Source organism: Rheinheimera sp. ATLC3, assembly GCF_059429535.1.
On the sequence record NZ_CM182103.1, the window covers coordinates 2650526 to 2765868 of the forward strand.

At 51.9% G+C, this 115343-nt stretch carries 103 protein-coding genes, 1 pseudogene and 1 riboswitch (2 of these 105 running past the window's edge); of the genes and pseudogenes, 68 read left to right on the forward strand and 36 right to left on the reverse strand.

The window, feature by feature from the left end:
• From AC5SV9_RS12305 to AC5SV9_RS12440, 28 genes are all read left to right on the forward strand, one after another.
• Positions 1–141, forward strand: the end of a protein-coding gene (locus tag AC5SV9_RS12305; RefSeq protein WP_475149978.1) for a hypothetical protein. The gene continues 885 nt to the left of window position 1, outside the view; the window shows 141 of its 1026 coding nt (coding positions 886–1026); its start codon lies off the left edge, out of view; it ends in the stop codon at positions 139–141.
• 6 nt (positions 142–147) lie between these two features.
• Complete coding sequence (locus tag AC5SV9_RS12310; RefSeq protein WP_475149977.1) at positions 148–1482, forward strand: motility associated factor glycosyltransferase family protein; 1335 nt, start codon at positions 148–150, stop codon at positions 1480–1482.
• Positions 1479–1760, forward strand: a complete 282-nt coding sequence (locus AC5SV9_RS12315) for a hypothetical protein (RefSeq protein WP_475149974.1) — start codon at positions 1479–1481, stop codon at positions 1758–1760. Before AC5SV9_RS12310 ends, AC5SV9_RS12315 begins: the two co-directional genes overlap by 4 nt.
• A 96-nt stretch (positions 1761–1856) precedes the next feature.
• Positions 1857–2696 carry a flagellin N-terminal helical domain-containing protein gene (locus AC5SV9_RS12320; RefSeq protein WP_475149972.1) on the forward strand — a complete coding sequence of 280 codons (840 nt, stop codon included), beginning with the start codon at positions 1857–1859 and terminating at the stop codon, positions 2694–2696.
• 91 nt (positions 2697–2787) lie between these two features.
• Positions 2788–4083, forward strand: a complete 1296-nt coding sequence (gene fliD, locus AC5SV9_RS12325; protein WP_475149970.1) for a flagellar filament capping protein FliD — start codon at positions 2788–2790, stop codon at positions 4081–4083.
• A gap of 16 nt (positions 4084–4099) precedes the next feature.
• Positions 4100–4492 carry a flagellar export chaperone FliS gene (fliS, locus tag AC5SV9_RS12330; RefSeq protein ID WP_475149968.1) on the forward strand — a complete coding sequence of 131 codons (393 nt, stop codon included), beginning with the start codon at positions 4100–4102 and terminating at the stop codon, positions 4490–4492.
• Between the two features lie 271 nt (positions 4493–4763).
• The gene (gene fliT, locus AC5SV9_RS12335) at positions 4764–5090 is read left to right on the forward strand and encodes a flagellar protein FliT (RefSeq protein WP_475149965.1); all 327 of its coding nucleotides are present in this window, start codon (positions 4764–4766) and stop codon (positions 5088–5090) included.
• Positions 5087–6295, forward strand: coding sequence for a flagellar hook-length control protein FliK (locus tag AC5SV9_RS12340; protein WP_475149962.1), 1209 nt, complete (start codon positions 5087–5089; stop codon positions 6293–6295). The genes fliT and AC5SV9_RS12340 overlap by 4 nt, the downstream gene beginning before the upstream one ends.
• 14 nt (positions 6296–6309) lie before the next feature.
• Positions 6310–6738: a flagellar basal body-associated FliL family protein gene (locus tag AC5SV9_RS12345; protein WP_475149960.1), complete on the forward strand. Its 429-nt coding sequence runs from the start codon at positions 6310–6312 to the stop codon at positions 6736–6738.
• 9 nt (positions 6739–6747) lie between these two features.
• Positions 6748–7467 carry a FliA/WhiG family RNA polymerase sigma factor gene (locus tag AC5SV9_RS12350; RefSeq protein WP_475149958.1) on the forward strand — a complete coding sequence of 240 codons (720 nt, stop codon included), beginning with the start codon at positions 6748–6750 and terminating at the stop codon, positions 7465–7467.
• A gap of 19 nt (positions 7468–7486) precedes the next feature.
• Complete coding sequence (gene motA, locus AC5SV9_RS12355; protein WP_134058206.1) at positions 7487–8344, forward strand: flagellar motor stator protein MotA; 858 nt, start codon at positions 7487–7489, stop codon at positions 8342–8344.
• The gene (locus AC5SV9_RS12360) at positions 8344–9345 is read left to right on the forward strand and encodes a flagellar motor protein MotB (protein WP_475149955.1); all 1002 of its coding nucleotides are present in this window, start codon (positions 8344–8346) and stop codon (positions 9343–9345) included. Before motA ends, AC5SV9_RS12360 begins: the two co-directional genes overlap by 1 nt.
• A complete protein-coding gene (locus tag AC5SV9_RS12365) occupies positions 9332–9751 on the forward strand; it encodes a PilZ domain-containing protein (protein WP_134058202.1) in 420 nt (139 codons plus the stop codon). Before AC5SV9_RS12360 ends, AC5SV9_RS12365 begins: the two co-directional genes overlap by 14 nt.
• Positions 9744–10628 carry a FliM/FliN family flagellar motor switch protein gene (locus tag AC5SV9_RS12370; RefSeq protein ID WP_475149953.1) on the forward strand — a complete coding sequence of 295 codons (885 nt, stop codon included), beginning with the start codon at positions 9744–9746 and terminating at the stop codon, positions 10626–10628. The genes AC5SV9_RS12365 and AC5SV9_RS12370 overlap by 8 nt, the downstream gene beginning before the upstream one ends.
• Positions 10625–10984, forward strand: coding sequence for a FliM/FliN family flagellar motor switch protein (locus AC5SV9_RS12375; protein ID WP_475149951.1), 360 nt, complete (start codon positions 10625–10627; stop codon positions 10982–10984). Before AC5SV9_RS12370 ends, AC5SV9_RS12375 begins: the two co-directional genes overlap by 4 nt.
• Positions 10977–11741, forward strand: a complete 765-nt coding sequence (fliP, locus tag AC5SV9_RS12380) for a flagellar type III secretion system pore protein FliP (protein ID WP_475149948.1) — start codon at positions 10977–10979, stop codon at positions 11739–11741. Before AC5SV9_RS12375 ends, fliP begins: the two co-directional genes overlap by 8 nt.
• Positions 11738–12007 (forward strand): flagellar biosynthetic protein FliQ, encoded by a 270-nt coding sequence (locus AC5SV9_RS12385; RefSeq protein WP_475149947.1) that lies wholly within the window; start codon positions 11738–11740, stop codon positions 12005–12007. The genes fliP and AC5SV9_RS12385 overlap by 4 nt, the downstream gene beginning before the upstream one ends.
• A complete protein-coding gene (gene fliR / locus AC5SV9_RS12390; RefSeq protein ID WP_475149946.1) occupies positions 12004–12783 on the forward strand; it encodes a flagellar biosynthetic protein FliR in 780 nt (259 codons plus the stop codon). The genes AC5SV9_RS12385 and fliR overlap by 4 nt, the downstream gene beginning before the upstream one ends.
• Positions 12784–12786: 3 nt before the next feature.
• Positions 12787–13938: a flagellar biosynthesis protein FlhB gene (flhB, locus tag AC5SV9_RS12395; RefSeq protein ID WP_475149944.1), complete on the forward strand. Its 1152-nt coding sequence runs from the start codon at positions 12787–12789 to the stop codon at positions 13936–13938.
• A 3-nt stretch (positions 13939–13941) separates the two neighbouring features.
• Entirely contained in the window at positions 13942–16014 is a 2073-nt protein-coding gene (gene flhA, locus AC5SV9_RS12400) for a flagellar biosynthesis protein FlhA (RefSeq protein ID WP_475149943.1), read from the forward strand.
• Positions 16015–16315: 301 nt separating this feature from the next.
• Positions 16316–16405: riboswitch (cyclic di-GMP riboswitch) on the forward strand.
• 146 nt (positions 16406–16551) lie between these two features.
• On the forward strand, positions 16552–17397 hold the full coding sequence (locus AC5SV9_RS12405; RefSeq protein WP_475149942.1) for an OmpA family protein: 846 nt from the start codon (positions 16552–16554) through the stop codon (positions 17395–17397).
• A 17-nt stretch (positions 17398–17414) separates the two neighbouring features.
• Complete coding sequence (locus AC5SV9_RS12410) at positions 17415–18728, forward strand: sigma-54-dependent transcriptional regulator (RefSeq protein WP_475149939.1); 1314 nt, start codon at positions 17415–17417, stop codon at positions 18726–18728.
• Positions 18729–18735: 7 nt separating this feature from the next.
• The gene (gene fliE, locus AC5SV9_RS12415) at positions 18736–19056 is read left to right on the forward strand and encodes a flagellar hook-basal body complex protein FliE (protein WP_475149936.1); all 321 of its coding nucleotides are present in this window, start codon (positions 18736–18738) and stop codon (positions 19054–19056) included.
• Between the two features lie 10 nt (positions 19057–19066).
• Positions 19067–20788 carry a flagellar basal-body MS-ring/collar protein FliF gene (gene fliF / locus AC5SV9_RS12420; protein WP_475149935.1) on the forward strand — a complete coding sequence of 574 codons (1722 nt, stop codon included), beginning with the start codon at positions 19067–19069 and terminating at the stop codon, positions 20786–20788.
• The gene (locus AC5SV9_RS12425) at positions 20769–21788 is read left to right on the forward strand and encodes a FliG C-terminal domain-containing protein (RefSeq protein WP_475149932.1); all 1020 of its coding nucleotides are present in this window, start codon (positions 20769–20771) and stop codon (positions 21786–21788) included. The genes fliF and AC5SV9_RS12425 overlap by 20 nt, the downstream gene beginning before the upstream one ends.
• A gap of 3 nt (positions 21789–21791) precedes the next feature.
• Positions 21792–22433 carry a FliH/SctL family protein gene (locus AC5SV9_RS12430; protein WP_475149930.1) on the forward strand — a complete coding sequence of 214 codons (642 nt, stop codon included), beginning with the start codon at positions 21792–21794 and terminating at the stop codon, positions 22431–22433.
• A complete protein-coding gene (locus AC5SV9_RS12435; RefSeq protein WP_475149927.1) occupies positions 22420–23736 on the forward strand; it encodes a FliI/YscN family ATPase in 1317 nt (438 codons plus the stop codon). The genes AC5SV9_RS12430 and AC5SV9_RS12435 overlap by 14 nt, the downstream gene beginning before the upstream one ends.
• A 1-nt stretch (position 23737) precedes the next feature.
• Complete coding sequence (locus AC5SV9_RS12440) at positions 23738–24157, forward strand: hypothetical protein (protein WP_475149925.1); 420 nt, start codon at positions 23738–23740, stop codon at positions 24155–24157.
• Positions 24158–24161: 4 nt separating this feature from the next.
• Here the strand turns inward: AC5SV9_RS12440 and AC5SV9_RS12445 are convergent, their stop codons facing one another.
• Positions 24162–24842 carry a M15 family metallopeptidase gene (locus tag AC5SV9_RS12445; protein ID WP_475149923.1) on the reverse strand — a complete coding sequence of 227 codons (681 nt, stop codon included), beginning with the start codon at positions 24840–24842 and terminating at the stop codon, positions 24162–24164.
• Positions 24839–26230 carry a Na+/H+ antiporter NhaC family protein gene (locus AC5SV9_RS12450; RefSeq protein WP_475149921.1) on the reverse strand — a complete coding sequence of 464 codons (1392 nt, stop codon included), beginning with the start codon at positions 26228–26230 and terminating at the stop codon, positions 24839–24841. Before AC5SV9_RS12450 ends, AC5SV9_RS12445 begins: the two co-directional genes overlap by 4 nt.
• Positions 26231–26456: 226 nt before the next feature.
• Between AC5SV9_RS12450 and AC5SV9_RS12455 the strand changes: the two genes are divergently transcribed.
• Entirely contained in the window at positions 26457–27881 is a 1425-nt protein-coding gene (locus AC5SV9_RS12455; protein WP_475149919.1) for a M14 family zinc carboxypeptidase, read from the forward strand.
• A gap of 34 nt (positions 27882–27915) precedes the next feature.
• Here the strand turns inward: AC5SV9_RS12455 and AC5SV9_RS12460 are convergent, their stop codons facing one another.
• The gene (locus AC5SV9_RS12460) at positions 27916–28854 is read right to left on the reverse strand and encodes an alpha/beta hydrolase (protein ID WP_475149917.1); all 939 of its coding nucleotides are present in this window, start codon (positions 28852–28854) and stop codon (positions 27916–27918) included.
• Positions 28855–28977: 123 nt separating this feature from the next.
• Here AC5SV9_RS12460 and AC5SV9_RS12465 point away from each other — a divergent pair, with 123 nt between their 5' ends.
• From AC5SV9_RS12465 to AC5SV9_RS12490, 6 genes are all read left to right on the forward strand, one after another.
• Positions 28978–29295, forward strand: a complete 318-nt coding sequence (locus tag AC5SV9_RS12465; protein ID WP_475149916.1) for a hypothetical protein — start codon at positions 28978–28980, stop codon at positions 29293–29295.
• Between the two features lie 113 nt (positions 29296–29408).
• Entirely contained in the window at positions 29409–29897 is a 489-nt protein-coding gene (locus AC5SV9_RS12470; protein ID WP_475149913.1) for an RNA polymerase sigma factor, read from the forward strand.
• A gap of 44 nt (positions 29898–29941) precedes the next feature.
• Positions 29942–30934, forward strand: a complete 993-nt coding sequence (locus AC5SV9_RS12475) for a FecR family protein (protein WP_475149911.1) — start codon at positions 29942–29944, stop codon at positions 30932–30934.
• Between the two features lie 4 nt (positions 30935–30938).
• Positions 30939–33962, forward strand: coding sequence for a TonB-dependent receptor (locus AC5SV9_RS12480; RefSeq protein WP_475149910.1), 3024 nt, complete (start codon positions 30939–30941; stop codon positions 33960–33962).
• Positions 33963–34147: 185 nt separating this feature from the next.
• Complete coding sequence (locus tag AC5SV9_RS12485) at positions 34148–36850, forward strand: TonB-dependent receptor (RefSeq protein WP_475149907.1); 2703 nt, start codon at positions 34148–34150, stop codon at positions 36848–36850.
• A gap of 200 nt (positions 36851–37050) precedes the next feature.
• Positions 37051–38532, forward strand: a complete 1482-nt coding sequence (locus AC5SV9_RS12490) for a phosphoesterase (protein WP_475149905.1) — start codon at positions 37051–37053, stop codon at positions 38530–38532.
• A 54-nt stretch (positions 38533–38586) separates the two neighbouring features.
• Here AC5SV9_RS12490 and AC5SV9_RS12495 read toward each other — a convergent pair whose 3' ends face one another.
• Positions 38587–39132 carry an NADPH-dependent FMN reductase gene (locus AC5SV9_RS12495; RefSeq protein ID WP_475149902.1) on the reverse strand — a complete coding sequence of 182 codons (546 nt, stop codon included), beginning with the start codon at positions 39130–39132 and terminating at the stop codon, positions 38587–38589.
• 168 nt (positions 39133–39300) lie between these two features.
• On the opposite strand from AC5SV9_RS12495, the gene AC5SV9_RS12500 reads away from it, so the two are divergent.
• A complete protein-coding gene (locus tag AC5SV9_RS12500) occupies positions 39301–39990 on the forward strand; it encodes a pirin family protein (protein ID WP_475149901.1) in 690 nt (229 codons plus the stop codon).
• Positions 39991–40087: 97 nt separating this feature from the next.
• Positions 40088–40900: a substrate-binding periplasmic protein gene (locus AC5SV9_RS12505; protein WP_475149900.1), complete on the forward strand. Its 813-nt coding sequence runs from the start codon at positions 40088–40090 to the stop codon at positions 40898–40900.
• Here the strand turns inward: AC5SV9_RS12505 and AC5SV9_RS12510 are convergent, their stop codons facing one another.
• Genes AC5SV9_RS12510 through AC5SV9_RS12525 form a run of 4 tightly spaced genes read right to left on the reverse strand, consistent with a single transcriptional unit; the run spans position 40901 to position 45476 of the window.
• Positions 40901–42085, reverse strand: coding sequence for an exo-beta-N-acetylmuramidase NamZ family protein (locus AC5SV9_RS12510; RefSeq protein WP_475149897.1), 1185 nt, complete (start codon positions 42083–42085; stop codon positions 40901–40903). It lies immediately after the preceding gene.
• A complete protein-coding gene (gene murQ, locus AC5SV9_RS12515; protein WP_475149896.1) occupies positions 42082–43017 on the reverse strand; it encodes an N-acetylmuramic acid 6-phosphate etherase in 936 nt (311 codons plus the stop codon). Before murQ ends, AC5SV9_RS12510 begins: the two co-directional genes overlap by 4 nt.
• Entirely contained in the window at positions 43007–43906 is a 900-nt protein-coding gene (locus AC5SV9_RS12520) for a glucosamine kinase nucleotide-binding domain-containing protein (protein WP_226767890.1), read from the reverse strand. The genes murQ and AC5SV9_RS12520 overlap by 11 nt, the downstream gene beginning before the upstream one ends.
• Before the next feature lie 4 nt (positions 43907–43910).
• A complete protein-coding gene (locus tag AC5SV9_RS12525) occupies positions 43911–45476 on the reverse strand; it encodes a sodium:solute symporter (RefSeq protein ID WP_475149893.1) in 1566 nt (521 codons plus the stop codon).
• 171 nt (positions 45477–45647) lie between these two features.
• Between AC5SV9_RS12525 and AC5SV9_RS12530 the strand changes: the two genes are divergently transcribed.
• From AC5SV9_RS12530 to AC5SV9_RS12585, 12 genes are all read left to right on the forward strand, one after another.
• Entirely contained in the window at positions 45648–47528 is a 1881-nt protein-coding gene (locus AC5SV9_RS12530) for a glycoside hydrolase family 3 N-terminal domain-containing protein (protein ID WP_475149890.1), read from the forward strand.
• Positions 47528–48721: an acyltransferase family protein gene (locus tag AC5SV9_RS12535; RefSeq protein ID WP_475149887.1), complete on the forward strand. Its 1194-nt coding sequence runs from the start codon at positions 47528–47530 to the stop codon at positions 48719–48721. The genes AC5SV9_RS12530 and AC5SV9_RS12535 overlap by 1 nt, the downstream gene beginning before the upstream one ends.
• A gap of 101 nt (positions 48722–48822) precedes the next feature.
• A complete protein-coding gene (locus AC5SV9_RS12540) occupies positions 48823–49836 on the forward strand; it encodes a LacI family DNA-binding transcriptional regulator (protein ID WP_475149885.1) in 1014 nt (337 codons plus the stop codon).
• A gap of 150 nt (positions 49837–49986) precedes the next feature.
• Positions 49987–50742: a 3-keto-disaccharide hydrolase gene (locus tag AC5SV9_RS12545; RefSeq protein ID WP_273021489.1), complete on the forward strand. Its 756-nt coding sequence runs from the start codon at positions 49987–49989 to the stop codon at positions 50740–50742.
• Between the two features lie 12 nt (positions 50743–50754).
• Complete coding sequence (locus AC5SV9_RS12550) at positions 50755–51657, forward strand: sugar phosphate isomerase/epimerase family protein (RefSeq protein WP_273021490.1); 903 nt, start codon at positions 50755–50757, stop codon at positions 51655–51657.
• Positions 51658–51796: 139 nt separating this feature from the next.
• On the forward strand, positions 51797–53593 hold the full coding sequence (locus tag AC5SV9_RS12555; RefSeq protein WP_475149882.1) for a GMC oxidoreductase: 1797 nt from the start codon (positions 51797–51799) through the stop codon (positions 53591–53593).
• Position 53594: 1 nt separating this feature from the next.
• Entirely contained in the window at positions 53595–54254 is a 660-nt protein-coding gene (locus AC5SV9_RS12560) for a gluconate 2-dehydrogenase subunit 3 family protein (protein ID WP_273021492.1), read from the forward strand.
• 137 nt (positions 54255–54391) lie between these two features.
• Positions 54392–57358, forward strand: coding sequence for a TonB-dependent receptor (locus AC5SV9_RS12565; RefSeq protein ID WP_475149880.1), 2967 nt, complete (start codon positions 54392–54394; stop codon positions 57356–57358).
• Between the two features lie 29 nt (positions 57359–57387).
• Positions 57388–60117 (forward strand): discoidin domain-containing protein, encoded by a 2730-nt coding sequence (locus AC5SV9_RS12570; RefSeq protein WP_475149878.1) that lies wholly within the window; start codon positions 57388–57390, stop codon positions 60115–60117.
• Positions 60118–60187: 70 nt separating this feature from the next.
• Positions 60188–61093, forward strand: a complete 906-nt coding sequence (locus tag AC5SV9_RS12575; RefSeq protein WP_475149876.1) for a glucosamine kinase nucleotide-binding domain-containing protein — start codon at positions 60188–60190, stop codon at positions 61091–61093.
• The gene (locus AC5SV9_RS12580) at positions 61080–61832 is read left to right on the forward strand and encodes a copper homeostasis protein CutC (RefSeq protein WP_475149874.1); all 753 of its coding nucleotides are present in this window, start codon (positions 61080–61082) and stop codon (positions 61830–61832) included. The genes AC5SV9_RS12575 and AC5SV9_RS12580 overlap by 14 nt, the downstream gene beginning before the upstream one ends.
• Positions 61825–62811 carry an isoaspartyl peptidase/L-asparaginase family protein gene (locus AC5SV9_RS12585; RefSeq protein ID WP_475149871.1) on the forward strand — a complete coding sequence of 329 codons (987 nt, stop codon included), beginning with the start codon at positions 61825–61827 and terminating at the stop codon, positions 62809–62811. The genes AC5SV9_RS12580 and AC5SV9_RS12585 overlap by 8 nt, the downstream gene beginning before the upstream one ends.
• Positions 62812–62819: 8 nt before the next feature.
• On the opposite strand, the gene pdxR is transcribed toward AC5SV9_RS12585, so the two are convergent.
• Complete coding sequence (pdxR, locus tag AC5SV9_RS12590; protein ID WP_475149869.1) at positions 62820–64256, reverse strand: MocR-like pyridoxine biosynthesis transcription factor PdxR; 1437 nt, start codon at positions 64254–64256, stop codon at positions 62820–62822.
• A gap of 88 nt (positions 64257–64344) precedes the next feature.
• On the opposite strand from pdxR, the gene AC5SV9_RS12595 reads away from it, so the two are divergent.
• The gene (locus tag AC5SV9_RS12595; protein WP_475149866.1) at positions 64345–64743 is read left to right on the forward strand and encodes a GNAT family N-acetyltransferase; all 399 of its coding nucleotides are present in this window, start codon (positions 64345–64347) and stop codon (positions 64741–64743) included.
• Between the two features lie 11 nt (positions 64744–64754).
• Entirely contained in the window at positions 64755–65342 is a 588-nt protein-coding gene (locus AC5SV9_RS12600) for an FMN-binding negative transcriptional regulator (RefSeq protein WP_475149863.1), read from the forward strand.
• Positions 65343–65365: 23 nt separating this feature from the next.
• Here AC5SV9_RS12600 and AC5SV9_RS12605 read toward each other — a convergent pair whose 3' ends face one another.
• The 10 genes from AC5SV9_RS12605 to AC5SV9_RS12650 all read right to left on the reverse strand — a co-directional run bounded on the left by AC5SV9_RS12605 (position 65366) and on the right by AC5SV9_RS12650 (position 73380).
• Positions 65366–65707 (reverse strand): hypothetical protein, encoded by a 342-nt coding sequence (locus AC5SV9_RS12605; RefSeq protein ID WP_475149861.1) that lies wholly within the window; start codon positions 65705–65707, stop codon positions 65366–65368.
• Positions 65708–65858: 151 nt separating this feature from the next.
• Positions 65859–66074 (reverse strand): DUF6795 domain-containing protein, encoded by a 216-nt coding sequence (locus tag AC5SV9_RS12610; protein WP_495473537.1) that lies wholly within the window; start codon positions 66072–66074, stop codon positions 65859–65861.
• A gap of 171 nt (positions 66075–66245) precedes the next feature.
• Positions 66246–67418, reverse strand: a complete 1173-nt coding sequence (locus tag AC5SV9_RS12615) for a lipase family protein (protein WP_475149859.1) — start codon at positions 67416–67418, stop codon at positions 66246–66248.
• 30 nt (positions 67419–67448) lie between these two features.
• The gene (locus AC5SV9_RS12620; RefSeq protein WP_475149857.1) at positions 67449–67988 is read right to left on the reverse strand and encodes a DUF6795 domain-containing protein; all 540 of its coding nucleotides are present in this window, start codon (positions 67986–67988) and stop codon (positions 67449–67451) included.
• Positions 67989–68117: 129 nt separating this feature from the next.
• Complete coding sequence (locus tag AC5SV9_RS12625) at positions 68118–68984, reverse strand: D-amino acid aminotransferase (protein ID WP_475149855.1); 867 nt, start codon at positions 68982–68984, stop codon at positions 68118–68120.
• A gap of 148 nt (positions 68985–69132) precedes the next feature.
• Entirely contained in the window at positions 69133–69981 is an 849-nt protein-coding gene (locus AC5SV9_RS12630) for a DUF4392 domain-containing protein (RefSeq protein WP_475149852.1), read from the reverse strand.
• Positions 69982–70923, reverse strand: coding sequence for a 5-oxoprolinase subunit C family protein (locus tag AC5SV9_RS12635; protein ID WP_475149850.1), 942 nt, complete (start codon positions 70921–70923; stop codon positions 69982–69984).
• A complete protein-coding gene (gene pxpB / locus AC5SV9_RS12640; protein ID WP_475149848.1) occupies positions 70920–71612 on the reverse strand; it encodes a 5-oxoprolinase subunit PxpB in 693 nt (230 codons plus the stop codon). Before pxpB ends, AC5SV9_RS12635 begins: the two co-directional genes overlap by 4 nt.
• Positions 71609–72334, reverse strand: coding sequence for a 5-oxoprolinase subunit PxpA (locus AC5SV9_RS12645; protein ID WP_475149846.1), 726 nt, complete (start codon positions 72332–72334; stop codon positions 71609–71611). Before AC5SV9_RS12645 ends, pxpB begins: the two co-directional genes overlap by 4 nt.
• A 110-nt stretch (positions 72335–72444) precedes the next feature.
• Positions 72445–73380 carry a LysR family transcriptional regulator gene (locus tag AC5SV9_RS12650; protein WP_475149843.1) on the reverse strand — a complete coding sequence of 312 codons (936 nt, stop codon included), beginning with the start codon at positions 73378–73380 and terminating at the stop codon, positions 72445–72447.
• A gap of 88 nt (positions 73381–73468) precedes the next feature.
• Here AC5SV9_RS12650 and AC5SV9_RS12655 point away from each other — a divergent pair, with 88 nt between their 5' ends.
• Together AC5SV9_RS12655 and gabT are read left to right on the forward strand one after the other, a co-directional pair.
• Complete coding sequence (locus tag AC5SV9_RS12655) at positions 73469–74920, forward strand: NAD-dependent succinate-semialdehyde dehydrogenase (RefSeq protein WP_475149842.1); 1452 nt, start codon at positions 73469–73471, stop codon at positions 74918–74920.
• A gap of 9 nt (positions 74921–74929) precedes the next feature.
• Complete coding sequence (gabT, locus tag AC5SV9_RS12660; protein WP_475149841.1) at positions 74930–76228, forward strand: 4-aminobutyrate--2-oxoglutarate transaminase; 1299 nt, start codon at positions 74930–74932, stop codon at positions 76226–76228.
• 15 nt (positions 76229–76243) lie between these two features.
• On the opposite strand, the gene AC5SV9_RS12665 is transcribed toward gabT, so the two are convergent.
• Positions 76244–77668, reverse strand: coding sequence for an amidase (locus AC5SV9_RS12665; RefSeq protein WP_475149838.1), 1425 nt, complete (start codon positions 77666–77668; stop codon positions 76244–76246).
• A gap of 220 nt (positions 77669–77888) precedes the next feature.
• On the opposite strand from AC5SV9_RS12665, the gene AC5SV9_RS12670 reads away from it, so the two are divergent.
• Genes AC5SV9_RS12670 through AC5SV9_RS12690 form a run of 5 tightly spaced genes read left to right on the forward strand, consistent with a single transcriptional unit; the run spans position 77889 to position 83954 of the window.
• A complete protein-coding gene (locus AC5SV9_RS12670; RefSeq protein ID WP_475149836.1) occupies positions 77889–78806 on the forward strand; it encodes a hypothetical protein in 918 nt (305 codons plus the stop codon).
• Positions 78790–80229, forward strand: coding sequence for an aldehyde dehydrogenase family protein (locus AC5SV9_RS12675; protein WP_475149834.1), 1440 nt, complete (start codon positions 78790–78792; stop codon positions 80227–80229). The genes AC5SV9_RS12670 and AC5SV9_RS12675 overlap by 17 nt, the downstream gene beginning before the upstream one ends.
• Positions 80226–81200: an agmatinase gene (gene speB, locus AC5SV9_RS12680; protein ID WP_475149832.1), complete on the forward strand. Its 975-nt coding sequence runs from the start codon at positions 80226–80228 to the stop codon at positions 81198–81200. The genes AC5SV9_RS12675 and speB overlap by 4 nt, the downstream gene beginning before the upstream one ends.
• Entirely contained in the window at positions 81201–82046 is an 846-nt protein-coding gene (locus AC5SV9_RS12685; RefSeq protein ID WP_475149830.1) for a response regulator transcription factor, read from the forward strand.
• A gap of 9 nt (positions 82047–82055) precedes the next feature.
• Positions 82056–83954, forward strand: coding sequence for a M1 family metallopeptidase (locus AC5SV9_RS12690; protein WP_475149828.1), 1899 nt, complete (start codon positions 82056–82058; stop codon positions 83952–83954).
• An 80-nt stretch (positions 83955–84034) separates the two neighbouring features.
• Here the strand turns inward: AC5SV9_RS12690 and AC5SV9_RS12695 are convergent, their stop codons facing one another.
• The 4 genes from AC5SV9_RS12695 to AC5SV9_RS12710 all read right to left on the reverse strand — a co-directional run bounded on the left by AC5SV9_RS12695 (position 84035) and on the right by AC5SV9_RS12710 (position 87819).
• Positions 84035–84715 carry a C39 family peptidase gene (locus AC5SV9_RS12695; RefSeq protein WP_475149827.1) on the reverse strand — a complete coding sequence of 227 codons (681 nt, stop codon included), beginning with the start codon at positions 84713–84715 and terminating at the stop codon, positions 84035–84037.
• A 99-nt stretch (positions 84716–84814) separates the two neighbouring features.
• On the reverse strand, positions 84815–85336 hold the full coding sequence (locus AC5SV9_RS12700; RefSeq protein WP_475149824.1) for an NlpC/P60 family protein: 522 nt from the start codon (positions 85334–85336) through the stop codon (positions 84815–84817).
• Positions 85337–85346: 10 nt separating this feature from the next.
• Complete coding sequence (locus AC5SV9_RS12705; RefSeq protein ID WP_475149822.1) at positions 85347–86777, reverse strand: aminotransferase; 1431 nt, start codon at positions 86775–86777, stop codon at positions 85347–85349.
• A 127-nt stretch (positions 86778–86904) separates the two neighbouring features.
• Positions 86905–87819 (reverse strand): LysR family transcriptional regulator, encoded by a 915-nt coding sequence (locus AC5SV9_RS12710; protein WP_475149821.1) that lies wholly within the window; start codon positions 87817–87819, stop codon positions 86905–86907.
• A 148-nt stretch (positions 87820–87967) separates the two neighbouring features.
• Between AC5SV9_RS12710 and AC5SV9_RS12715 the strand changes: the two genes are divergently transcribed.
• Entirely contained in the window at positions 87968–90388 is a 2421-nt protein-coding gene (locus AC5SV9_RS12715; RefSeq protein WP_475149819.1) for a TonB-dependent receptor, read from the forward strand.
• A gap of 68 nt (positions 90389–90456) precedes the next feature.
• Complete coding sequence (locus AC5SV9_RS12720; RefSeq protein ID WP_475149818.1) at positions 90457–91617, forward strand: MFS transporter; 1161 nt, start codon at positions 90457–90459, stop codon at positions 91615–91617.
• Here the strand turns inward: AC5SV9_RS12720 and AC5SV9_RS12725 are convergent, their stop codons facing one another.
• Entirely contained in the window at positions 91618–93477 is a 1860-nt protein-coding gene (locus tag AC5SV9_RS12725; protein ID WP_475149815.1) for a C39 family peptidase, read from the reverse strand.
• 362 nt (positions 93478–93839) lie between these two features.
• Here AC5SV9_RS12725 and AC5SV9_RS12730 point away from each other — a divergent pair, with 362 nt between their 5' ends.
• A complete protein-coding gene (locus AC5SV9_RS12730; protein ID WP_475149814.1) occupies positions 93840–95699 on the forward strand; it encodes a beta-propeller domain-containing protein in 1860 nt (619 codons plus the stop codon).
• Between the two features lie 117 nt (positions 95700–95816).
• Positions 95817–96236, forward strand: a complete 420-nt coding sequence (locus AC5SV9_RS12735; protein WP_475149813.1) for a GFA family protein — start codon at positions 95817–95819, stop codon at positions 96234–96236.
• A gap of 3 nt (positions 96237–96239) precedes the next feature.
• On the opposite strand, the gene AC5SV9_RS12740 is transcribed toward AC5SV9_RS12735, so the two are convergent.
• Positions 96240–97142, reverse strand: coding sequence for a LysR family transcriptional regulator (locus tag AC5SV9_RS12740; protein WP_475149811.1), 903 nt, complete (start codon positions 97140–97142; stop codon positions 96240–96242).
• Between the two features lie 237 nt (positions 97143–97379).
• Here AC5SV9_RS12740 and bla point away from each other — a divergent pair, with 237 nt between their 5' ends.
• The gene (gene bla, locus AC5SV9_RS12745; protein WP_475149809.1) at positions 97380–98219 is read left to right on the forward strand and encodes a subclass B3 metallo-beta-lactamase; all 840 of its coding nucleotides are present in this window, start codon (positions 97380–97382) and stop codon (positions 98217–98219) included.
• A 52-nt stretch (positions 98220–98271) separates the two neighbouring features.
• Positions 98272–98631: a hypothetical protein gene (locus tag AC5SV9_RS12750; protein WP_134058087.1), complete on the forward strand. Its 360-nt coding sequence runs from the start codon at positions 98272–98274 to the stop codon at positions 98629–98631.
• A 45-nt stretch (positions 98632–98676) separates the two neighbouring features.
• Here the strand turns inward: AC5SV9_RS12750 and AC5SV9_RS12755 are convergent, their stop codons facing one another.
• From AC5SV9_RS12755 to AC5SV9_RS12775, 5 genes are all read right to left on the reverse strand, one after another.
• A complete protein-coding gene (locus tag AC5SV9_RS12755) occupies positions 98677–99462 on the reverse strand; it encodes a putative hydro-lyase (protein ID WP_475149808.1) in 786 nt (261 codons plus the stop codon).
• 125 nt (positions 99463–99587) lie between these two features.
• On the reverse strand, positions 99588–100517 hold the full coding sequence (gene tal / locus AC5SV9_RS12760; RefSeq protein ID WP_475149806.1) for a transaldolase: 930 nt from the start codon (positions 100515–100517) through the stop codon (positions 99588–99590).
• 3 nt (positions 100518–100520) lie between these two features.
• On the reverse strand, positions 100521–103403 hold the full coding sequence (locus tag AC5SV9_RS12765; protein WP_475149803.1) for a glycosyl hydrolase 115 family protein: 2883 nt from the start codon (positions 103401–103403) through the stop codon (positions 100521–100523).
• Positions 103400–105136, reverse strand: a complete 1737-nt coding sequence (locus AC5SV9_RS12770; protein ID WP_475149802.1) for a glycoside hydrolase family 43 protein — start codon at positions 105134–105136, stop codon at positions 103400–103402. The genes AC5SV9_RS12765 and AC5SV9_RS12770 overlap by 4 nt, the downstream gene beginning before the upstream one ends.
• Positions 105137–105299: 163 nt before the next feature.
• Positions 105300–106496 carry a XylR family transcriptional regulator gene (locus AC5SV9_RS12775; protein ID WP_134058075.1) on the reverse strand — a complete coding sequence of 399 codons (1197 nt, stop codon included), beginning with the start codon at positions 106494–106496 and terminating at the stop codon, positions 105300–105302.
• A gap of 229 nt (positions 106497–106725) precedes the next feature.
• Between AC5SV9_RS12775 and xylB the strand changes: the two genes are divergently transcribed.
• From xylB to AC5SV9_RS12790, 3 genes are all read left to right on the forward strand, one after another.
• A complete protein-coding gene (gene xylB, locus AC5SV9_RS12780; protein ID WP_475149799.1) occupies positions 106726–108180 on the forward strand; it encodes a xylulokinase in 1455 nt (484 codons plus the stop codon).
• A 108-nt stretch (positions 108181–108288) separates the two neighbouring features.
• Positions 108289–109608 (forward strand): xylose isomerase, encoded by a 1320-nt coding sequence (gene xylA / locus AC5SV9_RS12785; protein WP_475149798.1) that lies wholly within the window; start codon positions 108289–108291, stop codon positions 109606–109608.
• A gap of 152 nt (positions 109609–109760) precedes the next feature.
• Positions 109761–110369: a M23 family metallopeptidase gene (locus AC5SV9_RS12790; RefSeq protein WP_475149796.1), complete on the forward strand. Its 609-nt coding sequence runs from the start codon at positions 109761–109763 to the stop codon at positions 110367–110369.
• A 126-nt stretch (positions 110370–110495) separates the two neighbouring features.
• Here AC5SV9_RS12790 and AC5SV9_RS12795 read toward each other — a convergent pair whose 3' ends face one another.
• Positions 110496–111278, reverse strand: coding sequence for an SDR family oxidoreductase (locus AC5SV9_RS12795; protein WP_475149795.1), 783 nt, complete (start codon positions 111276–111278; stop codon positions 110496–110498).
• On the reverse strand, positions 111275–111601 hold the full coding sequence (locus AC5SV9_RS12800) for a nuclear transport factor 2 family protein (RefSeq protein ID WP_475149793.1): 327 nt from the start codon (positions 111599–111601) through the stop codon (positions 111275–111277). The genes AC5SV9_RS12795 and AC5SV9_RS12800 overlap by 4 nt, the downstream gene beginning before the upstream one ends.
• A gap of 98 nt (positions 111602–111699) precedes the next feature.
• On the opposite strand from AC5SV9_RS12800, the gene AC5SV9_RS12805 reads away from it, so the two are divergent.
• Positions 111700–112611 (forward strand): LysR family transcriptional regulator, encoded by a 912-nt coding sequence (locus tag AC5SV9_RS12805; RefSeq protein WP_475149792.1) that lies wholly within the window; start codon positions 111700–111702, stop codon positions 112609–112611.
• Between the two features lie 39 nt (positions 112612–112650).
• On the opposite strand, the gene AC5SV9_RS12810 is transcribed toward AC5SV9_RS12805, so the two are convergent.
• The 3 genes and pseudogenes from AC5SV9_RS12810 to AC5SV9_RS12820 all read right to left on the reverse strand — a co-directional run.
• A complete protein-coding gene (locus AC5SV9_RS12810; RefSeq protein WP_475149791.1) occupies positions 112651–113409 on the reverse strand; it encodes a GNAT family N-acetyltransferase in 759 nt (252 codons plus the stop codon).
• Positions 113410–113895: 486 nt separating this feature from the next.
• Positions 113896–114831 (reverse strand): annotated as a pseudogene (locus AC5SV9_RS12815) (aldose epimerase family protein); the annotation flags it as partial.
• A gap of 103 nt (positions 114832–114934) precedes the next feature.
• A protein-coding gene (locus AC5SV9_RS12820; RefSeq protein ID WP_475149788.1) for a sugar porter family MFS transporter crosses the window boundary here: on the reverse strand, positions 114935–115343 show its final stretch. 1028 nt of this gene lie beyond the right edge of the window; only the last 409 of its 1437 coding nucleotides appear in the window; the start codon falls outside the window, past its right edge; it ends in the stop codon at positions 114935–114937.

Consider the following 115343-nt stretch of genomic DNA (forward strand, 5'->3'; position numbering starts at 1 on the left):
CAGCAAAGTGATACGACAGAGTTAAATGCGTTAAGCCAGCAGCTACGGCTTAACATGCAAAGCGGCAGTAAAAGCGCGGTATCGGTAGTGATGTCACAGGCCAATATCACCCGTAGTCTGGTTGAATTTGGTTTGGGATAAGTCTGAGTGTCTGATTCGTGTTTTTCCGATAATCTCGCAGTTATCAGCCAGCGCTGGCCGGCGCTAACATCGGTAATACTGCAGGCGGCTGACGAGCAACACCGGCCGCAGGTGCAACTGGCACAAGGGCGCGACAGCACCTTGCTGATTAACGGTGTTCAACTTACCAGCCGGCACGACCGGCAAAAAGAAGCCGGCGAACTTACCGCCAAACTCCCTGCTGATAGCTGCAAAATTACCCTGTACGGTACAGGCCTTGGCGATGTACAACAATTGCTTTTGGCATCAGCTCAGTTGCAGCAGCTTAACGTCTGCATTATGAACGAATGTGTGTTTGCGCTGGTGCTGCAATTGCTTGACCAACGTCACTGGCTTAGCGATGACAGGGTAGAGCTGCAGTTGGCCAGTGCACAGCAGGATATTGAATTGCCCTTTGTGGTCTCGCCCTCAGAGCTGGTGCTGGTCAGTGATAGCCAACGTGATATAGCCAACCAACTGACCGCTGAGCGTGAAGCCGGGTATGTGGCTGCCCAGGTGATACGTGCTGCCGAGCCTTATATGCACCGGCTGACAGAAAACAAGCGCTACTGGCAAAATGACAGGCCGGTACAGCTGCTGTTTAACTCTGTTAAATCACAGCAACAGGTATTTGTCATAGCGTCTGGTCCGTCACTGGAGCAGCAGTGCCACTATCTTTACCAGCGTCAGCAACAACACGATGCACCGCTGTTAATTGCGGTGGATACGGCAGTAAAAGCGCTGTTGTCGCATCAGGTGGTACCTGACATCGTTGTCACTATGGACCAAAAAATTGACCCCTGGCATTTGTCTTGTGCAAGCCTGCCATCAAAAACAGCACTGGTGTATTTCCCGTTAACACACTTGCAGTTGCTGACAGACTGCTCCGGCCAGCGCTATGTGGCGATGAGCCAGAGCAAATTGTTTGACAGCATCCGCCCTGAAATTAATGCAGCTTCGCTGTTTATCCATGGCAGCGTGCTGCACCCTGCAGTGGACTTAGCCGTGAAAATGGGGGCGAAGCAAGTGGTGCTGTTCGGTGCCGATTTTGCGTTCAGCGCCAACAAAACCCATGCCGGTTGGCAGGATAAAATGCTGGGACCGGGTTATGCCAGCGCCACCGATTGGGTAGAAAACGTGCAGGGTGAAAAAGTACCCACGCTGCGTAATTTACTGACATACCGCCTGGGCCTGGAGCGCTTTATCCGTGCACATGCGTCAGTGCAGTTTTTTAATGCATCTAAGGTCGGTGCGGTGATCGCAGGCACTAAGCCATTTGATGAGGCTGGGCCCGGTAACGTTGTGGAGCAGGCTGAAAAATGAGCACAGAAATAACCTCGCTGGCTGAGTATCAATGTCAGGCCACTGAACTGGCACTGCAGTTTCGCTGTGGCAGCCATACCCAGGCAGCTGTTGAACTGGCGGCTATGGTGGCGCAACTGGTGCAGGCATTTTCATCACAGCCCGTCCAATATGCCACTGAGCTGCAGAATATTTTGCAGGCGGTGCTGAATTGTCAGGCACAACGTGACTGGCTCGGACTGGCGGATTATCTGGAATATGAACTGCAGGACTTGCTGCACCTGTGTAACGAAAGCTGAACTGTTCAGCTCTGGTAAATTTCTAAAAAATTTTTTTAGTTTTGACAGCACAGCGCCGCTTTATATCTGTGAGCATCATTCACAGGAGATTCCAAGATGGCTTTATCAATTCAATCAAATATGGCGTCAAAAGCAATCCAGAACCAGCTGGGTCGTACTAACAACGATTTATCAGTAGCGCTGGAGCGTTTAGGTTCAGGTTTCCGTATTAACTCTGCTAAAGATGACGCAGCTGGTTTGCAAATTGCTAACCGCTTAAATGCCCAGGTACGTGGTCAGGAAGCGGCAATTTATAACGCTAACAACGCCAACTCTATGCTGCAAACTGCAGAAGGTGCGTTTGAAGAGATGACCAACATCGCTTACCGTATGAAAGAGCTGGCAACACAAGGTGCTAACGGTACCAACAACACTTCTGAATACACTGCATTAAGCTCAGAGTTTGATGCCCTGTCTTCTGAACTTGATAATATCATGAGCAACACTTCTTACGGTTCAGGTACCACGTTGTTAGACGCTGCCGGTAAATTCGGTGCCGGTCCTGTAACCTTCCAAATCGGTTCTACAGCAGCTGAAACGCTGGATGTTGATGTATCAACTGAACTGGGTGCTATCACTACTACTTTAGGTGCGATCACTGGTCTGACTGATCAGGCTGATTCAAGCACTACTATGGCTGAGATTGATACGCTGATCGACAATATCGGTGCTGCCCGTGCCAACCTGGGTGCCAGCATGAACCGTCTTGATCACACCATCAACAACTTAACTAATATGACTGAGAATACTCAGGCGTCAGCATCGCAGCTGATGGATGCTGATTTCGCCAAAGAAACCTCAAGCATGACTAAACAGCAGTTGCTGATGAACTCAGGTATTTCTGTACTGAGCGCATCTAACAGCACCACTCAGATGATTGGTTCTTTACTGCGTTAAGTTAAACGGCAGGGCACTGCTCTGTCTGGCACTCTGTCAGTATTACGCTGGCAGAGTGTTTGTTCTCTCCGTTTCTACCAGGGTATAGGTTATGGCATCGTCATTTTTAAGCATAGATCCGCAATATCTGGCCAGTCAGTACACTCAAATTGAACGCGCCGGCAAAGATCAGCTATTGGCAGGTAAATCGAAACAATTTACTGCCCAGTTAGATGCAATAAAAAAACTGCAAACATCACTCAGCAGTTTCCTTACCCAGATTAAAGATTTTCGCAGCGCCGACAAAAGCATACTGGCCAATACCGCAACCAGCAGCAGTGAGTCGACGCTGAGTATAAAAGCCGGCGGCAATGCCGTGGCCGGTAACTACGAGATTTTTGTTGAACAGCTGGCGCAGAATCATCAGGTCGCCCTGTCATTTGACCCGACGGCAACACTGGCGACAGATGGTGAATTGAGTATCGACCTGGCTGGCAGTAGCTTTTCTGTCGATTTAGCCAGCTTACCGGCTAACGCCAAAGTCAGCGACCTTGCCGCAGCAATTAATAACCACGCCGACAATGACGGTGTCAGCGCGACGTTAGTGCGTAGCGGCAGTGAAACTTTTCTGGTTATTTCCAGCGATGAAAGCGGCGCCGCCAATCAGTTGAGCCTGAATTTTACGCCCGGAGCCGACCCTGCCGGTGCCGATATTACGGCTGCACTGGCCGGGCAAAAAGAGTTAAAAGCCGCGCAGGACGCCATAGTGCGGCTGGGTAGCGACACCGCTATCAGTGTGACCGGCAGCAGCAATACGCTGACCGATGTAATTGAAGGCGTCACGCTGGACTTGTTAAAGGCGCAAACTGCAGGCGACAGCCCGGTATCGGTCAAAGTTGGCCAGGATGATGAGGCGATTAAGCAAAACCTGCAAAGTTTTATTGATGGCTATAACAACATTGTTGGCAGTATCAGCAAAGATACTAACCTGAAAAACGACAGCATGGCGCGCAGTGTACAAAACCAGTTCCGCGCTATTTTTCAGGGTACTTTTGAAGGCAGTACCCTATACAGTGTCGGTATTGAGTTCGACCGTAACGGTAAACTGAACATTGATACCGAACGTTTTGAAGCTGCGCTGGAGAAAGACCCGGCCAAGCTTGAGGCCATGTTAAGTGGTGACAATGGCATGCTGGCGAAACTTGAAACCACAATAGAGCCGTACAGTAAAAGCTTTGGTTTGCTCGGCGACAAACAAAAAACTATTCAGGCCAGCCTGGATTTAATCACCGAAAAGCAAAAGCGGCATGATTATTCCATGGAACTAACCTACAAGCGTTACCTGAGTCAGTTTACGCAGATGCAGGTCACCATAGCGCAGCTGGAAAGCTCGATGGGACAATTTTAATTAGCAGGACACACCTATGTTAGATTTTGCCAATGGCTATCAGGCCTACCAGAACACCTCGGTTGAAGGTAAAGCCGCCGGAGCCGATATTCACAAGCTGGTGCTGATGTTATTCGATGGTTTTCTCGATGAGCTGGCCCGGGTAGAGGGCCATATTCAAGCCAAACGCTTTGATAAAAAGGCGGCCGGCACTGAGCGTATGCTGAAGATCCTCGGTGGGCTGGAAGCCTCGCTGGATCAGGAAAACGGCGGCGAAGTGGCTGCCAATATGCAGCGGCTATACCAGCACTGTGGTCAGGCTGTGTTAGCGGCCAGTCTGAAAAACGATTTAAGCCAGCTTGATACAGTGCGCGTTATTATGACCAATCTGCAGGAAGGCTGGCAGGGGCTGGCGCAAAACGCCGCCTGAGTTTAGCAGTACCTTTTCTTCCACTGTTACATTTGTACCTGATGTAACCTTTTACCGCTGCTTTGGCAGCGGTTTTTTTCACTCTGTACCAGCTGTTGTTACTTTACCCCGGGTTGGCGGCAATGCCGTTGTGCCCTTACTTCCGTCAGGCGGAAGTAATACTTCCGCTTTAACGGTTTCTTTGCTTTTATTTCTATGTAAATCAGCAAGATAAAACATGGCCTGACAGTTGCTATCTCAGTTCGGATAAGCCGTTTTCCCGAGGTCGTGTGTGTCGCTAAGCTACTTAAACAGTACTGATATCGCCAGAGCACTTACGCAGTTGCAGCATGAGCTGCTGCTGGCTGCCCGTGCACACGACTGGCAACGTCTGCGGGCGATGGACCGTCAGCTACTGGCGCTGGTACAGCGTATAACCCAGGCCGGTGCTAAAGACCAGTTCAGCGCTCAGCTGAGTGCGTTGCAACAGAATTACCAGCATGTGCTGCAACTGGCAAAGAACGAACTGCAGCGTACCGAGCTGCAAATGGCACAGTTTAATAAAAACCGCCCCGGCGTTGTGGCCTACCAGCAAACAACAGAAGGGAAGACGCAATGATACCTGTAGTGCGTCAACCGACAAATCAGCCCGCCGATACGGCGGACACCACCGTCGGCACTAACCTGACTGATGATGGTGTAACAGCACTACCTTATCAGCAGCTGCTGGCACAGCTGGCACAACAAAGCGCGGAAAATCCGCAGACGGGCGAGGCAGATATATCTGACGATGACACTGTACCGCCAGAGCCGGCAACCGATAGCAGCCCGTTACCCGTGCTGCCGCAACTGCTGATGCCGCTGCCGGCAGACAGCAGCCTGTCGTCACCGCTGACAGAGCCTGCGGTGACGCTGGCATCATGGTCGCTGTTGAGCCAGCAATATAGCACTACTGCCACCGCGGCAGAGCAAATCGACACGACAGCAAGCAATAGCGCGCCGGCTGGCAGCATGCTTCAGCTGACAACAGCTGCCAGTATGGTGCTGCCAACAGGTACAACAGGAGCAACAGCTGATGCAGCGCCAGCGCCTGGAGCAGTGCTATCGGCATTGGTAGCCAGTAGCGCTGCGTCGCGGCTGGAGCCTTTGCCCGCTACTTCGGCCACCGCTCAGGCAGTATTACCGTTAGCAGATGGCGACAGCATTGAACTGCCGCAACAGCCGGTGCAACAGAGCGTAAACGCTGGTGCCACATTGCAGCAGTTTATTCGCCAGGCGCTGTCTGCGCGCCAGGCCAGCGATACCACACCGGTAAGCACTGCCACCGCCTCTGGCGTCACAAACAGCAGTGACACAGTGTTTAGCTGGAAAGCAGAACTAACAGGCCAAGCCAGCACTGCGCATAACAGCCAGTGGAGTCAGAAGCTGGTGCATCTGCTGGCCGACAAAATTAACTTGCAGCTGGGCCAACAAATCCAGCGTGCGCAAATCCGGCTTGACCCGCCCCAGCTTGGCGTCATTGAACTCAGTGTCAGTCTGGATGGTGAGCGTACCAATGTGCAGCTGTATGCCGCCAATACACAGTTACGTGAAGCGATGCAGCAAAATCTGGATCAGCTGCGCCAGCAACTGGCACAGCGGCTGGGTAATGAGCAAACGTTAAATATTGACGTGCGCCAGCAATCACAGCAGCAATCTGGCCAGCACAACAGCGCGCAGCAGCAGACTATTGCTGTACATTTTAATGAGGTACCAGATGACGCGGCAGAGTCTGCAGCAGTGTCTGGCGAAAACGCGACAAACTGGCTGAACCGGCTGGTATAGGAGAGCAGTAACAGATGAAAGCATTAGTGTTAGTGATTGCAGCCGTGTTGCTGCTGGCTGTCGGCGGCGGTGCCGCATACTTCTGGCTGAATGCACAGCAAAGTGAAAGCAGCGTAGTGCAGAATAAACCGCTGTTTTATCCGCTGGAACGCTTTGTGATCAGTGTCGACTCGGCGCAGCATTCACGGTATCTGGTACTGGAGCTGACGCTTATCAGCCATAGCACTGATGTGATGGCAGCACTGCCGGATGCCTCACCGCTGCTGCGTAATGCGCTGGTAGAGCACTTTAGCAATATCAGCCATGCCGATGTAAAAACCAGCTTTAAAGACATTCCGGCAATTCAGACCCAGCTGCTGGACAAATTTAACCAAACCCTGAACCAGAATGCGTTTAGTTACCAGATTGAACAGGTGCTGGTAACCAACGTGTTTATTCAGTAAGGCCAATTTATGCTGGCAACCACTCAATGGCCTGAGCCGGAGCAAACTGGCAACTTCAGTTTCAGCCCGGCACAGGAAAGCGCACTGTTAAACCGTTACAGCTATATCGTCAAACGTGCCGCAGGCCACTTACGCAGCCTGGTTGGCAGCATGGTTGATAAAGACGATTTACAGCAGATAGGCCTGATGGGGCTGCTCAGCGCTTTACGCCGCTATGGCCGCGATGTTGATGAGCAATTTGAATCTTATGCGTTTAAACGGGTACGCGGTGCCATGCTGGATGAGTTTCGTCGCATCGACTGGCGGCCACGGCAACTGCGCCAGCAATCACACCAGCTAAGAGATAAAAGCCGCGAGCTGACGCGGCAGTTGGGCCGCATTCCGACCGATGATGAGTTATGTGAAGCCATGGGCATAGACAGCGCCACCTTGCTGGAGCTGCAGTACGTCGGCCAGGCCGAAGCCATGGAAAGCCTGGATTTATTGCTGGAACAGCAGGCTGATGCCCAGCTTGGCAGCACCAATTTAAACCAGCTGGAGCTGAAGTTATCGCTGAAAAAAGCCATGTCGTCGTTGCCGGAGCGCAATAAGTTATTGCTGCAGCTGTATTACGCCCATGAGCTGAATATGAAGGAAATTGCACTGGTGCTGCAGTTAACGGAATCGCGGGTATGTCAGCTGCACAAACAATCGGTGGAGATGCTCAGCAAAAAGCTGGCGCAGTGGTAAAGGTACAGGAAGCAAAGCAATGCAGAAAATAGTAGGTTTTATCATCGTTCTGGGTACTGTGGTTGGCGGCTTTATGTTTGCCGGCGGCAACGTGGCCACTTTATGGCAGCCGGCTGAATTTCTGATCATCTTCGGCGCCGGCTTTGGCGCGCTGATTGTTGGTAACTCTAATTACGTGCTGAAAGAAATGTGGTTTCAGGTGAAATCACAGTTTGGCAAGCATAAAGACAGCGGTGCTTTGTACCGCGAATTGTTGCTGTTGATGTACACGCTGTTGGACCTGGCAAAAACCAAAGGCCTGCGTGAACTGGATGAGCACGTAGAAAACCCACAGACCAGCTCGGTATTTCTGGCTTACCCGCTGGTGCTGGAGAACGAGGCTCTGGTGGTATTTGTTTGCGATAACCTGCGCCTGATGAGTATGGGCAAACTCAGTGCCCACGATTTCGATACGCTGCTGGAGCAGGAAATTTATACCATAGAGCAGCAAAAGCTGAAGCCATCCTCGGCGATGTACTCTGTGGCAGAGGCCATGCCTGGCTTCGGTATTCTGGCGGCCGTTGGTGGCATCATCATTACCATGCAGCATCTGGATGGCCCGCTGAGCAATATTGGTTACCACGTTGCGGCGGCACTGGTGGGAACTTTTATCGGTATTTTTGGCTGCTATTGTCTGATGGCACCGCTGAGCTCCGCGATGGAGCAATATGTGAAAAAGCAACTGGCGCTGCTCGATTGTGTGCGCGCTATTTTGGTGGCGCATGCCAAAGGCCATGTCGCGATTGTGGCGACCGATTCCGGCCGGCGCATGATCAATGAAGAGCAGAAACCATCGTTTACCACGATGGAGCAATGGATTAACGATAAGGCCGCCTGATGAATAGCTCGCCCGTAATTATCAAGCGTAATCTGCGTAGCAGTGGCAAAGCCAAGGCCGGTGGCGCCTGGAAAGTCGCCTTTGCCGACTTTACGCTGGCGATGATGGCATTTTTTATGGTGCTGTGGATTTTAGAAGTATCTAACGTCAAAGAGCGTGCTGAAATTGCTAACTATATGCGCACACACTCTATTTTTGATGGCAGCCCGGATCCGTTTAAACCCGGTAACAGCCCGTTTCCGGTCGATTTGGGCGGCACACCGTCGATAGTAGATAAAAACTCGGCTAATGCCTTGCCACCGGACAACCCGCTGCCGGGTATGTCGGAATACCTGCAGGTGCCATCCGGTGACGAAAAACCGCTGGCTGGCATGGGCGACAAACTTAATTCGCTGATTGATGGCCAATTCGATACCCCGGCCCAGCTTAGCCTGCTGCTACAGGCGTTTGAACAGCTGGCCGCACAGCAGCTGGCACAGGAACATATTCAGGTCGATATAGTGCCTTCCGGGCTGCGTGTGATTATCCGTGACAGTAAACAGCAACAGATGTTTGTTCGCGGGCAGATCCGTATGACGCCGTTTTTTGAAGACTTGCTGTTAAGCCTGGGGCCGGTATTTAAAAAGGTGCAGAACAAACTGATTATCTCAGGCCACACCGACAACACGGCTTTCAGTGGCAGCCAGTACAGTAACTGGGAGTTATCGGGTGACAGAGCACTGCAGGCGCGTCAGGTGCTGGCAGCCGGTGGCATGCCGGTCGAGCGGGTCGCGCAGGTCGCGGCGTTTTCGGCAAACCGGCCTTTGAACGAGCAGGATAAAGGTAGCAGTGAGAACCGCCGTATTGAGCTTTTGATCCTGACCTCGGCAGCCGAAGCAGAGCTGGACCAGCTATTTTCTCCTGGCAGCAAAGACAATGCCGTGCAACAGGCCGCAGCAGCGGCAAGTTATAACCAGCCTGTTGGCCGCAGCGGAGTGAAGGTTACCGATGCCAGCAACTAAGCCCGATATTGCAAGACGTTATCTGCGCTGGTACTTCAGCACCGCCAATCAGCCGCACGAAACCCAGACCAAAGGTATTGCCGTCAAACTGAAACAGCCGGGCCTGTTTGGCTCGCAGCTGTGCCAGGCGGTGGTGAAAGATATCAGCCTCGGTGGTGCGGGTTTACTTGCGCCGCTTAGCAAAGCTGTGCCGGATATGCTGGTGGTGGAGTATGACAGTGAAACCCGCATTAAAGCTGAAGTGATCTACCGGCGGGCAGTCAGCGACAAGCTCGAATTTTTGGGCATCAGCTGGCTGGATACCAAACGTGAACAGCGGCTGCGTCTGCTGCGGCGTTTAAGCAAAAAAGCGTACCGTGTATCCCGTGATGCCGGTGCAAACCAAGAAGTAACAGCAGATGAATAAGCACAAAAAAACCGGCGTTATTATCGCCGCCGATGCCGCTGGCAGTTATCAGCCGTTCGCGCTGACGCTGGATCAGCGCCGTTTTAGTCAGGCCAGCTTGGCCGCTAAACAGCATTTGCCTGAACTGGCTCAGGCCGTAGAGACCGAACTGAGCCGGCTTTTAACCGATGTGGAATTTAACATTGAGCTGAGCTTATGTCAGGGCACGGGTCTGGACAGCTGGCTGGCAGAGCCAGGCCGGTTACTGTTGCAATGCCCGGTATTGGTGCCAACCGACAGTTATTGCTACCTGGCGCTTGATTATACCGGGGTGCACCATCTGGCTGACTTATCGCTGGGCGGCCAGCTCAGCAAAGTGGTGGCGCTGGAGGAGAAAACTGAGCTTAGCGCCTCTGAGCTGCGCATCTGCAGCCGTATCGCCCAGCGGCAGTTGCAGGCAATACAGCAGTTTTTATTTAAAGAACAATCAGCGCTGCCAGCCACTGCGGTTAAGCAGCAACTGGAACCCGCGCGCTTTCAATACCTGCCGCTGAAGGTCCGGCTACTGCTGGATGCTGAAGCCATCAGTTGGTTTCTGTGGTTGCCGCTGACCTTCTTCAGCAGCCAGCAGCAGGACACTCCTGTCAGCGTCAGCGCTGTTGATATGTCGCCGTGGCCACAGGTGCCGGTGCAGTGCCGGGTAGAAATGGCGCGGAAAAAAGTCAGCTTACAGCAACTGCAGCAGGGCCTGAAAGGCGAGATCTTACCGATAGAACTGCACAGTGACATGAGTTTTATGCTCAATAACCGCAGCTTATTTTCAGGCAAGGTAGCAGAGGATGCGAACGGCCTGGTATTTCAGATCACCGATATAGCAACTAAAGAGACACTAGCATGAGCGAAAACCCGAACAATGGTAATGGCCTGGATGCGGCATTAGCCGGATTAGACATGATGGATATGGATGACATCTTTGAGCAGGGTACTGACAACGCAGTAAAAACGGATGGCTTGTCGATGTTTCGCGATGTGCCGCTGACGGTAACCCTTGAGGTCGCCAGTGCAGAGGTGACGCTGGGCGAGCTGAGCCGCGCCAGTGTTGGCGACGTGTTGCCGCTGGACAAAGCCGTTGGCGAAGCGCTGGACGTTAAAGTAAATGGTGTTTTGTTTGCCAAAGCTGAAGTGGTGATGGTAGATGGCAAGTATGGCTTAAAGTTTGTCAACCGTAATACGGCAGCGGAGCATCATGCGTAACGCTGGGCTGCGTCAGCTGCTGCTGGCTTTGGGGTTACCGTTGCTGCTGTTATTGCTGCCCGTAATGGTACAGGCACAGGACATGACAGTGTTGTCGGTGCGTGACGCTGACGGCGGTCAGGATTACAGCGTTAAGCTGCAAATTCTGCTGCTGATGACGGCGCTTAGCCTGATCCCGGGCATGCTGATGGTGCTGACGTCTTTTACCCGTATTGTCATCGTACTGGCGATACTGCGTCAGGCGCTGGGGTTACAGCAAAGCCCGCCAAACCGCGTACTGATTGGTATAGCGCTGATGCTGACATTGCTGATTATGCGCCCGGTATGGCAGGACATTTATCAGAATGCGTTTAAGCCTTATCAGGCTGAAGAAATGACACTGGAGCAGGCATTAGTGCGGGCCGAGCAGCCGCTGCGGCAGTTTATGCTGGCGCAAACCCGCGAAAATGAGCTGCATCAGGTATTACTGATCGCTAAAGAACCCACGACAATGGCCGCTGCAGATGTGCCGCTGGATGTGCTTATCCCGGCGTTTGTGCTCAGTGAACTGACCACAGCGTTTCAGATTGGGTTTATGTTGTTTTTGCCCTTTCTGATTATCGATATGGTTGTCGCCAGCGTGCTGATGTCGATGGGTATGATGATGTTATCGCCGCTGATCATCAGTTTACCGTTTAAACTGATGATTTTTGTGCTGGCCGATGGCTGGTCTATGGTCGCAGGTACTTTGGCCGCTACGTTTGGAGCCTCGCCATGAGCCCGGATCAAAGCACAGAACTGGTTGCTCAGGCTGTTTATACCATTATCAAAATTCTGCTGGTGATGGTGGTGCCCAGTTTGATCCTGGGGCTGATTATCGCAGTGTTTCAGGCCGCGACGTCTATTCAGGAACAGACGCTGACGTTTTTACCGCGTATGGTCCTGACCTTGCTGATGCTGGTGTTTGCCGGTAACTGGATATTGCAGACGCTGATCGACTGGTTTCGCAACCTGATGCTGATCATTCCCGGAGTATTCGGGTGAACTCGCTGATTTCACTGAGCAGTGCCGAACTGATGAGCTGGATAGGTGCTGTCTGGTGGCCGTTCGTGCGCCTGTCGGCATTGCTGTGGGCGATGCCGGCGTTTGATAACCCTGGCGTACCGCCGCGCGCCAGAATATTGCTGGCAGTATTTATCAGTTTTTTACTCAGCCCGATCCTGCCTGCCATGCCGGCTGTCGATCCGTTTTCGCTGGATGCAGCGGTAATGACGTTTGAGCAGATTGGCTTTGGCATCATGATGGGGCTGGCTGTTCGTATGCTGTTCGAAGTGCTGATGATGGCGGGCATGATGCTATCAATGCAAATGGGCTTGTCGATGGCGACGATGATGGACCCGGCCACCGGTGACTCTGCACCGCTGCTTGGCCATTTATTCTGGATCATGGGCGCTTTGTTGTTTTTTGCGCTGGGCGGCCATTTGCTGGTAATGGCTGCGCTGGTCGACAGCTTTACGCTGTGGCCGGTAGGCAGTGGCCTGTATCAGTTAAACATCACAGTATTGTTGCAAATGTTCGGCTGGATGTTTGGTGCCGCCTTGCTGGTTGCACTGCCTGGTATTATTTCCATGTTACTGGTCAACCTGACATTTGGCATCGCCACCCGCTCTGCCCCCTCGCTGAACATTTTCGTACTGGGCTTTCCGATGAATATGGTGCTCGGCTTTGTTTGTGTGTACCTGACTGTGGTGCAAACCGGCCAGCGTTTCTCCGGCATGATAAACGACATGCTGAATAACCTTTACCTGTTGATGAGATAAGCGATGGCAGAGCAAAGCAGTTCTCAGGAAAAAACCGAACAACCCACGGCGAAACGGTTAGAGAAAGGCCACAAAGAAGGCCAGATTGCCCGCTCAAAAGAGCTGAATACCGCCGTACTGCTGATTTTAGGCATTGCCGGTTTGTTATGGTTTGCCCAGCTGTTTCTGACGTTGTTTATGCAATTGATGCAGCGCAGCCTGCAACTGAATAAAGCCATGCTGGCAGACGAGAAGCTGATGCCGGTTGCTGTAGGGCAGGCGTTCGGCGATATGCTCGGTACGCTGTTGCCTTTTCTGTTTTTACTCTTTATCGCTATGGTGATTACCGGCGTGTTACCGGGCGGTTTTATCTACTCTGCCAAATTATTCAGCCCGCGGTTTCAGCAGCTTAACCCGTTAAAAGGCCTGGCACGGATGTTTAGCCTGAATGCACTGGTAGAGCTGGGTAAATCCATCCTGAAAATTACGTTACTGGCCGGCTGTCTTTACTTGTTCTTAAGCCAGCTGTGGCAGCGCTTGCTGATGTTGCAGCGGCTGGACCTGAATGTTGCGTTGCAGGAAGGCATGGGGCTGCTGGCACTGTGCCTTATGCTCACCGCCTGTGCCTTGTTATTGATTGCGGCCATTGATGTGCCTTATCAGGCGCACAAAATTGCCAAAGAACTGAAAATGACCAAACAGGAAGTGAAAGAAGAACGTAAGTCCGCTGATGGCAGCCCTGAGATAAAAAGCCGTATCCGCCAAATCCAGTTTCAGATGGCAAACCGCCGCATTGAAGAGCGGGTACCAAAAGCTGACGTGATCGTGATGAACCCGACGCATTATGCGGTGGCAATCCGGTACAGCGAAAAAGATGCCCGGGCCCCATACGTGGTGGCCAAAGGTATTGATGAAATAGCGTTGCGTATTAAAGGCGTGGCGCAGCGTCATCAGATAGAAGTGCTGGAAGTGCCCGTGCTGGCCCGGGCCATTTATTACTCGACCCGTGTCGATCAGGAAGTACCAAAAGGCTTATACACCGCCATTGCCTATGTGCTGACCTATGTTATGCAGCTAAAAGCCTACAAGCATGGCCGCGGTCAGCAGCCGGCGCCCTTACCGGCGCTTGAGATCCCGAAATCTTTGTTAGATAAAGCTAAAGTCCGAGGTAGTTAAACAGTGAACTGGCGCATACTGACCCAACCTTACACCGCTATTCCGGTATTGCTGCTGGCCATTCTGGCCATGGTAGTGCTACCGCTGCCAGCCTGGATGCTGGATGCGCTGTTTACTTTTAATATCGTGCTGTCGGTCATCGTGCTGCTGGTCGCGGTATCCAGTAAAAAACCGCTCGATTTCTCGGTATTCCCCACCGTGCTGCTGGTCGCGACACTGATGCGGCTGACACTGAATATTGCCTCAACCCGGGTGGTGTTACTGCACGGCCATGAAGGCTCTGACGTTGCCGGCCGTGTCATTCAGGCGTTCGGTGAGGTGGTTATCGGCGGCAATTACGTCGTGGGTATGGTGGTGTTTGTTATTCTGATGGTGATAAACTTTGTAGTGATTACCAAAGGTGGCGAGCGGATTTCAGAAGTTGCTGCCCGTTTTACCCTGGATGCGTTGCCCGGCAAACAAATGGCAATAGATGCCGACTTAAACGCCGGTTTGATTGGGCCGGAGCAGGCAAAAGATCGCCGGTCAGAAGTAGCAAGAGAGGCCGATTTTTACGGCTCAATGGACGGTGCGTCCAAGTTTGTCCGTGGCGATGCTATTGCCGGTCTGATCATTCTGGTGATCAACCTGCTGGGTGGTATCAGCATCGGCGTGTTCCAGCATGGCCTGAGTATGGGGGAAGCCTTTCAACGCTTCGCTCTGCTGACGATAGGTGATGGCTTAGTCGCGCAAATCCCGTCATTACTGCTGGCGGTTGCGGCGGCCATTATTGTTACCCGGATGAACGATGAAGGCGAAATGTCTGATGAGGTCGGTAGACAGCTGTTGGCCTCACCACGGGTGTTGCTGACTACCGGCGGCATTATGCTGATTCTCGGTGCCGTGCCCGGCATGCCGGCCATGGCTTTTATCGGTTTTGGTCTGCCACTGATTTATGTCGCCTGGCGCTTACAGCAAAGCGTGGATAAAGGCGAACTTATTCAGGCGGAACGACTGACTGAAACCATCGCGCAAGCGCCAAAAACACTGGGCTGGGATGATATTCCCCATGTGGATCGGCTGTCGATTGAATTGGGGTTCCGGCTGGTTTACCTGGCAGACAAAGAAAAAGGCGAAGAACTGGTGCAAACGCTGCGCGGTATTCGTAAAACGCTATCAGAGCAAAGCGGCTTTTTACTGCCAGAGGTAAGGGTGCGCGATAATCTGCAGCTAAACCCGCAGGAATACCGTATCAAACTCGCCGGCGTGCCGGTAGCGTCGGGGCGGCTGAACCCGCAGCAATTACTGGCGCTGAATACCGGTGAAATCTACGGCCAGCTGGACGGTGAAATTACCCGAGACCCGGCCTATGGTCTGGAGGCGGTGTGGATAGATACCAACAGCCGCGCTAAAGCGCTGAACCTGGGCTATTCGGTTGTTGATCTCGCCACAGTGATTGCGACCCATGCCGGTAAGCTGATTAAAGAGCATTTGTCTGAGCTGTTTGTCTATGAAGATGTAAAACAGCTGAATAAACGGCTGGCGAATGTGGCGCCGGTGCTGGCCGAAGCGCTGGATAAAGCGCTGAGTGCCACGGTGCAGCTGAAAGTGTATCGCTTGCTACTGCGTGAGCAGGTTAGCCTTGGCGACATTTTAACCATTGGCAGCACCCTGCTCGATAGCAGCGAAGTGACGAAAGACCCGTTGCTGTTAACCTCAGACGTACGCTGTGCGTTGCAGCGGGCGTTGGTGCGGCAAATCAGTGGCGACAAAGATGAACTGGCCGCCTTTACGCTGGATGAAAAGCTGGAGCAAACGCTGCAAAGCGCGCTGAATCAGGCGATGCAGGCTGGCAAAGTCACACTGGACAGCTTCCCGGTGGCCCCCAACCTGCTGAGCCAATTCCAGCGCAATATGCCGCTGATTTGCAGTCAGATGCAGCAGCAGGGCCATACCCCGGCGCTGGTGGTGATCCCACAGCTGAGGCCATTACTGGCGCGCTATGCCCGTACTTTTACCCAGAACTCGCTGGCGGTGTTGTCGTATAACGAAATTCCGGAGAATCTGCGGGTAAATGTTATCGGCGCGCTGGGCTAGCACGCAGGCTGTCATCATAGCGCCATAATATGCAGAGACAATACAAGCTGGCTTGCTGTGTTCGTTTAAATAGTTTTGCAGTTTTTCTCACTGTTTAGTCAGTTTATAAGCACAACAGGTCAGAGCAGTGTTGGAATTATGTTAGTGGTTGGCGAAAAAATATGCAGTTGCAAATATGTGATTTTAAACGTCATATTAGATATTGTTAAAAAACACTCTTGCTAAGCCAACGTAATTTCGATATCGTTTGTGTTATTCAGTTTCAGTTCATAAATCTGGTCGGATTTGTGAGCTTGTTAAGACAATTAAAAGGCAAACTGCACCGAAAGGGCAGGACGCAAAGCTTCCGGTCTACGGCGTGTTAAAACGCTACGACAGCGGGGCCGCATTAGCTTAGCGCCATTCACTGGTGTTAGCCGTTTCACTATGGCTAAAGCATCAGTGTCCTGTGCTGTTCTATGCCGTTTGCTTTTTATTTTGCTGCGCCAGGCTGATTTGCCCGGCGTGAGGGTAATGACAAAATAAAAGGTGTATAAGGTGTCTGTATTGTCTTTCAGTTTGTGGTTAAGCGCCAGCCTGCCAGGGGCACTGGCGACGGCAGCACTGCTGACGCAACCGGCAGAGCAGGCCAAATGGCAGCTTAACAGCGATCCTTTTTATTGCCAGTTACAACAACAGGTCAGGGGTTTAGGGCAGGTCAGTTTCGCGCTGGAGCCTGGTCAGCCACTGCGGCTTAATCTGGCGCTGGCTCAGCCTCATTCAGAATTGCAGCAGGTCAGCGTGATGGCCCGTCCTGCCGACTGGCAAACCACACAAGCCGTTGCGGCAGAGCAGTACGTTGCCGAGTTATATCAGGACAGCGAAGTCAGTTTTCTGCAAGCGGCTTTGCCGCTGCTGCATCAGCTGCAGCAAGGCGCCTGGTTACAGTTTGATTTGGGTGATGCACAGCAGCAGTTAGTGCTGACCAGTGTGCGTGCCGCTGATGCAGTGGACAAGTTTCAGGGCTGTGTTGCGCAAATGTCACCATTGTCCTGGCAGCAGGCCCGCGACACCGAAATCTATTTTGCCTCCGGTAAACGTCAGGTTGACCGCCAGCAATTACCCAGCTTACAGAAGCTGGCGCGCTATCTACAGCTGGATAACAGCATCAAAAAAATCCTGATCGATGGCCACACTGATGATGTCGGTACCCCTTTAGCGAACCGTGTGTTGTCGCAGGAGCGTGCCGATGAAGTGGCGTCCAGACTGATCGAGCTGGGGGTAAAAGCCAGCATGCTGGAGATCAGAGCCCACGGTAACCGCTATCCGCTGTTGCCGGCGCAGGGCAAAGCCGAACAATCTAACCGCCGGGTGTCTATCCGGTTAATCCGAACCACTTCCTGAGCAGGATCTGACGCCCGATGAAATCACCTTATGTGTTATGGATAGAGCAGCAAGCGCCCTGTAATGAGGTGCATCAGTGCATCTGCGCTGAAGGATACCAGTTGCTACATGCCGCTGATGTGACGCAGGTTGTCAGCCTGTGTCAGGATTACAAACCGGCACTGGTTTTTATCGACAGTGCTATGGCGCAAATGGCGTTACCGGATCTGGTTGCTCTGGTACACCGTAAGCTGCCGGGGGCGCAAATTATCAGCATGGTTGACTCAAACCAAAGTGCGCTGGCGTCTGAAACCTTACAAAGCGGCGCTATTGATTATTTACTTAAACCTTTTTTTGCGTCTCAGGTAAAAACCTCAGTGCGTAACGCCACTGCCATGAGCGCGGGGTTAAAAGATCTGGTGGCAGTGTCGCACGCCAGCCGGCAGATTTTGCAGTTGGCCAACCGCGCCGCGCAAACTGAAGCCAGCGTGCTGATCCTGGGGGAATCCGGTACCGGTAAAGAGCGGCTGGCGCGTTTTATTCATCAGGCATCAGACCGTGCAGACCAGCCTTTTGTCGCGGTAAATTGCGCTGCTATTCCGGAGCATATGCTGGAGGCTATGCTGTTTGGTCACAACAAAGGCGCTTTTACCGGCGCAGTGAATCAGCAAATCGGTAAGTTCGAAGCAGCCAATGGCGGCAGCATCTTACTGGATGAAATTTCTGAGTTGCCGCTGCCCTTGCAAGCGAAGTTACTGCGTGTGTTGCAGGAGCGAGAGGTAGAGCGTCTGGGCAGCAATAGCCGCATTAAGCTGGATATCCGTGTCATTGCCGCCAGCAATAAGAACCTGCGCAGTCAGGTAGAGCAAGGCTTGTTCCGCGAGGATTTATTTTACCGCCTGGACGTTTTGCCACTGAGCTGGCCGGCGCTGCGCGAAAGGCGGGATGATATTTTGCCACTGGCAGACTTTTTTATTACCAAATACGGCAACGGTAAGTACCGCTTAAGCCGGGACGCTGCCGACGTAATGCTGCAGTACAACTGGCCGGGCAATGTGCGCGAGCTGGAAAACGTGATGCAGCGGGCGCTGGTGATGGCCCGGGGTATCGAGCTGCAGGTTGCAGATCTGAATTTACCCCGTTGTCATCCGCAGGCAGCGGCCATTTGTGCCAGCCTGCTCAAGCAAAGCAAACAGAATGCTGAGTTTGATTACATTCTGGATTTGCTGCAGAAATTTAACGGCCACCGTACCCGTACCGCAGAAGCACTGGGTGTCAGTACCCGTGCACTACGTTACAAACTGGCTGCCATGCGTGAGCATGGTGTCGACATTGACGCATTAGCTTCTTAAGGATTTTATGATGATTTCACCAATAGACAGCCAGAGCCAGATGCTGGAAATGATGACCAGGTTACAACAAACTGCCAGCAGTGAGCGCATAGCGCCCGCCAGCAATAGCGTTGGTATCAGCGAAGACTTTTCTGCCGTGATCCGCAACATCAATCAACAGCAGAATATTGCCGCAGACATGATGACGGCGGTTGATACCGGCAGCAGTGACGATGTGATTGGCGCCATGGTAGCCAGCCAGAAGGCGGGTTTAAGCTTTTCGATGCTGCTGCAGGTGCGTAACAAGGTTATCAGCGGTATTGATGATGTAATGCGGATGTCACTGTAAGGACAAGGCAATGAAAGGCGAAGTGGTAAAGAAAATGCCTGCGGCAGCGATTGAAGGTAACTTCCGCGAGAAAGTGATTAATCTGTCCAGCCGGTTCAGCTGGTTACCCGGTGGTGACCGCAGTATGGCGTCAATTGCCTTGCTGGCGACACTGGTGGCTGCAACCATAGTGCTGATTTTATGGACCTCGGCGAAAAACTATGTGCCGCTGTATGGTAACCAGGAACACTATGATAAAGCCGGTATTCTGGAGATCCTTGATAAAGAGCAGGTCGCGTTCCGTATCGATACCGACACCGGCAATATCATGGTACCGCAAGACCGTCTGGCCGACGCCCGTATTACCTTAGCGGCCCGTGGTATAAAGGCAGCAATGCCGGAAGGTTTGTCGACAATAGGTGACAAGGTAACCATGGGTACCAGCCAGTTTATGGAGTCGATGCAGTATCAGCATGCATTGGAAGGGGAACTGGCCCGCACCATTATTACCATGGACGGTGTGCGTAACAGCCGTGTGCATCTGGCCGTGCCAAAGCGCAGCGTATTTATTGGCCGGCAGGAAGAGAAATCAGCAGCGTCGGTGATGGTTGATCTGACCCCGGGTTATGAGCTTAAAGCCACCCAGGTTGAAGCCATTGTCAGCCTGATTGCCGGCAGTGTACCGGGGCTGGACCCGCGTAAAGTATCAGTGGTCGACCAAAGCGGTAAGCTGCTGACCGGCGATTTGTACGATGAAGCGCCAATTGGCAAAGAAACAGATAAAAAACTCGCCTTTATTCAAAAATTTGAGCGCAATATTGAGCAGCGTGCCGCCATTATGCTGCTGCCAATTCTTGGCGAGGGTAACTACCGGATCCAGGTATCGTCTGATGTTGATTTCAGCGTAGTAGAAGAAACCCGTGAAGCGATAGATCCGGCTTCGGTAGTGCGTTCTGAATCCGTCAAAACAGACACTATGCAGGACCAGCTGGCAATGGGTATTCCCGGCTCGCTGGCCAACCAGCCACCGTTACCGGCAGATCAACAAGGGGCGGATGACAACCAGCGTACGTCCGAGCGTAATGAAAGCAGCCGCCAGTTTGATAATGGCCGTGCGGTAACTCACACCAAGTTTGAAGTTGGCCGGTTAAAGTCAATGAGTGTATCGGTGCTGGTTAATGAGGCGGCAGCGGGCGATACCGGCTGGAGCCAGGCACAGTTGCAACAGCTGGGTGAAATGGTCAAAACCGCTACCGGTTTTCAGGCCGAGCGTGGCGACCAGTTTAATATCACCAGCTTTGGTTTTGTTGCCCCGGCAGAAACGGCGGGCGTACAAAGTGGCTTGCCGTGGTGGCAACTGCCGGAAGTAAAAGAATATGCCCGCTATGTGTTTGGCAGCTTAATTGCGCTGGCGCTGATTTTATTTGGTGTAAGGCCGCTGGTTAATCACCTGATTAGCGGCAAAAAGCAGCGTGAACCTGACACCGCTAATGCCTTTGCCGGCAGTGCGGATGACAGCCCGTCTTTACTCAGTGCCAAGGCTGATGCCAGAACAGTGGAAGAGGCTGCGGCTGCGGCCGACGACATGCCGCAACCGGGCTTTAACGCGATTAACCTGCCGCAGGTCGGGTCAGAGTTTGCTGAGCAGATTTCACATATGCAACTCCTGGCCAGCAAAGAATCTGACCGGGTAACCGCGGTGATTAAATATTGGGTAGAGCGAGGAGTCAGCATTGAATCAACTAAAGCCTGAACATAGCCGCACTATTACCGATTTGGATCGGGCGGCCATTTTACTGCTGAGCATGGGTGAAGAAAATGCGGCCGGCATCATCAAAAAGCTGAGCCGGCACGAAGTGAAAGCTTTATCCGAGCGGATGGCAAAAATTACCAACGTTACGCAGGACGATGTTGCGCTGATCCTGACCGATTTTTTTGACTGCTACCGCAGTGAAAGCGGCGTCAGCGGTGCTTCTCGCTTATATCTGGAGCGGGCACTGGATAAAGCGGTCGGCCGTAAACTGGCCCGTGGCATGCTGGACGATATCTACGGTGGCGCACTGGCAGATGACTTACGCCGGCTGGAGTGGGTGCCTGCAGAGTTACTGGCCCGCTTCTTAGAACAGGAGCATATGCAAATGCAGGCCCTGATGCTGGCTTTTTTGCCGCCGGAGCAGGCATCGGCGGTTATCGCCTTGTTCCCGAAACAAAAGCACGACGATATTCTGTTTCGCATTGCCAGCCTGCGCGAGGTCAGCGAACACGTGATGGATGACTTGCGCCATACACTGGAAGCCTGTATCGAGTTTGTCGGTGAACAGGTCGGTGCCCGGGTCAATGGCGTGGAGAAAGTGGCTGAAATCATGAACCGTTACAACGGCAATAAGGCTGAGGTGATGGAACTGCTGAAACAGCATAACGCGCAGACTGCAGAAGCAGTACAGGACAAAATGTATGATTTTGCCTCACTGGCGCGGCAAAGCGAAGATGTACTGGCATATCTGCTGAACGAAATCCCGGACGAGCTGTGGGTTGTAGCATTAAAAGGCTGCGAACCGGCCATGCTGGACAGCATCATGTCGGCGCTGCCAAAACGGCTGGCACAGGTGTACCGTCAGCAGATTGAAAACACCAAAGCACAGGCGGTTAGTAAGGTAGAAGCGGCACGGGCCGAAATTATGCGAATGATCCGCCAGATGATGGCGAAAAACGAAGTCGATTACCGCTTATACGAAGAAGCGACACTGGGGTAAGCTATGGCCGATCTGTATCGCTTTCCCGGCGTGCAGCGCGATTTATCATCGCCACCCGGTATCGAACTGCAGTTACAGCAGGCATTTGAGCGCGGCCTGGCTGAAGGCAAGCGGCTGGGCGCTGAAGCTGCCGAGCAGCAGCTGAAGCAGCAAGCTGAGCAGGTTGCCCGTGCTGAGGCCGAGGCTAAACAGCACAATACGCTGGCAGAGCTGCGCCAGCAATTTGAGCAGCAATTGCTGCAGCTTGAACAGCAGTTGCAGCACCATCAGCAACAGCAGGAACAGCAGCTGGCACAGGCCATATTTGAGTTGGTCAGGACACTGGCGACGCTGACGCTGGACGCTGAACTGGCTACCCAGCCAGCACATTTACAGCAGGCAATCAGCTTACTATTGCCGCTGCTGCAGGTTAATGAACACATCAGCGCGATAAGACTGTCACCGCAGGACCTGGCCTGGTGGCAGCAATTACAACAAACGGCACTGGGCGCAGTGACACTGCAGGCCGACGCTAAGCTGGCCGCAGGCAGCGCGGTGTTTGTTGGCGCGTCGCAGCTGCATCTGGCCGATTTTCGTCAGCGTTTAGACAGCTTGTTACCGCAGGTACAGCAACAATTACTGGGCAACAGCCATGACGGTACTTAACCGGCTACAGCAGGCTGCCGGTCAGCTACAACCCGGGCCTTTATATCAGAGCTTCGGCACTCTGGTACGGGTAAACGGTATGCTGCTGACGGTAGCGGGCGGGCAATACACGCTGGGGCAGCGTTATCAGGTTGAAGGTCAGGCCGGGCACTGGATAGAAGCCGAAGTAGTCGGCTTTGACCGTGAGCAGGCATTTTTGATGCCGCTGACCGATGCCAGCGAACTGACCACCGGTGCCCGGGTGCGGCCACAGGCCAAACAGGCGCTAACGGTTAGCCATGCCCTGCTTGGCCGCGTAGTCGATGGTTTACTACAGCCGCTGGATAATGGCCCGCCGCTGCAACGCGGTGAGCAAATCAGCAGCCAGAATGTAGCCGTTAATCCGATGCAGAAAAAAGGTGTCACGACGCCTTTGGATGTGGGTATTAAAGCTATCAACGGCCTGTTTACCGTGGGGCAGGGCCAGCGTCTGGGGTTATTTGCCGGCTCTGGCGTGGGTAAAAGTAAATTGCTTGGCATGATGACCCGCTTTACCAGTGCTGATGTGGTGATCGTAGGCCTGGTGGGCGAGCGTGGCTGGGAAGTAAAAGATTTTATCGAGCACAGCCTGGGGCCGGATGGCATGAAAAAAGCCATAGTGGTGGCGGCGCCGGCCGATCAATCACCGCTGCTGCGTATGCGCACCGCCGAGCTGGCGCACCGGCTGGCAGCCTGGTTTCGTGATCAGGGCCTGCATGTGTTGCTGCTGGTTGATTCTCTTACCCGTTACGCCCAGGCACAGCGCGAAATAGCGTTGTCGGTGGGGGAACCACCGGCCACGCGTGGTTACCCGCCTTCGGTGTTCAGTAAGCTGACGCAACTGGTAGAGCGTGCCGGAAACAGCAGTGACAGCAGCGGTAGCATGACCGCCATTTATACCGTACTGGCAGAAGGCGATGATCAGCAGGACCCGATAGCCGATGCTGCCCGCGCTATTCTGGATGGGCATATTGTATTAAGCCGGCAACTGGCCGAGCGCGGCCATTATCCGGCTATTGATATAGGTGCGTCGATAAGCCGCGTTATGCCGAATATCGTGTCAGCGACCCAGCTGAAAAGCTGTTACAGCTTAAAGCGGCTATACAGCCGCTATCAGCAAATTCAGGAATTGATCCCACTGGGGGCTTATCAGCCCGGTAAAGACACTGAGCTGGATAATGCCGTGGCAATGTACCCTAAAATAGAAGCATTTTTGTGTCAGGGCCTGAACGAACAGGTCGATTTTGCCGAGACTGAACAACAACTGACGAAGCTGGCGGTGTAGCATGCTAAAGAAATATTTGCAGACGCAACAGGATAACTTCGACATTATGCGCAGCCGCCATGGGCAGCTGCAGCAGAAAGCAGACTTTGAACAGCAGCGTGCACAGTTACTGGCACAGCATATTGATGCAATGGAAAGTAATCAGCAGATGCGCTGCAGTCTGAGCTTACAAAACCTGTCTGGTTTAAAACACATTTTGCAGGATATGGCGCAACAACAACAGCAGCGCAGCGCTCAGGCCGAGCAGGAAGCCAGCCGGCAGCAGCAGGCTTGTAGTAAGCAGGCTGCCTATAATCTGGCACTGCAGCAAATTCTGGATAACCGCTTGCAACAACAGGTAGTGCAGTTGCAGCGGCGTGAGCAAAAGCAGCAGGACGAGCTGGCGATGCAGATGTTTCAGCGCCAGCGTCTGGCGCGGTAAACGGCTACTTTACAATAAAATCAAAATAGCGGTCGGTGTAAGCCGGTGGCTGGTGGGTAAAGTGCCACCATTCCATGTTGTATACCTTAAAGCCGCCGCTCAGCATCAGGCTTTCCAGCTGTTGCCGGTTTGCCTGCTGCTGCTTGGTAATACCCTCTGTACCGACATTCGATACCGGGTCAAACATATCAAACTTTGAGCCCATATCCAGTGGTTGCCAGTTGCCGGCAGCATCTTGTCTGGCCAGCGTTAAATCGACCGTGCTGCCACGGCTATGACCGGATTTTTCCGCGATGTACTCGCCCACCAGCTTGTCTTTAGACAGATTGGGGTAGTACTGTGCTTTGGTGCTGGTATCGCTTAAATCGCTGGCCCAGCGCATAAAATGGTTTACTGCCCGCTGTGGCCGGTAGCAGTCATACACCCAAAGCGTAAGCCCCTGCGCCGTAGCGGCCTGCTGCACCTTGACCAGTGCTTCGGCAGCGTCACGCTGCAGGTAACACTTATTAGCCTGATAGCCATCAACCCGGTTGCCAACAAAGTTATTAGTGCCCAGATACGCCATATGCACCTGAATATCGGCGCTTAACGTGCTGATATCGGTAAAATCTTCGGGTACCTCTGATACAGGTAGTGTTCCGCTACCGTTTCCGAGGAGCATAGCGATCAGTGTCAGAGTTTTCATATCATTAATACCCCGGCAGTTAAAAAGGCCAGCAATGCCAGTGCACCGCAAAACAATGCATAAGGTAGCTGGGTTTTTACGTGTTCGAGTAAATCACAGCCGGATGCGACTGAGCTGACCGCGGTACTGTCGGAAATCGGCGAGCAGTGATCGCCAAACACACCACCACTTAAAATGGCTGCCAGCACCAGTGACGGCGGCAGGCCCAGCAATTCGACCATAGGCATACCAATCGGGATCAGAATGGCAAAGGTGCCCCAACTGGTACCGGTGGTAAACGAGATCAGCGCACCGGCTAAAAACAACAGCGCCGGTATCAGTACCAGCGGCAAGCTGTCATTGACGATAGAGGCAATAAAAGTACCGGTACCCAGCAGTTTAAGGCTGCTGCCAAGCGCCAGTGATAACAGTACTATCGTCACCAGCGGCAGTAACTCGCTCATGCCTTTAAAGCCAATATCAACCAGCTGCTGATGCTTAAAGCGCTTACTGAACAACATCATAGAGTAGGCGACTAAACAGGCCAGCGTCGTGGCATAGAGCACCGATTGTGAACCCGAGCCACCCACCAGCCGGCCATTGCCGGTCATCAGCATAAAGCCGATCATGGATGCGACTAAGGTAAACAGCGGCACCAGCATAAAGCTGGCTTTACTCGGCGGTACGTCAATTTCGGTATGCGCTGCCAGCGTATGTAACTCTTGTTCGGCTTTACGCATTGGGCCATACACTTTGCCGCTGATAATGGTGTACAGCACCACGGTTAGCGTAAACAGCGCGTAAAAGTTAAGCGGAATAGTGCCGATCAGTACCGATACCGGGCTTTCCCCAAGGGAGTAAGTGCTGAGCAGGCCGAGAATATAGGCGCCCCAGCCGTTTAGCAGAATAATGATGCAGATAGGCGCGCTGGTGCTGTCGATAATATATGCCAGCCGCGCCCGGCTCATTTTGAATTTGTCGAACAGGCCGCGTGAGCTGATACCGGCTGTCAGCGAGCTGAGGTTAGACTCGATAAAGGTTACAGAGCTGATAAAAAATGTCAGTAAACCGGCCTGACGGCCTGATTTGGCAATGCCTTTATCGACCAGTAGTTTCACTGTGGCCGATACACCGCCCGAGTCACGCATATAGGCCAGCAGGCCGCCTACCAGTAACGAGAACATCAGAATACGGGCGTTATCGCCATCTTTGGTTACCGCAACAATACGTTCCAGCGTTTGAATACCGCCATCCAGCAGCAGACCTGGCCCGGCGCCCTGGCCGGCCTGCAGAAAAATCAGCAGTTCGGCGCTGCATAACGACAACAGTAACGCCAGGATCACTTCTTTGCGCCACAATACTACAACAATGGCGACCAGCGCCGGAATGAGGGTTAACCAATCAGCCAAAATGGCCTCCTGCTATTATTATTCTGTTTCGCGTAAATGCTGAATAATTTATACCGGTTGTGCTTTACTGTCGCAAGCACTGCGCAGGCTTTTGCGATGAAGCGGGCATTGCAGCCGATTGCGATAGATGGTGCTGTGCAGCAGTTTGCTGGCAGTCGCGTTACTTGCAATTGTTAACAGAATTGCGCGATGCTACCAGGCTAAAGCAGTTAAGCAGAGGTGCATTATGCAGCATGCGTTACGGTGGCTTCTGGCCGGATTATTCAGTTTAACCACGGCGGTACAGGCAATGACAACAGGCAGTTTGTCGGCAGACGATTATCAGCAGATAAAACAAACAGGGTTGGATAAACCTCAACTTACCCACAGCGACATTGCGCCGCTGCTGCAGCTGCATCAGCATAACCCGCTGTTCCGCTTTAAGCAGCTGGGGCAGTCGGCGCTCGGCACCCCAATCTGGCAGATTGATATTGGCACCGGCCCGGTCAAAGTGCTGGCGTGGTCGCAAATGCATGGCGATGAAGCCACAGCAACCGCCGCGCTGATGGATTTGCTGAACTTTATCAGTGCCGACCAGCAACAACAGTGGCGCGATAACTGGCTAAGTAAAGTGACACTGCGGCTTATTCCTATGGTGAACCCGGATGGTGCCGCCGCAAACACCCGTTTTAATAGCATGGGTATTGATATCAACCGCGATGCCAAAGCGCTGCAAAGCCCGGAAGGGCGCTTGCTGATGCAGGCAGCGAAAGATTTTAAACCGGATTTTGGCCTTAACCTGCATGATCAAAACCGCTTTTATGCGGCAGGTGACACCGATAAACAAACCACGATTTCGTTGTTGGCTCCGGCGTTTAACAACGCCAAAGACATCGACGCCGCGCGCAAAAAAGCCATGCAGCTGATTGGCGATATGGCCGACCTGATGGCGAAAGAACTGCCGGGCTATCTCGGTAAATACGATGATACTTTTTCATGGCGTTCTTTCGGTGACACCTTTGCTGGCATGGGTATCAGCACAGTGCTGATTGAATCCGGCGGCTATCCGAAAGATGACAACCGTCAGGTTGCACGGCGGCTGAATACGCAGTTGCTGGTAATGAGCATTGAAAGCATAGGCAGTGGTGCTTATCAGCAGCAGTCGCTCAGTGCTTATCAGGCTATTCCGTTTAACCGCAGCGGTGGTATTAAAGATGTGTTACTGAGCAATCTGAAGATCAGTGTCAACGGGCATAATGCCAGCATTGACCTGGCATTGGATCTGGGGCTGGAAAGCAATAAACAGGCGCGGATCCATGATATCGGCGATTTATCTATTTATGGTGCTTATCACCAGCTGGATGTTACCGGCTTAAGTTATCAGGCGCCTAAGGCGTACAGCCTGACCAAAGCGCTGACACTGGACAAAGCTGCTTATCTGGCACTGCTGCGCGAAGGCTACAGCCATTTCAGTGGCGATGCGGCTTTGCTGACCAATAACAGCGGCCTGCCGGTGGTGATAAACCCGAAAGGGCTCAACGGTAAAACGCCGCAGCGGTACCGGCTGGCAACCTTTTTACTGCGCAACGAACAGGGTGTGCAGCGGGCGCTGCTGAACGGTCAGCTGTTGGATGTCAGCAGCGGTAAGCTGTTAAACCCGTTGGGCACCTAGCATTTTGCAGCCGGAGCTAAATTGCCGGATGCATTTAGTTGCTGCGTTCTGTGGTTGTAGCGCCGAGTAAAAACGTCAGCGGCAGATGCAAACGCTCTGCCCAGGCGTGTTCGCTATGCTCTGCGCCGTCAAAACGCAGTGTTTGCCAGTCTGCTGCGGTGTAACCCTTGCTTTCAATAATGGCATCCGCCTGCGCCTGCAGTGGCGGGTACCAGGCGTCCAGCGTCGCTGTGCCAAAATCAAAATACAGTTTATGCGTGCCGGCAACTGGCAGCGTCTGGCGCATGTAAGCAAAAAATGCGGCCGGCACCGGGTTGTTATCGTTCTGAAATACGCCGGGCCAGTGCGTGGATAAACAGGCCGCGCCGCCGAATACGCCGGGGTATTCACTGATGGCGTACATCGATATCAGGCCGCCCATACTCGACCCCATAACAAAAGTATTGGCCGCATCAGGCAACACACTAAAATGACCGTCGATGTATGGCTTTAGCTCTTGCACCAGAAATTTCAGGTAATTATCGGAGTACACAGCATCAGCAAATAGCGGCTGTTGCTCGCCCTGTGTCAACTGATACAGCGCCTGTTGCTGCTCTTTCGATAAACTCTGAAACGGCTTTTGCGGGAAATACTCGCTGTGGCGGCGGGCGGCTGCATTAAAAATACCGACGACGATAAAAGGCCGGGTTTTACCTTCTGCCATCAGTGCGGCTGCCACTTCATCCACCCGCCATTCCTGCTGGTTCCAGCTGCTGCTGCCGTCAAACAGCATCTGGCCATCATGCATATACACCACGGCATAACGCTGCTGTGCACTGTAACCATCGGGTAACCAGATATCGATATTGCGCGGCGGAATAAACACCGAGCTAAAGCCTTGCAGGCGTTCAATACGGCCGCTTTTAACCTTAGGCAGGCTGGCAAATAACTGGCTGCTAAACAGCAGCAATAACAGCAAGGCAAGTAGCTTCATCTTAGATCCAAAACAGGTAAAAGGCAGCTGCAGTGCAGCATATGGCTAGTATGGCCGTATCTGAATATTAATGCAGGGTGTTTGCTATACTTTGGCGGTTTCAATTTTAAACCGGAGAACATTATGCGTCTAATACTACTGACAGCCTTAGTGCCTTTTATGTTGGCGGCAGCAGAAAATCAGGCCACCCACTGTCAGCTGGGTGATGCGGTGCGGGTTATTGAAGTGGTGTACCCCGAGGGCACAGAGCTACCGTGTGAAGTGCATTACGGTAAAGATGGCCAGAGCAGTGTGCTGTGGCGCGCCAGCAGCGAAGCGGGCTATTGCGAACAAAAAGCCGCAGAGTTTGCTGAAAAACAACGCGGCTGGGGTTGGCAGTGTGTTGCTGTTGCGCCTTCAAACTCTGACACGGCAGATAACAGCGACCAACCTGAGTTGTAACGAACTATGTTGCTGACAAGTTGGCAGCGTGCCTGATTACGCAGACTGCTATGTCAACTAATTGTCATATCAATGCCTTATGCTTCTGTTATGAGCATCAGCGCTGAGTTGGCATGTCAATACGTAAGAAGCCGGTACAACAGGCAACAGTCTTAGAAAATACGGAGCCACTGTTACGTTATCTGCAGAAAAACGCCAATAGTGCCGACGCTGCGGATATTTTCCAGGAAGCGGTGACCCGGGTGCTGGAGCAAACCAGGCAAAAGCCAATCCTTAACCCTCTGGCCTATGCTTTTACTGTCGCCAGGCACTTACTTATGCGAATAAGAAATCAGCCTGCAGAACAACCAGATGAACTCGTCTGTCAGAGTGCCAACCCGGAAGAGATGGCCAGCATGCAGCAAACTGTTGATTTGTTCGGGCAGACGCTGGCTGCTATGCCTGCATTGCGGCGCCAGGTGTTTGTATTGTACCGCGTGGAAGGCAAAAGCCGCAGCCATATTGCAGCCTTACTGCAGATCAGTGAAGAAGCGGTGTCTAAACATGTCAGCCGTGCTCTGGCTGATATTCAACGTCAAATTGACCAGCAGCGCGCTGTATGACATCCGCGATGTTGTAATAAAACCGGTTGAGTGAAAACAGTATATTGAATACAGCAGAACAAACAGAACAGGACCTGTATTTACAGGCCGCAGCCTGGCTGGAAAAGCTCGCTGCCGGTGAGTTGGACAGCCTGAGCAAAAGGCGGTTCAGCCATTGGCTGGATGCAGACCCAAGACATCAGGCAATATTGTTGGCGATGGTACAAACCTGGCAAAGTCCTGAACTGACGAAAGCGTTAACCGCATACAAGCCACATCTGTTAAAACGCTGGCAGCTTTCGCTATCGCGCTGGTGTTTCGCCGGCTCTGTCAGGTCACTAACCGTCCTCGCATGCACTGCTGCGCTGGGAGTGATGTTATATCTGGGACAAAGCCGTTTCTTAGGTACCGAAGCCCCCTACGAGCTAAAAACAGCACGGTCCAATACTATGCACCAGACGCTGGGTGACGGCTCAGTCGTTGATATGGCTGCGGCCAGTCAGCTAACGGTGTTTTTTACCGACGATAAACGTCAGGTTGTGCAGGGGGTGGGCGCAGCCTACTTTGCCGTAGCTAAAGATAAAAACAGGCCATTTGAAGTGCGTCTTGATCAGGCGACTGTAGTTGCCGTGGGGACGGAGTTCAACATCGACCGGGACCCGGACAACATTGATGTCACTGTGTACGAGGGAGCAGTGCAGGTGCAGGCAACGGCAACCAGTCCGCGGCAGCTGCTTAAGGCCGGAGAGCGTGTGCGCATCAGGCAACATAAAATGTCAGCAGTAGAGAAAGTCGACCTGCAGCAATTGGTTGACTGGCGCTCGGGCTGGATTGAAATTGAAAATGAGTCCTTAGCTTATTTATTGCACCGTTTAAATCGCTCTGCACCGGTGCCATTGAGCGCCAGTGCAGAAGTGGCAGATTTAAGAGTGGCAGGCCGTTTTGAACTGGGGAATACGGATCAGACATTGCAGGCACTCACTGAGGCCTATGGCCTGACGTTGCAGCAACACAGTACCGGTATCCGGCTAAGCCGGATATCACCCTCGTCACAGTAATAGTATGGTCTGGGTTCTACCGGTGCAGCCGCGGTTTTATTTTGTGCTGTTACTGTTGTTTAGCCCAGCGCTATGCTTTGCGCAGCATCACCCGGCTGAACGTCAGAAATATGAGCTGCCCGCACAGCCGTTAGCAGGGGCTTTATTGCAATTCGCCCGTCAGGTAAATAAACCCCTGCTGTTTGCCCCGTCAAAGCTGAACGGACTAAATGCCCCCGCGGTGGTGGGTAATTTTACCGCCGATGAAGTACTGCAGAAACTCCTGGCAGAGCAGCCGTTAGAAGCTATACCCCGCTTCTCAGGCTGGCTGATTAAAGCTAAGCCGGTAGCTGAACAGTCTGTAACGGCAGCTGTAACTCCGGTCGCACCGTCTTTGGTCAGTGCGCCAGCAATGGAGGTTATAGCTGTACGGGCAAATGGTGGCTTGTACCGGCATAGCAGCGCCACTGCACAGTTGCCAGGCGCTACCGCTTTGAAGCGCCAGACGCTGTTTGTGCAAGATTCGCTGGTGGCAGAAGATATTACCGACTTTCCGGCGCTGAATGTCGCCAATGCGATATCACGTGTGCCCGGTATCAGTATTACCCGCGAGTGGGGCGAAGGGCGGCAGATCTCGCTGCGGGGGCTAGCTGCTGATTTTACCCGGGTACAGATAAACGGTATGGAAACGCTGGGTACCACATCATCACCGATGGATGCACGCGGCGCGTTATCGCGCAGTCGTGCTTTTGATTTCAATATTTTTGCGGCCGAGCTTTTTAACCAGATTGATGTAAAAAAGTCTTACTCTGCCGAACAGGAAGAGGGGGGCATAGCCGGCACGGTAAATTTACGTACCGCCAAGCCCTTTGATTATCTAGCCGACAAAGCCAGTATCTCCGCTGAACTTAGCAGTAATAGTAACGCTAACCCCTTTAACAGCGCCGATCCACGCTTTTTCGCACTGTTTTCAAAGCGCTGGACCGAGCTTGGTGCACTGATCTCGCTTACCTACAGTAACCGTGCGACTAACGAATATGGCAGTAACACAACACGCTGGCGGCAAGAAAGCGCTAAGCAGGCTGCTGACCCTGCCAATAGCCAGTTGCAAAGCCTGCTGGATTCTGGCGAGTTATGGTTTCCACGTGGTCAGCGCTTGTCGGTTTGGGAGAATCAGCAAAAGCGCTTAGGGGTATCCGCAGCCTTGCAATATCAGCCAGAGCCAAGGTTAAATATGGTGTTGGAACTGTTGCACGGCAAGCTGCAAAATCAGCTGTCTGAACATCATCATGCAGTAAAAGATAATAATCTGGTGCAGGATCTGATGTGGCGTGACAGCAATGGCGATAAAGAAGTGCTTTATGCCAGCTATAAAAATGCCAGCTGGCGCAATGAAAACCGCCAGGACTATAACGAATCGGTATTTAATCAAATCAGCCTCAGTGCAGATTGGACAGTTAGCGACTCTTTGCAGTTACACGCTATGCTGGGCCATAGTTCATCCGACTACCGCCAGCCACTGCTGAGCAAATTGAATATTGAGGCAAAGCAACAAGCCAATATTGTGACCGACTTCACTCAGGATGCCTTTTACGGCCAGAGTTATTCCAGCAATTTTGATGTAACGGCCTTATCTGGCTATACCGTAAGGGATCTGTTTTTTCAGTCTAATTTTGTCAATTCCGACTTTAACAACGCCAGGCTGGATGCCACCTGGCAGCTTAGCGACAGCAGCAGTCTTAGCTTTGGTTTACACGCTAAAACGTTTAATAACTCTGGCTATCAGCAAGAGGCAAGCGGTTTTCCTCATGGTAGTACTACGCCACTAAACCAGGGCGTGGTAAGCCTGAACGCGGAACAGGTTCAGCTGTATAGCGGCCACCCCGAGCAAAATTGGTTGCAGGGCGATATTGCTGCGTTACAGGCATTTTATGGCCTGACCGGTTTTACGTTAGCCGATGCCGATACTATTGCCAGTTCGGTATATCGGTTGACCGAGCAGACACATGCCGGTTATCTGCAGTATGAGCAAAAACTAACGTTAGCCGGTGCACCACTGCGTGCCAGTCTTGGTTTGCGCTATTTTAATACCGGCCTTAGCAGTATTGCGCCGTCACAGAGCGGGGCCGGCATTCTGGCTGGGGGGGTAAATCGCCGTTACGACGGCTACCTGCCCGCGCTGGGTTTATCTTACGACGTTGCCGATGATGTGCTGTGGCGGCTGGGGCTCAGTAAAAATATTACCCGACCTTCGCTAAGTGATATAGCGCTGTTTACCAATGTTACCCAAACCTCGCTTGGGGAAACCGACATCGGTCAAATCAACAGCGGTAACCCACAGTTGAGACCATTTAACGCTAACAATCTGGATATCGCATTGGAATGGTATTTTGCTGATGGAGGGGTGTTTTCTGCAGCGTTGTTTTATAAAGATATTAACCACTTTATTGCTATCACTACCCAGCCAGTTATCTATCGTGATCTGGGGTTACCTGCCAACTTGCTACCAGAGGGTAAAACGCCAGATGATGTATTTAATTTATCTTTGCCGCAAAATGGCGGCCCCTCGTCAATAAAAGGCATTGAACTGGCGCTGCAGCGTAAGCTGGATTTTCTGCCAGCGCCGCTTAATCAGTTTGGTATAAGCGCAAATTACACCTGGGCCGATGGTAAGACGTTGTATCACAACGTGCAAAACTCGGGTGAAGCCCAGATTAAAGCCTTTACCGGCTTATCCAGACACAGCTACAACCTGGCACTTTATTACGACACCCCACGCTGGGGTGCAAGGTTAACCACTGCCTATCGAAGCCGTTATATCAGTGCGGTAGAAAGTGGTTCTATCGATGATGACGAACGCGGTTATCACGGTAGCACTAATATCGATTTCTCGGCTTTTTACCGGATAAACGACTACATAAAGCTCAATATCGAAGCGCTTAATCTGACCAATCTGCGTGAAGAGTTGTACAGCGATTCCAGCGACAGAGCCTATAACAGCACCTATAGCGGCCGCACTTATATCCTTGGTTTTACGGCAGAGTTCTGATAAGGGACTTCATATTCAGTCATGACAATCGCAAACCTTGGCTGTCACAGTACTGTCAATAAACCTTAACAATTTTTTTTGTCCGAAAATCACGGGTTGTTGCTCTTTAGGGGGACTGCTGTGCAATTACGCAAGCAGATTTATTCCACCCATTAGCGTAACTAACCAGGATTAACGGACACATTATGAAGACGACTCTTTGCAAGAGCCAACTGGCACTGGCTGTACTGGCTGCAATTCCGGCTTTATGCAGCGCCCCGTTGCTGGCACAATCTGCCGGGGCAGAGGCTGCAACAGAAACCGAAGTGATTGAAGTAAAAGGCTTTCGCAGCGCCATTATCAAAGCAAAAGACTTAAAACGCGAAGCGATGATAGCGCAGGATTCAATAGTGGCTGAAGACATTGCCGACTTCCCGGATTTAAACCTGGCTGACTCACTGCAGCGCGTGCCTGGCGTAACCATTACCCGAGAAGGCGGCGAAGGCCGGCAGATTTCTTTGCGTGGCCTGGGGCCAGATTTTACCCGGGTGCAGGTAAACGGTATGGAAGCGCTGGGTACGTCTTCATCGCCTATGGATGCTCGCGGCGGGGTGTCACGTAGCCGGGCTTTTGATTTTAATATTTTCGCCTCTGAGCTGTTTAACCAGATTGATGTGAAAAAATCTTACTCGGCCGATCAGGAAGAAGGCGGCATTGCCGGTACCGTGAACTTACGTACCGCCAAACCATTTGACTATGACGGCGCCCAGGCCGCCGTGTCTGCCCAGTTAGGTACCAACAGTAACACCGACAGCACTGATCCGCGGATTGCGGCGTTGTTATCAAACACCTGGTCTGATTTTGGCGCCCTTGTATCAGTCGCTTACAGCGACAGAGAAACCATGGAATATGGTACCAACACTACCCGCTGGCGGCGTGAGGGTGGCAAAACCGCTGCCGATGCCAGCAATACAGAGTTACAAGCAGAGCTGGATTCCGGCGAATTATGGTTCCCGCGCGGCCATCGCTATTCAATGTGGCAAAATCAGCAAAAGCGGCTTGGTGTTACTGCGGCGCTGCAATATAAACCGAGTCAGGATTTTAGCCTGGTGCTGGACCTGATGCATGGCAAGCTGGAAAACACTCTGTCTGAGCATCACCATGCGGTAAAAGATAACTCTGTAGTGAATGAGTTGGTTTGGCGTGAAAATAACGGTGATAAAGAAGTCATATACGCCGATTATAAAAATGCTACCTGGCGCAATGAAAACCGGCAGGATTTTAATGACTCAGTGTTTAACCAGATCACTCTGGCTGCTGACTGGACGCTGAGTGATACGCTGAAAATGCATGCTATGGTCGGACATAGCTCATCAGATTATGAACAGCCACGGGTAAATAAGCTGAATATTGAAGCGAAGAAAAAGGTCAATATTATTACCGATTTCACACAGGATGCGTTTTACGGCCACAGTTACTCACCGGATTTTGATGTCACCGCGGTGGAAGGCTATACAGTGAAAGATCTGTATTTTCAGTCGAATTTTATCTATTCCGACTTTGATAACGCCAGGCTGGATTTCGACTACTACCTGACAGACAGTTCCAGTTTGAAATTTGGTGCCAACTATAAGAAGTTCAGCAACAGCGGTTTTGAACGTGTTGCTAAAGACTTCCCAAGCAATGAAGCCACGCCACAGAATCAGGGCGTTAAAACACTAACAGCAGAACAAGCACAACTGTTTAGCGGCCACCCGGACAGAAGCTGGTTGCAGGGTAATATGGCGGCCCTGCAGGCTTTTTATGGCCTGACGGATTTTGCATTAACTGACGCGTACACGGTAGAAAGCTCGGCGTATGACTTAACCGAAGAAACCAACGCTGCCTATGTCGTGTACGATACTGAGTATGATGTGGCTGGTGCGCCGCTGCGGTTGAATCTGGGTGTGCGTTATTTCAATACTGAAATCACCTCCGCCGGTTTATCTAAAGGTGTGCCAACACAATTGGTACGCGATTACTCTGATTATCTGCCCAGCCTGAACATTGCCTATGAGTTTATCGATGATGTGATCTGGCGCACTGGTATCAGCAAAAATATGACGCGGCCGTCGCTGGGCGCTATGGCATTTTCAGCCAATGTCAGTCAGACGTCACTGGGTGAAAATGATATCGGCCAGATTTCTGTTGGTAACCCGAACCTGCAGCCTTTTGAGTCAACCAATTTTGATACTGCACTGGAGTGGTACTTTGAAGATGTTGGCCTGGCGTCGGTAGCGTTATTTTATAAGGATATCGACAACTTTATCGTTACGGAAACCCAGCAAATCGTATACAGCGAGCTGGGCTTACCAGCTGCGTTGTTGCCTGTGGGTAAAACAGTGGATGACATTTTTAATGTGTCTTCACCGCAAAACTCAGATTCCTCAACCATCAAAGGCTTTGAGCTGGCAGTGCAGCGTGATCTCGACTTTTTGCCGGCACCGTTTGACAACCTGGGCGTGATTGCAAACTACACCTGGGCAGATGCTAAAACCTTATACCGCAATGTAGAAAACTCAGGTGAAAATCAATTTAAAGCCTTTCCTGGGTTATCAAAACAGAGCTACAACCTGACGATATATTACGAAACCGAGCAATGGGGCGCGCGTATCGCCGCTGCTTATCGCAGTGACTATATCACTGGGGTAGAAAGTGGCTCTATTGACGATGATGAGCGCGGCTACCATGCCACGACCAATGTCGATTTCTCTGCCTTTTATCGCTTAACTGACAACATAAAGTTAAATCTGGAAGCAATAAACCTGACTAACGTCCGTGATGAGTTGTACAGCGACTCCAGCAACAGAGCGTACAACACCACTTACAGTGGCCGTACCTATATGGCTGGTGTAACAGTGCAGTTCTGATCATACCCTCGTACTTGAAGCTGCAGCTTTGCTGGCTGCGCACTCTCGCCCCGGTCACATAGGTTAACTATGCTCCCGGGGCCTCAAGCACTTGCCGCCTCGCTGCAGCACCAATTACTTTGGGTATAGGTACACTGTGTTATTAGGAAAAAGCCCTGAATTATTTGAATCAGGGCTGTTTTAGTAGGGCGTATTGAACGATGACTTTTGTAGTGAGTAAAAAGCAGTTGGGTTTAGCTGCTATTGTGACCTTGCTGGTCGCGTCTTGTCAGCAGGTGCCACAGGCAAAAAAACCGGCTCACGCTAAGCGTTGGCTAGCAGGAGACCACCATGTGCACAGCCATTACAGTGTAAAATGGGATACTTCGGTATTTCCCCCTGCGCCGGTGATTGGCGGCGATGCCAAATATTCTATCCCGTTAAATGCTCAAATGGCGGCGCACTATGGCTTGAGCTGGATGGTGATAACAGACCACGGTGGACCAAACCGCGCCAAATTGGCGCTGGAGCAGGCTTACCCGGAGCTGCTGGCATCGCGCAAAGCGCTGCCGGATACTTTGCAATTTTACGGCATGGAGTTTGATGTGCCTGGCAATAGCCCCGGTGGCCGGCATGCCAGTTTTATTATGCCGTACAGTGCCACCGAAGCGCAGCAGCTGTACCAGATAGAAAGCCGTTATAACGGCCGTCAGGGCGTGCCGCCGGGGCCGGAAAAGGCTGAAGATGCGTTTATGCTGCTGGCGCTTAAAGCCATGGATGCGCTACCGGATAAACCCTTACTACTGGCAAATCACCCTTCGCGTTTAGCTACCGGTTTTCGCCAGTATCAAAAAATTACCCCGCAACAATTGCGCGACTGGCAGGATACCGCACCGGAAGTGGTAATTGGCATGACCGGAGCGGAAGGCCACCAGGCCGCCACACTAAACCCGGATGGCAGTATCGACGCCAGTGCTATACGCGCTGAATATCCGCATTACCCGACGCTGGGTGGCTATGATCAGATGACCGCGCGCTTAGGTGGAGTATGGGATAGTTTACTTAGCGAAGGACGGCGCTGGTGGGTTACTGGCGTGTCCGATAGTCATGGGCATTACACCGACGGCTGGGCCGATTTCTGGCCAGGGCAATATGCCAAAACCTACGTGTATGCTGAAAAAGACTACCAGAGTATTTTTGCTGCACTAAAAGCGGGCAATGTATTTGTCACCACCGGCGATTTAATTGATGCCCTCTATATTGACGTCATGGTAAAAAAAACCGGTAGAAAAGCCACCTTAGGGGAGACACTCCTTGTGTCGGCTGACGATGAGTTGGTACTAAGTGTAAGATTCAGGGTTCCTGAGGGCCCGAATGGCGGCGGTTTCAAACCGCAGGTGCGGCGGGTAGATGTCATACAAGGTGTAGTGAGTGGCCCGGTGCAAAATCGTAATAGCGATGAAGCGCCTGATACCAATGTAGCAAAACGGTTTTATGCCGGTGACTGGCAAACTAAACAGGGTTATAGCGAGTTCAGGCTGGCACTGGGTAAAGTCAGCCAAAGTGGTTATTTGCGCCTGCGCGGCACTAATAACAAAGACGAACTTGAACCGGAAGCTGATGCCAAAGGAGAGAACCCATGGCATGACTTATGGTTCTATAGCAATCCGGTTTTTATTAAGCTAACGGACACAAAGCATTAAACCTATAAGCAGCCCTTACACCCGTTTTACGAGGCAGGGCTGCAGTATGCTGACTTAACGGCTGAGTTGCTGCTGCCAGCTTAACAATGCATCAAGCTGCTTGCGCACCAGGCCCTGTATTTTCTCGTCTATCAGGTTGCCGTCAGTATCAAAACTGCCGGCAAAGGCATTAGAGAACACTTCCGGCTGGTTTAGCGGGTGCAGGTTTAAGAATACGCATACCTGACGCAGGTGGTACTGTGACCGGCTGGTACCCATGCCGCCGCCTGCGCCCATAATAGCCACCGGTTTACCGCTTAGCAGGTGGTTATCCGGTTCGCGCGAGGCCCAGTCCAGAGCGTTTTTCAGTGCCGGTGCCAGTGAATAATTGTACTCCGGGCAGGCCAGTATCAGCGCATCAGCTTCGCCCATTTGTTGCAGCAACTGTTTGACGGCGGCAGGCTTTTCAGCCAGATCTGAGTTGTAAAAAGGCACTTCCATTAAATCGGCGATATGAATTTTCATGCCATCAGGCGCATGCGCCTGAGCGTAGCGCACTAAACCGCGGTTGGTGGATTTCGCTCTTAAACTGCCACAAATAGCCAGCACATTAATACTCATTGGTTGCTCCCTGGTTTGCTGTAACGATTGTTCAGTGTAGCTTAGGTTCAGCGCGTTAGCCTGAGTTCAAATTATTTGAACATGGAGCGCAAATTATTCCGCTTTTTCTGCTGTGGCTCCGGGACTACTCTGCTTGGGTAATGTGAACCTATTTGAGGAGATAACAAAATGTTTGAGATGAGATATGCAGCAGATCGCGGCAAAGCGGATTTTGGCTGGTTACAGAGTCAGCATACGTTTTCATTCGCCAGTTACTATGACCCGGCGCAAATGGGTTTTTCTGCGCTCAGAGTGATTAACGACGATAAAGTTGCGCCAGGTGCCGGTTTTGATACCCATGGTCACAAAGACATGGAAATTTTAAGCCTGGTACTGACAGGTAAAATTGCCCACAAAGATTCGGCTGGCAATACCGAAGTGCTGCCAGCGGGTGAGTTTCAGCTGATGAGTGCAGGCCGTGGTATCTACCACAGCGAGTTTAATGCCAGCAGCGCTGAAGAGCTGAAGTTTCTGCAAATCTGGATCCAGCCAAATCAGTTTGGTGGCGAGCCGGGGTATCAGCAAAAAGATTTCGGTCAACGAGAAGGCTTAACGCTGATCCTGTCGCCGGATGGTCGGGAAGGTAGCCTGACGGTGCGGCAAAATGCGTTTTTACACCAGCTGATATTGTCACAAGCAGGCCAGCAGCAGTTACCACTGGCTGCCGGGCGCAAAGTATATATTCACCTGATAACGGGTGAGCTGGATGTGTCTGGTCATAAGTTGCAGCCGGGCGATGGTATTAAAATCAGTGAACAGGCGGCATTGCAATTAACGGCTGCTGCCGACAGCAAAGCGCTGATATTTGACCTGCCGTAATCAGGTTTGTGTTATTCAGGCAAAAAGATGGATGGTCAGACTGGTATTTTGTTAACAGTCTGCCAGACTGAGACCAGATAACAACAGGATGTTGTAGATGAAACCTTATCTGGCCGCTGCACTGTTATTGGCCGCGTCAGCTCTGGCTGGCCCGGCCATGTCTGGCGCCGGCATGGCAGAGACTGAACCCAAGCCTGCTGAGCCAACAGCAGCAACCCCAGCGTCGGTGCTGCGCTTTGTTGTGTATTACCCGCATTTCCCCCCTTATATTTATACTGAACCGCCACAGAACCAGGTTATAGGTATTATTCCTGACTTGCTGGCACCGCTGTTTGAGCAATTGCAGATACAAACGGAATATGTGCTGGATAACCGTTCCGGCGCAGAGCAGCGGCTGTACAAAGGCGATGTGGATGCAATGATGCTAAATCCGGCCTGGGCCAGGCACCCGGACAAGCTACTGTTTTCCGATGGCATTATTCCATACAACGACTATCTGTTTGCCAGTTCAAAGCAGCAGCTGCCACTGCAGAAAGCTCAATTGCAGGGTTCAAAGATATGTACCCGTGAATACTACGTTTACCCACAGCTTGAGCCTTTGTTTAACAGCGATACCCTGCTACGGATAGACTCATCCAGCCAGGAAGCACAGCTGCGTATGGTGTTTAATAACCGCTGCGATCTGGTGTATATGAACGATTTAATCGCGCGCTGGCTGGTGCAGCACAACTTTTCAGATCGCAGCCTGTACCGTTCGGGCTTATATGTGGGTAAGGCTGCATTAACTATAGCGCTGCACCCGCGTTGGCAGGCGCTGTTGCCGAAGTTGAACCGTTTTATTGAGCAGCAACAGCAAAGCGGTGAAACACAGCGCATTATCAGCCGTTATGTTACGGCCGATAACCGATAGTCAGGGGTAAAGCAGATAGGGCTGGCGCTGACGTTTAAATTGTTCCAGCTCGGTTTGCCAGCCGGCACGGATACTCGCCTCACTCAGGCCCTGCTCAATTTGCAAACGCAGTTTATCAGTGCCGGCCAGCTTGTCCATAAAAGCAGGCGAACTGAAAAATTCCGTGTTGTGGGTTTTAAACAAAGCATGCCAACGTAACAGGTAACTCAGGTCTAAACCGGCTGCTTTTGCCCGGCGCAGGTCTTCACCAAGCAAGGCTTTATTCATCAGCGGGGGTGTTAGTGCGGCACCGGGCGTTGATACCGGCATAAACTGAAAATTACCCAGGCCAAACTTATCATAGCCAATTACCTGAAACGGAAAGGGCGTGCCACGGCCAATGCTGAGCGGTGTAGCCTCGAAAAAACCCAGTGAAGGGTAAAGGGCAATCGCCTGCGCATTAGGAAGGTTAGGGCTTGGTTTTACCGGCAAGGTGTAAGGCATGGCATGCTGGTAGGCCTGCATCGGTATCACGGTAAGCTTTAACTGCTCTGCTGCCGCTATCCAGTGTTCACCTTTAATCATCAGCGCCAGTTCGCCCACTGTCATACCATGCAACAGCGGGATCGGGTGCATACCGACGAACGAGCGGAAGTTCAAATCCAGCACCGGGCCATCTGTGTAGGCGCCGTTCGGGTTGGGTCTGTCAAGTATCAGCATCGCCACCTGGTGCTCAGCCGCGGCTTCCATCACATAGTGCATCGAACTGATATAGGTATAGTAACGTACGCCGGCATCCTGAATATCAAAGATGATGATATCCAGTTGCTGCATCTGCTCGGCACTGGGTTTTTTGCTGGCGCCATATAAAGACAACAGTGGCAGGCCGGTTTTACTGTCTGTGCCGCTGCTGACTTTAGCCCCGGCATCATGATCGCCGCGAAAGCCATGTTCTGGCGCAAAGATACTGACGACATTAACGCCATGCCTGAGTAATTCATCTACCAGATGCTGCTGACCAATCAACGAGGTTTGATTAACCAGCACGCCGACTCTTTTGCCCTTTAGCAAGGGTAAGTAAAGCTCTGGTTGCTCAGCGCCGGTTTTAAACGCGGCTGCGGCTGCAGGGGCGTCTGTCTGGCTTTTACTGTCAACCTGACATGCCAGCAGGCAGCAGCTTAACAACAGCAATACCAGCGGTTTCATGCCGGTTTATCCTGCTCTAACACTTTACGGATAAAGCCATGTTGCTGCTTAAGCTGTGTTTTGCAGTGCTCAATGCTCTGTCCGCTTAAAATATGCAGTATCGCCAGTTTGGCACTCATATCGGCCGCTTTTAGTGCATCGCGTGCAATTTGTGGCTCGCAATCGGTGGCCTGAATAACAATACGTACGGCACGGGCGACCAGTTTTTCGTTGCTGGCATGCAAATCTACCATCAGGTTCTGATATACCTTGCCGCTACGGATCATCGCGGTAGTCGTCAGCATGTTCAGAATAAGTTTTTGTGCCGTGCCGGCTTTCATCCGGGTAGAACCGGTAACCACTTCCGGCCCGACAACGGCACAGATGCCGGCGTCAGCGGCAGTCAGCACCGGCGCATTCGCATTGCAGCTGATAGCGGCGGTGAAACAGCCCAGGCTGCGGGCATAGGCCAGGCCACCCAACACATAAGGGGTGCGGCCACTGGCTGCGATACCAATCAGAATGTCATTTTTGCACAGGTCAATTCGCTTTAAATCGTCTACCGCCAGGTCAGGATTGTCCTCTGCACCTTCTACGGCTTTGTACACTGCACCGTTGCCACCGGCAATCAGGGCTACCACCTGGGAAGAGGGAACGCTGTAAGTTGGCGGACATTCTACTGCATCCAGAATACCCAGGCGGCCACTGGTACCGGCACCGAGATACACCAGACGGCCGCCGGCAGCAAAGGCCGTAACGATGCGGTCGGCAACGGCTGCAACATCGCTCAGACAGCTTTGCAGGCTGTGGGCAACGGTTTGATCTTCAGCGTTAATGCGCTGCACGATTTCCAGGCTCGATAACAGGTCAATATCCCAGCTGTCGGGGTTACGCGCTTCAGAGCTCATGGCGTCAAGCTGTTGTAATAAAGCGTCCTGTGGGTTATTCATCATGATGTTGTCCTGAAATGGTGTTGTTCTGTAATGGTGTCGTCAGAGTTGAAGCCAGAATTAATGCGCCATCCAGCGCACTGCCGCGTGCATTTTGCAGCAAAGCGCGGCTCTGGCTGTTTAGCAGTGGTGCAGTAACCTCTGCCAGGCCGCCGAGTAAAACAACCGGCAGCTCAAACTGTTCGCGGGCCCGCCACAGCAGTTGCTGTACCGCTTCTGTATGGCGTTTAAGCAGCATATCGGCTATGTCACAACGCCCGGCATGGCTGAAAACCAAAGGTGCCAGCGCAGCATAATCATTCGGGCTGGCGGTTTTTAGCCAGGGCAGTAACGTGGCGTCATCTTCACCGATTTGCAACGCCACGGCGTTCAGTAGCGGGCTGGTAATGCCTGCTATGCTATCCACCTGCCACAGCAACTCGCGTACGGCTTGTTTACCGAGCCAGGCTCCGCCGCCTTCATCGCCGATATTAAAGCCCCAGCCACCGACCTGGCGCTCGGTGCCGTCGGCCAGTAAACGCATGGCAACTGAACCTGTACCTAGTGCCACAACCAGTACCGGCTGGCCCAGATTAGCGCCGTAAAGTGAGGTTTTGGCGTCGGTGGTTAATAAAAAGCCGGCATAGTGTTTTGCCAGCTGCTGGCTGGCCTGTAAATGCTGTTGTGGATTACCGGCACCGGCCAGGCCCATTACTGCAATGGCCTGTTTGCTGCTGATACCGGCTTGCTGGCACAGGCTGTTACTGAGCAGGTTGATATTACTCAATGCCAGTGAAAAATCATTCGTCAGCGAGGCCGGGCCGGCCTGTTGCTGCCAGCTTTGGCTTGTTGCCTGGTTGGTCAGCCGGGCCAGAGTTTTGCTGCCACCACCATCGACAGTCAGGATCCACATATTGTTATTCCTCTTTCACAGCCGCTGTGCTGCTTGCTTTACCTGCTAAGCACACCAGTGTTGCGATAACAGTGCCAATACACAGCTGCCAGGTAAAACCCAGGTCAAGTGCGGCCAGCGTCGGGCTGAGGTGCTGTAAAATATAAGGTTGTAATACTAAAGTGACTGCAAAGCCACTCAGCAGCGCTGCGGTGACCGAGTAACGGTTACCGCGCTTACTGAACAGGGCGGTGAAAAACACTCCCAGTAAACCGCTATATGAAAACACCATCACACTCAGCGCAAATGCCAGCAATGGCATATCAGAATATTGCTGCCAGTAAAAACACAATACGGCCATCAGTGACAACGTAATAGCTGTACCGAGCATGCCAAACTGGCCGGCACGGACAAAATGTTGCTCGCTGGTACTGGCATCGCGCTTTAATTTCCACGGCTTGTACATATCGGCAACCAGAACCGACGACATAGAATTCAGGCCTGAGGTAATAGTCGATAAGGCTGCAGCTATAACGCCAACCACCACCAGCCCGCGCAGGCCTGACGGCATTTCATTAAGCACGTAATACATAAATACGGTTACTTTTTCACCGGCAAAGCTGTCGGCAAAACGTTGCGCCGGCTGATAAAGATCTGGCCGCTGGTAAAAAATGTACAGTAAAAACCCTATCAGAATAAATACCAGCATAGTGGGTATTACCATCAGCGCTGAACTTAACAGCGCCCGCGCACCGGCTTTGCTGTCTTTACAGGTCAGTACGCGTTGTGTCATGTCCTGATCCAGGCCAAAAGCGGCAATATTCAGTAAGATAAACCCGGTTAGCGCCGACCACATATTAAATACACCGCCGGAGCTGACATCAAAACGCCAGTCGAACAGCAGAAGCTTTGACGTACCACCCTCTACCGGCTGCTGCAACGCCTGTACCAAGGTAGCAAAGTCAACGTTGATACTGTAATACAGGTAGCCTAGTACCAGCAGTGCCGCCAGCACATAGACAGCGCACTGCAGCGCATCGGTATAGATAACAGAACGGATACCACCTGCTACAGTACAAGCCAGACCAATAACGGCCAGCAGAGCAATCGCTGCCAGCACACTGCTGGCCTGAATGTTGTTAAACAGCAACATCGCAACGGCAATGGCAGCCATATACAGCCTTGCACCGCTGGCAAAAATACGGCCGAACAGGTACATCTTGCCGGCATGATCTTTGGCACTGGCACCAAAGCGTTGCTCCAACAGTTCATACACTGTGGTCACTTTTAATTGATAATAACGCGGCAGTAAAAATTTAATGACGATAAACGTTGCAATGAGGGCGCCGATATTGGTAGCCAGGTAGCTGAGGTTACCGCGAAAGCCCATATCCGGTCCGCCCAGAAAGGTGGCGGCAGATTGCGAGGTGGCCAGCACCGACACGGCAACTACCCATACCGGCATACTGTTTGCTGCGAGGAAATAATCATTGCTGCTGCCGGCTTTGCGCCGGTTTACCGACCAGCCCACCAGCGCCAATAGCGCGAAGTAGCCAAAAAATACCGTCCAGTCCAGTACCGTCAGTTGCATGTCATACCCGTTAGCGTGAAAAAGTACTTAACCATACCATAATGTATAGTGCATGAGTAAAGTATTCATTTAGATTTTACTTGAATGAATAAATTATTTTTGTTGTACTGCATCCTGCTTTCGACACAATAACAGGATACCGCCGTGATGGTTCTCACTTTCAGGAATGCTATGTCATGCTTAAACCGCGCTTCACTGCTGTTACTCAGTCTCTGCAGTTTCACCTTACCGGCGTTAGCTATGGCTGCTGATAGCAACGTGCCTAAAGCCAGCGTTAAACAGATGCTGGGGCAGAAATTGATGCTTGACCTGCGCTATTACTGTGAAGAAGCGCCGGTTAATGGCCAGTGCCGCACAGCGATGACTAAACTGCCGGTTGAACTGGCGAACCTTATCCGCGACTACGATATCGGCGGCGTTATTCTGTTTGCGGAGAATTTGCAGGATGTCGCACAAATTGTGCAGTTAAACCGTGACATGCAAACCGCAGCGGCGGCGTCGGCTTTGAAACTACCACTGTTTATCAGCATTGATCAGGAAGGTGGCCGGGTCGCCCGCTTGCCACGCAGTCTGGCAACCTCTTTTGCCGGCAATATGGCGATTGGTGCAACTTATAGTGCTTTCGGCACAGCTTTCGCCACTGAAGTGGGCCGGGTACTGGCCGATGAACTGCTGCCGCTGGGTATAAACCTGAATTTTGCCCCGACCATTGATGTTAACGTTAACCCGCAAAACCCGGTAATTAATGTGCGTGCTTTTGGTGAAGATCCCGCCATGGTGGCTGACCTGGGAGGGGCCATGACTGCGGCGATGCAGCAGCGTGGCATGATAGCCGCACTGAAACACTTTCCGGGCCATGGTGATACCGAGGTAGACAGCCATCTGGGCCTGCCGCGGGTAGAGCATAGCATTGAGCAAATCCGTAAAGTCGATTTACTGCCATTTGCCAACATAATAAAGCAGCATAATCCCGGTATGATCATGACAGCGCATATTCAATACCCGGCACTGGATAACAGCACCTTTGTCTCCAAAGACGGTGAGAGCATGCTAAAACCGGCTACGCTGTCACGCAAAATTCTGCACGGCGTATTGCGCGAAGATATGGGCTATAACGGCGTTATCGTAACAGATGCGTTGGACATGGCGGGGATCAGCAAGTTTTTTAGCCACACTGAAGCCGTAGTACAAACCTTTGCTGCCGGTGCCGACATTGCACTGATGCCAGTTAAGCTGCAGCATCCGGGCGAGTTGCAGGCTCTGTCAGAGCTGCTGACTGCGCTGGAGAGCGCAGTGCAATCCGGTGCGCTTGATCAAACTGAACTGGCACAGTCTTACCAGCGCATTGTTGCGCTAAAACAGCAGTATCCATTGCTGCCAACTGAAAAAACACCTGCACAGCAAATTAAAAAAGCACAGCAGGCGCTTGGCAATGCAAAGCACCGCCAAGCCGAGTTAGCACTGGCCAAAGCGGCTCTGACACAGGTAAAACCCACCGCAGGTTACTTGCCGTTTAAACTTACCGAAACAAAGAAACTGTTACTGGTGATGCCGGATCAGACTAAAGCGAAAGCATTGTCGGCGGCCTTGCAGCACTACAGCAAACAGCATTTTTCGATAGACACGATAAGCCTGCAGCAAACCGATTTAACCGACGCTGGCGCTAAAATTGCTGCAGCGGATGTGGTGATTAGTGGCTTTATCGCACCGATGCAAAGCCTGGCCGATATTGGCGGTATGGATGACTTAACCGGTGTTGCTAACATAGCGGCGGCGTATGAGAGGCAGACGCTGCAATATGAAACCTTACTGCCGCAAATTAAAGCGCGGAAAAAGCCGCATGTCTTTTTAAGCCTGCGTGCGCCTTATGATATCAGCCGCTATGGCAGCTATGCAGATATTGTGCTGGCCAGCTACGCCTATAACACCGCAGAAGATGCCACAGCAATGAATGCCGGCAATGCGACCTATGAAGCGATTGCGCAGGCGCTACTTGGACAATACAGTTTAACCGGTGCTTTGCCGGTAACCGTATCGCAGGCCGCGAACTGATGCTGGCAGCTATCCGGCAGCATTGCCAGGCTATTTTAGCCGCGGTACCGGCTAACCGCATGCTTGCACTTGATGTGCTGCGCGGCCTGACCATTACCGCGATGATCCTGGTTAATAACCCCGGTAGCTGGAGCTACGTTTACAGCCCGCTGTTGCATGCCAAATGGCACGGCTGGACCTTTACCGACCTGATTTTTCCGTTTTTTATTGTCATTGTTGGCATGTCACTGCAACTTAGTCTGCAGCGACAGCAGACAGCCACAAAAGCTGCACTGTTAAAACACGCTTTACTGCGTTCGGTTAAGCTGTACCTGCTGGGGCTGTTTCTGGTGCTGTTTTACTATAATTTCCGCGACCCTTCCTACAATTACATCGAGCAGAAACTGATGGCAGTGCGGGCGCTGGGAGTATTGCAACGCATTGCGCTGGTGTACTTTTTTACTATGTTAATAGCGCTGTACTGCGCTACGCGCGGCCGCATTATTGCTATGTTAATGTTGTGTGCGCTGTATCTGGCCGCAATGTGGTATTTACCGTACCAGGACGCATACGGCCAGCAGTTTGTTGGTTTACTGGAGTTTGGCAACAGCTTTGCTGCCTGGCTTGATCATACTGTACTGGGTGCGCAGCATGTGTATTACCGCACCGCGACGCCCTTTGCGTTTGATCCGGAAGGCCTGTGGTCAACACTGCCGGCCATCGCCAGCTGTGTCAGTGGTTTACTGATAGCGCAGTGGTTGCAGGCGCAGCGCACACTGGTGCAAAAAGCCCGTGGTTTGTTGCTGTGTGGCGTGGTCGCCGTATGGCTGGCAGAACTGTGGCATTTCTCATTGCCGATTAATAAAAGTTTATGGACGCCGAGCTTTGTACTGCTAAGCAGCGGATATTGTGCCATTGCGCTGGCCGCCTGCCTGTGGCTGTGCGATATCAAAAAATACCGCTTATGGAGCGCACCTTTTGTGGTATTCGGTGCCAATGCCATTTTATTTTTTATGTTTGCCGGTATTGCCGCCCGTTTGCTCGGCATGATCCCGGTAGGCGATATCTCGCTGCAAAGCTGGTTGTTCAGTAACCTGTATCAGCCGGCTTTTGGCAACTATAACGGTTCACTGGCCTTTGCCATCAGCTTTTTACTGCTGTCGTATCTGCTGATGCACTGGTGCTACAAGCGTGGCATTTTTTTAAAGGTATGATGCGTTAAAAGCGGCATATTTTTAGTTCGGGCACCTGAGTTCTGGCAATTTTTATGTGTGCAGATTAAGGTACGATGAAGTAAAGCTAAAACGATACCAGCATGAGCACCATCAGGATTGTTTCCAAACTCGCCGGCGTATCTACCGCAACGGTATCGCGCACACTGAAAAACCCGGAGCTGGTATCGCCGGACACCCGGCAACGCGTTATGCAGGCAGTGCAAAGTGCCGGTTACCGGCCAAATCAGCTGGCACGTAATTTCAGCTCAGGTAAGGCTTATGCAGTGGTGGTGCTGGTGCCTAATGTCGCTAACCCATTTTTTTCCCGTGTGATCCGCGGCATTGAGCAGGAAGCCCAGGCCTGTGGCTATGCGGTATTGCTGGGGGATACTCAGGGCAGCGTCAGCCGTGAGCAGGAATATGCCCGCATGGGCCTGACCAGCCAGGCGGATGGCTTAATTCAACTTGATAGCCGTTATCCGTTTTCCGAGGAAGATCGCAAGCTGGCGGCGACAGTGCCTTTTGTTAATGCCTGTGAGCGCATCGATGAACCCGCCGGTTATCCGGTGGTTGAGTTGGATAACCGCGGCGCGGCCCGCGCCCTGACACAGCATTTGCTTGATCTAAACCTGAAAAGACTGGCGGTGATTACCGGGCCGGCGCATAGCCCCATAGTGCGTGACCGTTTAGCAGGCATGAAAGATGCGCTGCTCGGTGCGGGCTTAACATTAGCGGCTAATGCTGTGGTGGAAGGGGATTTCAGCATGCAATCGGGCCATGAAGCCGCACTGCGTTTACTACAGCAGCCAGAGCGGGCGCAGGCTATTTTTTGCATGAATGATGAAATGGCCATTGGCGCTATGCGTTGTCTGCGACAGCATGGGCTGCGTGTGCCGCAGGATATTGCGATAGCAGGTTTTGACAATATTGAGTTTGCTGCCTTCACCGAGCCCAGCCTGACGACTATCGATCAACCCGCAGAGCAGTTAGGCCGGCAGGCGATGCGCGCACTGTATCAACTGATGAGAGGCGAGCCTTTAGCCCAGCAGCATATGATGCTGTCATACAGGCTGGTGGTGCGTGACAGCACGGCAATAATCACGGATAAAAAATAACCAATCCCGCTTGACAAAATTCCGCCAGAGATTTAGGTTAAATGATGTAACCGGTTTCATTGGGCAGCCACAGAGTTGCCTGTATCACAATAAATATAACAAGCCATACCGGCCTGCAGTTATACCGGTGTCAGCAAGGGGAGAGTGAGGGTGAATAAAACCAACTCAGGGGCAGTTGTGCGTGCCGTGGCACAATGTCTGTTATGCATTGTGGTGGCTGGCTGTAAACCTGCCTCAACCAGTACTGAAAGCGCTGCAACCACTGCGCCTGTTACTGACACAAAAACAAGCACTGACGCACAATCTTCCGGCAGCTGGCAATGGCTGTTTAATGGTGAGTCTGTCGAGGCCTGGACAGGTAAAGACGGCAAAGCCATTGCTGAACAATGGCAAATAATTGATGACGCGCTGGTGCTAACTGCAGCTGGCGGTGGTGCCATTGTCAGTAAACAGAGTTTTACCGATTTTGAGCTGGAGTTGGCGTGGCAAATCGCTGCATCGGGCAACAGTGGTATCTTTTACAAAGTCGCCGGGCCAGACAGCGAAATACGTTCGGGTGGTTTAGAGTACCAGTTGCTGGATAATGATAACTATCCAGGTCACGATAATCCTGTTCATTTTACCGCTGCATTATTTGATATTTACCCGCCTGAGCTTGACGCCCATTTACCTGCCGGCAGCTGGAACAATACACGCATTGTCGTGCGCTACCCGCATGTCGAGCACTGGCTGAATGGCAAGCTGGTACTGCAGTTTGAATTAGGCTCTGCTGACTGGCAAAAGCGGGCGGCACAAAGCAAGTTTGCTCCCGAACATGTGTTGGGAGCCGATGAACCCGGACATATCATGCTGCAGGATCATGGCGACAGAATTGCGTTTCGCCAGATCCGTATCCGAGCGCTATAACAGGGACCCGCTATGCATTCTACTGACATTAAACGCCGCCAATTTTTACGCCTTGCCGCAGCAGCCGGTCTGACTTGCCAGTTGCCGCTTAGCTGGCAGCTGCTGGCATCTGAGCCATCTGAGCCGAAGATCTCGCTGGCGCAGTGGTCTTTGCACCGCCAACTGCGCGCCGGTCAGCTTAAGGTACTGGATTTTGCAGTAAAAACCCGGCGCGATTTTCAGCTGGGCGCAGTTGAATATGTTAATCAGTTTTTTGCCGACAAAGCGCAGGACCAGCCGTTTTTGCGCCAGTTAAAGCAGCGCGCCGATGACAGCGGTGTCCGCAGTTTGCTGATTATGGTCGATGCTGAAGGTGATCTGGCTGCTATAGACCAAAAGCAGCGGCAACAGGCGGTAGAAAATCATTATAAATGGGTCGAAGCAGCTGCTTTTCTGGGCTGTCATGCGATACGCGTCAGTATCGCTGATCACGCTACAACGGATGCTGAAAAAATGCAGCAGGCTGCTGTGCAAGGTTTGCAGCAACTGGCCGCTTTTGCCAAGCCTTTTGGCATCAGCATCATTGTTGAGAACCATATGGGGCACTCGATGCATGCCAGCTGGCTGGCGACAGTGCTGCAGCAGGCTGGGAATGCAGGCAGTTTGCCGGATTTTGGTAATTTCAGTGGTGACAAATATCAGGGTATGCAATTGCTGCTGCCCTATGCCAAAGGGGTCAGTGCAAAGAGTTATGCATTTGATGCCTCAGGTGCTGAAACCAGCATTGATTATCAACGCATGTGGCAGCTGATCCAGGCATCAGGCTATCAGGGCTATATCGGTATCGAGTACGAAGGTCAGAATGCTGACGAAGATGCCGGTATCCGGGCTACCAGAGATTTATTGCTGGCTGTCGCCAGCCATGCCGGACGTTAAGGCTGCCCTGAACGTCCGGTATTTTTGGGTTTTGCGTGTAACCGGTTACATGTGTAACCAGAGCAGGCAAAAACCGCACCGGTAAAAATATTATAACAAGGCACATTACTGCAAAGTGTGCAGACGAGGAGAGCGCAAGATGTCAGGACCGTCCGGACAACAGGAATATGATGTAATAGTGGTCGGCTCAGGGGCCGGTGGTGGTATGTCGGCATTGATACTCAGCATTGCCGGTTTAAAGGTGTTGATGCTAGAGGCCGGCCGTCATTACGACCCGGTAACAGAAACACCGATGTTTAATCTGCCAAAAGAAGCGCCGCTGCGTGGCGCCAGCACGCCGGATAAACCCTTCGGTTTTTATGACGCTACCATTGACGGCGGCTGGCAAGTACCGGGTGAGCCTTATACCCAGGCCAGCCGTGATCCACAGCAGCGTTTTGACTGGTGGCGCGCCCGCATGCTCGGCGGGCGCACCAATCACTGGGGCCGTATTTCACTGCGCAACGGCGAGTATGATTTTAAACCCTACAGCCGAGATGGGTTAGGGCTTGACTGGCCGATAAGCTATGCCGACTTAGCGCCTTATTACGATAAAACTGAAATGTTAATTGGTGTATACGGTGAAACCGGTCATGGCCTGGAAAACACACCGGACTCGCCAGAGGGCATTTTACAACCGGCGCCCAAACCGCGTGCTTATGAGCTGCTGGCAAAGAAATCCTGTGACGAGCTGAATATTCCGGTGATCCCGGCACATCTGGCTATTTTAAGTCAGCGCCAGGATCACACCCGCTTGCCTGCAAAATTGTTTCCAAACAGCGCGTTGGGGCAAAAAGTAGTTGCTGATTCTATGCAATCCCGCGCGGCCTGTTTTTGGGCGACGCCTTGTGGCCGTGGCTGTTCGATTAAGGCCAATTTTCAGTCGACCACGGTGTTAATTCCACCGGCACTGGCCACCGGTAACCTGACCATTATCACTGATGCCATGGTTCGCGAAGTGACCCTGAACAAAGCCGGTAAGGCTGACGGCGTCATTTATATTGATAAAAACAGCCGTCAGGAAGTGAAAGTAAAAGGCCGTGCTGTCGTTGTCGCGGCCAGTGCAGCTGAAACGGCGCGGATCTTTCTTAATTCACGTAGCCCGCTATTCCCCGATGGTATCGCCAACAGTTCCGGTCTGGTTGGCAAATACCTGATGGATACGGTTGGCGCGGGTGTCAGTGGGCAGATCCCGGCACTGGAAAACCTGCCTCCGATGAACGAAGACGGTGCGTCTGGTATGCATTTGTATCAGCCGTGGTGGCTATACAAACAACAAAAGGCAGGCAAGCTGAATTTTGCCCGTGGTTATCATATTGAAATGAGCGGTGGCCGGGGCATGCCGGGCGCGGGTGCTTTTGGTGGGCTGCAGAGCTTTACTGAGGGCGCATACGGCGCCGACTTTAAGCAGGCGTGCCGGCGTTATTACGGCACCTTTGTTCACTTTGCCGGACGTGGTGAAATGATACCGAATGAAAACAGCTACGCGGAACTGGATCCGACGGTCGTCGATCAGTGGGGGATACCGGTACTGAAATTTCACTGGCAGTGGTCAGAGCATGAGATCAATCAGGCCGTGCATATGCAAAAAACCTTTGCTGACATTATTACCGGTATGGGTGGCAAGGTAACCAGCAATATCGAAACCGATGGTCGTAAGGCTATTGCCAGCGGCGGCTCCATTATTCATGAAGTCGGCGGCACTATTATGGGCGCTGACCGCAGAAAATCGGTGCTGAACCAGCACTGCCAGGCCTGGGATGTGCCCAATCTTTTTGTTGCTGACGGTGCGCCTTTCGCGTCAAACGCCGATAAAAACCCCACCCTGACTATTCTGGCGCTGGCCTGGCGCACCAGTGATTACATTGTTGAGCAGTTCAAGCAAAGGAATATTTAACATGGCACACGACAAACAAACCCAGATCACTAATGTTAAACGCCGTGATGCATTAAAGCTGCTGGCAACGGCGGCTGTCGCTATGCCGGTAATGAGCATGGCAAGCCATGCAGCTGCGGTAACAGCGAAAACCAAAGGCGCCGAACTGATTTACCGGCCGACCGATCCTGACATGTTAAAGCCGATTGTACCCTGGTCGATGACGCTGACCCAGGCCGAGCTGGATGATTTAGCGGTGCTGGCTGACATTATTATTCCGGCTGATGCGCAGTCGCCTTCAGCTGCCAGTCTTGGTGCCCAGCACTTTATCAATGAATGGGTCAGTGCACCTTACCCGCAGCAGAAAGCAGATTTGGTATTGGTGCGTGGCGGCTTGGTCTGGCTAAACGCCGAAGCGAAAAAGCGGTTTGACAAAGCCTTTGCAAAGCTAAGTCCCGACCAGCAGCGACAAATTTGTGACGATATCTGTTTTGAACCCAAAGCTGCTGCCCACTTAAAACACGGTGCGCGCTTTTTTGCCAAAGTGCGCGACTTAACGGCTACCGCGTTTTACACCACTGAACCCGGTATGGCCGACATCGGCTATATCGGCAATAAACCCATGCCCAGTTTTGACGGCCCATCTGACGAAGTGCTGCGCAAGCTGAAACTAAAAAGTTAAATCTGGCCCTCTGCGTTCAGAGGGCTACTCAATCTGACACAAGTGATAGAAGACAGGGTTCTGATTGCGTTTAGGCAGTAAGAGAAACTCATTGCTCAGAACAATAGTTAAAACTAGAAAAATGAGAGCAACACACTATGTACAGTAAAAACGGGTACAACAAAACGGGGAATACCATGCAGCCGGTCAGGCTGCGCAAACACCGGTTAGCGCAGGCGGTAAGCCTTAGCCTGCTGTTAACTGCCGGCAGCAACCTGGCATTAGCGCAGGAAGCTGAGCCCACGGCAGAAACCAAAGCCGAAGCTGAAATTGAGGTAGTACAGGTTCGGGGGATCCGGGCCAGTATGGCTGAGAATATGGCGATAAAACGGTTATCCAGTGCGGTGGTCGATGCGATTACCGCTGAGGATATCGGTAAGTTTCCGGATAAAAACGTGGCTGATTCATTGCAGCGGGTACCAGGGGTTGTGATCCAGCGCGATGGTGGTGAGGGCTCAACAGTCAGTATCCGCGGCTTATCGTCCGATCTGACCTTTACCCAGTTAAACGGTAACTTTATTGCATCGTCACCCGGCGAGCCGTCACGTTCCTTTGATTACACCTTGCTGCCGTCGGCGATGATCCAGACCGTTGAAGTGTTTAAATCGCCCGAAGCCAGGCTGGACGCTGGTGGGGTCGGCGGTACGGTATTGCTGCATACTCGTAAACCGTTCGATATGGACGCCAATTCCGGTGTACTGAATATTGAATCAACTTATGCTGATGTTACCGACAAACATGAGCCACAGTTTACCGGCGTATATTCCTGGAAAAACGACGCTGAGAGCCTGGGGTTATTGGTGGGGTATACCCGGCAAAACCGCACCAGCCGGGTGTTGGCAGGCGGCACAGATTCAAATGTCTGGCGCTGGAGCGGCGTGGCAGACGCAGCCGTTGATGTGAATGGCAACCCGGTAGACAACAACAATAACTGGGCAGCCCTGACCGATGCTCAGGGTAATGTTTACAATGGTGTTTGGTTTCCACAGGTAGCGCGCGTTGGTGTTACCAAGGAAGAGCGCGAGCGCGAAGGTTTGCAGCTTACCGGGCAGTGGCGCCCCACCGACCGCATAGAGCTGGGGTTTAACTACTTTGGTTTTACCCTGGGCCAGGATAGAACCCGTTCAGTGGTGTCGATGCCTGAGTGGTCATTAAACCCTAATTTTCTTACCGGCGTTACGCTGGATGCTTCAGGTACCATTATCACCGGCATGGATTATACCGTCGGCGCCGGCGGTGCAGAAAATGACCTGCAGTTTCCCTGGATGAACGGCAGTTATGTGCGCGAGGAATCAACCTCTGATACCTTCGATTTTAACTTCAGCTATGAAGGTGACAGCTACCGGCTGAAACTGGTTGCCGGTAACACGGAAGCAAAAGGTGGGCCGACCGAAAGCTGGGATGTCGCGTATAAAAGCTCCAATTGGGGTGAAAACCAGCCCTTCATTGAGAATGCGGCGCAATATGCAGGCTGGTCGCTTGGGGATCGTATGTCAATGTATATGGACCCAAACACCCTGACCAATTTGCTAAACGGTGTTGGCGGTGGGCGTGATCCGGGTTCATCAAACTCCAGCTTTGTGCGCAGCACGCTGGAAGAGCGCTACTATCAGCTGGATGTCGATTTTGATGTCGAATGGGGCATTTTCACGCTGATCCGCAGCGGTTTAAAATTCCGTGATGCCAAGTTACACCGCGAAACCGGTAATAATTTCTTTCTGGCACCGGATTTTGATATCGAAGGTGCGCTGGCCAGCGGCCGTGGTATCGATCAGTTTGACAGTTATCAATGGAACGGCGGTATGCCGCTGGCAAGAGATGTATTAAAACCAGAGGGCGAAGGCAATATTGCCGGAGGCTTTGACATTAACCTGATGCCGGTTGTCGACTGGGATAAGTACCGCGACATTATATTAAGCAACTACAAACCCTATACCCGGATTGAAGACAATTTTGTCTACAATATCCGCGAAAAAGGCCAGGCATTTTACCTGCAGGGCGATTTCAGCTTCGGCGATTTTCGCGGTAATACCGGTGTGCGGATAGTCAAAACCAAAACCACCGGCGAATCGACCGATTTATACACCTATTTCCTTGATCACACCGACGATGTAACCGGTTTACCTGTTACCGGCGATGCCCGTTTTGTTGAAAACTGGCAGCTGATATCGCAAACCAGTGAAGAAACCTATGTGTTACCCAGCCTGAATCTGGTGTGGGACGCCAGCGAAAATCTGGTGGTGCGCGGTGCATTGGCCAAAGTGATGTCGCCGCCGGGTTACAGCGATCTGGGTAGCCAGGAGCGTATTAGTTTTGTTTCAGACGAATGGGCAGATGACCGTGCCGCTTTTAATACCCAACCCGGTTTTAGCGGCAGTGGCGGTAATAAAAACCTGAAACCGTTTGAATCGATGCAGGCTGACTTGTCGATAGAATATTACTACGGCACCGGCTCGGCAGTGGGCATGGCACTGTTTTACAAAGATGTAGATAACTTCGTGGTGCCACTGGTGATTGACTCGGTACGCGATTTTGCCGGTGAGCCAGGCGTAGTGGAGCCAGGACAGATCACTATCAGCCCTTACAGCACTGTTGGTAATGGCTCTAATGCCAAGTCGCAGGGGGTTGAGCTGTTTATCCAGCATGCGTTTGAGAATGGCTTCGGCATAAATGCCAACTACACCTACAACAAAACGAACCAGGCAGATGTGAACGTCGATGGCGAGAAATTCGGCGAGTCGCCGCTGGTAGGCAGTGCTAAGTACCAGTACAACCTGTCTGCATTTTATGAGACAGATGATTACAGCATCCGTGCGTCTTACAACAAACGTGGCGAAACAGTGCTGGGCATTAACAGCGGCTTAAACGTGTATCAGGACCCTTACGACCAGATAGATGTCAATGCTTCCTATGCCCTGACAGAGCGGTGGTTGCTCACGGCATCGGTTATCAACCTGACCAAATCTGAATCAACATCGAGGTTAGGTAACGATACCGATGCACGTTTTTTAAACAACAGCTACTCTGGCCGGCGCTACTACGCAGGTATCACGTTTAACTTCTGAACCAGGCAGATAAAGAGGCGGAATAAATAATGAAAACAATACAAAAACGTCAGCTGCTGTGTGCGATGACTGCGGCTTTAGCACTGTTAACCGGCTGCGATAGTGGCGACACGCCAGATGCAAATGATGCACCGGCACCGGTATCAACCTCTGCAGAGATTGACGCCAGTGCAGTAAAAGGCATTTTAACCGGCGCGGCAGTTAGTGTCAGTGCGTTAAACGGTACTACGGTAAACAGTACTGCAATTCAAACCGACAGCAGTGGCAAAGCGTCGTTAACGCTGACTTCTGCACCGGGTTATGCTTTTAGCGCAGTGCATAAACTCGCTGTTACTTCTAACGCTGACAGCCTTATGCTGTGTGATCTCCGTCTGTGTGGAGACACAGCTTTGGGCGGTGACGTCAGCGCAGACGCGCTTGGCGCTGTAACATTGACTAACCTGTTCTGGTTAAAAGCACCGCTTGGCGCTGCTGCCGATGGCACAGCGGAGGCTTCGGTGCAGGTAAATGCACTGACCACCTTTGCCAGCCAGTTGCTGGAAGCAGCAATTGCCGGTGGGCGCAATGTATCTGCTTTGGCGACGTTGGAACCGGCACAGCTGGAATACTCTGCTCAGCTGCTGCGTATTCTCGGTGTTGACATGCCGGCCATTAATTTGATGCAACAACCGCTGCAAAGTGCTGATAACGCGGAAAACTTTGCTCAAAGCAGCAACCAGCTGATAAGGCTGTCTTTTGTCAATGCGGCCTTCGCTCACATTGATGCTGATGCAACGCTGGCTGACAGTTTTGCGGCGGCGGCTACGCAGGTGGCGCTGGCGGCAGAGGGCGATGAAACAGCCGCCACTGCTTTGCGCCAGCAGTTGCTTGATGCGTTGCAAGGCCACCCGGTACTGGCACAGTTGGGATTAACCCCGGATAGCATTATTGATATTGAACTGCCACTGGTGGTGGCAGATAACAGTAGCGGGCCTATTCGTGAATACACCACGGCGGCTTATCTGGCCGGGGCACAAATAAGTTACCGCGGTGCTATCAGTGACAGTGAAAGCGGCGATCAGGCCTTTGACGGCAACGCCGAGACGAAATGGCTGGATAATACCGCTGTGCCTACTGCAGAAGCTCCCGCCTGGTTAACACTGCAGTTTGCCGAGGCGCAAGCCGTCAGCGTGCTATCGATCACCAGTGCTAATGATGCGCCAGACCGCGATCCGGAAAACTTCAACCTGCAGGCTTCCAATGATGGAGAAAGTTGGTTGACGCTTGGGCAATGGGCCGGTGTTAGCTTTGAAGGTCGCTTTACTGCGCAGGATTTTGCCTTTAATAACAGCCTGCCGTATCGCTATTACCGGCTAAATATCACCAAAAACAAAGGTGATACCAACTTAATGCAACTGGCCGAAATACAGCTGTTTGGCCCGGTTTATCCGGACCAGATCCAGCAAGGCGGTAGCATCAGCGCCCGAGGTGCTATCGGTGATGCAGAGCGTGCCGAAATGGCCTTTGATGGCTTGCTCAGCACTAAGTGGCTGGACAACACCGCAGTGCCAACGGCAGAACAGCCTTCCTGGGTGCAAATTCAGTTTAGCGACGCCACAGCTGTTAGCAGCCTGGCGATCAGTAGCGCCAATGACGCACCAGAGCGCGATCCGGAAAACTTTAACCTGCAGGCATCGAATGACGGTGTGAGCTGGCTGACATTGGGCGAATGGGCTGGCGAGAGCTTTGACAGCCGCGGCCAGCGCAGGTTATTCAGCACCACTAATAGCCTGGCTTATCAGTACTACCGGCTTAATATCAGCAAAAACAAAGGTGATAACAGCTTAATGCAAATTGCTGAAATTGAGCTTATCGGCCCGGCAGTACCGGCGTTGAATCACGCTTTAACAGCAACAGAGGTAACGTCAAGCGGCGCTATCAGTGATGCTGAAGCAGCTGACTATGCGTTTGACGGTGACAGCCAGACAAAGTGGCTGGACAACACGGCAGTACCATCGGCAGAAGCACCAGCCTGGGCTGCCGTTGTACTGGCAGAGCCGCAGGCCGTAAATATGCTGGCGTTGGTTAGCGCCAACGATGCACCGGAGCGTGATCCGGAGAACTTCAGCCTGTTGGCATCGAATGACGGCGAATACTGGGTTAGCCTGGGTCAGTGGGCCGGTATCAGTTTTAGTGAGCGCGCCGAGCGGCAAACGTTTGCGGTGGCTAATGCAATGGGCTATCACCATTACCGGCTGAATATCACTAAAAACAAAGGTGATAACAGCTTAATGCAGGTAGCTGAAATTGAGCTGATAGGCCCGCAGGTTCAAGCGCAGGATCACAGTGATAATGCTGCTGCCGGGGTGACAGAGCGCGCTGCAATAAGTGATGGCGAAGCCGGTACTATGGCATTTGACAACAACCCGGCAACCAAATGGCTGGATAATAGCGGCGTACCCTCGGTTGAAGCGCCCTCCTGGTTGGAAATCAGCTTACCACAGCCGGTGATTGTGAATACCTTTGCCATCACCAGTGCTAACGACGCGCCGGAGCGCGATCCGGAGAACTTCCGGCTGCTTGGTTCAAACGATGGTGAAAGCTGGCAACAGCTGGGAGACTGGGCTGGTGAAAGCTTTGCTGCCCGGGCTGAGCGGCGCAGCTTCAGCTTGCTTAATGGCCGCAGTTTCAGCCATTACCGCATTGAAATCACAAAAAACAAAGGTGATAACAGTTTAATGCAGGTAGCAGAGTTTGAGCTGATTGGGCCCGTGCTTTAAGCTAAAAGCAATGTTGGCACACAAAGGCGCAGCTTATGCTGCGCCTTTTCTGATAAAGGTAGTCTGACGGATGTTAAGTGAAAGCGCTGCGCTGTTCGCCGGTATTGATGCCGGCGGCAGTCATTGCCGGGTAAGGCTGGAAGATGAGAGTGGTAAATTGCTTGGAGAAGGCCACTCCGGCGCGGCAAACCTGGGGCTGGGTTGGCCACGGGTTGAAGCTAATGTTTGGCAGGCGCTGAATGCCGCTTTACAGCAGGCCGGGCTGGACAGCAATGCTTACGGGCGTTTGCATGTCGGCGCAGGTTTCGCCGGGGCGCATCTGGCAGTGTTAAAAACCACTGCACTACAGTGGCAGCACCCCTTTACCAGTTGGCATGTTACCACCGACTTACATGCAGCCTGTTACGGCGCCCATGGTGGTGGGGCAGGCAGTGTCATTATTCTTGGCACCGGTTTTAGTGCTATCGGGCTGACTGGGCAGGATGAAACCCTGCTGGGTGGCTATGGCTTTCCAATCAATGCGGTTTGTAGCGGTGCCGGCTTGGGCTTGCAAGCGGTGCAGGCCGTGTTGCTGGCGCTTGACGGTCTGGCGCCTGCAACCCGGTTAAGCGGCTTACTACAACAACACTTTGACGGTGGTGCGGCGCTGATGGCTGAGCAACTGCTGCAGGCTACCCCTCAGCAGTATGCTGAACTGGCACCTTTGGTGTTTCAGGCTGCTGACAGCGGTGATGCGGTAGCGCTGAATATGTTGCAACAGGCGTTAGATTTTATTGCCACGCTGAAGCGGCAGTTGCCAGCAGGGCGTTGTTGCCTGCTTGGTGGAGTGGGCCAGCGTTTACAGACGTACCTGCCCGCAGCACGGCACGGCAGCTTTGCGTTGCCGCTGGCACCGGCAACGGTAGGAGCGATTTATTATGCCCGTCAACAACTGGCACGGGCAGAGCAGGAGGCAAGGCTGCATGGCGCAAATTGAAATTTGTCTGGATAGTGACAGCCGGTATCTGACTACGAATATCCAGACAGTGTGTGCCGCTGGTATCGACAGCATTGAGTTGTGCAGCCAGATGGCGCAACAGGGGCTGTCGGTTGGCGCCGAGGCGTTAGCACAGGCCCGGCAGGCCTGTAATTCACATACACAATTATGGGTAATGCTCAGACCAAGAGCCGGCAATTTCATCTACTCGGTGACAGAGCAGCAGCAGATACAGGCGCAGCTACAGCAAGCAGCGCAGCTAGGCGCTGACGGCATAGTGGTTGGTGCACTTACAGCTGATGCTCAGCCGGATATGCCGTTTTTAACGCTGCTGCTACAGCAATGCCGGCAACTGGGCCTGGCGTGCACTTTTCACCGGGCTTTTGATGCCTGCAGCAGCCCCGCTAACGCAGTTGAGCAGCTGCTGGCCTTGGGTGTGCAGCGCATTCTCAGCAACGGCACGCCGTGGCAGCAACAACACAGCATAACGTTGGGCACACGGCAGTTGGCAGCTTTGCAGCAGTATATTGACCGCCGGCTGATGCTGGTAGCAGGTGGCGGGGTTACGCTGGCTAATTTGCCACAGCTGCAACAAACCCTTCAGGGCAATGCGCAGCTATGCTGGCATTTGCACTCCGCGGTTCTAACCGAAGGCAAAGTAGATGCGGCGAAGCTTGAACAACTGCAGCAGTGCGTAGCTAAGCCGGTAAACAAACAACATGGAGAAGCCGATGCTTAAACGGCGTTATTTTTTAAAACTCAGCGCGATGTTTGGTGCCGGTGTTTCGGCTTCGGCATTATTACCGGGGTGTGCAGCTGTGGCCGCACCGGCGCGAAAGCCCGTGGTGATAAGTACCTGGGACTTTGGCATGCAGGCGAACGAGGTCGCATTTAGGTTGTTGCAGCAAGGCGCCCGCGCAGTGGATGCAGTGCAGCGTGGCGTAATGCTGACAGAGGCTGACCCGACTGAGCGCAGTGTGGGTTATGGAGGCCGGCCGGATCGCGACGGAAAAGTCACTTTGGATGCCTGCATTATGGATGAATTCGCCAATATAGGTGCTGTCGCTGCCTTGCAGCAGATTAAACATCCGGTAGCCGTAGCGCGGGCCGTAATGGAACATACCCCGCATGTGATGCTGGTCGGCCAGGGCGCGCTTGATTTTGCGCTGACACAGGGCTTTACCGCCGAGAATTTACTGACAGCTGAGTCGGAGCAAGAATGGCGGCAGTGGCTCAAAGATGCCAACTACCGGCCAATTGTTAATATCGAAAACCATGACACCATAGGTATGCTGGCGCTGGACAGCCATGGCAACTTAGGCGGTGCCTGTACCACCAGTGGCATGGCGTTTAAAATGCACGGCCGGGTAGGCGACTCGCCCATTATTGGCGCCGGGCTCTATGTTGATAACGAAATCGGCGCAGCCACCGCCACCGGTCATGGCGAAGAAGTGATCCGGGTAACGGGATCTTTTCTGGTGGTAGAGCTGATGCGTCAGGGGTACAGCCCGCAGCAGGCATGCGAGCAGGCCGTGCAGCGGATCTACCACAAGCTAAAACTGCGTAACGGCAATATTGCTGACACTCAAATTGGCTTTATTGCGCTGAATAAACAGGGTGAATATGGCAGCTACTGCCTGCAGCCGGGGTTTAATTACGCTGTGCAGCAACCGGGCGGCAGTAAACTGTACCCAGCGGCGGCTTTGCTCAGTGGCTAATAAGCTGCTCAAGTCTGTTCCGGCAAAGCCTGCCGGCTTAAAGCGATCAACTGTTGTAGCGCAGCGGCTAATTCCACCTGGTTGCTGTTGGCAATACCGATCACCAAACCATAACGCGGCGTAGCACTGAATATATAGCGGCTCAGTGGCTGGGCTTTTATACCATGCAGGCTAAGCCCGGCCAGTAGTTGGCCTTCGTCAATTGGCTGTGGAAACTCCAATACCAGATGCAAACCTGCTTCCGTCGCGTGTAAGCGGCAATCTGGCAATCCCTGCTGTAATATGCTGATAGCTAACAGTTTATTTTGCTGATAATAGCGGCGCATTTTTCTCAGGTGGCGGCCAAAGTGGCCTTCGCTGATAAAATCAGCCAGTACCGCCTGCGTCAGCAGTGCCACATCACCATGTAATGCCTGCACTATCGCCGCAGCCTGTGCTATAACCGCACGCGGCGCGACCAAATACCCTAGCCTGAGTGCCGGGAATAACGTTTTACTGAATGAGCCGGCAAACAGTACGCCCTCTCCGCCCGCCAGACCTTGCAGGCTGGCGACAGGGCGGTGCCGGTATTGGAATTCACTGTCGTAGTCATCTTCTACCAGCCAGATAGCGTGCTGTTTTGCCCAGTCCAGCAATGCCAGCCGCTGGCTTAGTGGCATAATACCGCCCAGCGGATATTGGTGCCCCGGTGTTAGGAACAATGCTTTAGCCTGGCACGGCGATGGCAGAGCGTTGATGTTCAGCCCTTCAGTTGAAGCCGCATCCAGATGTGTTATGTGTAACTGACACAGTTGCAGCGCCTGTTTTAGCCTGGGATAACCCGGTGTTTCCATCAGCACACTATCACCGGCACGGGCCACCAGTTTAGCGGCGACAAACAGCGCCTGCTGCGCCCCGGCAGTGATCAGAATGTTGTGTTCATCACAGACAACCTGGCGTGACTGACGTAAATACGGCACCAAAGCTTGTCGCAGTGGCAAATAACCTAAAGGGTCGGCAAAGCCGTGCAGAGCGGCGCGGTTGCCATGTCGTTGCTGCAGCCGCTGCCATATAGCGTAGGGGAATAACTGCAGTGCCGGTACGCCTGGTTGCAGTGTACCGTTTACCGGCCCATGTTTTAGTGGCAGGTTGTAATGGTTTAATGACAGGCTGTGATCTGTATAAAGCTGCGTGTCTGCGGGCTGAAAATACTGTTCTGGTAACTCGCACACCCGGTAACCCCGGCCTGGCAGGCCCTCGATATAGCCCTCAGCGACCAGTTGCTGCAATACCTGATTTACCGTATTACGGCTTAAGCACAAATCAGCGGCCAACTGCCGGCTTGATGGCAGCAGCGCGCCGCCCGGCCATTGGCCGAATAACATGGGTTGTTTTAATGAGCGGTATAACTGCTGTTGCAGGCTACCCTCGCCATCCAGCAGCAGGCTGTCTGTCAGTAAACGCAACTGGATCTCCTATTTTGTAAAAACTGGTGCTTTTTAAAGTACCAGTTTACTCAGTAAGCTGTAAAAAACGCAATCAGGAGGCTAAGACGTGACATTACACATACAGCAGGAAACACACTTTAATCTGGATGAGATGCTGGCGCTTTATCAGGCATCGGGCATCAACCGCCCGATAGCTGACCGCGAGCGGATGGCCATTATGTTGGCCAGTAGTAATTTATTAATCACCGCCAGGCTAGACGGAAAACTGCTTGGCCTGGCGCGTTGTTTAACTGACCGGGCTTATGTGGTGTATATCTGCGATTTACTGGTCGATAAAACCTATCAGCAGCAAGGCATCGGTAAGGCATTACTGGCTGCGGTGCAGCAAGCTACGGGGCCGCAGGTACAGCAGCTTTTACGCAGTGCGCCTTCTGCCATGCAGTATTATCCCAAAGTCGGCTTCAGTGCTATTGATAATGCTTTTCATATCCAGCGTCAGTACTAAAGGAGCTGACAGTGTATCCGCCGCCATATTACCAAACAGACGACATTGCACAATTGCAGGCATTTTTGCAGCAGCATTACTTTGGCCTGCTGTTGAGCCACAGTGGCGGTATTGCATATACGCCGCTGCCGTTTTTATTTGACTGGCAGGGTGAAGCAGCTAAAGCTTACTGCCATCTGGCCCGCAATAACCCACAGCTTAACCATCTGGACGGGAAAGAGGTCAGCATAGTTATCCTGGGGCCGCATGCTTTTGTACCAGCCAGTTGCTACCAACAGCAACCTGCAGTCTCTACCTGGAATTATACTCTGGCAGAGCTTACAGGCACCGCACGGCTGCTTGATCATCAGCAGACACTGGCATTGGTACGAAAACAGGAAGCACACAGCGCTCCTGGTATGCTGCAGGCGGCTGATTATCAACAAAAACTGGTGCAGGCGATAGTCGGGGTTGATATCGATATAAGCCAGATGCACGGGCGCTTTAAGTTGTCGCAGAATAAATCGCCAGCAGAAAAACAGGCCGTGATGAGTTATTTACAGCAAACCGAGCAACCCGCTACCGTATGGCAGTTGATGCTGAGGGCCTGCGCGAACTAACTCTCATGTTTGTTTTATCTCTCTTAATAAGTGCGGGGAAGTTTGTCTAAACCCAGAAGTTGTTCAACAAAAAGCAGGTTGAGTAAGGTGCCTGCTGCAATGCCCAGAAGTATGCCGGCTGCTACTACGGTAATCGGCACGGGTATCGGTTGCTTCACTACCCAATGCATATTTAAGACGGCAAAGCTAACTACTATTAATCCAGCCGCTATTGAGTTAAATAGCAGGCTGGTTGGTATGTCAAACACCCACAAACTGGTTGCCGTTTTAAAACGGAAATAGATGTTTATTGTCGGCAGTGCAGCACAAATCAAGACACAGGTAAGCAGTATACCGAGGTATAACCCCGGCCCATGTAATGTCATTATTTTGTAGCCTCTAATCGTACCGTAAACAGCCGCTGCTGCATAAAACAAAAAAGCCGGTAAAAGAATGATGCCCAAAGTTTAATCCTTAAATACTTGCCACAGAACGGCATTGTAATTTGTTCTTAATCAGGCCAACGACAGGTACTTATCACGCCATGAGGAAAGTCAGATCTCTCTTCACCTGGCGGGTTCTCATTTCCCACAGACCTCCAGGTATACGGGAGCGGATATTTTTCTCTGTGAAGCGAAAATTGCCTTCAGCATCTGTCGTAGTTTTATCAACATACTCTTTGTCGTAATGAAGCTCACGAGACACAAGTACCTCCTCTAAAGGCTGCCCGTTTAGTAACACCTTGCCTCGCACTGCAGGTGACAATTACACATCGTATTTTTTTAACCAGCCAAACATATCTACCATTACCTGTCGCGGATAGATCATCGTCAGAGCTGACATCAACAAAATTGATCTGCATGAAACAGTGAGATTCATTAAATGACTCGGACCAGATAGTGCTCACTATCTGGTCCGTAAGTTCTATAAGACGCTATCAATTGCGTTTCGAGCACTGCGGTATAGTGTTCCGACAGTTTTTTCAAATACCCAACGGATAAATTTAAAGGAAAGATCTGTCACAGTGGTAATCGCCTGACGAGCAAAAACTAGCATATGTCCTAATAAACCTCGCACTTGTCCGGCGAATTGTGTAGTCGATTTAGCAACATCTTCCAGTGTGCGAGCCAACATGTCGTAAAAGGTTAAGCCGGTACTGATACCCGCTTGAGCGATAACAGCAGTTAATTTCCCCGCAGCTTTAAGCAAAGTAATCAACGCATCACCGATTTTATTGGCCCAGTAAGTGGTAAATGAAGCTTGGTGGCGTTTATCGTAGTCCAGCTCTACAGGTCTCACTATGTCTGCGGAGCGATCACCTAAGCTACCCCAGTCTTCGCTGTTTGCTGTATTAGCATAACCCGGTGTATCCGTGTAGTGCATTCCATGTGCACCAATGTTAATCCCCTGGCCTGCATCCAGACGATATTCCACGCCTTTATAAGGTGCATGGTGAAATGGCCAGAGCGGAACTAACGGCACCGGATCTGCACCATGTGTACAGCGATAAATACCTCCGTCCAAACTACCGGTGTGCTTTATGGCAAAACTTTCTAAGCCAACCCTCGGTGCACCAAAAGTGTAAAGATTTACTGGACATTTATAGCGTAGTTTGACCCAATCGGCAGTGAGTGAAGCCAGTGCGCCCCCTAAACTGTGGCCAACGCAATGTACAGTTGTGGAGCCTGACAAAACAGGAGTCAGGGTTCTCTCAAAAATTGATTTCATACTCTGAAAAGTTTTGTTAAATCCCGCATGCACCATACTGCCACTGTCTGAACCGGCGTAGCCAATATTTGCATTAGTAAGCCAGTCATTACCGCTGGTGAACTTGGTGCCACGTATCGCAATAGCTACGTGATTTCTGTAACGGTCTTTTCCCTGCCCGACGATGGCAAAGCCAGTCGTTTTATTGAACAACCCAAAAGGACCGCCACCGCTGACACCTTGCACTGGCCCGTTGGACAAGTCGAACGAAAAGTGTTTTGTGCTCTCCGAATCACGGCTAAACCGGTACACTCCTCGAGATGTTGGTGTACGGATGTCATAAACCAGACTAGCTAAGTCGGAGGCAATTTTTGGGGTGATAGTATTCATTTGGGTAAATTCCTTTTGTGAAAACTGACGTTATGAAGAGGTATCCAATTGGCAAATACTTACAACGCCATGAGGAAAGTCGGGGTACTCGATGTTAGGCAAACGGTATTTTTCTTCGGGTGAAGTTAAATCGCAATTTAATGCTTTCAGAAGATTTTTAAAGGTAGCATGTGGCTCAATACTCGGTGTTGAGGTATACCAAAGCACGTAAGTTTTGCTTTGATAGTCTAAAGATATAACTTGCCGAATTGTCGATTGATCTAATTTATTGCCTGGCAATCGGGATTTAATATTCTTCTCTGGAAAATAAAACTGGCCCTGCTCATTGGTGATAGCTTCATCGTTATAAGATTTGTCGTAATCAAGTTCCCTAAACACTTTTATGCCTGACAAAGGTTTACCATTTAACGTAATTTTCCCTTGCACTTCTGGCGACAAATGCACATCGTATTTTTTAAACCAAGCAAACATATCTGCTGTAACCTGTTGTGAAAAAACAATAAATATTAGAAAACTCAGTGCTGCCATTAGCAACGTAAAAGGCTTTTGCCTGAACATACCAGTCGTCATCCGATGGTTGGCTGAAATGGACGTTGCGAAAAGATAACCAAATAATAATTTTTTGTAAATTAATTATTTGTTAAAATGCGGAAAAAGTGGCTGAAATGCGCTGTAACGGACGTTACAGCGCGACATTGCTTAGTAGTTGAATTTGTAAAGGCTGAATAGCTGTTGTACCTGCAGCCAAACATCGCCAACTAAACCATCGCCTACCGGTTTATCGTTAACAAACAACACCGGTGCAATTTCTTTACTGGAACTGGTCAGCCAGATTTCGTCAGCCGCCAGCACTTCAGCTTCACTGATATCGCGCTCTTCTACTTTCAGTGAGCTGTGCGCTGCCAATATTGCCAGCAAAATGTGGCGGGTAATGCCAGGCAGTAATTTATGGCTCAGCGGCGGGGTGGCGATAACGCCGTCTTTGACAACGAACACATTCACTGCCGCGCCTTCGGTTAAGTTACCGTCTTTATCAAACAGCAGAATTTCCTGCGCGCCCTGGCTGTAGCCTTGCTGATAGTGCAGCACGTTGCCCAGCAGCGATGTCGATTTAATGTGGCAACGCTGCCAGCGTAAATCCTGCCCGGTCACAACAGCATAGGTTGTAGCTTTGGCTTTATCGGCTACCGGTTCAGGCGGAATAGCAAAGGCAAAGCCAAATACAGTTGGGCTGATATTAGCCGGGAAAGCATGGCCACGTTTGGTGTCTGTACCGCGGCTTACCTGAAAATACACGCCGATATTGTCTCCAAGCTCTGCGCGGTTGTCGGCCAGCAGTTGGTCGGCGATCTGCTGCCAGTCTGCCTGGCTGAGCTTGGGGTCAATTGACAGTTGTGCCAGGCCGCTGTGCATGCGGTCGATATGCGGGCCAAAACCGACAAAGCGTCCTGCATAGCTTGGGATCACTTCATAGATGCCATCGCCAAATAAGAAGCCGCGGTCCATTGGCGATATCTTGGCTTCACTGGCCGGTACAAAGGCACCGTTTAAATATACTGTTGTCATTGCGGTTCTCTTTAAAATGCTATTCAGATATTCATTCAGCAGAATCGATGTACCCTAAGCCAACCGTTGACGGCATGGATGCCGGAATCGAGCCTACAGGGATGTATTCACGGCGTGTTGGTGTGGGTATATCGGTTCGGCGGTTACATCATATTTTCAACACTTCAGTCAGATCTGTTATCAATTGCAGGCCCTCGGTATGAGGCAGGCCATCTTCGGTCAGTGTATTTAGCCGGGTAACACCATCCACACTGCCTTTGGCCGATAAATACTGCAAAATGGCCAGTGGGTCAGAGCTCGCTAACAGGTCTTCACCACGCAGCGCCGACACCATGGCGGCAAGGCCCCAGGCTGCCCAATTTGATACATCTGCCACTATCAGTTCATCACATTGTGTCACCGAAGGCGTAATGTTTAGCTGGCTGACCTGTTGATACAGGTTGCCCATACCAATTTCATTGCCGCCATCGCCTATACCAATGCTGGGGCAGGCCGCCAATGTCAGAAAATAATCAAAGCTGGCGCAGCGCAGTGATATATCTTCACCGCGCATATTGGCGTAGCGGTGCTGGGCATTAAACCCAGGGCGTTCAATAGAGATCACCAGCTGCGGCTGCAATTCGGCCAGCGCCTCACTGGCGACCACTGGCAGCGCATCATACTGATTAACGCTAATTTGGTAGCACTGATAATCTGCTTTAAGTGCGCTGTACAACGGGTCGCCACAGACAATAATCGGCCTGGCGCCAAGCTGTTTCAGCAACTGGTAAAGGCCAATAGCACCGACAGGGCCATCGGTTTCAAAAGTGTCTAATACCGGGAAGCCGGTGCCGATAAGCACAGTGCCGCGGCACTGATTAAGCAGTCTTGCTGCTCGCAGAATATAACCGGGCCGTAAATGAGGCTTAAGTGTCGCCATGCCGCGCAGGTTTTGCCGCACTAATAACTGTTCTATCTGCTGGCTGATGGCCAGAAAATCGGTATTTAATATCGTCATCTATAGTGTTACCAACTGGCTGGTGATGGCGTCGGTGCGTACTTTGGCCAGACACAGGGCATTATGGGCCTGCTCGGCGCTGATGGGCGTAAAGTATACCTCTACTCCTGCACCGGCTTGTGACAGCAGCGCGCAGTCAAGCGACAGCACAGAACCGATTTTCGGGTAACCGCCCAACGTTTGCCGGTCGTTCAGCAGTACTATTGGCTGGCCATCCGGGGGTATTTGCACAGCGCCATAACAGATACCCTCTGATAACAGCTGGCTTTGCTGGCAACGGATGGCGCCGCCTTTTAGCTTGTAGCCCATGCGGTCAGCCTGCGGCGTAACCTGATAGCTGTTGAGGTAAAAACGCTGGCGTTCGGTGCTGGCGAAACTTGCTGCCTGGTAACCCTCAATCAGTCGCAAGGTCAGAATACGGTTAAACTGGGGCCGGTATTGTGCAGGCAATTGTAACCTCGGCAGGCTTGTCACCTGTGCGGCAGGCAGGCTATCGCCGGCTTGCAGTTTGTTACCATTCAGGCCGCCAACGCCCTCGCGTAGCACTGTCGAGGTGCTGCCAAATTGCGGCTTAACGTCAAAACCGCCTGCCACCGCCAGATAGCAGCGCAGGCCCTGGCTTGCCATGGCTAATTCGATAACGTCGCCATTGCTAACTTTATGCGTCGTCCACGCCTGCGCAGCTTTGCCATTAATTGTTAAAGCGGCATTAGCCCCGGTGACGGCAATGTAGCTACTGCCATTGGCTTTTAACTGTAAACCGCCAACGCTGCACTCAATCAGGGTAGAGCCTTGTGGGTTAGACAGCAGCCGGTTTGCCCAGTACGCGGATTGGGGGTCCATTGGCCCGCCAGTTGTCAGACCCAGCGCAGCCTGGCCAAAACGGCCCAGATCCTGTAGCAGGCTAAGCACGCCGGGAGCCAGTACGGTAAAACTGCTCATACTTCGCCTCCCAAACGTATAAATTCAGCTTTATCAACAGCCACAAAGCGCACCTCGTCACCGACAGCAACCGGCATAACCGGTGTAGCGGCGGGGGTGAACATAGCTGTAGGGCACAAGCCAATCAGGTTCCAGCCACCGGGTGAGGGGGCCGGGTAAACTGCTGTTTGCCGGTCGGCTATTGCAACTGCACCGCGTGGTACTTTTGCCCGTGGTGAACTAAGACGAGGCATTTGAAGTATCGGGTCAACTTCACCCAGGTAAGCAAAACCCGGCGCAAAGCCAATGGCATAAACGCGGTAGCTGACGGCCTGATGACGTCTGATCACCTCTGCAATACTGATGTTTTTTGTACTGGCAATCAGAGCCAAATCCGGGCCGCTTTCTTCGCTGTAGTAGACCGGCAGTTCAATTTGCCTGCCGGTGGAGTCGTTACCACTTCGCAATTGTTGCAGGCAATGTTGCAACTGACGGCGTACCCGGTACAAGTCTGTACTGAAGGGGGCAAATACCACCAGTATTGACGCGTAAGATGGCAGTATATCAAGCAAATGTTCCGATAATTCTGCACGGATAAGTTCACAAGCCTGCTGTACCAGCGCGGATATTGCCGGATCAATGCGCTGCTCGAAATACAGCATCAAAGCGTTTTCCCCGGCATTACTCAGTTGATATTGCACCTGACTCATGCCAGCAGGGCCTTAATTTTTTCTACCTGAGCGATAGCAGCCTGATTATCGCCGTGCACGCACAGTGTATCTGCGCTAAGTTGCAGGGCTTTGCCCGAGGTTGTTGTTACCGTGCCCTGAGTCACCAGTTGCGATACCTGAGCCAGCATCTCGGCTTCATGCAACACAGCACCGGGCTCAGCCCTTGGTGTCAGTTTGCCATCGTCGGTATAACGGCGGTCAGCAAAAGCTTCAAACAGCAGGCTGACGCCTTTGGCATTGGCTAAGTCACGATAATGCTGTTGCTCTGCCGTGGCCAGAATCATTAATTTAAGTGGCCGGTAGTAGCCCGCCACTGCGTCCAGTACTGCGTCGAAAACACTGGCGCTGGCCATCATGTCGTTGTACAACGCGCCATGTGGTTTAACGTAGCTTATAGAGACACCAGCACTTTGTGCCATACCGTCCAGCGCTGCTATCTGATAGCGCATAGTATTAATAATTTCGCTGGCAGACAGCGCCATACTGCGCCGGCCAAAGCCTTGCAGATCCGGGTACGAAGGATGCGCGCCAACAGCAATGCCATGCTGCTTAGCCATTTTGAGGGTTTTGGCCATCACGTCGGCATCGCCGGCATGAAAACCACAGGCAATATTAGCCATATCAATGTACGGCATCACAGCGGCATCCAGTCCCATTTGCCAGCTGCCGAAGCTTTCGCCTAAATCACAATTCAGTTTCATCCTGCCCTCGTCGTCGCAGCTGAAAAATAATTTATTCATGTTGCGTTTAATTTTAGTAATAGTCTAGTCGGATGCGACCAAATTCTACAGTGAGACGATATCGGTTTAACCTATGGTATTGCATCTTTATCGCCATCAATCGTCTCCATCAGCAATTTTAACATCAACCGACTTTTGCTCTGCTGTGACTCATCTGAGCGGCACACCAAGTATTGTTCAAACGGATACTGATACAATGTTGGCTTTAAAAGCCGCAGCTGACCGCTTTTTTGGTAAGTTGCCGCTAGGGTATCAGGTAAGAAGCCCATATAACGCCCGGTTAAAATTAGTGCCAGTCGCAGATCAAAAGTATAAGCCTCAGCAGTGCAGTTTAGCTGTTGTAACAAGCGGCGTCCCTCAGGGTTAATATCCATACCCGGATGTATGGTTTGGTGCTGCCAAAGTTGTTCTGGCGTTAATTCCTGCTCTTTTACACTAAACAATGGATGTCCTGCAGCACAGCATAGATAAACCGGAGTGCGAAACGCCAGCTGATACTCAAGTTGCTCAATACGGCGGTAGCCAGGCATTAATGCTAGATCAGCTTGCTGCTTCAGTAATGCCTGCTCAATTTGGATAAGAGGTAAGAGTTCCAGCCGGATCTGCAGCTGTGGTGCTTTTTTTACCAATTTTTGTAATGCCCGTGTAAGCACCAGCTGCCTCGCACTTTCCAATTGATCTGCGAGGAGCAGCCGCAAAGTACCGCTATAGCTATCTTGTAAAGCATTTACTTGCTGACTAAACAGACGGTGTGCTTGCTGCAGCTGTTGCAGCGCGCTATAAATAGCCGAGCCTTGTTCTGTTAGCATAAATCCATGCCGGCCGCGGTAGCATAACTTAAGTCGCAGCCGCTGCTCCAGGCTGGATATATATAAGCTGATACTACTGAGACCGATGTTCAGTACCGGTTCTGCGGCACTCAAACCATTACAATCCACTACTGTCTGAAATACCTGTAATAACTTCAAATCGTATTGAGTCAGCGGTCTTAACGGTGTTTTTGTCATGTTTGAATTCCTTCAAACTAAGGTTCAGAAGTTTGATATTTAATGTCCTCAGCCTTTGCGGTGCAATTACCTGTATAGGGGGGGACTTATGACAATACCGTTTTTCTCACAGCCACCAGTTGGTAGCTATATTGCCGGTGAATGGTTTGCTGGTAAGAAAAAGTTTTTAGTACGTAATCCTGCTGATGACAGCACACTTGCCCAGTTAGCGGATGCAAATGAACAGCAAGCTTTACATGCGGTTAATGCAGCGACAGAGGCATTATTTGCCTGGTCAGCACTGCCTGCAGCGACCCGGGCCGCCATTCTTGAAGTATGGCACGACCTTATATTATCTAATCAAGACGAGCTGGCATTGCTGCTTACGCTAGAGCAGGGCAAACCACTAAAAGAAGCAAAAACTGAAATTGCCTACGGTGCCAGCTACATAAAATGGTTTGCTGCGGAGGCCATTCGGCTTTACGGCGATACCATACCTGCTGCGGCAAGCAACAAAGCAATTCTGGTGTTGCGCCAACCCGTTGGAGTTGTTGCTGCTATTACACCATGGAATTTTCCCAATGCAATGATTACCAGAAAGGCTGCCGCTGCCCTTGCCGCAGGCTGCACCTTTGTTGTTAAGCCCGCGGCGGAAACGCCATTATCAGCATTGGCCCTGGCAACTTTGGCGCAGCAAGCTGGAATACCTTCTGGGGTGTTTAACGTTGTGGTGGGTACTGATGCAAAAGCAATTGGCGAGGTGTTGACCGCTAATCAACAGATCCAAAAATTTAGTTTTACTGGCTCTACTGCTGTAGGTAAAAAACTGCTGGCTCAATGTGCCGCTTCGGTTAAGCGAGTCACAATGGAACTTGGTGGAAATGCGCCTTTTATTGTGTTTGACGATGCTGATTTAGATGCCGCCGTCAGCGGATTGATTGCGTCAAAGTTTCGTAACGCCGGGCAAACTTGTGTGTCCGCTAACCGTGTGTTTGTTCATAACTCTGTCTCAAAACAATTTAGCACCAAGCTTCTCGAAGCCGTCGTTGACTTGAAGCTTGCGCCAGGTTCAGAGCCTGATAGTCAGATTGGTCCACTTATAAGTGACAGCGCCGTAGTTAGGGTACAGCAGCTGGTAAATGCAGCGATTGAAGATGGCGCCTGTTTGTTATGCGGTGGCAGAGCAGATGTTGCAGGCCGTCGATTTTATCAACCAACCATCTTAGCGGACACTGACATGAGCATGGCTGTGTGTCAGCAAGAAATTTTCGGGCCGGTAGTTCCATTAATCAGCTTTGATAACGAAGAGGAGGTACTGGCTTTGGCAAATTATACCGATGCAGGCCTTGCTGCTTATTTTTACAGCCGCGACATCGGCCGTGTATTCCGGGTAGCGCGCCAGCTTCAATTTGGCATGCTGGGAATTAATGAAGGCATAGTGTCCAACGCTGCAGCACCTTTTGGGGGGATCAAACAGTCAGGGTTTGGTCGGGAAGGCTCAAAATATGGCTTAGACGATTATACAGACTTGAAATATATGGCCCTAGGAGGGCTGGATTAAGGAGGTTTTGTGGAAAATCAACAGTGGCAACACCGTAAAAATCGGGTATTCGCAAGAGGGCAGGGCAATTTATTGCCTGTGTATATTGAGCGCGCTGAAAACGCTCGGCTTTGGGATGCTCAGGGCAAGTCCTACCTAGACTTTGCTAGCGGCATAGCCGTGTGTAACACTGGGCATGGCAATGCGGCAGTATTGTCGGCAGCGATACAGCAATTGCAGAATCTGGCACATAGTTGCCTGATGATCACACCATACTCAGCTGCTGTAGAATTGGCGGAGCAGTTAGTCAGTCTAATGCCGGGTGAAGATGAAAAAAAAGTCATATTAGTCACTACGGGTGCTGAGGCAGTAGAGAATGCGATAAAAATTGCCAGAAGTTATACAGGCCGTCGGGGGGTGGTTGCATTTCAGGGCGGATTTCATGGGCGAACTAACCTTGCGATGGCGTTAACAGGTAAGGTTACGCCTTATAAAACAGGTTTTGGCCCCTTTAACGCTGATATTTATCATATACCTTTTCCGATGGCCTGCCACGATGTCACCACTGAGCATAGTCTGCTGGCGCTAAATAATCTGTTTAAAGCGACAATTGCACCAACTGATGTTGCCGCAATAATAATTGAACCCTTGCAGGGCGAAGGGGGCTTTTATCCTGCGCCAGCCAAGTTGATGCAGGCGTTACGTAAATGCTGTGATGAGCACGGTATAGTTTTAATTGTTGATGAAATCCAAACAGGTTTTGGCCGTACCGGAAAAATGTTTGCTATTGAGCATCATGATATTGAACCAGATTTGGTTACTTTAGCTAAAGGAATTGCGGGTGGCTTACCACTAGCCGCAGTTGTCGGTAAAGCTCAAATAATGGATGCGCCTGCTGCAGGCGGGCTTGGTGGCACCTACGGTGGTTCTCCGGTCGCCTGTGCTGCTTCGCTAGCGGTATTGAGGCAAATGACGCAACAGCAATTGCCGGCCAGAGCAAAAGAGCTTGGCCAGTTGCTGGTTAACGCATTGAATTCATTAGCTGTCACCTATCCTCAGTGTGTAAAAGATGTAAGGGGCCTCGGGGCAATGGTTGCGCTGGAGTTGGTTAATGCCGATGATAGTCCTGCCGTAGATTTGGTTAAACAACTGGTTGCAAAGGCACCAGATTATGGCCTGATCTTGCTGCCCTGTGGCTACTACAACAACGTGATCCGCTTTTTACCGCCACTTACCATGCCCTTTGCTGAAGCTGTGCAAGGCATGCAGCAATTTAGTCAATTGCTTAGCGATTGTCTGCTCGCGGGTAAAGCATTGGCAGCATCATGATGTAAAAGGTATTGCTCAGGTCAGCGGCGGGAAATACTTAGTGTAAAAGTCGCAGGCCTGGGTATCTGCCAAAATTTCTGCCACGGCAAATACATCTCCTTCCTGATATGGCTGACCGACGATCTGCACTGAACTTGGCACGTCGTTATCGCAAAAACCGTTGGGCATGGCCAGCACCGGGCACTGGCTTAAGCTATTAAACGGGTAAGTCATAAACCAGCCTTTATTGGCATCGACTGTCTTACCCTCTATGCTAACCTGATGCTGGCTATAGTCAAAGTCTGGCCTGATATCGCTGGTGGCGACGGTCGGGCACAGCAACAAGTCATAGTGTTTAAATACCCTGGCCAGCGCATCCCACATCTGGCACAGATATAAGTTGGCATCCAGCATTTGCTCCGGCGTTAAACTATCTACCTGCGCCAGATACTGCTGCATATAAGGTGTCATCATAGCGCGCTGCTCCGGCTTACCAAACTGCCGCCTGAGCAATAACCCCATCAGCGCGCGTTGCTGAATTTTGGCAGTGTCTATTACACGCTCATCCCAATTAAGCTCTACCTCGTCCACCTGCAAGCCCTGTGCGCGTAACGCGTCGCTGCTTCGCAGCAATTCGCGCTTAATATCGGACGCCAGCGGGTAAAAACCTAAATGAGCACAGACAGCGATTTTTAGCTGCTTAACCGGTTTGCGCGGCGCCAAGTCTGGGTTGGTATCCGGAATAAACGAATGAGAGTCGCGCCAGTCAGCACCGCGCAGCAAGGGGTAAACATAGCGTAAGTCTTCCAGACTGCGGGTAAGAATGCTGTGATGGCAATACAAATCAATGTTATACGGGCTGATTTCAGCCACCCGTCCATGCGGAGGCTTATAACCATACAGGCCACAAAACGCTGCCGGAATACGCACCGAACCACCAATATCGGTAGCATTGGCAAAGCTGGCCATGCCACTGGCTACGGCAATCGCTGAGCCACCGGACGAGCCTCCACAGGTGAAATCAGTATTCCATGGGTTACGGCTGACACCCCATAAATCTGACCAGGTAACGGCTGAGGTGGAAAATTCCGGAGTAGTAGTGCGGCCAAGCACAATAGCTCCGGCATCCAGCAAGCGCTGCGCTGCCGGATCGGTTTCTTTGGCGACAAAGTCCGCCAGGCAGCGAGAGCCATTGGTGGTGATTTGCCCCTTGATATAGGTTTCGTCTTTAATCGCCAGCGGCAAGCCACAGAGCGGCCCGGCCGAGCCTTGCTGGTAGGCCTTGGCGGCCTGCTCTGCCTGCGCCAGTGCTGTATCGGCAAACACAAAGTTAAACGCATTTAGCGCCGGGTTATGCCGGGCAATACGCTGAAGGCTTTGCTGCATTAGCGTCACGGGCGATAACTGGCCACTGTTAAACTGGCGCAATTGCTCGGTCAGGGGCAGATAAAGTGGGCTCAAGGGCAAACTCCGCTAACAAATAATACGCCATTGTGCGCACAGCCAGAGCGCGCAGAAAATGAATAACCATCGGTTTACACTATGGATGCAGGCGGGCTTAACCGCCAGTAAGCCAGTTTTTGTCCGGACATGACATATCGTGCAAACCGATAGTTACTAACATGCCAGTGCCAACGGCCACTGCTAGCATCGGTTGAAATTAGCGCAAAAAGGACGCCTTATGCGAGTCTATTCTCTATTGCTCGTTAGCTTGTTAACCGCCTGCAGTAGCGGCACTAAGTCTGTAATGCCAGCGCTGCCAGAGCAAACGGCAGCAGCAAACTTTATTCAACTGGATCAGAACACCGATTATCAGTTTGACCGGGGTGAGGGTACGCACCGGGTGCGTTTTAACTACAGCGGTAAAAACTGGACCGTGGCCGATGTGGCCGCCATTCGTATCGATACCAAAGCGCCTATTGCGATAATTCCGCAGCAATATACGACAGAAGGCAAGATGATGCCGGGCGCTGCGGTTAATGGCCGCAATGTGGGCAAGCAGTGGAATGAAATCACCCAGCAGGAGATGGCCTGGCGCTTACGGCAGCAAGGCTTTTTCGTGCTGACGCCCAGCATTCAGTACTACGGCGAAAACCTCGATGGTTATCAGGCGTTTGAGCATTTCATCGCCGCTATTCACAAGGGTAACCCGCATGTGCAAACCGTGCTGCTGACCGCCGATGCGCATAATCCTAATGTGCAAAACCCGCTACCGGGAGCTCAAATGCTGGTCACCGGCACTAACCCGCGTAATCCTCAGTGGGAAGCACTGATACAGCGCCATATCGCCTCGTTTTATCAGCAGGTTGGCCTCGGTAATCAGGGCGCCCGGGTACGCGGAGGCCATTCGGATGTCGAGGGCTCCTCAGCTGCCTGGCATCCGCTGATTGAGCGCGCTGCCGGCTTCGGCGCAACGGTCAGCATTATGGAGGTCAGCCGCGCTATCGATATTGTTGAGCAGGCTGGCAGTATCGACAACGGTCGGCAGTGGGCGGCCCCGCTGTTCGATGCGCTCACTGACGCGATGACCGAATGGGCCTGCCTGCAAGGATACCGCCTGAAACGCTGCGAGGAACTTAGTTATGTTACAACGCATTAATGCTCATTATGTTAACGGTCAGTGGCGCACCATTGCGGCGCCGGACTGGCATACACTGGTTAACCCGGCCAGTGGTGAAGCCTATGCCTGTGTTGCCCGCGCTGATGCCGGCCTGGTAAATGACGCCGTATCCGCTGCCAGCCATGCTTTTCCTGCCTGGGCTGCACTTAGTTTTGTACAGCGTGCTGAGTACCTGGCAGCCTTTATTCAGCAGCTACAACAGCGCCGTGACGAACTGGTCGAAGCCGTGGTGACAGAACTGGGTGCACCACTATGGTTTGCCCGCGAAGTGCATGTGGATGACCCGTTAGATGCCTTTGCCAAACATCTGGAGTATGCCCGGGTGCTTGAGAACGAGCAGTTGCAGCTGGATGCACGCTTAAAGCTACGTAAAGAGCCTGTAGGAGTATGTGCGCTGATTACGCCGTGGAATTATCCGCTGCATCAAATTATTGCCAAGCTGGCGCCAGCTTTATTAGCTGGCTGTACTGTGGTGTTAAAACCAGCTGAGCTAACGCCAAAAACGGCGCTTTGTGTTGCGATGGCTGCCGATGCCGCTGGTTTGCCAGCCGGTGTGTTTAATCTGGTGCTGGGTAGCGGTAGCCAGATTGGCGATATTTTATCAACGCATGCCGATATTGATTGCGTGTCTTTTACCGGCTCAACCGAAATTGGCCGGCATATTCAGCAGCAAGCGGCAGCTTCGGTTAAGCGGGTTTGTTTAGAGCTGGGCGGTAAGTCAGCCTTTATTATCAGCCCGACTGAGCAGCTTAGCGCAGCGGTAAAGCTGGGGGTAGAAGATGTAATGGCCAACTCGGGCCAAACCTGCACGGCGCTTAGCCGAATGCTGGTGCATCACAGCCAGTATGCCGATGCAGTTGCTATTGCCGCCGCCCATGCGAACAGCCTGACACTGGGCGAGCCGCATCAGGATGGGGTGTTTTTAGGCCCGTTGATAAGCGCAGCTCAGTATCAGAGCGTGCAGCGTTATATAGAGCTTGGGCTGGAAGAGGGTGCAGAGCTGGTAGCCGGCGGCGCTGAGCCGTTGCCTGAAATTGGCGCTGGCTATTACCTACGGCCCACAGTGTTTGCCAATGTTAATAATCAGATGCAGATCGCCCGTGAGGAAATTTTCGGCCCGGTGCTGTGCATTTTACCTTATCAGGATGAAGCCGATGCACTGCGTATCGCTAATGACTCGCCGTATGGCTTAAGTGGCCGTGTTTGGGCAGATGATGAAGCTACTGCGCAGCGCCTCGCTGAGGGCATTCGCGCCGGACTTATCTTTATTAATGCCGCACCCTGGCATAACGCTGCGCCTTTTGGCGGCTATAAGCAAAGCGGCAATGGCCGCGAGCTGGGTTTAAAAGGCGTAGAAGAATATCTGGAGCTAAAAGCCATTGTCACTGAGGGCTCAGCATGACTACGCATCGGCTGTTAAACCAACCCCTTGGCGGTAATGAGATGCCGCGCTTCGGTGGGCCGGCAACCTTTATGCGCCTGCCTACGGCGACAGAGCTAAGCGGTATTGATGTCGGTATTATTGGCGTGCCCTTTGATATCGGCACCTCTAACCGGCCCGGTGCCAGGCTTGCACCGCGGCAAATTCGTGACGAGTCACGTATGTTGCGCCCATACAATATGGCTACCCGCGCTGCGCCTTTTGATTCGTTGCAAGTTGCCGATCTGGGTGATGTAGCCATTAACACCTTTAACCTGAGCAAAAGCATCAATATTATCGAGCAGCATTACCGCCAGCTTACCGCAGCCAAAGTATTGCCGCTGACGCTGGGTGGTGATCATACTATAGTGCTACCGATATTACGGGCGCTGGCGGCGCAACATGGCCCGCTGGCGCTGGTACATGTCGATGCCCACGCCGATGTGAACGAGCATATGTTTGGCGAGCCGATAGCTCATGGCACGCCGTTTCGCCGGTCGGTTGAAGAGGGCTTGCTGCAGGGCGATAAGGTGTTTCAGATTGGCCTGCGCGGTACCGGCTATGCAGCTGATGATTTTGACTGGCCACGTCAGCAGGGTTTTACTGTGGTTACTGCAGAAGAATGTTGGGGCAAGTCGCTTGAGCCGTTAATGGCACAGGTGCGCCAAACTATCGGCGATACGCCTTGTTATATTTCGTTTGATATCGACGGTATCGACCCTGCCTATGCGCCCGGTACAGGTACTGTCGAAATTGCCGGTTTGACGGTGCCGCAGGCTCTGCAGATTATCCGTGGCACTAAAGGACTTAATCTGGTGGGCGGCGATCTGGTTGAGGTCTCGCCACCTTATGACACCAGTGGCAATACAGCTCTACTTGCGGCGAATTTAGTGTATGAAATGCTCTGCGTATTGCCAGGTGTACGATATCGTGAAGCGGGCAGGGATGAGTAAATGCAACTGGTTAACTGGAGCGAACAGTTACTGAGAGTACAGCAAGGCAAGGGAACTGAGCGGTTTTACCCGGCGCTGTGTCAGTTACTGGGTCAGTTGCAGCATTCGGATGAGTGCGTGGTACTGTTGTTTCGACCCGCTGAAAAACCACAATTGTTATATCAACGTGCACCTCTGCCGGGCGATAATTTTGCCTGTTATTTAAAATCGGCCTATGTGCTGGATCCGTTTTACCGCCTAGGGCTCAAGGGCAGTCATAAAGGTGTGTGGCGTTTAAGTGATATTGCACCAGACAATTACGCTGAGTTTGAACAATATTACAACAGCTATTTTCGTCATCTTAAAATTCAGGATGAAGTTGGCTTTATTATTCCGCTTGGCCTAAATCAGGGTTTCGTGCATATTGAACTGGCACAAATTGCTGGCAGCGAGTTGTTCAGGCTGGAAGTAATTGCCCAGTGGCAGGCGTTGTTTTGTCTGGTAGAGCAGTTAGTGCTGCAACACCAGCAATTGCAGGGCAAAGATAACCTCCGGCCGCAAGCGACAGGTTATCTGGTCGATGATTTTCAGCGTTGCTTTGGCAGTGAAGTCTGCACTGCACGTGAACGCGATGTACTCAATATGATGCTCGAAGGGCATTGCGTAAAAGCGATTGCCCGCCAGCTAAAACTCGGGCTGGAGACGGTGAAAATGCACCGAAAAAACCTTTATGCCAAGCTTGGTATCAGCTCGCACCCAGAGCTGCTGGCGTTGTTTATTGAGCTACTGGCTAACTCAGAAGCACCGGTATTGCGCGACCCGCTGCTGCCAGTCGCAGCTGCAGTAGAGTTAAAGCGTACGGGGTAAGGAAAGTTAATGAAAAACCGGTTATTACTCAGTGCTTTACTCGCATTTGGCACTGCATTTTCTGCTCTGGCCGATCTGTTTGCACCTTTGCCGCTACCGTTACCGCCAGGCAGTAGCAGTATTGGTGTGCCTGCAGCACAATACTGGCAACAGCAGGTCAATTACCAAATCCAAGCCGAGTTGTTGCCAGACACAGCTACGCTTAATGCCAGCGCCGACATTCAGTATCAGAATAACTCACCGCAGCCTTTAACCGAGCTTTGGTTTGAGCTGCCGCTAAACCGCTTTTTGCCCGACAGTATTAGCACCGCCCTGCATGGCGAAGGTCTGGGCAGCGCTGGTGTAACTCAGATTGCATTCTTTGCCGCGAAAAAACCGCTGCCGCTGTTACGTCAGGATACCTTTTACCGGGTAAGCCTGCCCAAGCCGCTGGCTGCCGGTGCCAGCATCAAATTAAACGTTAGCTGGCAGTTACAGTTGCCTGAGCGCACCGATCCGCGCCGGCCGCGTGCCGGTGTCGAACGATTTAGCGATGGCAGCAAGCTATTTGGCGTAGCGCTATGGTTCCCGCGTGCGGTAGCCTTTACCGACAAGGGCTGGGCGCTTAGCCCCTTTATTAAGGATGCCGAATTTGCCACCGAGCTGGGCGATTATCAGCTGGATATCACCGTGCCAGACGGCTATTTAGTGCTGGCAAGCGGTGAACTGCAAAATGCCAAACAGGTGTTAAGCAAAACGCAGTATCAGGCCTGGCAGCAACGAGACGCTGCACAGCTGGTGTTACCAGAGAGTGCGTTTAAAGCTGGCAATGAAAACCGCAGTTCAGGCAGAAAAAGCTGGCAGTTTAGCGCCAACAAGGTGCGTGACGTGGCTTTTGCCGCCGGCAATAGCCTGATTTGGGAGACTGAACAAATACAACTGAATGGTCACTGGCACAGACTAAATGTGGTTTATCCGGACAATGGTAGATGGTTGTGGCATAAGTTTGCGCTGGCAAGTACAAAACATTCTGTGCAGCAATTAGCGCAGTATTTCGGTGATTTTCCGTTTACTGTGATGAACGTGGTAAATATTGCCGGTATTGGTATGGAATATCCGGGTATCACCTTTGTTGGCTTTCGCGGCCCAAATGCCGCAATTAATGGCCCGGCACCGGCATACAGCCGCACCGAAAAGCATGATGTGCTTGGCGGCGTTATGCACGAAGTGGTACACAGCTATTTTCCGATGCTGGTAAATACAGATGAACGTCAGGAAGGCTTTTTTGATGAAGGTATGGTCAGCTTTTTGTCCTATTTACTGGAGCAGCGCTGGAGTACGGATTTTCAAAGCTTCTACGGCGACCCGGCTGAGGTTGGAGAGGTAATGAAGCAGGTTAGCTATGTCGAGCCTGCACGCCGGGCAGATCATTTCAACAGCAAACTCGACTCTCACTATCATGTGCCTGCAGTGGCTTGGGTGATATTACGCCAGCACCTTATCGGGCCTGAATTGTTTGATGAAACACTACGTGATTTTGTCCGCCACTGGCGCGGTAAAAGAGCGCAGTTTGCCGATATTATCCGCTTTGTTCATGCTAAAACCGGGCTGGATTTACATTGGTTCTGGCGCGGCTGGTTTTACAGCAATAACCATGTTGATTTAGCCATCGCTGGCATAGATGAGCAGCAAGGGAGCATAAGTGTGCGTATTGAAAACCGCGGCGGCATCGTTATGCCGTTTACGCTTAAGCTAAGTTTTGCCGATGGTAGCACAGTAGAGCGGCATATTCCGGTAGATAGCTGGCGGTTAAATAATCAGCAAGCCAGTGTGCAGGTGAAGCGCCCGGTATCAACTCTGCTGCAAGCGGAGTTAACTGCGTTAGCAGATGCCGATTTAAGCAATAACAGCCTGAAACAAACGAAGTAGAATGAAATGGCGAATAGTCCTTTAACTTATCGCCATTGTCACTTTTAGCCAACTTTCGCTGATGCAGTACTCTACTGCATCTAATCGACCGTTTGCGGAGCAAACAGGTGTAACCACAAATCATCGCCGGTGCCGTTATCGTTAATGGCATGCTCAAATTCGGCTTTCGGATAGCGGATATTTTTACCTGACACGCTGGTGTCGTAGCTGCCGAACTTTGTTAAATCCCACTTACCGTAAGGGTCATGTACCGTGTAGTACTTTCCGTCATAACCGGTGACCACCATAATATGGCCAGGTGGAGTAAACCAGCCATGCACTATAGCGGGCAGGCCTTTGCTGACATGCTCTTGTAACTGCGCAAAGGTGCCATTGGTAAGCCCGGTAGCGCGGGCCGTACTGCCGGCTTCAATGGCCAGTTGGTTAAAAGCGCCGGACAATACCGGCACATCCTGCAACAAGCCATAGCGTTGGTAAAGCTGATCAGGCACCCGCACAGTGTCAGACGGCTGCGTTATGCCAAAAAAGTCGGTCACCATCGCCAGTGAGGTGACACTGCAGGTTGATGCAGGCTTATTCTGGTTTTCCAGCTGACTGTAATAAGGTATCGGTATGGCACTGCTGGTATGGGGGTTAGTTGTAACGTTGGCGATAGCTGCCGTTGCCTGACGTGGCGCTGTATCAGCGTCCGGGCTACTACAGCCGGTCAGTGTTAAAAGCAGTAATATGTAGCCAATATTAAACGTGCGGATGATCTGCATACCAGGGCTCCTGAAAGTGTTTCAGTTACCCTAGTTGCAGAGGTTAAATAATTGAAATGATTTACTATCGCCTGTGGCGATAGAACAGCGGACAGGCGGTTACTGGCATAACTCTGGCTTTAAGCGCAGGCCGGCCTGAAAGTCGGCCTGGGGTATCGGCTCTATCCGCACATAGCCCTGATTAGAGGTCATACGGTGGATATAATTGCCATCGCCGGTGGCGATACCCACATGGGTAATTACGCCTTTGTTCCAGTTACCGTAGGTGTTTTGTAAAAACACCAAATCACCTGCTTGCAGCGCATCAATACGCTGAATTTTAGTGCCGAATTCATCGGCGGCGAGTGAATCGGCATGCTCAGGTTTTAACTCATCTCCCGGCCCAAGTTGGTCTAAATCCCATGGCTGTTGGCTTTGCAGGCTGGCAAACTTTACCCCACAGGCCTGCTTTAGTACTTCGCGGGTCCAGTTCATACACTGCTCGGCTTTGCCCTGCTCGAAGGCCTGGTTTTGCCAGGGCAGAGCCGCCTGCATTATCTTATCTGCAGGGGCAGCTACCGCGCAGCCTTGTTGCAATAAACAGCCCAGTAACAGGCCGCAAAATAAATGACTTTGACGCATAGTGCTCTCCTTAAGCGCAGATGCTTTTTGCTGGATGCGTATCATGCTGGCGAACTAAATGCCCTTCAGCATAGAGATCGTCGATGGTCAGTTCAATCGCTTTGCGTAAGGTCGCAACGATATCATCAATTTGTGATCGGCTAATGGTCAGCGGCGGTGACATCACGTTTAAATGCACTATCGGCCGCACAATCAACCCTAGCGTTTCGGCGTGATCGGCAATGCGTTTACCAATGTCCAGCTCTTCCGGGAATAATGCCTTGGTTTTTTTGCAGCTTACATTTTCCACACACACCATCAGTTGCATACCACGCACCTGGCCAACAATAGGTAAATCTTCCAGCGTTTTCATCTGCTGCTGAAAATAAGGCCCCAGCTGCTGCACGCGCTCTAGCAGCTGCTCACGCTGGATAATTTCAATGTTTTTTAGTGCTGCGGCGCAAGCCACCGGGTGGCCGGAATAGGTAAAACCGTGGGCAAAGCAGCGACCATGGCCGGGTTCACTTATCAGCTGGTGGATACGATCAGAGTAAATACAGGCGCCCAGTGGCTGGTAACCTGAGGTTAGGCCCTTGGCTGTAATGATAATATCCGGCTCAATATTAAACACTTCTTTGGAGGCAAACCACTGGCCAAGCCGGCCAAAGGCAGTGACAACCTCATCTGAGACATAGAGCACATCGTACTTACGGCAAATCTCAAAAGTAGCCTGATGATAACCTTGCGGCGGCACTATAACACCACCGGCACCAAATACTGGCTCAGCATAAAACGCCGCGACTTTGTCCGGGCCAATGCGCAAAATAGTTTGCTCCAGCTCATCAAGCAAAAAACTAAGATACTGCGCTTCAGTTAAACCCTGTGGCGCGCGATAGTAATTAGGGCAGCTGATGTGATGAATAGTATCACTGATAAAATCAAACTCGGGTGGATGATCGCCGGCCTTGCCACCAATCGACATCGATAAGTAAGTTGAGCCGTGGTAGGAGTTCTTGCGCGAGATAATATGTTTTTTCTCTGGCTTACCACGGCAATTTTGATAGTACTGAATCAGCCGGTAGGATGAATCGACCGCGGTAGAGCCACCGCAGGTGAATATAACATGGTTTAAATCGCCCGGTGCCAGCCCGGCCAGTTTGGCTGCCAATAAGGTGGCTGGCACATTGGTCATATCGACAAAGGGGTTGGCAAAGGCCAGCTGGCGGCATTGCGCGGCTATAGCGTCAGCCATTTCAGTGCGGCCCAGGCCAATGTTTGTGCACCATAATCCCCCAACAGCATCCAGGTAGCGGCGACCGTTTGTGTCTTCTATATAGCATCCGTCGCCATAACTGATAGGTAAGGCACCTTGCTCACTAAACACATCAAATACTGTCCAGGGGTGGGTAAAGTGTTGTTTGTCCAGCCGATTTAGTTCGGTGGTGTCAAAAGGCATGTTCATAGCGGACTCCTGTTTCGTTGTGACAGGTTGTACCGTAGTTCCGCCAAATACAGCCATTCCCTGTTCGGGCGGATGAGGGCGCCTTTACCCCCGTTTGTGGGTGCTCAGTTACCTGGCGTCAAATAAGCTAGCCCAGCTCGCCGCTTTGCTTGCTAAAGGCTATGCCCTGCTCGGTAAGCGCATTTAACAGCCATTGCATGCCTTGGCCAACCGGCGTTTCACTTTGCCACACCATATCTACACAATGCGGAAACGACACTGCCTGATGGCTGGTGGGTAGTTTAACCAGCTCACCACTTTGTAGTTGGCGCTTAATTAAATGCAGCGGCAGTTCAGCCCAGCCTAAGCCTGCCGTCACTGCGTCGATTAGTAATGTCGAGCTGTTGGTGAACCAGATATTGCTGGATAAATCTGAATCAAAGCGGCGAAAGCCACTATCGGCATCGGTAATACGTAAATGGCGGTGTTGTGATAAATCGTACGGTGTCACCTGACTTAGCTGCGCCAACGGATGCAGGCTGCTGACAACTGTGCCGTAATGCACATGGGAAATACCACGAAACGCCACGTTCTCCGGGTAGTCATCCTGGCTGATGGCGATCGCAATATCCACCTTTCCCTGTTTAAGCAGCTGATACCCCTGCTGATGGCTGGCTTTTAGCAGCATAAGCGAGGTGTTGGCAAAGTGCTGTTTAAATTCCTCAGCCACTTTTAGCATAATTGGCACCGGCAGCGCCAAATCATCAAAGGCCAGGCTGATTTCAGTTTCGACATCTTTATTTAAGTTTTGAATCCTGCTCAACAGGTTGTTGTAACTTTTCAATACAGACTTGATATCGTTTAACAGTGCTAATCCTTCAGCGGTAAGCGGAGGGGTACGTTTGCTGCGGTCAAACACTTCAAATCCGGCGTCTATCTCAAGATTGCTGATCAGACCACTTATCGACGATTGTGCCTTACCCAGTTTACGGGCCGCGGCTGAGAAGCTGCCGGTCTCGACTGTAGTTAAAAACGCCTGTAACTGTTCAAAGGATAATTGCATTTTTATCGCCTTAACCGATGGTTAGCAACTGTACTTAGCATTAAAAAGCTTTTATTGATGCTAGTGTACAAGTTCTGAGCAAATAATTTAGCAGGATTACCAGACTTGTAAATTAAAAATAATAACGGCAACAGGAAGGAAACTTAGCATGGTACCTTTTACTAAACACAGGTTAAGTCTGGTAATTTCAGCAGTGTTACTGAGCGGGGCAGCTTATGCTCAGCAAGCAGAGCAAAGTGGCACTGAGCAAACTAAGCAAGAAAAGCAAATTGAAGTGATCACGGTAACCGCCTCTGGCCGGCCACAATTAGCATCGGAAATTCCGATGAATATCAGTGCTATGACCGAAGCTGAATTGCGGGAAAAACGCATTGCAAACCTAAAAGATTTAATTGCCGACAGCGTCGAGATCAGCGCACCAGGTAACAGTGCCCGTTTTGCCGACTCAGTATCAGTACGTGGTTTAAACGTATCGGGCGTTAACGCCAATAACATTCAGCAGTTTATCCGCACTACTATGGCGTACTATCTGGATGCGACGCCGCTACCAAACATCAGTTACCGTATAAAAGATATAAACCGGGTAGAAACCCTGTTAGGCCCGCAGGGCACCCTTTATGGAGCCGGCAGTTTAGGTGGTACCATCCGTTATATCACCAATCAGCCGGTGCTGGACGATTTCCAGTTCGACTTCAATACCAGCCTGTATCAAACCAAAAACGGCGGCGTTAGTAACGATACCGATATCGTCGTAAACGTGCCTCTGGGCGAGCAGGTGGCGCTGCGTGCCTCCCTGGCTAACCTAAATGAAAAAGGCTACACCGACCGTCAGGTCAACCCAAGCTGGTTGGCTGACAGTGAAGGCTTTCCAGGCGACCCCAGTCCGAACCAGACTTTGTATAAAGATGATGATTACCAGTATGTTACCGGCGGCAAGGTGGCATTGTTGTGGCAGCTAAGTGATGATGTAAAACTGACCTTTAGCCATATTCAGCAGGATCAGCTGGCGCATGGTACTAACGGTGCAGCGCGCCTTCCGGTTGACCGTGCCTGTAAAGGCATTGCTGATTGTGAGCTAAGTTCCTTTGAAACGCCTTTTCAATACAACGACCACACTATCGTAGCCCGTTTTGAAGAATATGCCGACCGCGAACTGACCATGGATACACTGGATTTAGACTGGCAGTTATCGGGCATGAAACTACACAGCACCACCTCGTTTTACAAAGACAGCAGTATTGGCCAGGCCGATTACGCCTCACAGGGCGATGCCTATTACGGCTGGATCCCGGGTCTGGCACTGGATGATGGCAACGACTCGGCTTATATGACCTTTGATAACACTTACAAAGGCCTGACGCATGAAACCCGCCTAACCTCAGATAATGACAGCCGCTTTAGCTGGATTGCCGGGCTGTATTACACCGATCAAAAGCGCAATTTCCGATTTTCTGAGTGGTTTGAAAAGTTAGATGAAATTGCTGCTCAAACGGCATGGGCGGCGATTGATCGCGGTGCGGTCGGCGGAGTGCCCGGGCAGGGCTATGAGGAAGATTTAGGCAGTAAATACAAAGAGCTCGCTTTGTTTGGTGAGTTGGGTTATGACATCACCGACAAGCTAAATGTCACCGTTGGCGCCCGGGTGTTTAACTATGAAGATACCGGCCTGGCGCTGATTAAAGACTACTTAGGTACGACTGACTCAGACCGTGAATTTAGTAATAAAGAAAATGGCGAGAGCTTTTATAAATTTAACGCCTCGTACAAGTTCAGTGATGAAGTATTCGCTTATTTCACTTATTCGCAGGGCTTCCGTCGTGGCGGGACTAATGGCTTCCGCGATGAAGGCGGCCAGCTGGTGGCCGATGACGTGCAAAACTACGAGCCGGATTCTACCGACAACCTGGAACTGGGCGTAAAAGGTTATCTGGCCGATGGTTGGTATGTACAAACCAACGTGTATCAGATTAGCTGGAACAACGTACAAACCTATTTCTCGCAAACCATTGACGGAATTTTCCCGGTTAACGGCACTACCAATGGCCCGGATGCGGTTACCCGGGGCTGGGAGTTAAATACCCGTTATTATTTAACCGACAATATTACGCTAAGCTATGCCACTGCCACGACTGAGGGTAAATGGGATGAAACCTTAACCAAATGTGTGTATCAGGACGTGGCAGAAGATGATAATGAGTGCCGTACCTGGAACAAGGGCGGTTTGCTGGGCGGCTCGCCAAAATGGCGGCACAACTTTGGTGTGCGTTATGACACCGATTTTGATAACGGCATGACAGCTTATGCGTCGTTAAATGGCCGATATGTCAGCAAAGTGCAGAACGACCGCCAGGACGACCCGACATCACCGGTATTTGAATACCCGTCGTACACTACTTTTAGTGCCAACATTGGCTTTGGTAAAGATAACTGGGATGTGGCGATTTGGGCGCAAAATCTGACCGATGAAGATGCCATCGTATCAAACTTAAATGGCGGTGTACTGGGCCGGCGCACCATAGCGCTGACGCCACGCACTATTGGTGTTAATTTCTCCTACAAATACTACTAACAGTGATGTAGGCTAAATAAAAGTGAGCCGGTTCGCCGCGCTCACTTTTTTGCTTTAAGGAGCCGTAGATGCAGGAATTATCAATGGATACTGAAGTTAAACCATCCGGTTACTGGGCTGAATATGCCGGCCTGATGCTGATTGCCATGATGGGCGCGGCGGTGACCAATCTAATGCCACTAATTGTCGGTGCGTTTTCTGATAGTGGTTTATTCAGCACCCAACAGGTAGGTTATCTGGCCGCTGCCGATGTGGCTGGTATTCTACTCTCTACCACTTCCGCTTTTTGGTGGGTGCGCCGGGTGCCATGGCGACCAGCTGTGCAGCTGGGTTTACTGCTGTTTATTGGCGCAAATCTGCTTACCAGCCAGGCAGAGGGGTACAGTGCTTTGTTGCTATTACGCGTTGTTGCCGGTGTCGCCTGTGGTATTAGTTATGCCATAGCGTTGGCGGCATTGGGTGATTCTACCCGGGTAGATAAAGCCTTTGGCGTGATGGTGACAATACAGGTGGTGTTCGGCACAGTCGGTTTTATGGTGCTGCCAGAACTTATAACGCGTTTTGGTTACGGCGCGATTTACCAGAGTTTTAACCTGTTTTTGCTGGCAGCCTTGCTGCTTAGCTTTATCCGTTTTGCGCAAAACCAAAAGCCACAGCACAGTGTGCGCTTTGAACTTAAAGGCCGTTTAGCGCCTGCACTATGGGTGTTTTTTGGTGTGGTGCTGTATTACTTTGCTCAGGGCGGTGTTTGGGGATACCTCGAACGTTTAGGTGTATCTGCAGGGTTAACCATGGCTGAAGTCGGCTATGTATTGGGTTTAGGCTTTGCCATTAGTGCGGTAGGTTCAATGTTATCCGGTGTTTTTGTCAGCAAATATGGCCGCACCGCAGCGCTGTGGCTAACTGTAGCAATTCAGTTACCCTGTTTGCTGGCGCTGGGTTTGCTAAGCACAGGCCCGGCCTGGCTGATTTATGCTGCAGCGACCATTGTGTATCAGATTTTCTGGAGCTTTGTAGTGCCGGTAATGATGGGCATTTTTAATGATGTCGACCCGTCAGGCCGCTTAATTGTGTTTTGCTTAAGCGCCTTTAAAGTGGGCTTAATGCTGGGGCCGCCGATAGCGGCGCTGACTATCAGTACCTTTAGCCTGACGGCAGTGCTACCTTTGGGTGCTGTAGCTATTGTATTAAGTGCGCTGTGCCTGCAACTGGCACAGCGCAGGGTTTAGTTACTCAAACCGGTGCAGCCACAAGTCATTGCCGCTGCCATTATCGTTAATGGCATACTCAAATGCCGCTTTCGGGTAGCGCACGCCCTTGCCGGATTTACTGGTGTCATAGCTGCCCCATTTTTGCAGGTTCCACACACCGTAAGGGTCGTTTACGGTGTAATGAGTGCCATCATAACCGGTTACTACCAGTATATGGCCCGGCGCGGTAAACCAGCCGTGCACTATGGTAGGTTTGCCGGCACTGGCCAGCGCACGCAGTTGGCTGATGGTGCCGTTAGTCACGCCAATATCGCGTAGCGGGCTGCCTTTTTCCTGCGCTATGGTATTAAAGCCCCAGGCCAGTGAGGATACGTCCTGCAGAACACCAAAGCGGTTGTTTAAATAATCCGGTGTACGCTGGCCCAGCACTGCAGGATCGGTTAAGCCAAAGTAGTCGGTAATCATTGCTAGCGACGTAATGCTGCAGGTGCCATAAGGGTTAACGGCGTTAAGTTTCTGGTCCCAGTACGGCACAGCTTGCGGAGCCGGGGGCGGCGGCGTTGGGTTGCCGGTCAGATAGTTTTTAAAGGTGTTATTCCCGGCTGAGCAGTCGACATCAGCATCAAAGCTGCTGCGCTGCCAGTTAACATTACTCCAATCCTGCCACACCGCTTGCGGCACGGCGCCGCCAGGCACACGCCAGATACTGGCATTAGGGCCGGCTACATTTAAAAAGCTGTTTAATTGTGCCGGGCTGATAATATCGTACTCGGTAGAAACGATATGCCAGATCGGTTTATTGGCACCCAAAGCACGGTACTCGCAGTTGCCAGTTTCAATCCAGCGTTTCGGATCGGCCATATAGCTGCTGCCCCATACTTCAAGATAGGTTTGTGGCATGTGAAAATCGACGTACTGATCGATGATATCTACGCGCATGCCCTGATCAGCCGGATTACTCCAGGTAGTGGCTCCCAGCGGGAAATCACTCGTGGCGTAGCCATCGTTGATGGCGCGGGTACGGGCGGCGCGAAACGCCTGAAACAGGCTGTGCAGTTCAGTGGTTTTATTGTTAAATTCCACCTCAACGTCAGAGACAAAGCCAACATAACCATAGCGGGCGGCCTGATACAACGCATCGGCCTGAGCCGCATTGTTACCCGGATAATTGTACGACCATGCCCATGGCTCTATGCCTTTATTTTTGTATATGTTAGTGGTTGTGGTTGAGCACGCATCGACAAACAGTGAACAGGCGGCAGCATCGTCAGCAATTTTGATAAAGATGCGCTTTACGCCCATGGCGGCAAGCTCATTAGCCAGCTGGGTGTGGGTTTTGTTTACACCCGCTTCGTCGATATACCAGAGCCAGGCACCAAACTTGTTCACCCAGCTGCCAGGCAGGGCAGTGTTTTTTACACTGGTGTAAAACTGCGCCGACCAACGGGTAGTAAAGCAAGCCGTGCCGCCCTGCAAATACTGACATTTGGCTACTTCGTCAGAAGTAAAATTGCCATAGACATTATTTGGCGTGCCGTCGCTGCGCTGCTCATAGCAGTGATTACCATATTGCGCTGAGCGCACCGAACCATCGGGGCAGCTGCCTGTGCCGCGCAGGTTAGTGATAAAGGCACGTGACCAGCGTAGTACACTGATATTAGTTCCATTAACGCTTGCGGTGTGTGGTGTAGTACAGGCACTGCCACCACCAGCACTAACGCAGCGGTCGGTCATGGTTTTGGTAAAGGGGCCATATACATCGCTGCTGTTGGCACAGAAGCTTAAAGTGTTATCAAAGCTGCTGCCATCAGGGCACAGTGCCAGGGTGTCAAATGAAGCCAGTGCTGATAGCAGCAATAGGCCTGTTAGATATTTCATTGTTCTCTCCAACTGTTATTTTTTTGTAATCCGTATTGTTATCTCACTACTCCTTGTAGTGGCGCTGGCACGGTACAGCTGGGCCATCGACAGACTATAAAAACTGCAAAACAGCTTGGGAAAATAGATAGCATCGGCTGATACGATGAATTGTTTCATTTTTGTGAAAATAAAGAGGTGGGGAGACTGCTGTCCTGTGAAAGTTAAATCGGAACAGATAAAAAGAATAACTGTGGTCTGTCCTATTGGGTAGTAGTTACATTTTATGTTTCGCTTACATTTTTACACAACTGCCCACCAGTAAAGTGTCTACATTATTCGCTAATTATTTACATTTTAAGTGGCAACTAATAGGGAGGTGAATGATGCGTACTCTATATTCATTGGCAGTTTTAGTCAGTACGACAATACTGAGCGCCTGTGGTGGTAGTTCAGATAACGATAACACCACGACTGATTTATGGCAGGTTTCAACCGATAAAAGCAGTACTGCATCATTAACGCAGACCAATGCGCCAACACTGACACAGTATATGAAGTTTGGCCTCTATGCCCAAACTACCAGCGTGGGTGAGGAAAATCCTACACCCACTCAACCAGCCGATTCAGGTACCAACCTGATTACACCGGGTGTTGATGAAGCTGACAGGGTGAAGTTCAGTGACCGCATTTTATACGTAAGCGGCAAAGATGCGGACACTGGTAACCCCTACCTTAAACGTTGGTTCCGCGAAGCTGACAGTGGCTTGACTGCTATGGCAGCACTGCCGTTAGCGGATCCGCTAAAGCGGATAAAAGGGCTTTATGTAGATGAGGGGCAGTTAACGGTGCTGGGAGATGACCAGCAAGATTATATCGGCCTGCTGACCACGCCGGCAGAGAGTGTTAATAGCCGCACAGTTGTACAGTTGTTTGAGCAAGGTAATGCGGTATATCAGCTTGAGCTTGATGGTGCATTACTGGATAGCCGTCGGACGGATGATGCATTATGGCTGGTTTCGCGCTACCGGCCGCATGCCGCAGGTTTATTGGGATATGCAGCAACTGAGGCCGATAAGCGCCACAATATGGCAGTGTTACAAGCTGCCAGTCTGGCTGAGCTGCTACCAAAGCGCAGAGTCAATAATGCCGAAGCTGAACCCATGTTCAGTGCTGACCAGTGCTATCTGCCTGCAGATATTCAAAATAATGAAGGCAGCAGCAATATGGTGGTGATTACCCGGCTAAGTACCAGTGCGCCTTATCAAACGCAAAGTGCCTGTGTTGTCGGCGAAATCACAGACTTCTATATGTCAGCCCAGCATTTATACCTGCATGGTTTGGTACTGGAGCAGACCGGCGCGCAAACAGTAGTGCATAAGTTCAGCCTTAAAGATAGTGCTGCGGGCTATCAGGCAACTGGTGCGGTAGACGGACAGATAGCCGCCAGCCAGACCGATTTTATGCTGTATGAAAAAGACCAGACACTGCTGCTGTTTAACTCAGTTAGTGGTGAAGAAGGGCCTATGCACCGGCTTTGGGTGCTGCAGCAAGAGGGCGATACACTCAATACCGTGGCGCAACTGCCAAATCAGCAATACCCGAATGAAGTCATCGGCAAGCCAGGCGAGGCCATTTATGGTGTCAGGTTTACCGGTGACCGGGCCTATGTGGTGACTTTTGAGCGCACCGATCCCTTATATACCTTTGATATCAGTAACAAGTTACAGCCGCGGGTGATTGGCGCTCTGGAGATCCCTGGCTATTCAGCTTATTTGCATAGCGTCACTGATGATCTGCTGTGGGGTTTAGGCCAAAACATTACGTTTGATGAACAGGGCGAACCTGTCTGGAACAGCGCCAGTGCAAAAATTGCGTTATTTGACGTCAGTGCTGATGATGCCGTACTCCAGGATGATTTGCTGTTTAGCGGTCAGTATTCGCCGTTGGAATATCAGCATCATAGCCTGGCTGCGCTGCATCAATCCGGCACGACACGTATGGCCGTGCCACTTAGCCGTTTTGATGATGAGTTAGGGGAAATGGTCAGTTTGTTGCTGCTGGAAGTGGCTGATAACGGTGTTATGCAAAAAGTCGGCGAATTAATACCTGAATACAATCAGCGGGCAAACAGCTGGGAAGCGCGTACTGTGCTGGTCGAAGACGACATTTACTTTGTGCTGGGCGATACGGTGTATCACAGTGTATGGCAACAACCTGATCAGATTGCCGCACAATATTAAATGCTGCGGCAGGCTCGGGTTGCGGTGCGCCCAGATTGCAAGTGGACGCCGCGCCCACCTTGCACTAGGTTTATGCCAACGGGCTTAGCGGTTTAACGTCATTGTAAGGAGGGCAGCATGTCGGTTCAACGTCACGGCCAGTGTTTATGCGGTAAGGTTAAAATCAGTGCCAGCTCGGCAGGCAGCAAGGTGGGGGCCTGCCACTGTGGTATGTGCCGGCGTTGGGGCGGTGGCCCTCTGCTGGCTGTCGACTGTGGCAGCAGTGTCAGTTTCGACGGCGAGCAGTATATCCGGGCTTTTCGCTCGTCAGACTGGGCATCACGTGGTTTTTGCAGCGAATGTGGTACCCATCTGTTTTACCGTTTAAGCCAGAACGGTCAGTACATCATGCCGGCCGGGCTGTTCGAGCAGGCAGATGATCTGGTGTTTGATCATCAGGTGTGCATCGATAGCAAACCCGGCTACTACAGTTTTGCCGAACAAACACATAATATGACCTGCGATGAGTTGTTTGCCGCCTTTGCGCCGCCACAATAACCTTTACTCTGCTGTTGTCTGGCTGGCCTGCTGTTTTGCCAGCCTGATAAAGGTTTGCAATTGGGTATTGTGTTGCTCGTGCTTACGGTAACCAACATAAATATGTTTATTAATACCGCTTTTGCCAAGTCGCAGTACTTTGACCGGCAGCTTTTGGGCGTATTCCAGCGCTAACCATTTCGGCATCGCAGTCACACCACGGTTTGCCGCCACCATCTGCAGAATAATATCGGTAGCCTCCAGGGTTTTGTGTAACCTTGGCATGCATTGGGCAGGTAGCAAAAATTGCTGAAAAATATCCAGCCTGGCGGTTTCAACCGGGTAGGTCAGTAAGGTTTGGTCGCTCAAATCTGCCGGTGTTAACTGCGTTAACGAGCTGAGCTTATTCAGCTGGCCGACAACCAGCACCAGTTCATAAGGGAATACCGGCTCAAACAGAATCTGTTCTTTCAGGATAGGATCCGGCGTTATCAGCAAATCAATATCGTAGTTAAACAGCGCTGCCATACCGCCAAACTGAAAGCGCTGCTTAACATCAATATCTACTCCCGGTGATTGCGCCAGAAAAGGCTGAACCACCTTAAGCAGCCACTGATAGCAGGGATGGCATTCCATGCCTACCCGCAAACTGCCTCTTTCGTTGCCGGCAAACTGGCGCAGCGTTTCATCAATACGTTCAAACTGAGGCAACACACGATTGGCTTGTTCCAGCAGATAATTACCCGCTTCGGTCAGGCGGATCTGCCGGCCGTCTTTTAACCACAATGCGATGCCTGATTGAAGTTCCAGTTTCTTGATACTGTGGCTTAATGCCGACTGTGTCAGATTAAGGCTACTGGCCGCCGCAGTTAAAGAGCCCTGGCGGTTAATCTCGCGCATAATGCTCAAATGTATTTTTTCAATCACGCTGCTACCTATGACTAAATTTCATTGAATTTAGAAAATACAGCAATTTTTATCATGCGTACAGCGGTCAATATGCACTGTAAACCACTTGCAACCGGCATAAGCATGGTTAATGATGCAGTTGACCTTATTAACCAATGTTTATCTTTTAGCTAACGGAGCGCTGTTGTGACTTACCGGACATTCATCCGCTGTTTTTTCTGTCTGTTAATAATGTTGTTGGCTGCCTGCAGCAGTGTGCCAAAGACAGTAGCCAGCCCGCCGGTATCCGACTGGGTAGCGCGTTGCGCTGATTGGGATGACTGGGACAAAGCCGGCCCGCCATATCGCATTTATGGCAACAGTTACTATGTTGGTACCTGTGGGATCAGCGCTATTTTGATCACAGGTGATAAGGGCCATATTTTGATTGATGGCGCGACAGAAGCCGGCGCAGATGTTATTGCGAACAATATCCGCTCGCTCGGTTTTTCGCTGAGTGATATTAAATTGTTGCTGCAAAGCCACGAGCATTTTGATCATGTTGCCGGCTTAGCCAGATTACAGCAATTAAGCGGAGCAAAATTGCTGGCGTCGGCCGCCGCCGCGCCGGTGCTCGCAAGTGGAGTGGTTAGTAGCGCCGACCCCCAGGCAGGTATGCACAAGCCGTTTCCACCGGCAAGAGTGGATGGCCAGGTGACGGCGGGAACGGCGGTTAATCTGGGCGACTTGAGCCTGATGCCAATCGCTACTCCCGGCCATACGCCGGGTGCCCTCAGCTGGCAGTGGCGCAGCTGCGAAGCCGGGCAATGCCAGGTGCTGGTGTATGCTGACAGTTTATCGCCGGTCAGCAGTGACAGTTACCGTTTTAGTGAACACCTGAGTTACCTCAAGGCCTATAGAGCCGGTTTGAATACGCTTGCCAAACTGGACTGTCAGGTTCTGCTGACGCCTCATCCGTCAGCCAGCAACATGCGCACGCGGCTGCAAAGCCGTGACGGTTTATCTGACCCGCAAGGCTGCGTCAGCTACGCTGATGCTGTAACAGGGCGTTTAGAGCAGCGTTTAACAAAAGAAAAAACGTCAGCCGATAAGTAACGGCAACAAGGTGATAGATACAGAGTTAAATCATCTGAAAAAGGAATCTAGCATGCCGGTGTTCAAGTTTGCTGTGTTATTGGTCGTTGTCGCGTACTCACAGGTAAATCTAATGTCACTGTTGGATACAGTGACATTAGCCTTCTGGCTGATTCTCAATATTCTCTTTCTGACAGGGAGCGCATCGGTCAAGGACACCTTAAGTAACTTTTTTTCAGGCGGGTACTTTTCTGCTTCGGCGATATCTCAAAAACAGCTCGTACTAGCATTATCTGTCTCGGCAGCTATGTTGACATCATTGATGCTGATAACCAATCTGACAATTATGCAGCAGGCCACAACACCAGCCGGCTTGGCGTTATGTTTGCTGCCGGTGTTTTATTCAGCTGTTTACTTATTTATCAGAAAATAGCTGGCGTCTGCCTCAACGTTCAAAAGTAACGTACTACACAGTACGCTACAGCACTGACAGTTTACTGTTTGGGATATCGGTAACCAACATATGGCCAGGGCTGTGGGTTATGCAAAAATCCACTTTGGCGTTGGCTATGGCCACCTGAGGCGTTACGCCGCAAGCCCAGAATACCGGTACTTCGCCCGGCCGTATCGTTACCGCATCACCAAAGTCAGGTTTATCTATGTTGTTAATGCCAATAACTGCGGGATCGCCAAAGTGCACCGGTGCACCATGTACCTGCGGAAAACGCGAACAAATCTGAATCGCCCGTATCGCATCGACCGGTTTCATTGGCCGCATACTGACCACCATACCACCATGAAATACGCCGGCAGGGGAACAGGCAATATTGGTGCGGTACATAGGCACATTCACTTTCTCGGTAATGTTGCGAATTTCCAGGCCGTCGGCCAACAGTGATTCTTCAAATGAAAACGAACAGCCAATTAAAAAGGTCACTAAATCATCGCGCCAGATGCTTTTTACATCGGTAACTTCATCGGTAAGCTCGCCGTTTTTAAACACCCGGTATCTGGGCAGATCACTGCGGATATCAAGCTCTGTCGCCAAAGACGGCATATCGATAGCACCGGGTGCGGCCGCCATACCCAGCAGCGGGCAGGGCTTGGGGTTGAAATGGCAAAACTGCAGAAAATCGGCCGCATACTGTTTTGGCAGTATCGCCATATTGGCCTGGACAAAACCCGGCGCAAATCCGGAGGTATTGCCGCTGAACTGGCCGCTGCGGCACTGTTGACGTAACTGATAGGGAGTAAGCACTGACATAACGGGTTCTCTGCACTGTTGCACGCCAGCTTATAGTGCGTATTTGTGCTGATAAGGTAAAGCGGCTTGCGGCAGAATGAAGCGCAAGCCCTGTGAAACTCGTTATTAAAGCGTTTGCCTGATGGTTACAGTGTACTAAGCAGCTGTTCCAGTTTACGCTGATCGGCAGCAAACTTGCGAATGCCTTCAGCCAGCTTGTCACTGGCCATCACATCTTCATTCAGTTGCCATAAAAAGTCAGCTTCGGCCAACGCCTCAGGTTTAGTGCTGCTGGCAGCTTGTTGCGGTTGCAACATTCTGGTCAGTGGCTCAGATGATGTCTGTAACTGCGACAGCAAATCCGGCGCTATGGTGAGCAGATCACAACCGGCCAGCTGACGTATTTGTTCAATATTGCGAAAGCTGGCACCCATAACGACCGTATCGATGCCATGCTGCTTGTAATACTGATAAATACGTTTAACAGATTGTACGCCCGGGTCGTTTTGTCCGGCAAAATCCTGCTCTGGCTGGTGCTGTTTGTACCAGTCCAGAATGCGGCCGACAAAAGGTGAAATCAGTGTCACACCGGCATCAGCACAGGCCTTAGCCTGTGTCAGGCTGAACAGTAATGTCAGGTTGCAGTGAATGCCGCGCTTTTCCAGCTCTGCTGCAGCCTGAATGCCCTGCCAGGTTGCCGCAAGTTTAATCAGCACCCTCGCCTTATCGACACCCGCTTGCTGATAGCGTTCGATGATCCGCAGGGCGCTGTCGATGCTGGCACTACAGTTAAACGACAGATGGGCATCAATTTCAGTCGATACCCGGCCCGGAATATGGTGCAGAATCTCGACACCAAAATTTACCGTAACCTGCTCGCAAGCAGCTTGCAGGTTCGACGGGTAAGCAGATTGCGCTTTACTAAGCAGATGGCGGTACTGTGGTTGTGCGCCAGCCTGCAGGATAAGTGATGGGTTTGTTGTCGCATCTATAGGTTGCAGTTGGCGAATGGCGTCTATATCACCGCTGTCTGCGACCACTGTGGTCATCTCTTTTAGTTGCTCTAAAGGGTTCATCGCTTACTGTGCTCCGTTAATGGCCGCTGTGCCGTTTGTCAGGTACAGGCTTTGCGGCGGGCCGAGATAACTTGGTTTTACGCCGCCGCTGTCAAGCAGCAGCCTGTGCAGAACCACTGCCGGGTCGAGCAGGTAAATACGTAACCGGTGGGCACCGCTGCGTGTGATGTGCAGGGGTGTAGTTATGGTGCGGCTGCCATCCAGCACTGCGTGTTGCCAGGCGTGTTCGCTGCTATCGGGCAACGTATCAACAATGATCGGCGGCGCGTCATCCAGCGCCACGGCAAAGCGTAATTTTCGGCCGGGCAGCAGCTGTAGCGTAGGTGCCACGGTGCTGTGCAGCATTACCTGACCGGTACTGTGAAAATACAGCGGGTATTCCAGATACGGTGCCTGGCGGATATTGGCTTCGTCGGGCTGATAATCCCGTTCAGTCAATGCCACCATGGCGGCAGCGCTATGGCCAAAGCCTTCAAGCTTTTGCCAGCGGGCATGTGCAGAGCTACCGCCCACCTTAGCGCTGGCGGCATCCAGCGCTATATAGCCATCGGCTTCAACAAAACCTGTGGTGGCTGCTACAGCGGGCTTAAAGGCTGACACCTGCACTTTAGCGCCGCCCCAGCCGGTACCCTGAATATATACCTCTGCCTGGTTTAAGCCAGTTTGCGCTTTACGCCAGTCAATTGAGACTGCAATGCGCTGTTCTGTTTTTACTGCTCCCTGACTCTGGCTCAGCGTTACCCAATCGGCCGACGCCTTAGCGCTGAATTCAAACGGCTCGCTGCCTTTATTAAATACTTCAATCTGGCGCTGCTGTTGGCCATGCGGGTAAAAGCTATCGAGTTTCAGTTGTTCACCACGGTATTCACTTATCGGCCAGGACAGCTTTGAACCTTCTGCTGCCACGCCCATATCGGCCACCGGCATAGGGCTGGCTACGGATACCACCGGCATTAAATTGGCCGGAGGGTTACGCCAGTAGGTAAAGCCGATATGCGGTTGCGACATCATATGGTTCCAGCGGCCATTGCCCAGGCTATGGTACTGCGCTGTCAGGTTGGCGTCGGTGTCAAACCAATACTTTACCCGCTCTGCCCAGTAGTTAGTGCTGGCGCGGCCCTGCTGAGCATGTAGCTGGTTCATCGCTACGGCACGGTTTAGCTCAAATACCGCCCGGCTGGCTTTTAGCGGGTGGGCCACCAGCTGCACATAGGCATCCTGCAACTGCGCTGTTAACTGTTGCTGTACCTTGTCGGCAAGTGCTTCTGTCTGCGCCAGTTCAGTGCTGATACGCTCAGCTTCAGCGTAGTGCAAAATGCTGTAGCTGTCCGGCTCTATGGCTTCCGGTTTACGCCGGCCATTATGCGCAGTATAAGTTTGTAGTAACGAGGCAATAGCGGGCGCTTGCGCCGCACCAAACTGCTGGGCAGCCCAGTCGGTGGTAAATTGTTGCAGATTGTCTGCGTTAAAGGCGTCCGGGTTCCAGGCCATGCGCAAAAAGAAATCTGTTGGTAACTCCATTGGCTTTAAGTCGCCAACGTTCACTATCCAGATCCTGTCGGCCTGATACTGCCAGGCCAGGCTCATCTGCTGCCAGATTTTCGCCAGCGGCACGGTGTTAATCCAACGGTAGGATCGGGGCGCACCCACATAGTCAAAGTGATAATACACCCCGGCACCGCCACTGCGGTTACGCTCTGCCTTGGTCGGCAGGCGGCGGATATTGCCAAAGTTATCGTCGGCCCACAGCAGGGTAACATCGTCCGGCACCCGCATGCCTCGCTCGTAAAAGCCCTGTACTTCTTTGTACAGCGCCCACACTTGTGGCACGCTTGCTATTGGCCTGTCGTTGAAGGTTTTCTGCAGAATCTGCCGCTGATCGGCGACGATCTGCTGTAGCAGCTCAATATTGTCGCCTTCGCTCATCGGCTCGTCTTCCTGGCCGCGCATACCCAGTGTAAACAGACTTTCCAGATTTTTATGCCGTGTTGCACCCTGTTGCCAGAACTTATAGATGTTGTCGCGGTTGGTAGAATACTCCCACGGGCCTTCACCGTAGCGGTTCCACTCTTTGTCGGCGCGCATCATAGGCTCATGATGGCTGGTGCTCATCACTATGCCCATTTCGTCGGCCAGTACAGCGTTTTGCCAGTCATCGTCGGCAAAAGCATTGTTCCACATCGCTGGCCAGAGAAAATTGGCTTTTAACCGCTGCAGCAGTTCAAACACATGCAGGTAAAACCGGCTGTTGTAGCCGCCAAATTTCTCTTCGCTCCAGTTCGTCAGTGCCGGGTGCTCGTCGTTGAGAAAAATACCGCGGTACTTCACTTTAGGGGCATCGCTAAATGCGGTGCCAGCTTTGATATAAAGCTCAGCGCGCTGAACCGGTGGCACATCGGCCCACCAGTGCCACGGCGATACGCCTAGGGTTTCAGCCAGATCATAAATACCATAGATGGCACCGCGCTTATTACTGCCGGCGATGACCAGTGCCTGGTCAACACCGGGCAACGGTTGCGTGATCAGCTGAATTTGATACGCATCCCATTTGCCAGCAATAGCGCTGACATCCAGTTTACCGCTGCTTACCAGCTGATCCAGCAGGGCATTGTTACCCAGGCTGCCAATAATCAGCAGCTGTTTCGCCCGGCCCTGTGTCGCGATAGCAAGCTGCCTGCCGCTGACGCTGTTAATATCGCGCTGCAGGCTGTCTACCGCCCGCAGCACGCCTTTATGCTCGTGCTGATCAACCAGGATCAGCGCCTGGCTGCCGGTAGCGGCCAGTGCAAAATCACCGTCAGCGCGCTGCTGCGCCAGATAGTTGCCGGGTAACGCCTGAACCGCATGGCTAAGCAGCAAGGTGGCCAGTAACAGCAGTTGTCTCATGGCTGAGACTCCGCCTCCAGATGGCTATGCAGCCCCAGCATAGTGCCGACAAAGCCACCTGCTACCTGGGTGCTTAGCAGTAAGGCGTCCTGCTCAGTGGCAACCGGCTGCCAGTCGTTGTCTGCTACTGCGTAATAAAAGCTGATGCTGCCTGCGTTGCCGCTGATTTTTAACTGCACGCTGTTTGTTCCCTCTGGCAGAGGCATACTGGCAATATTTTCCGGCGTTGCGCCATTGGCCTGCTGCAGAAAAACCTCGCTGCCGCTGCTGGTTTGCCGAACACCCAGATAGTAATGGTATTGCTCGTTTTGAAAGGCGACGATACCGGCAGATACGGGTGCCGCTGGCACGCTAAGCGCGGTGCTGGCAGTAAAGTTTGTATGCTGCTGGCGGCGGCTGATAAAGGCCGGCTGTTGCATGCTGGCAAGGCTGTCAGGCTTGGCGGTTAACTGCAGATGGCCACTATTGAACGCAAGCCAGCTGTGGTCAAAGCGCCTTAGTGCATTCCAGTGTAAATTCAGCTCGTTACTATCAAACTCATCACGCCAGGTAAAATTGCCTGTCAGTGGCTCTGCAACCGACGCAACGTTAAGCTCTGGCGCCGACAGGCGATAGGGAATAGGTTGCCCGGCTGGCAGAATATGCGGCCAGCCATCCTGCCAGCTTACCGGTAATAAGAAGGTTTCGCGGCCGGTGTTAAAATAGCGCTCTTGATAAGCGCGGCTGGCCAGAAATACGGCCCACCAGTTGCCATCTGGTAGCTGCACAAAATCGGCATGACCGGCGGTGGTGATAGGGTCTGGCCGCTCAGGTGCTAAATTACGCTGGGTCAGAATAGGGTTGTTGCTGTAGGGCACAAAAGGTTCGGTCAGGCTGCGGCTGCGAAAAATAACCGCCGAGTGCTGGTCGGCTGTGCCACCTTCAGCGCACAGCAAATAATACCAGCCGTCGTGCTTATACAGATGCGGCGCTTCAATCCAGATCGGCTTAGTGCTCAGGTCAACACCGCCATTTACCAGCAGGCGTTTGGAGTCGGGCAGCACTTTCTGGCTTTTCGGATCATACTGCCATAGCCAGATGGCTTTGTGGCCCTCGTACAGTGATTCGACCGGGTCACCATTGTGGGCGATATACACTTTGCCATCGTCATCGAAGAAGATATCCGGGTCTATACCGTCTATTTCCGGTAGCCAGATCGGCTCCGACCACGGGCCTGCCGGGTCGGTGGCGGTCAGAATAAAGTTACCACCTCTGTCGACTACTGTGGTGATCAGGTAGTAAGTGCCATCGTGATAGCGCAGCGTCGGCGCAAAAATACCGCGTGACACCTGTAAGCCATCCATCTGCAGTTGCGACTGTTGTGTCAACGCATAACCTATGATCTGCCAATTCACCAGATCGCGGCTGTGCAGTATCGGTAAACCGGGCATATACGTAAAAGACGATACCGTCATGTAGTAATCATCGCCATTACGGGTAATGCTGGGGTCAGGGAAAAAGCCCGCCAGCACCGGGTTCTGGTATTGCCCGGGTTCTAACGGCGCCGCAAAAACCGCATCCTGGCCCTGATATTCAAACCAGTCAAACTGTGCCACAGTGGCCGCGCTGTTCTTTGTTGGTTCGCTGCTATCCTGTGCTGGCTTGCTGGTGTCGGGTGTAGTTTGCGGCTGGCAGGCGCAAAGTGCACTCAGTAAAGCCAGACCTGGCAGAGTTAACGAAAAGCGGTTTTGCATGGAATGTCACTCCTGTCGTCTTTGCCGTTATCGCTACGGCGTGCGAAAAAGTCAGTGACATTAAAAGTAAAAAGGCCATTGTCATCAATGGCCTTACTGTTATGAAAATGCGTCAGTGCTGTGCGTTTTTTTCATGGCTCAGCCTCAGCGCCTGGCTGGAAGCTTAATCATTCACTGCCATATCACTTGGCACGCCGGTATGTTCGGTGCGGTAATCTTTTGGTGTTTGGCCAAAATGGCGCTGAAACACAGCATACATATACTGCAATGACGGATAACCGCACAGCTTGGCAATTTCGCTGGGGTTAACCTGGGTGTCTTTCAGCATTTTGCAGGCTTTGGTCAGTTTCTGATTATGCAGCTCGGTGTGGATCGAATGGCCACGTTCAGCGCGAAAGCGCTGTTCCAGATTAGAGCGGGAAATGCCGACAAAGTCGGTGACCTGTTCTACCTTGGCACCCCGGGTGGCATTACGGCGGATGTAATGCATGGCCTGAATAACATAAGGGTCGCGCAGCGCTTTAAAATCGGTCGACTGGCGCGACGCTACCCCGGCCGGTGCTACCAAAATGCGTTTGTGACCAACATCAATGTTATTCAGCTGGGTGTGCAACAATTTGGCGGCTTTGTAGCCCATTTCAAAGCAGCCCTGGGTAACCGAACTTAAGCTGATACGGCTTAAGTAACGGGCGATATCGTCATCATCAATACCGATAATGGCAATATTGTCCGGCACGATAATGCTGACATGTTCACAGGCTTGCAGCAAATGGCGCGCGCGCGAGTCGGTTACGGCAATAATGCCAATAGGTTTGGGCAGGCTTTGTATCCAGTCGGTTAGCCGGTTCATCGCGTATTGCCAGGTTTCTGGCCGGGTGCAGTGGCCCTGATAAATCTGACAATCATAACCATCCTGGGCCGTCAGCTGGCGAATGGCATTCTCGCGCTCTCTTGCCCAGCGGTGATGTTCATCGGTAGGTACACTGTAAAAGGCAAACCGGTCGAGCCCTTTGCGCTTTAAATGCTCGTAAGCGCTTTGTACCAGTGCATAGTTATCTGTTGCAACATAAGGTACGGCCGGGTAATCGGCCGGGTCGCTGTACGAGCCTCCGACGCCAACGATCGGCTTGTTAGTGCCGGCCAGCGCACGCTGGATATTCATATCATCAAAGTCGGCGATAATGCCATCGCCACCCCATTCATGAATGTGCTCCAGGCGGCAGGAAAAGTCTTCCTCCAGATACAGGTCCCAGTCTACTTTGGAAGATTGCAGATAATGGCCTATGCCCTCTATTACTTGTCTGTCGTACACTTTATTAGCATTAAACAACAACGTAATGCTGTGTTTAGCTTTAAACATATCCCCGTCCTGTTGCTAAGTGTGTTGCTCATTATTGTTATATCAAGCTTTATTATTATTTTTCGCCTGTACCAAAATAGGGCAGGCGTGTTCAATATTAGACCAGTAGTTAACTCTGGCAAACGAAAAATGATAATTTTGCAACCCATTACGAATTTTCGTAATTGCTGCTGCCAGGTTGCTCAACAAAGATTGCCTGATAGCCGTCAATGTCAGAAAAGGGTGATGCATGTACATCGGTATAGACTTGGGAACATCAGGCATTAAAGCCATTTTGTTGGGCGATAACGCTGCAGTAATCGACAGCGCCAGCGCTGAGCTTGAGGTCAGCCGGCCGCAGCCTTTGTGGTCGGAACAGGCGCCGGATCACTGGTGGCAGGCATTGCAAAGCTGCATGCAGCAACTGGCCGCACGGCAAAGTTTAGCCGGTGTAAAAGCCATAGGGCTGGCCGGGCAAATGCATGGTGCTACTTTGCTCGATGCTGATAATCAGCTTATCCGGCCTGCCATTTTGTGGAACGATGGCCGCTCGTTCGCGCAGTGCCAGCAATTACAGCAACAGGTGCCGGCATTAACACAACTGACCGGTAACCTGGCGATGCCCGGTTTTACTGCACCAAAATTGCTCTGGCTGCGCCAGCATGAACCAGAACAGTTCAACCGCGTGGCCAAAGTGCTGCTGCCAAAAGACTATCTGCGTTTTTGCCTGACAGGCGATTTTGCCTCCGACATGTCCGACTCGGCGGGTACCTTATGGCTGGACATGGCAAAGCGCGACTGGAGCGATGAACTCCTGGCCGCCTGTGGTTTAAACCGCAGCCATATGCCGACGTTATATGAAGGCAATCAGATCACCGGCAGCCTGCTACCGGAACTGGCGCAGCGCTGGGGTATGCAGCAGGTGCCACTGGTTGCCGGAGGGGGTGACAATGCGGCGGGTGCAGTCGGTGCCGGTATTGTGAAACCGGGGCAGGCCATGTTGTCGTTGGGCACCTCTGGTGTGTACTTTGCTGTCAGCGACGGCTTTAAAGCTAACCCGCAATCGGCGGTACACAGTTTTTGCCACGCACTGCCTGGCAGCTGGCATCTGATGTCGGTGATGCTAAGCGCTGCCAGCTCGTTGCAATGGTATGCCGACAATGTCGCCAACACGCCGGTCGCGGCGCTGCTAGATGAGCTGCAGCAAGCCAATGTAGATGCTACGCAGGCACCGCTGTTTCTGCCGTATTTATCCGGCGAGCGCACCCCACACAACAACCCCGATGCCAAAGGCGTCTGGTTTGGTTTAAGCCACAGTACAACAAGGGCGGCGCTGACGTATTCCGTGCTCGAAGGTGTCAGCTTTGCCTTAGCGCAGGGCGCGGCAGCGCTGCATGACAGCGGCTTACAGCCAACAGAGATTAACCTGATCGGTGGTGGTGCCCGCAGCCCTTACTGGCGGCAGCTACTGGCCGATGTACTGCAGCGGCCGCTGAGCTTTCGTGAAAGTGGTGAAGTCGGGCCAGCGCTGGGTGCTGCCAGGCTGGCAGTGCTGGCAATTAATCCGCAGGCAACGCTGGATGATATCTGCCAGCAACCGCCACTGGTAAGTCAGCATCAGCCTTCGGCTGAGCGTTATGCGGCGCTGGCGCCCCGTTACCAGCGCTTTATCGCACTTTATCAGCGCTTGGCCGACCTATTCTGATAACTGGTGAAAAGCACAACTTGGCTCTGAAAAAACATAATTGTGTCATGCCGCCGCTATGCCCAACATTAGAACCATAGCATTTAGTGCAAAACCAAGGAGAGCAGCGTGGCTCAGTATTTCGACAAGATAGACAAAATCGCCTATGAAGGTGCCGACAGCACTAACCCACTGGCGTTCAAACATTACAACGCCAGTGAAAAAATCCTCGGTAAAACCATGGCCGAGCATTTACGCATGGCGGCCTGTTACTGGCATAACTTCTGCTGGAACGGCCAGGACGTATTTGGCATGCCAACGTTTAACCGCCCCTGGCTGGCATCTGGCGATGCGATGCAGCAAGCCAAACACAAAGCCGATGTTGCGTTCGAGTTTTTCCAAAAACTGGGTATTCCGTATTACTGTTTTCACGATACCGACGTTGCCCCCGAAGGCAGCAACATTAAAGAGTACGTTAATAACTTCTCGGCGATGGTTGATGTATTGGAACAAAAACAGGCTGACAGTGGCGTAAAACTGCTGTGGGGTACCGCTAACCTGTTCAGTAACCCGCGTTATGCTGCAGGTGCTGCGTCTAACCCGGACCCACAGGTATTCAGCTATGGCGCAACCCAGGTATTTCACGCGATGAATGCCACCAAGCGTCTGGGTGGCGACAACTATGTACTCTGGGGTGGCCGTGAAGGCTACGAAACCCTGCTCAATACCGACTTACGCCAGGAGCGCGCTCAGCTGGGCCGCTTTATGCAAATGGTGGTCGAGCATAAACATAAGATCGGTTTTAAAGGCACCTTACTTATCGAGCCTAAACCTCAAGAGCCAACCAAGCATCAGTACGATTACGACTCTGCTACGGTGTATGGTTTCTTAAAACAATTTGGCCTGGAAAAAGAATTCCGAGTAAACATTGAAGCCAACCACGCCACGCTGGCCGGGCATTCGTTCCACCATGAAATTGCTACGGCCATTTCGCTCGGTATTTTTGGCAGTATCGACGCTAACCGTGGCGATGCGCAAAACGGCTGGGATACCGATCAGTTCCCGAACAATGTCGAAGAGTTAAGCCTGGTGATGTACGAAATTCTCAAATCCGGCGGTTTCTCAACCGGTGGCTTTAACTTCGATACCAAGCTGCGCCGCCAGAGTCTCGACCGCTACGACCTGTTCTATGGCCATATTGGCGGAATGGACCATCTGGCGATGGCGTTAAAACGCGCCGCCGCACTGATTGAAAAAGACTTTCTCAGCAGCGCTGTGGCCAAACGCTACGCCGGCTGGAGTGACAGCCTGGGTAAAGCCATTCAGAGTGGTGAACACAGCCTGCAGTCGCTGGCTGACCTGACTGTACGCGAACAACTTGATCCACAACCCGTCAGCGGCCGGCAAGAGCTGCTGGAAAACCAGCTGAATCTGGTGCTGTACCGCTAACGTTTTAGCTCCCGTAGTCCTGTGTGTGATTGCCCGGCTTGCCGGGCTTTTTTGTGTTTTGCAGTTGTCGCTTTACACGTTTATTTATGTTGCCATTCAAACCTTTACGTTTAGCGTGACGACTAATCCATTTTTTACCATGGATCAACGTCATGAAAATATTTGTCGTAATAACAACTACAGCGCTACTGCTGATTTCAGCAATAATTTATGCTCAACCTGAGGTAGATTGTACTGTTTACCCGGATCAGCAAAGTTCTGCTTACCTATTACCTTATGAAGTTGGCCACGCTTTCAAAGTTGTCGTGTCAACAGGGCATTATCGCGCGTCTAATAACGGCGTTGGTCTCTATGCCGTTGACTTTGATATGCCGATAGGTACCAGAATCGTGGCCGCAAGAGCGGGTGAAGTGGTAGCGGTGCGGGAAGAATTTCACGATGGCAATGGCAAAGATCTGGAGGAAAACTATGTGTTTATCCGCCATAGCGACGGCACTATAGCAAGGTACTTTCACCTCACTCACAATGGGGTATTAGTCAGCGAAGGAGACAAGGTACAAGCCGGGGACGTTATAGCCATTAGTGGCGATACCGGGCAAACCCTTAGCCATCATTTACATTTTGATGTGCAAAGCTGTGGCCCAAACCTGCCGCCACACTACAACCAGCTGCCCTGCGGACAAACATTACCTGTCAGCTTTAAAAATACCGCCAGCCACGGCTGTGGTTTAGAGGCAGGTGTGACATACAAAGCGCTATAGCGTTTTAATGCCGGGAAACCAGCTGGATCTGGTGCTGTACCGCTAACGTTTTAGCTCCCGTAGTCCTGTGTGTGATTGCCCGGCTTGCCGGGCTTTTTTGTACTTGAGAAGTGAGATTTCAGCAGGCTACAGGGTAGGAACTGTGCCGCCGTCTATCCTGTACTCCGCCCCTGATATCGAAGCGGAGCGTGGGGACGCCAGAAAGGCGATTAGATCGGCAACCTCGTTTGGCTTGGCTGGCCGGCCAAGCGGGATCCCCCCCAGCCAGTCCATCACCAGTTTCTTGCCGCCCTCGTAGTCCGTTCCGGCTCCGGCAGCCATCCGCTCAACGAATGCTACGGAAGCCTCGGTCTCAATCCACCCTGGCGCCACGCTCAGCACACGAACGCCCTTTGGTGTCACTTCTCTTGCCAGCGATTTGCTGTAGGTGGTAAGGGCAGCCTTGGCTGCAGCATAGGCGGTAGTGGAATCAGGCAAAGGCAGCACACGCTGGATAGAGCTGACATGAATGATGACACCCGAGCCCTGAACCAGCATCTTCGGCAGCAGTGCGCGGTCGAGGCGTACGGCGGGCATCAGGTTCAGATCCAGCTCGGCGAACCAATGCTCATCGCTTATCGCAGCAAAACCGCCAGTGGGAGTTTTTGAGCCACCAAGCACGTTGATCAATATGTCCGCACCGCCCCAATCCTGCAGGATGGTCTGAGCAAGATGGTTTACACCTTCCGCCGTCGACAGGTCAGCAGCTATGTAGGTTACCCCCTGTAGCGGCTGCGCAGGCACCGTGCGGGCAGATGTCGCCACCCGGGCTCCGGCCTCCACAAGCGTTTTGACGACTGCAGCGCCAAGGCCCTGTGTACCGCCGGTAACAACGGCCCGCAGGCCATTCAGATGAAGGTCGAAGTTCATGCTGTTATCTCCAGTGATGCGATCAGGCCGCGTTCCAGGCGAAAGCGGTAGGACAGAACGATCGGGCTGCCGGGGAAGTTGCCGCTGACGTTAGCGCGCACGATTTGGCAGCCGTCCTCCCGCTCTATGGCAAACGGCACGCTCGTCGCGCTGTATTTAGCTGATGCCTCGGCCATAAAGGCCTTGATGGCGTTGATACCCATGTAGGTGTGACCCTCGTCTTTCATAACAGCTTGTGCTGTGAAGCAATGCGCCAGAGCGTCAGGGTTATGTTCGGCCGCAAAATACGCGGCAATGGGTTCGGGGAGAGCTAAAGCAGACATAATGACCTCCTTAGTCGGGAAAGATCACACTATGCGCCCTTGTGTTAGTTTAGTGAATACAGCACAATCAGGATGGGTTATGTAGGAAATTATATATAATGCGTGGATCAGATTTTGCTGAGCTTAAGGCCTTTGTCGCGGTCGTAGAGCGTAAGAGCTTTGCCCGGGCAGCAGAGCATTTAGGGTTATCGCCTTCCGCTTTGAGCCAGACCATCCGGCAGTTGGAAGGGCGCATGGGGGCGCGTCTTTTGAATCGCACAACCCGAAGCGTTGCGCCATCGGCTAGTGGCGAACAGCTATATATGCGCATAGCGCCTTTGTTTCGTGAGATAACAGATGCTGTCGCTGAAGTCAGTGAGGCATCAGGACAGGTTAGTGGCACGCTTCGCATCAACACGCTTGGGATCGCTGCAAGAACTATCATTGCACCAAAGCTTGCACGGTTTCATCAGGTACACCCTGACGTAATTCTCGACATCGTGGTCGACGACGCGCTGACTGATATTGTCTCAGGCCGTTTTGACGCGGGTATCCGCGTCGGTGGCAAGCTGGAGAAAGACATGGTTGCGGTGCGCCTGACACCAGATCTGAACATGGTGGCAGTAGCATCCCCCGATTACCTCGCGCGTTGGGGCACACCGAAGTCACCCGCTGAATTGCATCACCATGCGTGCATCAACTGGCGGTTGCAAATGGACGGCCGGCACTACCGCTGGGAGTTTCATAAGCAAGGACAACGACTCGAAGTGGCGGTGCAAGGCTCCGTCGTGACCAATCATGCTGACATCGGCATTGCAGCCGCGCTGAACGGGCTAGGCATTGCCTATCACTTTGAGCGAGACGGCGTGGCAGAGCTTTTAGCGCAGGGACGGCTGGTACAGGTCCTCGCAGACTGGTCGATTTCGCGGCCGGGGCTGTTCCTCTACTATCCAAGCAGACGACATCGACCGGCCCTCCTCGGTGCCTTTATCGACTGCCTGCTGGACCGGGAACCGTTCGATCAGCTTTAGATCCAGGCTATGTGGCGGCTGCGCTGGGGCTTAGAGACTTCATTTTGGTCTGACCCCATTTATTCGCGCATCTTCACAGATTAACTTGCCATACAGCACCGCATTATGAAAACCGCCCCGCTTAAAAAGTGCGTTTTCCAGCGTTGCTTCTAGTTTAAAGCCACATTTCTCCAGCACTTTACAGGAGGCTATATTTGTTTGGAAAACAGTCGCCTGAAGCCTGACAAACATAGCCGGTGGCAATTGTGTTAGTAACTGGTGTAGTGCTTGCGCTGCATAGCCTTTGCGCCAGAAATCTGGTGCTAACCAATAACCTACTTCACCTGTAAAAGCATGTTCGTGCTGGCCCGGCTCCGCACTGATGCAACCTGCAAAGGTACCATCTATTTCGATGGCTCTTACAAACCCTTGTTTGCAACCTGTTTCAAGCCACCAGTCTGCGTCATCAAGTGTGTAGGGGGACGGAATTCGGCTGGACAGAAAGCGGGTAACTTCAGGGCAGTTCAGAATAGTCACAATGCTACTGCGGTCTGCTTTTTCAAATTCTCGAAGAACTAACATATGCCTATCTCTATAGTGCTTGTTACCAGCCTTACTTATGTCCGTCGCCAGCTGAATATCTTCATCACGAAAAAAAGCAGGGTGTAGCCAATACCACCAAATAGCAGTGCCCAAATGGGCAGCCATATCAGTGCTAGTGAAGCCGTGGATGACGTGTGTTCCGGTGTAAATAGGGAATGTTGCATATTCCAGTAACCTAAAAGCAGATATGCGGCCAGAAGGAATGCAGTAAACCATATGGCTACTCTACCAACTCTGCTAGTGCTGACCTTGGGGTTTACTGCAAGAAGGGCCAGTGCTACGTAAGGAATGGCTCTGAAACCGGCAGAGAATATATAACTATCAACAGTGGCATAGCGGAAGGTGTGTTGATACGCATCAGCAAAGCTGAAATCGCCCACCCAAATAGCAAGCAGGAAATGGGACAAATGTTCATTTGCTATTAAAAACAACAGTGCCAACGCTAGCCAGAAGCTCCTTGTCATCGCTTGTTTCCCCTAACAATGCTAAAAGTGCCGACTGGAACATCAAGCCGGTTGCGATCGTAATGCTGGTAAAGAAAGCTTCGTCCCTAAAATACTGCAGGATCGGAGCAAACGCTTTTTAGTGCTATGTAAGTCCGGGCTTGGTGCCGCCAACTGTAAATTTAATGTTTTAAACATTACACCCCATATCCATAACTTACAACGGCTTATCGGTACAGCTGCATTCCGTCAGTTGTTGTTAGCCCCGTTCCAACTGATAACGGATATGCGCCACAAATGGCTGCTCCGGGCTGGTTAACCGCAGTGGAAACTGGCTGTGGTTTGGCGCGTCGGGGTAAAACTGCGGTTCCAGGCAAATACCCTGGCGTGGGGAAAAAGGCGCGGCCAGAAAATCGCCGGTATATACCTGCAGGCCGGGGTAATCTGAGCTTACCCGTAATTTAAGCTGCTGGTCCGGGCTGGTGAGGATTGCGGCGTTCTGTTGCATATCGGCTTTCACTGCCAGATTGTGATCAAGCTGTACCGTGCCGATAGTTTTGCAGTGGCGAAAATCCAGTATTGTTTCGTCCACCGGCAGTAGCTGACCGGTGGGGATTTTATCGCTATCGGTTGGGGTGTATTGCTCAGCGTTAAGCCATAGCTGATGCTGGTTTATCGGCTCTGCTTTGCCCGACAAATTAAAATACGGGTGCAGGGTGGGGCCTGCCAGTGTGAGTTGCGTTGCACTGGCGCTGAGCGTGACATCCAGTGAGCTGTCAGCATTAAGCTGATAAAGCACGCTGAATGCTGTCGGGCCGGGGTAGCCGCTATGGCCATCTGGTAAAATACAGCGCAACTGCACGCTGGATGATGTTTGCTGTTGCAGCTGCCACTGCTGACGGTGCAGGCCGTTGGCCCCCCCATGTAAGTGGTGCTTACCTTCATTTAACTGCAACTGATAATGCTGCCCGGCTAACTGCAATTTTCCATTACCGATACGGTTCGCATAGGGGCCGACTACAGCTCCCAGATAGCTGTTGTCCTGCAGATACTGCTGCGGGTTGGCGTAGCCGAGGATCAGTTCACGCTGCTCTGAGCCAATAGCAACCGACCAGCTTTGCATACTGGCGCCGTGCTCGAGTATCGTCAGGCGATCGCCTTTAAGATTAGTTAACGAAAATTGGCGCATAGGGTTACCTGCAGTGGCAAATAACCCAGCCTAACCTTGTCGGCGCAGCGGCTGTATTGCGTTAGCTGCCGCTGCTATTACGGAATTTAATGCCGCAGCGCTTGCGGCATTACCCCTGCATATCTTCCAGCTCTTTACCTTTGGTTTCATGCACCATACGGGCGACAAACCACACTGACAATACCGCCCCCAGTGTGTACAGGCCATAAGCACCGGCCAGGCCAATACTGCTAAGCAGCAGCGGGAAGGTCATGGTGATCAGAAAGTTACTGCCCCATTGTGCCAGGCCGCTTACTGCCAGGCCTGAACCGCGAATTTGGTTCGGAAACATTTCACCCAGCATGACCCACATTACCGGGCCCCATGACATATTAAAAAAGAACACATAGGCATTGGCACTGATAAGCGCCACGACACCCCAGTCACCCAGCAGCAAGCGGCCGCTGGCATCCTGTTCGGCATTGGCAAACGCCAGCACCATCAGTGCTAAGGTCAGGCTCATACCAACCGAGCCCCAT

Excerpts from the sequence above, each read along its gene's own strand:
- AC5SV9_RS12315 (WP_475149974.1), top strand. The coding sequence starts at position 1,479 with ATGAGCACAGAAATAACCTCGCTGGCTGAGTATCAATGTCAGGCCACT.
- AC5SV9_RS12320 (WP_475149972.1), top strand. The coding sequence starts at position 1,857 with ATGGCTTTATCAATTCAATCAAATATGGCGTCAAAAGCAATCCAGAAC.
- fliD (WP_475149970.1), top strand. The coding sequence starts at position 2,788 with ATGGCATCGTCATTTTTAAGCATAGATCCGCAATATCTGGCCAGTCAG.
- fliS (WP_475149968.1), top strand. The coding sequence starts at position 4,100 with ATGTTAGATTTTGCCAATGGCTATCAGGCCTACCAGAACACCTCGGTT.
- AC5SV9_RS12340 (WP_475149962.1), top strand. The coding sequence starts at position 5,087 with ATGATACCTGTAGTGCGTCAACCGACAAATCAGCCCGCCGATACGGCG.
- AC5SV9_RS12345 (WP_475149960.1), top strand. The coding sequence starts at position 6,310 with ATGAAAGCATTAGTGTTAGTGATTGCAGCCGTGTTGCTGCTGGCTGTC.
- AC5SV9_RS12350 (WP_475149958.1), top strand. The coding sequence starts at position 6,748 with ATGCTGGCAACCACTCAATGGCCTGAGCCGGAGCAAACTGGCAACTTC.
- motA (WP_134058206.1), top strand. The coding sequence starts at position 7,487 with ATGCAGAAAATAGTAGGTTTTATCATCGTTCTGGGTACTGTGGTTGGC.
- AC5SV9_RS12360 (WP_475149955.1), top strand. The coding sequence starts at position 8,344 with ATGAATAGCTCGCCCGTAATTATCAAGCGTAATCTGCGTAGCAGTGGC.
- AC5SV9_RS12365 (WP_134058202.1), top strand. The coding sequence starts at position 9,332 with ATGCCAGCAACTAAGCCCGATATTGCAAGACGTTATCTGCGCTGGTAC.
- AC5SV9_RS12370 (WP_475149953.1), top strand. The coding sequence starts at position 9,744 with ATGAATAAGCACAAAAAAACCGGCGTTATTATCGCCGCCGATGCCGCT.
- AC5SV9_RS12375 (WP_475149951.1), top strand. The coding sequence starts at position 10,625 with ATGAGCGAAAACCCGAACAATGGTAATGGCCTGGATGCGGCATTAGCC.
- fliP (WP_475149948.1), top strand. The coding sequence starts at position 10,977 with ATGCGTAACGCTGGGCTGCGTCAGCTGCTGCTGGCTTTGGGGTTACCG.
- AC5SV9_RS12385 (WP_475149947.1), top strand. The coding sequence starts at position 11,738 with ATGAGCCCGGATCAAAGCACAGAACTGGTTGCTCAGGCTGTTTATACC.
- flhB (WP_475149944.1), top strand. The coding sequence starts at position 12,787 with ATGGCAGAGCAAAGCAGTTCTCAGGAAAAAACCGAACAACCCACGGCG.
- AC5SV9_RS12410 (WP_475149939.1), top strand. The coding sequence starts at position 17,415 with ATGAAATCACCTTATGTGTTATGGATAGAGCAGCAAGCGCCCTGTAAT.
- fliE (WP_475149936.1), top strand. The coding sequence starts at position 18,736 with ATGATGATTTCACCAATAGACAGCCAGAGCCAGATGCTGGAAATGATG.
- fliF (WP_475149935.1), top strand. The coding sequence starts at position 19,067 with ATGAAAGGCGAAGTGGTAAAGAAAATGCCTGCGGCAGCGATTGAAGGT.
- AC5SV9_RS12430 (WP_475149930.1), top strand. The coding sequence starts at position 21,792 with ATGGCCGATCTGTATCGCTTTCCCGGCGTGCAGCGCGATTTATCATCG.
- AC5SV9_RS12435 (WP_475149927.1), top strand. The coding sequence starts at position 22,420 with ATGACGGTACTTAACCGGCTACAGCAGGCTGCCGGTCAGCTACAACCC.
- AC5SV9_RS12440 (WP_475149925.1), top strand. The coding sequence starts at position 23,738 with ATGCTAAAGAAATATTTGCAGACGCAACAGGATAACTTCGACATTATG.
- AC5SV9_RS12445 (WP_475149923.1), bottom strand. The coding sequence starts at position 24,842 with ATGAAAACTCTGACACTGATCGCTATGCTCCTCGGAAACGGTAGCGGA.
- AC5SV9_RS12455 (WP_475149919.1), top strand. The coding sequence starts at position 26,457 with ATGCAGCATGCGTTACGGTGGCTTCTGGCCGGATTATTCAGTTTAACC.
- AC5SV9_RS12460 (WP_475149917.1), bottom strand. The coding sequence starts at position 28,854 with ATGAAGCTACTTGCCTTGCTGTTATTGCTGCTGTTTAGCAGCCAGTTA.
- AC5SV9_RS12465 (WP_475149916.1), top strand. The coding sequence starts at position 28,978 with ATGCGTCTAATACTACTGACAGCCTTAGTGCCTTTTATGTTGGCGGCA.
- AC5SV9_RS12470 (WP_475149913.1), top strand. The coding sequence starts at position 29,409 with ATGTCAATACGTAAGAAGCCGGTACAACAGGCAACAGTCTTAGAAAAT.
- AC5SV9_RS12480 (WP_475149910.1), top strand. The coding sequence starts at position 30,939 with ATGGTCTGGGTTCTACCGGTGCAGCCGCGGTTTTATTTTGTGCTGTTA.
- AC5SV9_RS12485 (WP_475149907.1), top strand. The coding sequence starts at position 34,148 with ATGAAGACGACTCTTTGCAAGAGCCAACTGGCACTGGCTGTACTGGCT.
- AC5SV9_RS12490 (WP_475149905.1), top strand. The coding sequence starts at position 37,051 with ATGACTTTTGTAGTGAGTAAAAAGCAGTTGGGTTTAGCTGCTATTGTG.
- AC5SV9_RS12495 (WP_475149902.1), bottom strand. The coding sequence starts at position 39,132 with ATGAGTATTAATGTGCTGGCTATTTGTGGCAGTTTAAGAGCGAAATCC.
- AC5SV9_RS12500 (WP_475149901.1), top strand. The coding sequence starts at position 39,301 with ATGTTTGAGATGAGATATGCAGCAGATCGCGGCAAAGCGGATTTTGGC.
- AC5SV9_RS12505 (WP_475149900.1), top strand. The coding sequence starts at position 40,088 with ATGAAACCTTATCTGGCCGCTGCACTGTTATTGGCCGCGTCAGCTCTG.
- AC5SV9_RS12510 (WP_475149897.1), bottom strand. The coding sequence starts at position 42,085 with ATGAAACCGCTGGTATTGCTGTTGTTAAGCTGCTGCCTGCTGGCATGT.
- murQ (WP_475149896.1), bottom strand. The coding sequence starts at position 43,017 with ATGATGAATAACCCACAGGACGCTTTATTACAACAGCTTGACGCCATG.
- AC5SV9_RS12520 (WP_226767890.1), bottom strand. The coding sequence starts at position 43,906 with ATGTGGATCCTGACTGTCGATGGTGGTGGCAGCAAAACTCTGGCCCGG.
- AC5SV9_RS12525 (WP_475149893.1), bottom strand. The coding sequence starts at position 45,476 with ATGCAACTGACGGTACTGGACTGGACGGTATTTTTTGGCTACTTCGCG.
- AC5SV9_RS12530 (WP_475149890.1), top strand. The coding sequence starts at position 45,648 with ATGTCATGCTTAAACCGCGCTTCACTGCTGTTACTCAGTCTCTGCAGT.
- AC5SV9_RS12535 (WP_475149887.1), top strand. The coding sequence starts at position 47,528 with ATGCTGGCAGCTATCCGGCAGCATTGCCAGGCTATTTTAGCCGCGGTA.
- AC5SV9_RS12540 (WP_475149885.1), top strand. The coding sequence starts at position 48,823 with ATGAGCACCATCAGGATTGTTTCCAAACTCGCCGGCGTATCTACCGCA.
- AC5SV9_RS12550 (WP_273021490.1), top strand. The coding sequence starts at position 50,755 with ATGCATTCTACTGACATTAAACGCCGCCAATTTTTACGCCTTGCCGCA.
- AC5SV9_RS12555 (WP_475149882.1), top strand. The coding sequence starts at position 51,797 with ATGTCAGGACCGTCCGGACAACAGGAATATGATGTAATAGTGGTCGGC.
- AC5SV9_RS12560 (WP_273021492.1), top strand. The coding sequence starts at position 53,595 with ATGGCACACGACAAACAAACCCAGATCACTAATGTTAAACGCCGTGAT.
- AC5SV9_RS12565 (WP_475149880.1), top strand. The coding sequence starts at position 54,392 with ATGTACAGTAAAAACGGGTACAACAAAACGGGGAATACCATGCAGCCG.
- AC5SV9_RS12570 (WP_475149878.1), top strand. The coding sequence starts at position 57,388 with ATGAAAACAATACAAAAACGTCAGCTGCTGTGTGCGATGACTGCGGCT.
- AC5SV9_RS12575 (WP_475149876.1), top strand. The coding sequence starts at position 60,188 with ATGTTAAGTGAAAGCGCTGCGCTGTTCGCCGGTATTGATGCCGGCGGC.
- AC5SV9_RS12580 (WP_475149874.1), top strand. The coding sequence starts at position 61,080 with ATGGCGCAAATTGAAATTTGTCTGGATAGTGACAGCCGGTATCTGACT.
- AC5SV9_RS12585 (WP_475149871.1), top strand. The coding sequence starts at position 61,825 with ATGCTTAAACGGCGTTATTTTTTAAAACTCAGCGCGATGTTTGGTGCC.
- AC5SV9_RS12605 (WP_475149861.1), bottom strand. The coding sequence starts at position 65,707 with ATGACATTACATGGGCCGGGGTTATACCTCGGTATACTGCTTACCTGT.
- AC5SV9_RS12615 (WP_475149859.1), bottom strand. The coding sequence starts at position 67,418 with ATGAATACTATCACCCCAAAAATTGCCTCCGACTTAGCTAGTCTGGTT.
- AC5SV9_RS12620 (WP_475149857.1), bottom strand. The coding sequence starts at position 67,988 with ATGACGACTGGTATGTTCAGGCAAAAGCCTTTTACGTTGCTAATGGCA.
- AC5SV9_RS12625 (WP_475149855.1), bottom strand. The coding sequence starts at position 68,984 with ATGACAACAGTATATTTAAACGGTGCCTTTGTACCGGCCAGTGAAGCC.
- AC5SV9_RS12630 (WP_475149852.1), bottom strand. The coding sequence starts at position 69,981 with ATGACGATATTAAATACCGATTTTCTGGCCATCAGCCAGCAGATAGAA.
- AC5SV9_RS12635 (WP_475149850.1), bottom strand. The coding sequence starts at position 70,923 with ATGAGCAGTTTTACCGTACTGGCTCCCGGCGTGCTTAGCCTGCTACAG.
- pxpB (WP_475149848.1), bottom strand. The coding sequence starts at position 71,612 with ATGAGTCAGGTGCAATATCAACTGAGTAATGCCGGGGAAAACGCTTTG.
- AC5SV9_RS12645 (WP_475149846.1), bottom strand. The coding sequence starts at position 72,334 with ATGAAACTGAATTGTGATTTAGGCGAAAGCTTCGGCAGCTGGCAAATG.
- AC5SV9_RS12650 (WP_475149843.1), bottom strand. The coding sequence starts at position 73,380 with ATGACAAAAACACCGTTAAGACCGCTGACTCAATACGATTTGAAGTTA.
- AC5SV9_RS12655 (WP_475149842.1), top strand. The coding sequence starts at position 73,469 with ATGACAATACCGTTTTTCTCACAGCCACCAGTTGGTAGCTATATTGCC.
- AC5SV9_RS12670 (WP_475149836.1), top strand. The coding sequence starts at position 77,889 with ATGCGAGTCTATTCTCTATTGCTCGTTAGCTTGTTAACCGCCTGCAGT.
- AC5SV9_RS12675 (WP_475149834.1), top strand. The coding sequence starts at position 78,790 with ATGTTACAACGCATTAATGCTCATTATGTTAACGGTCAGTGGCGCACC.
- speB (WP_475149832.1), top strand. The coding sequence starts at position 80,226 with ATGACTACGCATCGGCTGTTAAACCAACCCCTTGGCGGTAATGAGATG.
- AC5SV9_RS12685 (WP_475149830.1), top strand. The coding sequence starts at position 81,201 with ATGCAACTGGTTAACTGGAGCGAACAGTTACTGAGAGTACAGCAAGGC.
- AC5SV9_RS12690 (WP_475149828.1), top strand. The coding sequence starts at position 82,056 with ATGAAAAACCGGTTATTACTCAGTGCTTTACTCGCATTTGGCACTGCA.
- AC5SV9_RS12695 (WP_475149827.1), bottom strand. The coding sequence starts at position 84,715 with ATGCAGATCATCCGCACGTTTAATATTGGCTACATATTACTGCTTTTA.
- AC5SV9_RS12700 (WP_475149824.1), bottom strand. The coding sequence starts at position 85,336 with ATGCGTCAAAGTCATTTATTTTGCGGCCTGTTACTGGGCTGTTTATTG.
- AC5SV9_RS12705 (WP_475149822.1), bottom strand. The coding sequence starts at position 86,777 with ATGAACATGCCTTTTGACACCACCGAACTAAATCGGCTGGACAAACAA.
- AC5SV9_RS12710 (WP_475149821.1), bottom strand. The coding sequence starts at position 87,819 with ATGCAATTATCCTTTGAACAGTTACAGGCGTTTTTAACTACAGTCGAG.
- AC5SV9_RS12715 (WP_475149819.1), top strand. The coding sequence starts at position 87,968 with ATGGTACCTTTTACTAAACACAGGTTAAGTCTGGTAATTTCAGCAGTG.
- AC5SV9_RS12720 (WP_475149818.1), top strand. The coding sequence starts at position 90,457 with ATGCAGGAATTATCAATGGATACTGAAGTTAAACCATCCGGTTACTGG.
- AC5SV9_RS12725 (WP_475149815.1), bottom strand. The coding sequence starts at position 93,477 with ATGAAATATCTAACAGGCCTATTGCTGCTATCAGCACTGGCTTCATTT.
- AC5SV9_RS12730 (WP_475149814.1), top strand. The coding sequence starts at position 93,840 with ATGATGCGTACTCTATATTCATTGGCAGTTTTAGTCAGTACGACAATA.
- AC5SV9_RS12735 (WP_475149813.1), top strand. The coding sequence starts at position 95,817 with ATGTCGGTTCAACGTCACGGCCAGTGTTTATGCGGTAAGGTTAAAATC.
- AC5SV9_RS12750 (WP_134058087.1), top strand. The coding sequence starts at position 98,272 with ATGCCGGTGTTCAAGTTTGCTGTGTTATTGGTCGTTGTCGCGTACTCA.
- AC5SV9_RS12755 (WP_475149808.1), bottom strand. The coding sequence starts at position 99,462 with ATGTCAGTGCTTACTCCCTATCAGTTACGTCAACAGTGCCGCAGCGGC.
- tal (WP_475149806.1), bottom strand. The coding sequence starts at position 100,517 with ATGAACCCTTTAGAGCAACTAAAAGAGATGACCACAGTGGTCGCAGAC.
- AC5SV9_RS12765 (WP_475149803.1), bottom strand. The coding sequence starts at position 103,403 with ATGAGACAACTGCTGTTACTGGCCACCTTGCTGCTTAGCCATGCGGTT.
- AC5SV9_RS12770 (WP_475149802.1), bottom strand. The coding sequence starts at position 105,136 with ATGCAAAACCGCTTTTCGTTAACTCTGCCAGGTCTGGCTTTACTGAGT.
- AC5SV9_RS12775 (WP_134058075.1), bottom strand. The coding sequence starts at position 106,496 with ATGTTTAAAGCTAAACACAGCATTACGTTGTTGTTTAATGCTAATAAA.
- xylB (WP_475149799.1), top strand. The coding sequence starts at position 106,726 with ATGTACATCGGTATAGACTTGGGAACATCAGGCATTAAAGCCATTTTG.
- AC5SV9_RS12790 (WP_475149796.1), top strand. The coding sequence starts at position 109,761 with ATGAAAATATTTGTCGTAATAACAACTACAGCGCTACTGCTGATTTCA.
- AC5SV9_RS12795 (WP_475149795.1), bottom strand. The coding sequence starts at position 111,278 with ATGAACTTCGACCTTCATCTGAATGGCCTGCGGGCCGTTGTTACCGGC.
- AC5SV9_RS12800 (WP_475149793.1), bottom strand. The coding sequence starts at position 111,601 with ATGTCTGCTTTAGCTCTCCCCGAACCCATTGCCGCGTATTTTGCGGCC.
- AC5SV9_RS12805 (WP_475149792.1), top strand. The coding sequence starts at position 111,700 with ATGCGTGGATCAGATTTTGCTGAGCTTAAGGCCTTTGTCGCGGTCGTA.
- AC5SV9_RS12810 (WP_475149791.1), bottom strand. The coding sequence starts at position 113,409 with ATGGTTTACTGCATTCCTTCTGGCCGCATATCTGCTTTTAGGTTACTG.